Origin of the sequence: Candidimonas sp. SYP-B2681 (genome assembly GCF_003971065.1) — a bacterium.
Classification (GTDB): domain Bacteria; phylum Pseudomonadota; class Gammaproteobacteria; order Burkholderiales; family Burkholderiaceae_B; genus Pollutimonas.
The window spans coordinates 1-115,343 of the sequence record NZ_RYDV01000002.1 but is presented as its reverse complement, the minus strand read 5'-3'; the positions used below and the strand labels follow the sequence as shown (position 1 = coordinate 115,343).

The 115,343-nt window shown below is 55.9% G+C and carries 113 protein-coding genes and 3 pseudogenes (1 of these 116 running past the window's edge); 33 read left to right on the top strand and 83 right to left on the bottom strand.

All coding sequences use genetic code 11. From position 1 onward, the window contains the following. On the bottom strand, positions 1-257 hold the start of the coding sequence (locus tag EKL30_RS05145) for a gamma-glutamyltransferase family protein (protein WP_126706136.1). Its footprint begins 1,204 nt before the window's first position; the window shows 257 of its 1,461 coding nt (coding positions 1-257); it begins with the start codon at positions 255-257; the stop codon falls past the left edge of the window. Between the two features lie 42 nt (positions 258-299). Beyond that, positions 300-1,844, bottom strand: a complete 1,545-nt coding sequence (locus tag EKL30_RS05140; protein WP_126706135.1) for a hypothetical protein — start codon at positions 1,842-1,844, stop codon at positions 300-302. A 171-nt stretch (positions 1,845-2,015) separates the two neighbouring features. On the opposite strand from EKL30_RS05140, the gene EKL30_RS05135 reads away from it, so the two are divergent. From EKL30_RS05135 to EKL30_RS05110, 6 genes are all read left to right on the top strand, one after another. After that, positions 2,016-2,768 (top strand): sulfite exporter TauE/SafE family protein, encoded by a 753-nt coding sequence (locus EKL30_RS05135; protein WP_126706134.1) that lies wholly within the window; start codon positions 2,016-2,018, stop codon positions 2,766-2,768. Between the two features lie 70 nt (positions 2,769-2,838). Further along, positions 2,839-3,546, top strand: coding sequence for a GntR family transcriptional regulator (locus tag EKL30_RS05130; RefSeq protein ID WP_126706531.1), 708 nt, complete (start codon positions 2,839-2,841; stop codon positions 3,544-3,546). Between the two features lie 246 nt (positions 3,547-3,792). Further along, the gene (locus tag EKL30_RS05125) at positions 3,793-4,809 is read left to right on the top strand and encodes an ABC transporter substrate-binding protein (RefSeq protein WP_233582817.1); all 1,017 of its coding nucleotides are present in this window, start codon (positions 3,793-3,795) and stop codon (positions 4,807-4,809) included. An 18-nt stretch (positions 4,810-4,827) separates the two neighbouring features. Beyond that, the gene (locus tag EKL30_RS05120) at positions 4,828-5,646 is read left to right on the top strand and encodes an ABC transporter ATP-binding protein (RefSeq protein WP_126706529.1); all 819 of its coding nucleotides are present in this window, start codon (positions 4,828-4,830) and stop codon (positions 5,644-5,646) included. 15 nt (positions 5,647-5,661) lie between these two features. Next, on the top strand, positions 5,662-6,516 hold the full coding sequence (locus tag EKL30_RS05115) for an ABC transporter permease (protein ID WP_126706133.1): 855 nt from the start codon (positions 5,662-5,664) through the stop codon (positions 6,514-6,516). 11 nt (positions 6,517-6,527) lie between these two features. After that, positions 6,528-7,241, top strand: a complete 714-nt coding sequence (locus tag EKL30_RS05110; RefSeq protein WP_126706132.1) for an isochorismatase family cysteine hydrolase — start codon at positions 6,528-6,530, stop codon at positions 7,239-7,241. A gap of 24 nt (positions 7,242-7,265) precedes the next feature. On the opposite strand, the gene EKL30_RS05105 is transcribed toward EKL30_RS05110, so the two are convergent. From EKL30_RS05105 to EKL30_RS05055, 11 genes are all read right to left on the bottom strand, one after another. Continuing rightward, positions 7,266-8,096 (bottom strand): class II glutamine amidotransferase, encoded by an 831-nt coding sequence (locus tag EKL30_RS05105; protein WP_126706131.1) that lies wholly within the window; start codon positions 8,094-8,096, stop codon positions 7,266-7,268. A 192-nt stretch (positions 8,097-8,288) separates the two neighbouring features. Continuing rightward, entirely contained in the window at positions 8,289-9,518 is a 1,230-nt protein-coding gene (gene clsB / locus EKL30_RS05100; RefSeq protein ID WP_126706130.1) for a cardiolipin synthase ClsB, read from the bottom strand. Between the two features lie 150 nt (positions 9,519-9,668). Further along, positions 9,669-10,526, bottom strand: a complete 858-nt coding sequence (locus EKL30_RS05095; protein ID WP_126706129.1) for an endonuclease/exonuclease/phosphatase family protein — start codon at positions 10,524-10,526, stop codon at positions 9,669-9,671. Between the two features lie 16 nt (positions 10,527-10,542). Next, positions 10,543-12,339 (bottom strand): aspartate--tRNA ligase, encoded by a 1,797-nt coding sequence (aspS, locus tag EKL30_RS05090; protein ID WP_126706528.1) that lies wholly within the window; start codon positions 12,337-12,339, stop codon positions 10,543-10,545. Between the two features lie 38 nt (positions 12,340-12,377). Beyond that, positions 12,378-13,070: a DUF502 domain-containing protein gene (locus EKL30_RS05085; RefSeq protein WP_126706128.1), complete on the bottom strand. Its 693-nt coding sequence runs from the start codon at positions 13,068-13,070 to the stop codon at positions 12,378-12,380. Positions 13,071-13,090: 20 nt separating this feature from the next. Further along, a complete protein-coding gene (locus EKL30_RS05080; RefSeq protein ID WP_126706127.1) occupies positions 13,091-13,411 on the bottom strand; it encodes an FmdB family zinc ribbon protein in 321 nt (106 codons plus the stop codon). Positions 13,412-13,575: 164 nt separating this feature from the next. Further along, complete coding sequence (locus tag EKL30_RS05075; RefSeq protein WP_126706126.1) at positions 13,576-14,850, bottom strand: putative Na+/H+ antiporter; 1,275 nt, start codon at positions 14,848-14,850, stop codon at positions 13,576-13,578. Between the two features lie 58 nt (positions 14,851-14,908). After that, positions 14,909-16,528, bottom strand: a complete 1,620-nt coding sequence (locus EKL30_RS05070; RefSeq protein ID WP_126706125.1) for a GMC family oxidoreductase — start codon at positions 16,526-16,528, stop codon at positions 14,909-14,911. A 69-nt stretch (positions 16,529-16,597) separates the two neighbouring features. Continuing rightward, the gene (ubiA, locus tag EKL30_RS05065) at positions 16,598-17,590 is read right to left on the bottom strand and encodes a 4-hydroxybenzoate octaprenyltransferase (protein WP_126706124.1); all 993 of its coding nucleotides are present in this window, start codon (positions 17,588-17,590) and stop codon (positions 16,598-16,600) included. A 203-nt stretch (positions 17,591-17,793) separates the two neighbouring features. Further along, entirely contained in the window at positions 17,794-19,263 is a 1,470-nt protein-coding gene (locus tag EKL30_RS05060; RefSeq protein WP_126706123.1) for an NAD-dependent succinate-semialdehyde dehydrogenase, read from the bottom strand. A gap of 80 nt (positions 19,264-19,343) precedes the next feature. After that, positions 19,344-20,048, bottom strand: a complete 705-nt coding sequence (locus tag EKL30_RS05055) for a GntR family transcriptional regulator (RefSeq protein ID WP_126706122.1) — start codon at positions 20,046-20,048, stop codon at positions 19,344-19,346. A gap of 154 nt (positions 20,049-20,202) precedes the next feature. Here EKL30_RS05055 and EKL30_RS05050 point away from each other — a divergent pair, with 154 nt between their 5' ends. The 3 genes from EKL30_RS05050 to EKL30_RS05040 are packed head-to-tail and all read left to right on the top strand — an operon-like array spanning position 20,203 to position 23,259. Then, entirely contained in the window at positions 20,203-21,186 is a 984-nt protein-coding gene (locus EKL30_RS05050; RefSeq protein ID WP_126706121.1) for a tripartite tricarboxylate transporter substrate binding protein, read from the top strand. 22 nt (positions 21,187-21,208) lie between these two features. Next, the gene (locus EKL30_RS05045) at positions 21,209-22,006 is read left to right on the top strand and encodes an enoyl-CoA hydratase/isomerase family protein (protein WP_126706120.1); all 798 of its coding nucleotides are present in this window, start codon (positions 21,209-21,211) and stop codon (positions 22,004-22,006) included. A gap of 11 nt (positions 22,007-22,017) precedes the next feature. After that, positions 22,018-23,259 carry a CaiB/BaiF CoA-transferase family protein gene (locus EKL30_RS05040; protein ID WP_126706119.1) on the top strand — a complete coding sequence of 414 codons (1,242 nt, stop codon included), beginning with the start codon at positions 22,018-22,020 and terminating at the stop codon, positions 23,257-23,259. A 117-nt stretch (positions 23,260-23,376) separates the two neighbouring features. Here the strand turns inward: EKL30_RS05040 and EKL30_RS05035 are convergent, their stop codons facing one another. Further along, positions 23,377-24,573, bottom strand: a complete 1,197-nt coding sequence (locus EKL30_RS05035) for a PLP-dependent aminotransferase family protein (RefSeq protein ID WP_126706118.1) — start codon at positions 24,571-24,573, stop codon at positions 23,377-23,379. A 253-nt stretch (positions 24,574-24,826) separates the two neighbouring features. Beyond that, positions 24,827-26,026 carry an amino acid aminotransferase gene (locus tag EKL30_RS05030; protein WP_126706117.1) on the bottom strand — a complete coding sequence of 400 codons (1,200 nt, stop codon included), beginning with the start codon at positions 26,024-26,026 and terminating at the stop codon, positions 24,827-24,829. 248 nt (positions 26,027-26,274) lie between these two features. On the opposite strand from EKL30_RS05030, the gene EKL30_RS05025 reads away from it, so the two are divergent. Continuing rightward, positions 26,275-26,892 (top strand): 2OG-Fe(II) oxygenase, encoded by a 618-nt coding sequence (locus EKL30_RS05025; protein WP_126706116.1) that lies wholly within the window; start codon positions 26,275-26,277, stop codon positions 26,890-26,892. Here EKL30_RS05025 and EKL30_RS05020 read toward each other — a convergent pair. The 4 genes from EKL30_RS05020 to cphA (EKL30_RS05005) form a co-directional block, all read right to left on the bottom strand. Then, positions 26,881-27,765 carry a dienelactone hydrolase family protein gene (locus tag EKL30_RS05020; RefSeq protein WP_126706115.1) on the bottom strand — a complete coding sequence of 295 codons (885 nt, stop codon included), beginning with the start codon at positions 27,763-27,765 and terminating at the stop codon, positions 26,881-26,883. The genes EKL30_RS05025 and EKL30_RS05020 overlap by 12 nt on opposite strands. A gap of 59 nt (positions 27,766-27,824) precedes the next feature. Then, positions 27,825-28,013 (bottom strand): DUF3008 family protein, encoded by a 189-nt coding sequence (locus EKL30_RS05015; protein WP_126706114.1) that lies wholly within the window; start codon positions 28,011-28,013, stop codon positions 27,825-27,827. 105 nt (positions 28,014-28,118) lie between these two features. After that, positions 28,119-30,698, bottom strand: a complete 2,580-nt coding sequence (cphA, locus tag EKL30_RS05010; protein ID WP_126706113.1) for a cyanophycin synthetase — start codon at positions 30,696-30,698, stop codon at positions 28,119-28,121. Between the two features lie 71 nt (positions 30,699-30,769). Beyond that, entirely contained in the window at positions 30,770-32,977 is a 2,208-nt protein-coding gene (cphA, locus tag EKL30_RS05005; protein WP_126706112.1) for a cyanophycin synthetase, read from the bottom strand. Positions 32,978-33,214: 237 nt separating this feature from the next. On the opposite strand from cphA (EKL30_RS05005), the gene EKL30_RS05000 reads away from it, so the two are divergent. Together EKL30_RS05000 and EKL30_RS04995 are read left to right on the top strand one after the other, a co-directional pair. Then, the gene (locus tag EKL30_RS05000) at positions 33,215-35,467 is read left to right on the top strand and encodes an ABC transporter ATP-binding protein (protein WP_126706111.1); all 2,253 of its coding nucleotides are present in this window, start codon (positions 33,215-33,217) and stop codon (positions 35,465-35,467) included. Positions 35,468-35,483: 16 nt separating this feature from the next. Next, complete coding sequence (locus tag EKL30_RS04995) at positions 35,484-35,951, top strand: DUF1854 domain-containing protein (protein WP_126706110.1); 468 nt, start codon at positions 35,484-35,486, stop codon at positions 35,949-35,951. A 106-nt stretch (positions 35,952-36,057) separates the two neighbouring features. Here EKL30_RS04995 and EKL30_RS04990 read toward each other — a convergent pair whose 3' ends face one another. Both EKL30_RS04990 and EKL30_RS04985 read right to left on the bottom strand, forming a co-directional pair. Beyond that, a complete protein-coding gene (locus EKL30_RS04990; protein WP_126706109.1) occupies positions 36,058-37,203 on the bottom strand; it encodes a hypothetical protein in 1,146 nt (381 codons plus the stop codon). A gap of 179 nt (positions 37,204-37,382) precedes the next feature. Beyond that, positions 37,383-38,246 (bottom strand): VOC family protein, encoded by an 864-nt coding sequence (locus EKL30_RS04985; RefSeq protein WP_126706108.1) that lies wholly within the window; start codon positions 38,244-38,246, stop codon positions 37,383-37,385. 245 nt (positions 38,247-38,491) lie between these two features. Between EKL30_RS04985 and EKL30_RS04980 the strand changes: the two genes are divergently transcribed. Beyond that, positions 38,492-39,070 carry an AAA family ATPase gene (locus EKL30_RS04980; protein WP_126706107.1) on the top strand — a complete coding sequence of 193 codons (579 nt, stop codon included), beginning with the start codon at positions 38,492-38,494 and terminating at the stop codon, positions 39,068-39,070. Positions 39,071-39,201: 131 nt separating this feature from the next. Further along, complete coding sequence (locus tag EKL30_RS04975; protein ID WP_126706106.1) at positions 39,202-40,839, top strand: MFS transporter; 1,638 nt, start codon at positions 39,202-39,204, stop codon at positions 40,837-40,839. Between the two features lie 49 nt (positions 40,840-40,888). Here EKL30_RS04975 and EKL30_RS04970 read toward each other — a convergent pair whose 3' ends face one another. From EKL30_RS04970 to EKL30_RS04960, 3 genes are all read right to left on the bottom strand, one after another. Then, the gene (locus tag EKL30_RS04970) at positions 40,889-41,218 is read right to left on the bottom strand and encodes a DHCW motif cupin fold protein (protein WP_126706105.1); all 330 of its coding nucleotides are present in this window, start codon (positions 41,216-41,218) and stop codon (positions 40,889-40,891) included. Between the two features lie 87 nt (positions 41,219-41,305). Beyond that, positions 41,306-42,253: a hypothetical protein gene (locus EKL30_RS04965; RefSeq protein ID WP_126706104.1), complete on the bottom strand. Its 948-nt coding sequence runs from the start codon at positions 42,251-42,253 to the stop codon at positions 41,306-41,308. 31 nt (positions 42,254-42,284) lie between these two features. Continuing rightward, the gene (locus tag EKL30_RS04960; RefSeq protein WP_126706103.1) at positions 42,285-43,172 is read right to left on the bottom strand and encodes a LysR substrate-binding domain-containing protein; all 888 of its coding nucleotides are present in this window, start codon (positions 43,170-43,172) and stop codon (positions 42,285-42,287) included. Positions 43,173-43,299: 127 nt separating this feature from the next. Here EKL30_RS04960 and EKL30_RS04955 point away from each other — a divergent pair, with 127 nt between their 5' ends. The 6 genes from EKL30_RS04955 to EKL30_RS04930 all read left to right on the top strand — a co-directional run bounded on the left by EKL30_RS04955 (position 43,300) and on the right by EKL30_RS04930 (position 49,475). Next, positions 43,300-44,157, top strand: coding sequence for an NAD(P)-dependent oxidoreductase (locus tag EKL30_RS04955; protein WP_126706102.1), 858 nt, complete (start codon positions 43,300-43,302; stop codon positions 44,155-44,157). Further along, a complete protein-coding gene (locus tag EKL30_RS04950) occupies positions 44,154-45,170 on the top strand; it encodes a Gfo/Idh/MocA family protein (RefSeq protein ID WP_126706101.1) in 1,017 nt (338 codons plus the stop codon). The genes EKL30_RS04955 and EKL30_RS04950 overlap by 4 nt, the downstream gene beginning before the upstream one ends. After that, positions 45,167-46,174: a Gfo/Idh/MocA family protein gene (locus EKL30_RS04945; RefSeq protein WP_126706100.1), complete on the top strand. Its 1,008-nt coding sequence runs from the start codon at positions 45,167-45,169 to the stop codon at positions 46,172-46,174. Before EKL30_RS04950 ends, EKL30_RS04945 begins: the two co-directional genes overlap by 4 nt. A 56-nt stretch (positions 46,175-46,230) precedes the next feature. Beyond that, complete coding sequence (locus EKL30_RS04940; RefSeq protein WP_126706099.1) at positions 46,231-47,208, top strand: tripartite tricarboxylate transporter substrate binding protein; 978 nt, start codon at positions 46,231-46,233, stop codon at positions 47,206-47,208. A 98-nt stretch (positions 47,209-47,306) separates the two neighbouring features. Then, complete coding sequence (locus EKL30_RS04935) at positions 47,307-48,209, top strand: SMP-30/gluconolactonase/LRE family protein (RefSeq protein WP_199748490.1); 903 nt, start codon at positions 47,307-47,309, stop codon at positions 48,207-48,209. A gap of 504 nt (positions 48,210-48,713) precedes the next feature. After that, on the top strand, positions 48,714-49,475 hold the full coding sequence (locus tag EKL30_RS04930; protein ID WP_126706098.1) for an esterase family protein: 762 nt from the start codon (positions 48,714-48,716) through the stop codon (positions 49,473-49,475). A 230-nt stretch (positions 49,476-49,705) separates the two neighbouring features. Here the strand turns inward: EKL30_RS04930 and ssb are convergent, their stop codons facing one another. Both ssb and EKL30_RS04920 read right to left on the bottom strand, forming a co-directional pair. Further along, a complete protein-coding gene (gene ssb / locus EKL30_RS04925; RefSeq protein WP_126706097.1) occupies positions 49,706-50,194 on the bottom strand; it encodes a single-stranded DNA-binding protein in 489 nt (162 codons plus the stop codon). 106 nt (positions 50,195-50,300) lie between these two features. Next, the gene (locus EKL30_RS04920) at positions 50,301-51,509 is read right to left on the bottom strand and encodes an MFS transporter (protein WP_126706096.1); all 1,209 of its coding nucleotides are present in this window, start codon (positions 51,507-51,509) and stop codon (positions 50,301-50,303) included. Positions 51,510-51,638: 129 nt separating this feature from the next. Here EKL30_RS04920 and uvrA point away from each other — a divergent pair, with 129 nt between their 5' ends. Continuing rightward, entirely contained in the window at positions 51,639-54,497 is a 2,859-nt protein-coding gene (gene uvrA / locus EKL30_RS04915; protein WP_126706095.1) for an excinuclease ABC subunit UvrA, read from the top strand. A gap of 56 nt (positions 54,498-54,553) precedes the next feature. On the opposite strand, the gene EKL30_RS04910 is transcribed toward uvrA, so the two are convergent. The 3 genes from EKL30_RS04910 to EKL30_RS04900 are packed head-to-tail and all read right to left on the bottom strand — an operon-like array spanning position 54,554 to position 57,393. Beyond that, positions 54,554-55,690 (bottom strand): deoxyguanosinetriphosphate triphosphohydrolase, encoded by a 1,137-nt coding sequence (locus EKL30_RS04910; RefSeq protein WP_126706094.1) that lies wholly within the window; start codon positions 55,688-55,690, stop codon positions 54,554-54,556. A gap of 9 nt (positions 55,691-55,699) precedes the next feature. Beyond that, positions 55,700-56,785: a 3-dehydroquinate synthase gene (gene aroB / locus EKL30_RS04905; RefSeq protein WP_126706093.1), complete on the bottom strand. Its 1,086-nt coding sequence runs from the start codon at positions 56,783-56,785 to the stop codon at positions 55,700-55,702. Beyond that, the gene (locus tag EKL30_RS04900; protein ID WP_126706092.1) at positions 56,782-57,393 is read right to left on the bottom strand and encodes a shikimate kinase; all 612 of its coding nucleotides are present in this window, start codon (positions 57,391-57,393) and stop codon (positions 56,782-56,784) included. The genes aroB and EKL30_RS04900 overlap by 4 nt, the downstream gene beginning before the upstream one ends. Before the next feature lie 115 nt (positions 57,394-57,508). Here EKL30_RS04900 and EKL30_RS04895 point away from each other — a divergent pair, with 115 nt between their 5' ends. Beyond that, positions 57,509-59,941, top strand: coding sequence for a penicillin-binding protein 1A (locus tag EKL30_RS04895; RefSeq protein WP_126706091.1), 2,433 nt, complete (start codon positions 57,509-57,511; stop codon positions 59,939-59,941). On the opposite strand, the gene cyaY is transcribed toward EKL30_RS04895, so the two are convergent. Beyond that, entirely contained in the window at positions 59,938-60,267 is a 330-nt protein-coding gene (gene cyaY, locus EKL30_RS04890; protein WP_126706090.1) for an iron donor protein CyaY, read from the bottom strand. The two genes, EKL30_RS04895 and cyaY, sit on opposite strands and share 4 nt — an antisense overlap. A 32-nt stretch (positions 60,268-60,299) precedes the next feature. Between cyaY and EKL30_RS19140 the strand changes: the two are divergent. Next, positions 60,300-60,383: pseudogene (locus EKL30_RS19140) on the top strand (hypothetical protein); the annotation flags it as partial. A gap of 5 nt (positions 60,384-60,388) precedes the next feature. Here EKL30_RS19140 and EKL30_RS19135 read toward each other — a convergent pair. Further along, the gene (locus EKL30_RS19135) at positions 60,389-60,535 is read right to left on the bottom strand and encodes a hypothetical protein (RefSeq protein WP_233582898.1); all 147 of its coding nucleotides are present in this window, start codon (positions 60,533-60,535) and stop codon (positions 60,389-60,391) included. A 32-nt stretch (positions 60,536-60,567) separates the two neighbouring features. On the opposite strand from EKL30_RS19135, the gene lysA reads away from it, so the two are divergent. Both lysA and EKL30_RS04875 read left to right on the top strand, forming a co-directional pair. Beyond that, positions 60,568-61,836, top strand: a complete 1,269-nt coding sequence (gene lysA / locus EKL30_RS04880) for a diaminopimelate decarboxylase (protein WP_126706088.1) — start codon at positions 60,568-60,570, stop codon at positions 61,834-61,836. 224 nt (positions 61,837-62,060) lie between these two features. After that, positions 62,061-64,970: a bifunctional diguanylate cyclase/phosphodiesterase gene (locus EKL30_RS04875; RefSeq protein WP_126706087.1), complete on the top strand. Its 2,910-nt coding sequence runs from the start codon at positions 62,061-62,063 to the stop codon at positions 64,968-64,970. On the opposite strand, the gene EKL30_RS04870 is transcribed toward EKL30_RS04875, so the two are convergent. The 4 genes from EKL30_RS04870 to EKL30_RS04855 all read right to left on the bottom strand — a co-directional run bounded on the left by EKL30_RS04870 (position 64,967) and on the right by EKL30_RS04855 (position 70,479). Further along, positions 64,967-65,971, bottom strand: a complete 1,005-nt coding sequence (locus tag EKL30_RS04870) for a GGDEF domain-containing protein (RefSeq protein ID WP_126706086.1) — start codon at positions 65,969-65,971, stop codon at positions 64,967-64,969. The two genes, EKL30_RS04875 and EKL30_RS04870, sit on opposite strands and share 4 nt — an antisense overlap. A gap of 299 nt (positions 65,972-66,270) precedes the next feature. Then, complete coding sequence (ccsB, locus tag EKL30_RS04865; protein WP_199748489.1) at positions 66,271-67,629, bottom strand: c-type cytochrome biogenesis protein CcsB; 1,359 nt, start codon at positions 67,627-67,629, stop codon at positions 66,271-66,273. 12 nt (positions 67,630-67,641) lie between these two features. Then, positions 67,642-69,627, bottom strand: coding sequence for a cytochrome c biogenesis protein ResB (locus tag EKL30_RS04860; RefSeq protein WP_126706525.1), 1,986 nt, complete (start codon positions 69,625-69,627; stop codon positions 67,642-67,644). 153 nt (positions 69,628-69,780) lie between these two features. Next, the gene (locus EKL30_RS04855) at positions 69,781-70,479 is read right to left on the bottom strand and encodes a c-type cytochrome (RefSeq protein WP_199748488.1); all 699 of its coding nucleotides are present in this window, start codon (positions 70,477-70,479) and stop codon (positions 69,781-69,783) included. Positions 70,480-70,634: 155 nt separating this feature from the next. On the opposite strand from EKL30_RS04855, the gene yihA reads away from it, so the two are divergent. Then, a complete protein-coding gene (yihA, locus tag EKL30_RS04850) occupies positions 70,635-71,258 on the top strand; it encodes a ribosome biogenesis GTP-binding protein YihA/YsxC (RefSeq protein WP_126706085.1) in 624 nt (207 codons plus the stop codon). Further along, positions 71,255-72,271, top strand: a complete 1,017-nt coding sequence (gene hemB / locus EKL30_RS04845) for a porphobilinogen synthase (RefSeq protein WP_126706084.1) — start codon at positions 71,255-71,257, stop codon at positions 72,269-72,271. The genes yihA and hemB overlap by 4 nt, the downstream gene beginning before the upstream one ends. A gap of 889 nt (positions 72,272-73,160) precedes the next feature. Here the strand turns inward: hemB and dsbD are convergent. The 33 genes from dsbD to EKL30_RS04680 all read right to left on the bottom strand — a co-directional run bounded on the left by dsbD (position 73,161) and on the right by EKL30_RS04680 (position 97,194). Further along, positions 73,161-75,101, bottom strand: a complete 1,941-nt coding sequence (gene dsbD / locus EKL30_RS04840; protein ID WP_233582815.1) for a protein-disulfide reductase DsbD — start codon at positions 75,099-75,101, stop codon at positions 73,161-73,163. A 123-nt stretch (positions 75,102-75,224) separates the two neighbouring features. After that, complete coding sequence (gene cutA, locus EKL30_RS04835; RefSeq protein ID WP_255414670.1) at positions 75,225-75,608, bottom strand: divalent-cation tolerance protein CutA; 384 nt, start codon at positions 75,606-75,608, stop codon at positions 75,225-75,227. Positions 75,609-75,744: 136 nt separating this feature from the next. Beyond that, positions 75,745-76,128 carry a 50S ribosomal protein L17 gene (rplQ, locus tag EKL30_RS04830; protein ID WP_126706083.1) on the bottom strand — a complete coding sequence of 128 codons (384 nt, stop codon included), beginning with the start codon at positions 76,126-76,128 and terminating at the stop codon, positions 75,745-75,747. Between the two features lie 159 nt (positions 76,129-76,287). After that, positions 76,288-77,280 carry a DNA-directed RNA polymerase subunit alpha gene (gene rpoA, locus EKL30_RS04825; RefSeq protein ID WP_126706082.1) on the bottom strand — a complete coding sequence of 331 codons (993 nt, stop codon included), beginning with the start codon at positions 77,278-77,280 and terminating at the stop codon, positions 76,288-76,290. 184 nt (positions 77,281-77,464) lie between these two features. Continuing rightward, positions 77,465-78,088 (bottom strand): 30S ribosomal protein S4, encoded by a 624-nt coding sequence (gene rpsD / locus EKL30_RS04820; RefSeq protein WP_126706081.1) that lies wholly within the window; start codon positions 78,086-78,088, stop codon positions 77,465-77,467. Between the two features lie 11 nt (positions 78,089-78,099). Further along, a complete protein-coding gene (rpsK, locus tag EKL30_RS04815; protein WP_013743934.1) occupies positions 78,100-78,501 on the bottom strand; it encodes a 30S ribosomal protein S11 in 402 nt (133 codons plus the stop codon). Positions 78,502-78,515: 14 nt separating this feature from the next. After that, a complete protein-coding gene (gene rpsM, locus EKL30_RS04810; protein ID WP_073104496.1) occupies positions 78,516-78,881 on the bottom strand; it encodes a 30S ribosomal protein S13 in 366 nt (121 codons plus the stop codon). 35 nt (positions 78,882-78,916) lie between these two features. Then, positions 78,917-79,030 (bottom strand): 50S ribosomal protein L36, encoded by a 114-nt coding sequence (rpmJ, locus tag EKL30_RS04805; RefSeq protein WP_073104498.1) that lies wholly within the window; start codon positions 79,028-79,030, stop codon positions 78,917-78,919. Positions 79,031-79,061: 31 nt separating this feature from the next. Next, positions 79,062-79,280 carry a translation initiation factor IF-1 gene (gene infA / locus EKL30_RS04800; protein ID WP_009523889.1) on the bottom strand — a complete coding sequence of 73 codons (219 nt, stop codon included), beginning with the start codon at positions 79,278-79,280 and terminating at the stop codon, positions 79,062-79,064. Between the two features lie 8 nt (positions 79,281-79,288). Beyond that, on the bottom strand, positions 79,289-80,614 hold the full coding sequence (gene secY, locus EKL30_RS04795; RefSeq protein WP_126706080.1) for a preprotein translocase subunit SecY: 1,326 nt from the start codon (positions 80,612-80,614) through the stop codon (positions 79,289-79,291). A 9-nt stretch (positions 80,615-80,623) separates the two neighbouring features. After that, positions 80,624-81,064 carry a 50S ribosomal protein L15 gene (gene rplO, locus EKL30_RS04790; protein WP_126706079.1) on the bottom strand — a complete coding sequence of 147 codons (441 nt, stop codon included), beginning with the start codon at positions 81,062-81,064 and terminating at the stop codon, positions 80,624-80,626. Between the two features lie 11 nt (positions 81,065-81,075). Then, a complete protein-coding gene (rpmD, locus tag EKL30_RS04785) occupies positions 81,076-81,261 on the bottom strand; it encodes a 50S ribosomal protein L30 (protein ID WP_126706078.1) in 186 nt (61 codons plus the stop codon). Positions 81,262-81,264: 3 nt separating this feature from the next. Further along, positions 81,265-81,786, bottom strand: a complete 522-nt coding sequence (gene rpsE / locus EKL30_RS04780) for a 30S ribosomal protein S5 (RefSeq protein ID WP_126706077.1) — start codon at positions 81,784-81,786, stop codon at positions 81,265-81,267. A gap of 15 nt (positions 81,787-81,801) precedes the next feature. Continuing rightward, on the bottom strand, positions 81,802-82,167 hold the full coding sequence (gene rplR, locus EKL30_RS04775) for a 50S ribosomal protein L18 (RefSeq protein ID WP_126706076.1): 366 nt from the start codon (positions 82,165-82,167) through the stop codon (positions 81,802-81,804). A 21-nt stretch (positions 82,168-82,188) separates the two neighbouring features. Further along, positions 82,189-82,722 carry a 50S ribosomal protein L6 gene (gene rplF / locus EKL30_RS04770; RefSeq protein ID WP_126706075.1) on the bottom strand — a complete coding sequence of 178 codons (534 nt, stop codon included), beginning with the start codon at positions 82,720-82,722 and terminating at the stop codon, positions 82,189-82,191. Positions 82,723-82,732: 10 nt separating this feature from the next. Continuing rightward, positions 82,733-83,128: a 30S ribosomal protein S8 gene (gene rpsH, locus EKL30_RS04765; RefSeq protein ID WP_126706074.1), complete on the bottom strand. Its 396-nt coding sequence runs from the start codon at positions 83,126-83,128 to the stop codon at positions 82,733-82,735. A gap of 11 nt (positions 83,129-83,139) precedes the next feature. Then, positions 83,140-83,445 (bottom strand): 30S ribosomal protein S14, encoded by a 306-nt coding sequence (rpsN, locus tag EKL30_RS04760; RefSeq protein WP_126706073.1) that lies wholly within the window; start codon positions 83,443-83,445, stop codon positions 83,140-83,142. Positions 83,446-83,456: 11 nt separating this feature from the next. Further along, the gene (gene rplE / locus EKL30_RS04755; protein ID WP_126706072.1) at positions 83,457-83,996 is read right to left on the bottom strand and encodes a 50S ribosomal protein L5; all 540 of its coding nucleotides are present in this window, start codon (positions 83,994-83,996) and stop codon (positions 83,457-83,459) included. A gap of 12 nt (positions 83,997-84,008) precedes the next feature. Next, entirely contained in the window at positions 84,009-84,329 is a 321-nt protein-coding gene (rplX, locus tag EKL30_RS04750; protein ID WP_126706071.1) for a 50S ribosomal protein L24, read from the bottom strand. Positions 84,330-84,339: 10 nt separating this feature from the next. Beyond that, on the bottom strand, positions 84,340-84,708 hold the full coding sequence (gene rplN, locus EKL30_RS04745) for a 50S ribosomal protein L14 (RefSeq protein ID WP_073104517.1): 369 nt from the start codon (positions 84,706-84,708) through the stop codon (positions 84,340-84,342). A gap of 429 nt (positions 84,709-85,137) precedes the next feature. Continuing rightward, complete coding sequence (locus tag EKL30_RS04740; RefSeq protein WP_126706070.1) at positions 85,138-86,964, bottom strand: TadE/TadG family type IV pilus assembly protein; 1,827 nt, start codon at positions 86,962-86,964, stop codon at positions 85,138-85,140. Then, positions 86,957-87,562 (bottom strand): TadE family protein, encoded by a 606-nt coding sequence (locus EKL30_RS04735; protein WP_126706069.1) that lies wholly within the window; start codon positions 87,560-87,562, stop codon positions 86,957-86,959. Before EKL30_RS04735 ends, EKL30_RS04740 begins: the two co-directional genes overlap by 8 nt. Positions 87,563-87,564: 2 nt before the next feature. Next, entirely contained in the window at positions 87,565-88,092 is a 528-nt protein-coding gene (locus EKL30_RS04730) for a TadE/TadG family type IV pilus assembly protein (RefSeq protein WP_126706068.1), read from the bottom strand. 4 nt (positions 88,093-88,096) lie between these two features. Next, positions 88,097-88,873: a tetratricopeptide repeat protein gene (locus EKL30_RS04725; RefSeq protein ID WP_126706067.1), complete on the bottom strand. Its 777-nt coding sequence runs from the start codon at positions 88,871-88,873 to the stop codon at positions 88,097-88,099. A 9-nt stretch (positions 88,874-88,882) separates the two neighbouring features. Next, on the bottom strand, positions 88,883-89,830 hold the full coding sequence (locus EKL30_RS04720; protein WP_126706066.1) for a type II secretion system F family protein: 948 nt from the start codon (positions 89,828-89,830) through the stop codon (positions 88,883-88,885). 1 nt (position 89,831) lies between these two features. Next, positions 89,832-90,812 carry a type II secretion system F family protein gene (locus EKL30_RS04715; RefSeq protein WP_126706065.1) on the bottom strand — a complete coding sequence of 327 codons (981 nt, stop codon included), beginning with the start codon at positions 90,810-90,812 and terminating at the stop codon, positions 89,832-89,834. After that, a complete protein-coding gene (locus tag EKL30_RS04710) occupies positions 90,809-92,272 on the bottom strand; it encodes a CpaF family protein (RefSeq protein WP_233582813.1) in 1,464 nt (487 codons plus the stop codon). The genes EKL30_RS04715 and EKL30_RS04710 overlap by 4 nt, the downstream gene beginning before the upstream one ends. Beyond that, entirely contained in the window at positions 92,272-93,489 is a 1,218-nt protein-coding gene (locus tag EKL30_RS04705; RefSeq protein ID WP_126706063.1) for a P-loop NTPase, read from the bottom strand. Before EKL30_RS04705 ends, EKL30_RS04710 begins: the two co-directional genes overlap by 1 nt. A gap of 9 nt (positions 93,490-93,498) precedes the next feature. Further along, positions 93,499-93,903 carry a CpaD family pilus assembly lipoprotein gene (locus EKL30_RS04700; RefSeq protein WP_233582811.1) on the bottom strand — a complete coding sequence of 135 codons (405 nt, stop codon included), beginning with the start codon at positions 93,901-93,903 and terminating at the stop codon, positions 93,499-93,501. A 7-nt stretch (positions 93,904-93,910) separates the two neighbouring features. Continuing rightward, a complete protein-coding gene (locus EKL30_RS04695; RefSeq protein ID WP_126706062.1) occupies positions 93,911-95,341 on the bottom strand; it encodes a type II and III secretion system protein family protein in 1,431 nt (476 codons plus the stop codon). A gap of 2 nt (positions 95,342-95,343) precedes the next feature. Beyond that, positions 95,344-96,336, bottom strand: a complete 993-nt coding sequence (cpaB, locus tag EKL30_RS04690) for a Flp pilus assembly protein CpaB (protein ID WP_126706061.1) — start codon at positions 96,334-96,336, stop codon at positions 95,344-95,346. 43 nt (positions 96,337-96,379) lie between these two features. Then, complete coding sequence (locus tag EKL30_RS04685) at positions 96,380-96,883, bottom strand: prepilin peptidase (RefSeq protein ID WP_158618395.1); 504 nt, start codon at positions 96,881-96,883, stop codon at positions 96,380-96,382. Between the two features lie 74 nt (positions 96,884-96,957). Further along, positions 96,958-97,194, bottom strand: coding sequence for a Flp family type IVb pilin (locus EKL30_RS04680; protein ID WP_233582809.1), 237 nt, complete (start codon positions 97,192-97,194; stop codon positions 96,958-96,960). A gap of 554 nt (positions 97,195-97,748) precedes the next feature. Between EKL30_RS04680 and EKL30_RS04675 the strand changes: the two genes are divergently transcribed. The 6 genes from EKL30_RS04675 to EKL30_RS04650 all read left to right on the top strand — a co-directional run bounded on the left by EKL30_RS04675 (position 97,749) and on the right by EKL30_RS04650 (position 106,671). Then, on the top strand, positions 97,749-99,176 hold the full coding sequence (locus tag EKL30_RS04675; RefSeq protein WP_126706519.1) for an NAD-dependent succinate-semialdehyde dehydrogenase: 1,428 nt from the start codon (positions 97,749-97,751) through the stop codon (positions 99,174-99,176). 171 nt (positions 99,177-99,347) lie between these two features. Continuing rightward, on the top strand, positions 99,348-100,049 hold the full coding sequence (locus tag EKL30_RS04670) for a hypothetical protein (RefSeq protein WP_126706059.1): 702 nt from the start codon (positions 99,348-99,350) through the stop codon (positions 100,047-100,049). A gap of 257 nt (positions 100,050-100,306) precedes the next feature. Then, positions 100,307-101,593, top strand: coding sequence for an acetyl-CoA C-acetyltransferase (locus EKL30_RS04665; RefSeq protein WP_126706058.1), 1,287 nt, complete (start codon positions 100,307-100,309; stop codon positions 101,591-101,593). 8 nt (positions 101,594-101,601) lie between these two features. After that, entirely contained in the window at positions 101,602-103,554 is a 1,953-nt protein-coding gene (locus tag EKL30_RS04660) for a 3-hydroxyacyl-CoA dehydrogenase NAD-binding domain-containing protein (RefSeq protein ID WP_126706057.1), read from the top strand. 86 nt (positions 103,555-103,640) lie between these two features. After that, positions 103,641-104,933 (top strand): OmpP1/FadL family transporter, encoded by a 1,293-nt coding sequence (locus EKL30_RS04655; RefSeq protein WP_126706056.1) that lies wholly within the window; start codon positions 103,641-103,643, stop codon positions 104,931-104,933. A 73-nt stretch (positions 104,934-105,006) separates the two neighbouring features. Continuing rightward, positions 105,007-106,671, top strand: a complete 1,665-nt coding sequence (locus tag EKL30_RS04650) for an AMP-binding protein (RefSeq protein WP_126706055.1) — start codon at positions 105,007-105,009, stop codon at positions 106,669-106,671. Between the two features lie 120 nt (positions 106,672-106,791). Here the strand turns inward: EKL30_RS04650 and rpsQ are convergent, their stop codons facing one another. The 15 genes and pseudogenes from rpsQ to tuf all read right to left on the bottom strand — a co-directional run. Beyond that, positions 106,792-107,076: a 30S ribosomal protein S17 gene (gene rpsQ, locus EKL30_RS04645; protein ID WP_126706054.1), complete on the bottom strand. Its 285-nt coding sequence runs from the start codon at positions 107,074-107,076 to the stop codon at positions 106,792-106,794. A gap of 1 nt (position 107,077) precedes the next feature. Continuing rightward, the gene (rpmC, locus tag EKL30_RS04640; RefSeq protein ID WP_126706053.1) at positions 107,078-107,269 is read right to left on the bottom strand and encodes a 50S ribosomal protein L29; all 192 of its coding nucleotides are present in this window, start codon (positions 107,267-107,269) and stop codon (positions 107,078-107,080) included. A 9-nt stretch (positions 107,270-107,278) separates the two neighbouring features. Beyond that, a complete protein-coding gene (gene rplP, locus EKL30_RS04635) occupies positions 107,279-107,695 on the bottom strand; it encodes a 50S ribosomal protein L16 (protein WP_126706052.1) in 417 nt (138 codons plus the stop codon). A 3-nt stretch (positions 107,696-107,698) separates the two neighbouring features. After that, the gene (gene rpsC / locus EKL30_RS04630) at positions 107,699-108,487 is read right to left on the bottom strand and encodes a 30S ribosomal protein S3 (RefSeq protein WP_102075455.1); all 789 of its coding nucleotides are present in this window, start codon (positions 108,485-108,487) and stop codon (positions 107,699-107,701) included. 9 nt (positions 108,488-108,496) lie between these two features. Continuing rightward, entirely contained in the window at positions 108,497-108,826 is a 330-nt protein-coding gene (gene rplV / locus EKL30_RS04625) for a 50S ribosomal protein L22 (RefSeq protein ID WP_126706051.1), read from the bottom strand. A 3-nt stretch (positions 108,827-108,829) separates the two neighbouring features. Further along, the gene (gene rpsS, locus EKL30_RS04620) at positions 108,830-109,105 is read right to left on the bottom strand and encodes a 30S ribosomal protein S19 (protein WP_073109968.1); all 276 of its coding nucleotides are present in this window, start codon (positions 109,103-109,105) and stop codon (positions 108,830-108,832) included. Positions 109,106-109,117: 12 nt separating this feature from the next. Next, complete coding sequence (gene rplB, locus EKL30_RS04615) at positions 109,118-109,945, bottom strand: 50S ribosomal protein L2 (RefSeq protein WP_126706050.1); 828 nt, start codon at positions 109,943-109,945, stop codon at positions 109,118-109,120. Beyond that, positions 109,946-110,242, bottom strand: a complete 297-nt coding sequence (gene rplW / locus EKL30_RS04610) for a 50S ribosomal protein L23 (RefSeq protein ID WP_126706049.1) — start codon at positions 110,240-110,242, stop codon at positions 109,946-109,948. Continuing rightward, positions 110,239-110,859, bottom strand: a complete 621-nt coding sequence (rplD, locus tag EKL30_RS04605; RefSeq protein ID WP_126706048.1) for a 50S ribosomal protein L4 — start codon at positions 110,857-110,859, stop codon at positions 110,239-110,241. Before rplD ends, rplW begins: the two co-directional genes overlap by 4 nt. 2 nt (positions 110,860-110,861) lie before the next feature. Continuing rightward, entirely contained in the window at positions 110,862-111,551 is a 690-nt protein-coding gene (gene rplC, locus EKL30_RS04600; protein ID WP_199748487.1) for a 50S ribosomal protein L3, read from the bottom strand. Positions 111,552-111,817: 266 nt separating this feature from the next. Further along, on the bottom strand, positions 111,818-112,663 hold the full coding sequence (locus EKL30_RS04595; protein WP_126706046.1) for a glycine betaine/L-proline ABC transporter ATP-binding protein: 846 nt from the start codon (positions 112,661-112,663) through the stop codon (positions 111,818-111,820). After that, the gene (locus EKL30_RS19430; protein ID WP_370246233.1) at positions 112,656-113,528 is read right to left on the bottom strand and encodes an ABC transporter permease; all 873 of its coding nucleotides are present in this window, start codon (positions 113,526-113,528) and stop codon (positions 112,656-112,658) included. The genes EKL30_RS04595 and EKL30_RS19430 overlap by 8 nt, the downstream gene beginning before the upstream one ends. A 105-nt stretch (positions 113,529-113,633) precedes the next feature. Next, positions 113,634-114,671, bottom strand: a pseudogene (locus tag EKL30_RS19425) (ABC transporter substrate-binding protein); the annotation flags it as partial. A 93-nt stretch (positions 114,672-114,764) separates the two neighbouring features. Then, a complete protein-coding gene (gene rpsJ, locus EKL30_RS04585; RefSeq protein ID WP_013743964.1) occupies positions 114,765-115,076 on the bottom strand; it encodes a 30S ribosomal protein S10 in 312 nt (103 codons plus the stop codon). 60 nt (positions 115,077-115,136) lie between these two features. After that, positions 115,137-115,343, bottom strand: a pseudogene (gene tuf, locus EKL30_RS04580) (elongation factor Tu); the annotation flags it as partial.

Genomic DNA, 115,343 nt, shown 5'->3' with positions numbered 1-115,343 from the left:
GGCGTCAGCGCGCCGGGCGACCTGCCGGTTCCGTTATAGCTTTGAACGCGGCCATCGGGCTGCACTATCATCGCCAGAAGATCGCCACCTATGCTGGTTGCCATGGGCTCTACGACCCCCAGCACTGCGTCAGCCGAAATAGCAGCGTCGACAGCGGTGCCCCCCATATTCAATATGCTTTGCGCCGCGTGCGCCGCCAACGGATTACCCGTGGCCACCATGCTTTTGCTGCCGACTGCAGTTTTCTTTAGTTCCATTTTGAGCCTGAACACTCTTTTTATGCGCCGAAGCCAACGACATCAGCTGTAGATAAGCACCGCACATATAGTGGATAAGATGAGCGCCACCAAGACGGGCAACATCAAGGCGCGAACCAGATCCAGAATGTGTACACGGGCGAAACCTGCCACAGCAATCAAGGACGACCATGCGATCAACGTACCGCCCCCGGTCCATACCGCGCCCATTTGGCCTATGGCGGCCAACGTCGCAACGTCCATGCCTACGACCGGACCCAATGCGCCGGACAAGGTTCCGGTTAACGGCAAGCCGGAGAAGCCGGACCCGTCAATGCCGGAAATCATGCCAACCAACAGCACGCCAAATGCGACCATGAAGTGGTTATCGGGGATAAGGTGCTGGCCGGCAACGATGGACTCGAAGAGCAATCCAGGTGCTTCTGCCAACGGTACGCCAAGAATCTGCGCCGTTGCCTCGTTGGCGCCAAGGAAGAAGAAGCCGGCAATGGGCAATACCGATCCCATGGCACGAAACGCGAACACGAAACCATCGGTCATGTGCTCGGGACAGGCGTCCAGCATTTTGCGTGGGCCCTCTGCCGCGAGCGTCGCGAGCATCATCAACACGAAGGCCACGCCGCCGACCAGGCCTGCAGCATCGCCGCCTCGAAGAGTGGGCAGGCCTGGTATCAGCCCAGGCAGCACCATGATGATAACGACACCCAAGAAAGCTAAGGGCGTGACAATGGCGAAAAGCTTCGACCACTTGATCCGCTTTTCCCCGCGTAGGGCGCGATCAGCGGCGGCGATAGCTGCCGCCTCGTCGGCGTCATCGCCATAACCCAAGCCGCGCACCATTTCCACCTTGTCGAAGCTGCCCGAATGCTCGATGACCTCTAATGAGGAGTCGATCCCCCGGGCGTGCCACGCCTCTAATAAGTCGGGATGCGGTTTCTTGAACCCTTTGCGCATGACCATATAGGTGATAAGCAGTGCTACGAATCCCGTGATCAACGAAAGGACCAGTGCGCGATCGGCAACCGCCGCAACGCTGATGGCCGCACCGGCAGCCTTGGCGCTGATACCGGGCGCGACCCCAATGACATAGTCGGACGATAAGGCCATACCCTGCCCCGCAATCGCGATGACCATGGCTCCCGTTAGCGGAGGCAGGCCGGCGGCGATGGCTGCTGGCAGCAATATCGCTGAAACCAGCGGCACCGCGGGCGTGGGCCAGAAGAACAGTGAAATCGTATAGGTGGACAGCGCAATCACCAGAAAAGAGATAGGACCGCCTGTCATTACTTTGCGAAAGGGCTCCACCATCCGGACATCGGCCTGGATAACCTTTAGCGCATTCAGCAGCGCCGTCATGAAGGTTATGACCAGGAATATGTTGAACAGCTCTTTCGCGGCGACAAAACTGGCGGAAAAAATACCAATAAGTCCACTGATGGGATTACCGGTAATAGCAGTAACCACTAAAAAGGTGCCAATGACCGACGGCACCACGACGTTTGCGCGCAGAATCATGGTCGCAATGATGACGACTACGCTGAGCAGGTATATCCAGTGGGATATGTTCAATACGGCATCTGACGGCATTTGGCCTCTCTTTAGCAGCGCTAAACGTTGTTATTGTCAATACAGTCAGAAACTGTATACTGTATATTATCTGCTCGTAGGAACGCATACAACAAGATGGTTTTCCCTTAGTTCCTAAGATGCCACCATCACTTCTACATAACCCCCCTATTTGGCCGCCGAGCTCAGCCCATGCTCCTATCTGACCTGCTTCCTTTTTCGGATCCCCACCTGTATGGCTTGATGGCGCTGCTAATCGGCGGCTCTGCATTTATGCAAGGGGTAGGGGGCGTCGGTTTCACCATGTTTGCCGCGCCCATTGCTGCCATATTTTGCCCCGACCTTGTACCAGGTCCCCTTCTTACGCTAGGTGGTTTTGTCACACTGCTGACGGCGTTGCGAGAATATCGCGCTATTGCGTGGGCATCGGTGGGGTCTGCCCTTGGCGGGCGCGCCATAGGAACCATCATTGCGGTGTTTGCCATGGCGCACTTGGCCCAGCAACCCCTTAACGTTTTATTCGCCGTCCTGATCTTGATAGCAGTCGTGCTAAGTGCCGCTGGCATGCAAATCGCCACAACCCGCAGCAATGTAGGCGTTGCCGGCCTGCTGTCGGGTATTATGGGTACGCTCACCTCGGTCGGCGCACCTCCGCTCGCGATCGCCCTGCAGCACAGTTCGCCACCCACGTTGCGCGCAACGATAGGCGCCGTCCTGTTTTGTGGGTCGATGTTTTCCCTGCTTATGCTATCGGTCACCGGCTACTACGGACGGCATGAAGTACTGCTTAGCATCACGCTACTGCCCTTCATGCTTCTTGGCTTTTCGCTCTCCGGACGCATCAGAAAAAAGATCAGCCCAGCCCGCATACGGCAGGTGCTGCTCGTTTTTTGCGCGCTCAGTGCAGTGGGCCTGATTGTGAAAACGATATGGCCTGACGCCTAACGGCGCTGAATAACGGATTTAAGGATCATTTATAATGGACGGCTCTACGTTCAACTTTGCGCTCGGCATAATGAAACCGTTTTCCACTATTGTTGAACCTGGCCACGCTCAAAGCGATGTCGCCGCGCAAAAAATCGGGAATCAACACTCTCCCCTGTTCGCCGTCATTCGTGACAAACTTCGCGAACGTATTCTTAGCGGCGAATTCCGGCCCGGCGATCGCCTGGTTGAAGGCAAACTGTCAACCGAAATGGCGGTGTCACGCATACCCGTGCGCGAGGCATTACGCGCTCTGGCCGCCGAAGGCCTGGTCACAATAGAACCGCGACGCGGCGCTTCAGTGGCCATATTGTCGGACGATATCGCCTACGACATGGTCGAGGTTCGCGCGGCGCTCGAAGGGCTGAACGCCCGCCTGGCTGCACAACGACGCGACAATAAAACGATAGAACGCTTACAAGGCATACTGAACGAGGGCGTGGACGCCATCAACAAAGAAAATGTGGAAAAGTTCCGCGATCTGAATTCGCAATTCCATGAAGCCCTTGCCATTATTGCTGGCAACGTCGTCCTGACCGAACTCATGCGCTCATTGCGGGACCGTACGGCGCTTTTATTTGCCCCCAGCAACATGCGTAGAGCCAAACAAAACTGGGAAGAGCACGCGCAAATCCTTAACGCGGTCATTGACGGCAATGCTGAGCTTGCCGGCTTGCTGGCTACCCAGCACGTTCACAATGCCGCTAAAGCCTATACCGAAGCCCGGCCAGCCACGTAAACCAGAAAGGCTTCAGCGCCAGTAAGCCGTTCGCATTATTTTCTTTTCGCTCCGCCAACTCAATCATGCAGTGGCGGGGCTTTCTGCTGTTCGACGCCTTTGTCCCGAGCATCCCGGTCTAGGGATAACCCCCGCTTTGTACTGGGCACTATTCATGCTATTTTTGATCCACATCAAAATTAGAATACTGTATACAACTTAGCCCTAGCGCGACGTTTCCGCACACGACCATACAAGGAGTAAGACATGCCCAGCCTTTCCCTCCGATTCTCGATGACCCGCAAGTTGTTGATTGCATCCGCAGCGTTATTTCCTCTATTGTCCACAACCCATGTTGGGGCAGCAGAACCTACCAAGGTGCGTTATGAAGAAGTGGTTCGATCTGTGCTTTATATGCCGATGTACGTTGCACTCAATCAAGGGTATTTCAAAGAGGCGGGTCTTGATGTCAGTTTGAAAACTTCCCAGGGCACTGACAAAGGCATGGCAGCACTGCTTTCGGGCAGTGCGGATATTGTCCTGGTCGGTCCGGAAGCGTCGGTATACGTGGCCAATAGCGAATCGCCAGTAAAACCTAAAGTGTTTGCCGGCCTTACCGCAACCGATGGCTTCCTTCTGCTGTCGCGCAAACCAGTAAAGGAGTTTGACTGGACGATGCTCAAGGGCAAAAGCGTCATGTCGTTCCGGCCTGGCTCGAATCCCGATGTGTTTCTGGAAACGGCGCTAAGAAAGCATAACTTGAACCCTAAAGCCGACGTCAAAATGATCAGCAACATCGGCCCCGCAGCACGGGCCGGCGCCTGGATGGCGGGCCAGGCCGACTACGCCATATTCCTTGAACCCGAAGCCAGCAACCTCGAGAAAAGCGGCCAGGGCCAGGTGGTGGCATCGATAGGCCGCGAAGTCGGACCAGTCGACTTCACTTCGTTCACCGCCACCGATGCCTACCTGAAGAAAAATCCCAAGGTGGCACAGGCCTGGACCAACGCCATATTTAAGGCACAAAAATACGTACAAGATGCGCCTCCTGCTGCACTAGCCCAACACATCAGTGCGTACTTTCCCGGTATTTCTGAAGGCGAACTCGTTACCACCATTAATCGCTATCGCCAATACGATTTGTGGAAAAAAACCCCGGCCGTTGAAGAGGCCGCCATGGAAAAGCTCCAGGACATGTTGATTGCCAGTGGCCTGCTTGAAAATGACAAACGCGTTAAGTATGACCGAATCGTTGATACGACCTTCGCGCGCGAGGCCAAATAAATGATGCGCAACGACACCATGGAAACTGCATCGCGCACCGCCCCCATTACAGCGGGCGCGGCCCGTATCGAAATCGATGACGTATCGCTGCGTTATTTCACCAAACAGGGTGAGACGCAGGCATTGGCCGGTATCTCGCTAAATATCGAAGCTGGCGAGTTCGTCAGCATAATCGGCCAATCGGGTTGCGGAAAAAGCACGCTGCTATCCATCATTGCCGGCATCCTGGAACCTTCGGGCGGTGTGGTAAGGGTGGGGGGGCAGCCCGTCACCGCCCCCTCGCAGCGCATCGGCTACATGCTGCAGCAAGATTATCTCTACGAATGGCGCACCATTCTGGATAATGCGTTGCTCGGGGCAGAGATTCAGAAAAGAAATATGAAAGAGTCCCGTGAACGCGCCATTCATCTGCTGGAAAAGTGCGGAATGGGAAGCTTTCTGAACCACTACCCACGCGCGCTGTCGGGCGGCATGCGCCAGCGCGTAGCGTTGGCCCGAACCCTTGCGACCAACCCGGACGTCGTGCTCCTGGATGAACCTTTTTCGGCTCTTGACTCGCAGACTCGCCTGGCCATCGCCGATGAAGTCGTTGACGTACTGCGCAGTGAAGGAAAATCAGTGGTACTGGTTACCCATGACATTGGCGAAGCCATTGCCATGACAGACCGGGTCATTGTGTTGTCACGGCGGCCAGGCCGCATCAAGTCGCAACACCTGATGCGGTTTCCGAGCTACGTCGGCGGGCGCCCTACACCCTTCCAAGCACGGTCACTTCCCGAGTTCAACACTTATTTCAGTACTCTCTGGGATGAGCTTGATGTCCACGTCGAAGGCTAAACCAGGAGTCATACGATGGCACTCAATCCTACAGTAGCAGCAATCAAAAATACCGCCGCGCCAGGCGCCGCCCCGGAGGCCCCGAGCCCTGCCTATGCGGCGTACCTGAAGCGCGAGAGCCGCAGGCAAACCATGATAATGGCCAGCCGCGTATTGCTGTTGGTCGCGTTCCTGGCTGTCTGGGAAATTATGGCCAAGACGCATATCGTCAATCCGATGCTCACCAGCTATCCCAGCGCGGTATGGCCGACCTTTCTGGATTTGCTTCGCAACGGCGACTTGCTCTGGCATACCTGGGCTACCTTCAAGGCCACGCTAATCGGGTTCATCATTAGCATGGTGGCCGGCATAGCGCTTGCCGCAGCATTATGGTGGTCCGATTTTTTCTACAAAGTGCTCGACCCCTTTCTAGTGATTAGCAATGCTATGCCGAAAATCGCCTTCGTGCCGATCTTCTACATATGGCTAGGCTCGGAATACTCGGTTTACGGCATGGCTGTGGCCATCTCTGTATTCATTACCATCATGGTGGTCTACGAAGGGTTTCGCGGCATTGACCCCAACAAAATAAAACTGGCGCTCACCTTGGGCGCAACGCGCGCGCAAGTCTTGACCATGGTTGTCCTGCCCGGCAGCGTCCCAACCCTGCTGGCCGCCCTGAAGATGAACATCGGGCTCGCCCTGGTTGGCGTCATCGTAGGTGAGTTCCAGTCGTCAAGCGAAGGCCTGGGCTTTCTGATTATCAATGGAAGCCAAGTCTTCAAATTGAATATTGTCATGACAGCCATCGTCGTCCTGGCCATTATTTCCGGACTGATGTACCTGGTTATCGCGCGACTCGAGGCCGCCACGTCTCGTCGATACTCTTAAGGAATAAAAGCATGGATTTCCCCCAATGGGTCGTTGACCGAGTTGTAGCCCGGCAGGGGTGCCTGCATCCCTATCCCGAATTCGACGCCAGCAAAACAGCATTCGTCGTCATCGACTTGCAGAACTACTACACACAGCCCGGCTTTCAGGGCGAATGTGCGCCCTCGCGGGCAACCTTTCCGGCCGTCAACAAGCTGGCCTCGGCCTTGCGCCGGGCGGGCGGCCATGTTGTCTGGGTACAGACCTGTTCCGACGGCGCCGACACGTTCTGGTCGCATCACCATCGTTATATGTTGACGCCCGAACGCAGCGCACGCCGTTTACTGGAACTTAGCGCGGGCCACCAAGGCTACGCTTTTCCACCGCAACTCGATATCCAGCCAATGGATCAACGCGTCGTCAAGCGTTGCTACAGCGCCTTGGCGCCAGGATCCTCATCGTTGCATGATGTGCTGCAGGCGAAGGGCGTGACGACGGTGCTCATAGGCGGGACGGTGACCAATGTGTGTTGCGAATCCACCGCCCGGGACGCCATGATGATGGACTACGCCACGGTAATGGTGGATGACGCGTTATCGGCCGTCACGCCAGACGAGCACAACCACTCGCTGATTAACTGGATGCTTTTCTTTGGCGACGTTCTGGGCACTGATCAAGTCACTGCGCGACTGAACCCCGTATCCGCAGATGCCGCCGCTAGCCGAACAGCCGTTGTGGCGGAATAATCGACCGCCTGGCGGAGGATCAAATCAGGCGCACGCCAGATTTTCCGCGTTCTTCCTTTGCACCGACTCGGGAATTGGCACCATCGTCTTCAATGACAGGCAGCCCTGCTCGAACATAATCAGCTGCCCTGCCTCGAACCGTGTCCAGACCTCGTTGTCGGTCAGCGGCTTGGTGGCAATAACTGATACGCAATCGCCCTGGCGATTGGTTAATGAAAAATCCACGGTCATATCAGCATCGATCAGGTGTGCCTTGTTAAAGGGCCACTCCCGAACGATGTAATGCAGGTTGGTCGAGCAATGGGCAAACTGCGAGCGCCCATTGGACAGCAAAAAATTGAACACGCCATGAACCGTAATTTCCTGCGTGAGTTCTTCTATTGCCTGGAAAAGATCCGGTGTAGAAGGCTCTATATTGCCAAAACGCTCGCGCAGACCCTGCATGATGTGGCAAAACGCAGTTTCACTGTCGGTCGTGCCTACCGCTTGATATTGACCGTTAAGCGTGGGACGGTATTCCAGCAAGTCGCCGTTGTGGGCGAAAATCCAATGCCGGCCCCATAGCTCGCGCACGAAGGGATGGCAATTTTCCAGTGCGGTAGTGCCTTGCGTTGCCTTGCGGATGTGGGCAATGACGTTTTTGGATTTGATCGGATAGTTCTTGATCAGCTCGGCGACGGGCGACTTGCATGAGGGCTGGTTGTCGATGAATACCCGGCAAGCCTTGCTTTCAAAAAAACCCACACCGAAGCCATCGGCATGATGATCGGTGTGTCCGCCGCGGGCGGCGAACCCCGTAAACGAAAAAGTAATATCGGTAGGCGTAGCGCAATTCATGCCTAACAGCTGACACATGATGGTGGTTCTTTTTTTCAGAAACGTGCGCTGTGAACTTTCGTGCACACCCGTGTACGTGTCGCGCCAATGAACTCGATTTTATTACGGGGTTCGTCATGAATCGTGGTTTCTTTGCGTCCGGACGCTGGTATAAACGATGTCGATGCATTTTCGCAACGAAAAAAAGCAGATTGGTTCTCAGGCGGTCCCTTAATATTCGGACGACTTCCCCGTTAAACCCACGCCCGCACGAAGCATGAAGTAAGCAAAGGCATCGATCCAGCGCCCGAACACGCTGCGCTGCTTCAGGTCGGCATCGGTCACCTGATGAGCGTCGTTGCGCAATTCGGCCTCAAGCGCAGCCTTCAGTTCATTGGCGAAACTCGCGTCGTGAACGAAAACATTCGCTTCGCGTGCAAGTAAAAGGCTGAACGGGTCCAGGTTGGACGAACCGACCATGGCCCACTCATCAATCACCGCGACCTTGGCGTGAAGATAACTGGCCATGTATTCATGGATCTCGATGCCATCGCCCAGCATCTTGCAATACATATAGCGACAGGCCCGATACTGCATGAGGTATTCAGACCGCCCTTGTAGCAGCAACCTAACGCGCACACCGCGCTGTGCTGCATTATGCAGTGCTTTGCGCAATCGGCGGCCCGGAAAAAAATAGGCGTTGGCGATCAGGATATCGTCAGTGGCGCGCGCAATGGTAGCCACATACACGTCTTCTATGGTTTGACGAAATCGAATGTTGTCGCGCAACAGTAGCGCCGCACGCTGCCCTGGATTAAAGGTGGGAACGTGATGCTTCTGTCGTGCCCTGCGCCATTTGCCCCAGTCCCGCAGTCTACGATAGAAAGCGGCCCAGTCATCGCGCCGCCGCCATGCCATACGCAACCAGAGGGCGCGCTGGGCTCTAGCAACGTCTGTGACGATAGGTCCCTGCATGCGCACGCCGAAATCGAAACGCGGGCGCAGGCCTTTTCCATCGGTCGGCACGTTGACGTAGTCATCAAGTATGTTTATGCCGCCGACGAAAGCAAGCGCGTCGTCAACCACAGTAACTTTTCGGTGCAGGCGTCGCAGGCGGCGCAAATCGAATTTCACGGTGCGCAGGCCGGTGGGTTCCGGCCTGTAAATGCGGTATTGTGCACCCATTGCCAGAAGCCTCTGTGCGATCTCCCGGGCATGCGGCTGGCTGCCAAATCCGTCGATGACGACTCGAACTTTAATCCCCCGTTCACAGGCCTGGCGCAGGTGATCCAGCACGAGCAATCCAGTCTTGTCGAGATTAAAGATATACGTTTCAAGATGGACCACCCGCGTAGCGGCCGCAATGGCGGCGCACAGCGCTGGGAAAAATTCCTCGCCATTGTGCAGCAAGTCGATCTTATTGCTGTCACGCCAATCCAAATGCAAAGAAGCACTCGCCATTCATATGTTCCTTTGCCCGGCCGTTGCGGCGCCAGGCATCCTTATTCCGTTTTTTAGATCAAACGTGAACGCGAAGACGAAGCAAAAAAATTACTGGCGTCAGGCAAGCGAAGTCGACAAGGTGTACGTTTGATCCAGGAACGGAATTATTCATGGCAGTTCTAGCTCGGCAATAAGCGGCGCGTGGTCCGACAACTGTTTCCATGGCGAGCCGTGCAATACGCGCGCGCTGCGCACTGCAAAACCGCGCTGGTAGATGCGGTCCAGGCGCAACCAGGGAAAGGCAGCGGGGAACGTACGGGGCGGCAGTGTCAGGCGCGCCGACCCATCCATACCAAGCTCGTGCACCTTCTGGACCAGAGGCAACGGTTGGGGAAACGGACGCAGGCTATTGCGAAGCTTTGTGACCGACGTGCGAAGTTTTCCATGAACAGGTCGGTTCTGTGGAGCTAAGGCAAAAACTTCGTATAAGCCAAGTTGTTGCACAAACATCGGGGCCAGACGGTTGTTCCAGTCGTTGAAGTCGCCTGCAATAAGAATCGGTTCATCATGTGGCACCAGGCGCTTGATGCGTTCAACCAGCGCCGCGACCTGTCGCAACCGGCCTCCGGCGAATAGCCCCAAATGCACCACAAGGCAATGCACGGGCGTCCCGTTTACCTCGACCACGGCGTGTAGCAGCCCGCGCTGCTCCATCTTGTGGTCGGAGATATCCTGGTTTTCGTGTTCGAGTATTGGGAAGCGCGACAACAGCGCATTGCCATGATCGGTGAGTTCGCGCACCGCGTTGCAACCATAGGCCGTTTGCATACACAGCACCGCTCCGAGCGATTCGTGTTGAGCATCGAGGCTGGACTTACGGCTATTTCGGCCCTGGACTTCTTGCAGAAACAGCAGATCGGGACGCAGGTTGTAGAGGCCGAGCCGCAAGTCCGCCAACGATTCACGGCTACCCGTCGCTGAGCGGCCCTTGTGAATGTTGTAACTTACGACCCGGATTACCGACACTGCGGTTCCCCTATCACTATGCGGTTTTAACCTCGGTATTGCGCAAGCGAATATGCAGTTCGCGCAATTGCTTTTCATCGACAGGCGACGGAGCCTGAGTTAACAAACACTGGGCGCGTTGCGTCTTGGGGAAGGCGATGACGTCACGAATGGATTCGGCACCCGCCATCATCGTAACCAAACGATCAAGGCCGAACGCCACACCGCCGTGAGGCGGCGCGCCATACTGCAATGCGTCGAGCAGGAAGCCGAATTTTTCACGGGCTTCTTCGGCGCCGATATTCAACGCGCCGAACACCTTGTTTTGCACATCGGCACGGTGAATCCGAACCGAACCGCCGCCGATTTCCCAGCCATTCAAGACCATATCATACGCTTTGGCAATCGCCTTGCTGGGATCGGTTTCCAGGAAGTCTTCGTGACCGTCTTTGGGGCTTGTGAATGGATGATGAGCGGCGAAATAGCGGCCTTCGCCTTCGTCGTATTCGAACATGGGGAAATCAACAACCCACAGTGGCTTCCAACCGGTTTCGAGCAGGCCGTTTTCTTTGCCGAATTCGCTGTGCCCAATTTTGACACGCAAAGCGCCAATGGCGTCGTTGACGACCTTGGCCTTGTCGGCACCAAAGAAAATCAGGTCACCGCTTTGTGCGCCGGTGCGTTCGATAAGCTGTGTAAGCGCTTCAACATGAATGTTTTTGACGATGGGTGACTGCAAGCCCTCGGGAATAGCGGCGGCATCGTTGACCTTGATGTAGGCCAGACCCTTCGCGCCATAAATACCAACAAACTTGGTGTAGGCGTCGATCTCGCTACGCGGCATGCTGGCGCCGCCCGGTATGTGCAATGCCACGACACGGCTGGCCGGATCGTCGGCCAAGGCGGCAAACACCTTGAATTCGACGCCGCGCATTAAATCGGCCACGTCGACGAATTCCAGCTTGACACGCAAATCGGGTTTGTCGGAACCAAAACGGCGCATGGCTTCTTCCCATGTCATCGTTGGAAAACTCGCGGGTAATTCCACTTGCTGCACGCTGGTGAAAACATGGCGAATCATGCCTTCGAAAATCTCCCGGATCTGCTCTTCGTTCAGGAATGAAGTTTCGCAGTCGATCTGGGTAAATTCGGGCTGGCGATCCGCGCGCAAGTCTTCGTCGCGGAAACACTTGGTGATTTGATAGTAGCGGTCAAAGCCGGACACCATCAGCATTTGCTTGAACAACTGCGGCGACTGCGGTAACGCGAAAAATTCGCCGGCATTGACACGCGACGGCACCAGGTAATCGCGTGCACCTTCTGGCGTGCTCTTGGTAAGCATGGGCGTTTCGATGTCGATAAAGCCCAAGTCGTCGAGATACTTGCGGACCTCGATAGAGACGCGATAACGCAGCATCAGATTGCGCTGCATTTGCGGACGGCGCAAATCCAGAACACGATGAGTCAGGCGCGTCGTTTCTGAAAGGTTGTCGTCATCCAGCTGAAATGGTGGTGTGACCGAATGGTTCAACACTTCGATTTCACGGCATAGAATTTCAATTTCGCCCGACGCCAGTTCTGGATTGCGGGTGCCCTCGGGGCGCAGGCGCACCAGGCCCGTGATACGTACGCAGAATTCGTTACGGATGTGCTCGGCCGAACTGAATGCCTCAACGTTGTCAGGATCCACAACAATTTGGGCCAAGCCAGCTCGGTCGCGCAAATCGATGAAAATGACACCTCCGTGATCACGGCGACGATGGACCCAGCCAAACAAGGTGACTGTCTGGTCCAGGTGGTCTTTATTTACCTCGCCGGTATAGCAGGTACGCATCAAGGATTACTCCGTATAGAAAATTCTTAAATTGAGAATCAGGGCTGTTTATCGCGCGGCTGGCCTGTTCCGTCAACCGTATCGATGCCGTGAGCGGCATCGATGACCGATACCGCTTCAAAGCCGGCGTTGATAGTCTTGACCGAAACAGGCGCCACAACGCCCATGGAAACAATGTACTTTAGTGCCGCGTCGACGCTCATATCGAGCACCTGTACATCTTGGCGCGGCATCATCAAAAAGAAACCGGAAGTGGGATTGGGCGTCGTTGGCACGTACACGCTAACATAGTCACCACCAAGCTTTTCGGCGACCTCACCACTGGGCGCACCCGTCAGGAATGCGATCGTCCAAGACCCCTGCCGCGGATACTGCACCAACACCGCTTCGCGGAAGGCCAGCCCATTTGACGCGAGTACCGTGTCGCTGACTTGCTTGACGGAATGATAGATGGAGCGCACCAGAGGTATACGCCCTAGCAACTGCTCCCACCGGTCGACGATGGCCCGGCCAATAAAATTAGCCCCGAGCAGTCCGGTCAGGAGCACGACTACCAGAACCAGCAAAAACTGAAAGCCCGGAATGCGATAGCCAAACAAAGACTGCGACGACAGGAATGCCGGCACGAAGCTTTCGAGCGTGCCGATCAGCAATGTGATTACCCAGATCGTAATAACCAGGGGAATCCAGATCAGCAGCCCAGTAATAAAGTATCGCTTGAAGAAACGCATGCAGTCTTCGGGTTACCGGATCACGAAGAGGCCGAGCCAGAGGCTGCCGGAGCAGGACTGGCGCTGGCCGTCGCCGCAGGGGTGGCAGCAGCTGTTGCGCCGCCAGATTCGGCCGCGGTGCTTGCCGATGCAGGTGCTGAAGCGCCCGCCGCAGTACCATTATTGCGGAAATCGGTAACGTACCAGCCTGAGCCTTTCAGTTGAAAGCCCGCCGCCGTAACTTGTTTCGTATAAGTACTTTGCCCGCATTCGGGACAATCCGTCAAACGCGGATCAGACATTTTTTGCAAGACATCCTGTGCATGATCACAGTTACTGCATTTATAAGCATATATAGGCACGAAAGAATCCCAAGAAAGTTCGTCACAGGAAAAACCCGCTTGAAGCCGCCCCGCCGTGCGAGAAACGAGAAGTTGCGGCAAAGCATCAAAAGACGTAATTTTAGCCGGTTTTCCAGACTAGCATGGCGACGGGCTTGCCATAAGGCAGCAAGCCGCCATTATGTTTAAAAAGAAGTTGGCAACATGAACATGGCAGCAGCAACCAAGGTCGGCAAAGACGCAGCGCCCAGCAACTTAAGCGGTGAAATGGCGCCATCAGGAAAGGTGCCCTTCAATATCGAGAAACCTGCCGGATTGGGTGCATTGGCGATCACAGTAAGCCCGCCCCCGGTGACCGCGCCTGCCACGAGCATATAACGCCATAGCTCGTTGGTGCCTTCAACCAGAGACCCCAGGTAGGTCAGTGCGGCGTTATCGGTAACGGCCGTCAAGGCTGTTGCGCCCCAATACAAGACCATGGGCGAAAGGCCGGCCAGCAAGTCCTGCAACCACCATTTTTGCAGGCCGCCCAGTACCACCAGGCCAGCCAGGAAAAAGCCAACCATCAGACCTTCACGAATCAGCAGGGGATTCTGGTGCCGCTTATAGGCGTGGGCATACCCGATGAAGAGCATGAGATAGCCCAGGAAAATAATCGGATGATGGGCCGAAAAGACGATGCCCACCAAGAATAAGGTATGAATAGCTATTACGATCAAAGGAACCGGTGCCTTGGTAGCGCCCTTGATGGTGTTACTGCCAATACTGCCATCTAGCAATTGCGCGCGGCACACATAGGTCAGAACGGCGGCGTTAATGATAACGGCCAAGGCGGCTCGCCAGCCAAAATGGGTGGCCATATAGGCGGTATCCCAGTCGAAGGTGTGCGCAACCATGAGAACTGGCGGGGCAGCGTAAGCGGTCAGCACACCGCCTATCGATACGTTTACAAACAGTACCCCGATCGTCATGTATTTGAATCCCGCCTGGCCTGGGCGGCCGAAATAGGCGTCGCGCAATAGCAATGCAGCCAATGTCATTGCAGCGGGCTCGGTGATGAATGAACCTGCCAAAGGCACGAAAGACATCGTGACGAAGAACATCGCCAATTCGTTACGAACCGGCAAAATACGGGCAAGGGCCCGCACCCCCATGTTGACGAGTTCCAGTATCGGGCGGCTGGCGGCCACCACCATGATCGCAAATACGAAGGCCGGTTCCGTGAAGTTGCGCGTATCAATATAGCTGACGGTGTCCCCAATTCCGGAAATCAACACCATCACCGCCAACAGCACGCATGCCCACACTCCGAATACCGCCTCGACCTCGGACAGCAAATGCCACAACCCTGCATGCGGCCCGCCCCGGTTCGCCAGACGAGCGAAAACGGGTACTGAGAAAGTGTGGATGATAGCTATCGCGAATAAAGCAGTAGCCAGATACTCCAAGAAACTGGGCATGTCTTAACCTTGCAAGCTGAATGAGCAGGCACAAATTGTCGCATGTTCTTGCGTACACTCACTTGCGCGCGCCTAGAATCAGCCCAGCACCTTTCTCGGCGATCATGATGGTAGGTGAATTCGTATTTCCGGACGTGATGGTGGGCATGATCGACGCGTCGATTACCCTTAAGTTATCTACGCCATAAACGCGCAGCTGGGGATCCACCACCGCCATGGCATCTACCCCCATCTTGCACGTGCCGACCGGATGAAAAATGGTGGTGCCGATATCGCCGGCCGCCCGTTCGAGTTGGGCCTGCGATTCAAGCTGCGACCCCGGCTTATGCTCCATAGGTTGAAATGGGGCCATTGCCGACTGCGCCATGATCTTGCGGGTCAGGCGAATGCTGTCGGCGGCGACCAGGCGATCTTCTGCCGTTTGTAGGTAGTTACATAAGATCGCCGGCGGATCGCTGGCATCGGGCGACACAATATTGACATGTCCCCGGCTGGTAGGGCGCAAGTTACAGACCGACGCGGTCATTGCGGGAAAATTGTGTAAAGGCTCGCCAAACTTCTCGAGCGATAGGGGTTGAACGTGATATTCCAGATTAGCGCGCGGCTGATCGGAATTCGAACGCGCAAACGCCCCTAACTGAGACGGCGCCATCGATAGAGGCCCGCGTTTTTGCACCGCATACTGGACCCCCATCAACGCTTTACCCCATAAGGACCCCACCATTGTGTTCAGGGTTTTAGCGCCCTGAACTTTATAGACCAGGCGTAGCTGCAAGTGGTCCTGCAGATTTTGCCCTACGCCGGGCAAATCATGTACGACAGGAATACCTAAAGCCTGTAAAAGCGCGCCAGGACCCACACCCGAGACCTGAAGCAACTGGGCCGATCCGATTGAACCGGAGGCCAGGATAACTTCTGACTTGGCCCGCGCGACCTTCTTCTGTCCATCATGCAAGAATCGCACCCCATCGGCCCTGCGCCCCTCAAAGATGATGCGCTCGGCCTGGGCGCCAGTAAGCACCGTTAAGTTGGAACGCCCGGCAATCGGACGCAGAAATGCCTTGGCCGCGGTCCATCGCACGCCACGCCGCTGATTGACTTCGAAATAAGCGCAACCTTCGTTGTCTCCGCGATTGAAGTCGTCGATAGACGGGATATCGGCCTGTTGAGCGGCCTGCCGGAAGGCGTCAAGAATCTCCCATGACAAGCGCTGACGTTCAACCCGCCATTCGCCAGAATCGCCATGAAATTCGCTGGCTCCGGCGTAATGGTTTTCGGTTCGCTTGAATACCGGTAGCACGTCGTCCCATGCCCAGCCGGTATTTCCCAATGCCGCCCAACCGTCATAGTCGGCCGCCTGACCACGCATGTAAATCATGCCATTGATGGCCGAGCTGCCGCCCAGCACCCGCCCGCGCGGGTAGCCCAGCGTACGATCGTTGATACCCGGATCGGGTTGGGTGCGGTAGCACCAGTCAGTGCGCGCGTTGCCGATGCAATACAGATAACCCACCGGAATATTGATCCAGTGCCAGTTGTCGCGCCCCCCGGCTTCGAGCAACAGTACGCGATGCGCGGGGTTGGCCGACAGGCGGTTCGCGAGCAAGCAGCCCGCCGATCCGGCGCCCACGACTATGTAATCAAACTCGAGTGAAGTTTGTATCGATGTATCGGCCATTGTTCTTGTCTCCGGCGGCTGCGCCGCATCTTTTGTTTTTGTACCGGCCTGTTGTGGCGGTTTACGTCATTACAGCAAAGTCCCCGCTAGGGCCGCCACAAGCAGCATGACCCCGACCGCCATATTGGCCCGGAATAACATGAAATTGCGGTCAGGCCGTGCCACGTTGAACACCCGCATTTGCCAAATGAAGTGTCCCGCAATGGCGGCCATCACCACATAATAGGGCCAAGCCATTTGCATGGATACCCCCGCCCAGACCCATAGGGCCATCGTGGCAATATAGAATCCGCTGATCCATGCCTTTCCCTTGTCTGCGAAACGCAATGCGGTCGAATGCAAGCCCAGCTGCTTGTCGTCGCGGACATCGACATAGGCATAAATAGAGTCATAACCGACCTGCCATAAGACCGCCCCCAGCCACATCGCCACCGCGGCCAGCGGCACAGTATTTTGCGTGTCGGACCATGCCATCAGCATGCCCCAGTTAAAGCCAATACCCAGCACGACCTGCGGCCAGTAAGTAAAGCGTTTACATAAGGGATAAACGATAACGATAGGCATAAGAGCCACTGCGAGCCAGCGACTGTATTCGTTCAACGCGAGCAACAGTAAGGCACACACCAGTAACTGAGCCAGCACGAACCACAAGGCATTCTTCAGGGTCAGCTGCCCGCTCGTCAAAGGCCTGAAACGGGTACGTTCCACTTTCTTGTCGATATCGCGGTCGAAGATATCGTTGAAACAACAGCCTATTCCGCGCATCAATAGCGCACCCAACGAGAATATAACCAGCCGCAGCAAGCTTGGCATGCCATCCGCGGCCTGCACCAGCGCTGCCAGGCAGGGAAGCAAGGTAAGCCAAGTACCAACGGGCCGGTCCAGCCTGCACAAACGTGCATAAGGCCCCCATGATCGGGGCAGCCAGCGCTCTACCCAATCATCGGGTCGGATGTCAGATAAATCTGGACCAGGCCCGCCACGCCCCGTAGCGGACGAGGCGTCCGGATTCGACAGGGAGTTAGCGTGCGCGGGGGAAGATTCGGAAGAAAGAGAGGTCATACATACGATCGAGAAGATTTCTTAGGGAAAAGGAGGCCGTCCTACCTCGGGTGGTGGCCCAATGCGAGGCGGTCGGGCGGTCCCTCCTTCTTCGTCGATTTTACCCTTGCCTGTGCCGTTATATGAATCAGGAACGCTCAGCGAAGATATTCGGTTTCATACTCGCCTCCACTTGGTGTTATGTTGTTTTCGATTTCCACGGCTCACGCAGTTTTGCTTTTACGCAGTCCGCCGGCACAGATATATTTGATTTCGAGGTAGTCATCCATGCCGTACTTTGATCCCTCGCGGCCGACACCCGATTCTTTGATTCCGCCAAAAGGCGCGAGTTCGGTTGAAATAATGCCTTCGTTCAACCCAACAATCCCGCATTCGAGCGCTTCGGCGACACGCCATGAACGTTCATAGTCGCTGGTATAAAAATATGCGGCCAGCCCAAAAGGTGTGTCATTGGCCATCGCAATCACTTGCTCCTCGGTTGAAAACCGGATCAGAGGCGCCACGGGCCCGAACGTTTCTTCTTGCATCAACTTGGCATTAGCCGATACGTTAATGAGGATGGTCGGCTGAAAGAACAAGCCGCCCAGCTCGTGCGAACGACCGCCGGTCAAGACGTCTGCTCCCGATGACAGCGCATCGCTGATATGTTCCTCGACCTTGCTGATGGCGTCGGAGTCGATTAATGGACCGAAATCGACATTGTCGTCCATGCCGTTACCGACTTTTTGCGACTCGACCGTCTGTTTCAATCGTTCCGCGAAGGCGTCGTATATCCCTTCCTGGACAAATATTCGATTGGCACATACGCAGGTCTGGCCTGCATTGCGAAACTTCGATGCCATAACACCAGCAACCGCCTGGTCCAGGTCAGCGTCGTCGAAAACGATGAAAGGCGCATTCCCGCCAAGCTCCATGGACACTTTCTTCATGGTGCCGGCGCACTGAGCCATGAGTTGCTTGCCTACTGACGTCGACCCGGTAAACGACAACTTTCGAACTAATGGATTGCTGGTCAGTTCGGCGCCGATGACAGACGAACTGCCAGTGACCACATTGAATACCCCCGGGGGTATTCCGGCTTCAACAGCGAGCTCCGCCAGAGCCAAGGCTGAATAGGGTGTTGCAGTCGCCGGCTTGACCACGATGGTGCACCCGGCTGCAAGCGCGGCGCCTGCCTTGCGGGTAATCATTGCGTTCGGAAAATTCCATGGCGTAATGGCGGCAACCACACCCACAGGCTGTTTAATGACAATGATGCGGCGATCATTGCTTGCTGCGGGAATAACGTCGCCATAAGTGCGCTTGGCTTCTTCAGCGAACCATTCCAGAAATGACGATCCGTAGGCGATTTCGCCGCGCGATTCCTTCAGCGGCTTACCCTGCTCCATCGTCAGAATTGTAGCCAGGTCCTCTTGGTTTTCCATGCAAAGGTCGTACCAACGGCGCATCACCTTGGCACGGTCCTTTCCGCTCCGGCTCTTCCAGTCCGGCAACGCATCACTCGCCGCTTGGATAGCGCTTTTAACATCTGCCGCTGTCAGGCTTGGGATGCTACCCAGGATACTGTTATCAGCCGGGTTGACAACGGAAATCGTAGCTCCGTCGGCGGCTTCTACCCACTGGCCTCCGATGTGGCATTGCTGGCGAAGTAAGGAAGGTCGATCAAGATTCATAGGTTTCACCTTAGAGTATTCAAGAAAGAAAATTAGCCAGCGCCCCGCCTTAGGTAAATCGATGCTTTTTGAACTTGTGCTCAGGCAGGCACGGGACGTTGCAAGTGGTAAGACTTCTTATTAACGAGATGGTGACGAATGTGAGTTTCCGCCGCTTCAGCGTCCCGCGCAAGTAATGCGCCGACAAAGCGTTCATGGTCGGCGACGCCAGCTATCCATTCGTCGGGATCCAAATTGGATTTGTAGCGCAAGGCCTGTACTTGTAAATTTAGGCGCGTATACGTTTCGGTAAGCGCGGGATTATGCGCTGCACGGCTAATCGCCACATGGGTGCCCATACTCGCCGCAAAATAGGACTTGATATCCCGCTTCTGAAAGCTTTTCAGCATTTGCTGATGCAAAGCAGCGATTTCCTTCAGTTCGGCGTCGGTGGCACGTTCGACTGCCTGCCGAATCGCGAGACCTTCAAGGACCGCAAGTACATCAAAAATATTTTCAATATCGGCCGGCGAGTGTTCGATGACCATCGCTCCCCGCTTGGGCTGGATACTGACCAACCCGTCGGCAGCCAGAATGCGGTAGGCCTCCCGCAGAGGGGTCCGTGAAACCCCAAGTAGGTCACAGAGGTCGCGCTCATTCAGCGCGGTTCCGGGCTTCAGCGAGCCGTCGATTATAAGCTGGCGCAATCTATCTGCGACCACTGCCGCAAGAGTCGGATGATTGATCGCCAACGGATCAGCGAGTAGGCCGGTTAGCGGCCCGGAAGTCGAATTAGGGTAATCCATAGATGCGCGTCAAACAGAAATCGGTAAACTATTTCTGGTATTTGGTATACCAGATACCAGGTAGGAGAATGTTAGTTTACCCGAGAATTTGCTGAATGATCTTGGTAGATCGTGAGAGCACACGGCAGCGCCAATACTCAAAGGAGACAACGTAATGATAAAAAAGAAAGCTTGTATATTCCTAGGAGCACTTCTATTAGCCCCCTTGGGCATGCTGCACGCGTCGGAGTCCTTTCCGAGCAAGCCAATACGATTGGTGGTTGGATTCGTGCCCGGCGGAGGAACCGATGTGTCGGCCCGCATCATCGCGCAACATTTATCCGGAGTGATTGGCCAACAAATCGTGGTCGAGAATAAACCTGGAGCGTCGGGCCTTATCGCCGGCGAAATGGTTGCCAGGGCGGAACCCGATGGCTATACGCTTCTGCTGGCAAATATGCAGTCGACAGTTTCAGCGCCTCATTTATTGCCGGTTTCCTATGATCCTGTCAAAGGCTTCACCGCTGTACGTTACGTCGGGTCCGTTCCGAACATACTGGTCGTGAATCCACAAAAAAATGACGTTAAATCGGTCCAGGAACTCATTAAGCTGATACAGGCCAGCCCAGGCAAATACACCTACGCTTCTTCGGGCATGGGCAGCCCCCAGCATCTTAGCGCGGCTCGCTTTTCTCAAATTACCGGCACCACCATGGAGCACGTCCCCTACAAAGGAAGTGGCCAGGCCATGACCGATCTGCTTGGCGGACAAGTGGACATGAATTTTGACACACTGCCCGGTGCGATTAGCCAAGTAAAAGCCGGCAAGCTGCGGCCGCTGGCGGTTACCAGTGCGAAGCGGGCCGCATCTTTGCCTGATGTGCCAACGCTTGCCGAGGCGGGCGTCAAAGGTATGGACGTCGAACAATGGTACGCCGTCCTGGCACCGGCCAACATCCCCCCTGCAGTCTTGGCTAAGCTTGATCAGGCGTTGAAGGCATCGTTGAAAGACCATGACGTTGCGGCCAAACTTGCCGATCAAGGCATGGCCGTAGGCGGCGGACCCGACAGTCCGAAAGCATTCCAGACCTTCATACAGGATGAGTACGCCAAGTATGGCCGAATTACTGCCGACCTTGGCCTGAAAAAATCTCAATAGCATAACGAAACGGAACAGTGATATGAGCACTGCAATAACACAGAACCCGTATCTTCTCGTCGATCGGAAAGCGGCGATTGTCACCATTACGATCAACCGGCCCGAGAAACTCAATGCTTTTACCATCGACGTATGGCGCGATCTCGGAACACATTTCCTCGCCCTGTCCGATGACGAGTCGGTACGCTGCATTGTGGTGCGCGGTGCCGGAGAAAAGGCGTTTTCTCCTGGCAACGACATCTCCGAGTTCGAAACTTCGCGTTCTAATAAGGTCCAGGCGATAGAGTATGGGAAGGTAATGCGCCGCACGATAGAGGCAATGGCCAACTGTAGGCATCCCATCGTCGCCCAAATCCATGGAATCTGCGTGGGAGGGGGACTCGAAATTGCCAGCCTGGCTGATGTTCGAATTTGCGGCACCAGTTCCAAGTTCGGCATACCGATCAAAAACCTTGGTCTTGTGATGTCCTACTCCGAACTGGCCCCGCTTTTGCGATTAGTGGGTCCGGCTACTGCACTTGCAGTGCTTCTTGAGGGAACGATCTTCGATGCGCAACGAGCACTGGAACTCGGGGTTGTCACCCGCGTTGTCGCTGACGCACAGGTAGCCGAAGAAGCGACCAAAACAGCCGAGCGTATCGCGGGCGGCGCCCCGCTCGTGGCACGCTGGCACAAGAAGTTCATACGTCGATTAATGGCCGGGGGCGAGTTGACCGACGCCGAGCGGGACGAAGCCTTCGACTGCTTCGACACTGAAGACTTCCAAATAGGCTTTCGTGCGTTTCTGCAGAAAGAAACGCCAGCATTCAAGGGTCGTTGAAAAGGAAGATCATGCTAAACAATGAAACTTCACCTGGCCGAGGCGCCCTTGCCGGGATGCGCGTCATCGAACTTGCTCAAATCATGGCTGGCCCGACCTGCGGCATGATGCTGGCGGACCTTGGCGCGGACGTAATCAAGGTCGAAAAGCTTGATGGTGGCGACGATGCCCGGCAGTATCGGGATCCCCAGATCAAGGGGGTATCCGCCCCCTTCTTGATGCTGAATCGCAATAAGCGCGCAATCGCACTGGACCTGAAAAGTACCAAAGGCAAAGAGATACTGCTTCGCATGGTCCGCGATGCAGATGTCATCACGGAAAACTTTCGCAAGGGGACAATGGAAAAGCTTGGCCTGGGCTACGAAACGCTGCGCAAAGAAAATCCCGGACTGATTTACTGCACAGTGTCTGGGTATGGTCTCAGCGGTCCGTATGCTGATAAAGGCGGCTTTGATTTGATTGCACAAGGATTCTCGGGGCTAATGAGCATTACAGGCGAACCGGGAGGCCGACCTCTGCGTACAGGCAATTCGGTTGCCGACATCAATGCAGGCCTCTTGGCAGCATTTGGCATCCTCGCTGCCTATCAACACAAACAAAAAACCGGCGAAGGCCAGATTGTCGAGACCTCGCTGCTTGAAGCCAGCCTGCAGCAGCTTTACTGGCACGCGGCGATTTATTTTGGCACCGGGGAATCGCCGGGCGCAACAGGATCATCCCATGTGTTAGCCGCGCCCTACCAGGCATTTCCCACCGCAACAGACTGGATCATTATCGGCGGGGCAAACGAAAGAAACTGGACGCGTATCGCTGAGGTTTTGGGCCATCCCGAATGGTGCGACGATCCGCGTTTCATTCTTAACGCAGAACGCATGCGCAATCGTGATGCCCTGGTAGAAATAATGAGCGAAATCCTCACGACTAAATCGGCAGATGACTGGTTGGCCGCCTTCGACAAAGCGGGTGTGCCCGCTGGCCCTGTTCATTCTATAGGCCAGGCACTTTCACATCCTCAGACGCTGGCGCGCGGCATGATCGTCGAACAAGTACATCCGCAGGCTGGCAATGTCCGCACCATCGGGATGCCGGTGAAACTATCGATGACGCCGGCGCAGTATCGCCGCGCTGCCCCGCGCTTGGGCGAAGACACTATGGCGATTTTGTCTGAGTTCGGCTACGACGCAGCAGAAATCGACGCATTTATTGACACTGGAGTAGTACGGGATATCAACCGAGAAACAACTCAGGCTTAAATTCCATCATCGAATCACCACCACGACGAATAAAGGGCTGCGGATGCCGCAGCCCTTTATGAAATTCGCGAGTGAACCTGCGGCTGCGGCGTCGCCACGATCCACCCGCCACCGCTATCAGCTTTCCTTGATCAGCTTGCCCAGTATGGCGATGCCTTCACGGATCTTTGCTTCGGACACTGTCACGAAGCTGAGACGCAAGGTATTAAGCTGTGGCTCGGAACCGGCATAGAAGGGAGCGCCCGGCACAAATGCCACGTTGTTTTCAATCGCACGCGCCAATAGCTGGCTTGCATCGATATGAGTCGGCAGCGTCACCCAGATGAACATTCCGCCTTCAGGGCGCGTCCAGGTGGCAGTAGCGGGAAAGTGTTCGTCCATGGCTTCAAGCATGAAACCACACTGTTCCTTGTATAAATCGCGCACCATAGGCAAGTGCGTTGTAAGGAAGCCGTCTTTGACGGTTTCATACACGGCCATCTGGGTCAACGTGGACGTATGCAAGTCGGTAGCCTGCTTGATTTGGACCAGCTTCGCAATAATCGGTTTTGGCGCCACGATATAGCCCAGACGCAAGCCAGGAGCCAGCACTTTAGAGAATGTGCCCAGGCGGATCACCGTTGCCCCCGCTTCGCGGCCAAGCCCAAGCAAGCCAGGTTGGGCCTCTCCGGCGTAGCGCAGATCGCCGTAGGGATCGTCTTCAATAATAGGCAGCTGCGCGGCCGCACAGCGCTCGACCAGCGCTTTGCGCCGTTCCAGGCTTAGCGTCAACCCGGTGGGATTCTGAAAATTGGGCAGCACATAAATGAAACGTGCGCCTGCCGTGCGATCTTCGGTGAGACTTTCGGGGATCAAGCCACCGTCGTCGGTAGGCACCGCGACGTATTCAGGTTCGAACAAGGAAAACGATTGCAATGCCCCCAGATAGCTAGGCGCCTCGACTAAAACTTTGCTGCCTGGATCAATAAACAGTTTGCCCAACATATCAAGCGCCTGCTGCGATCCCGACACGATAAGCACTTCGTCGGGGGATACGTTTGCGCCGACTCGCTTCAGGTCTTCTGCAACCCAGCCGCGCAATGGTGCATAGCCTTCGGTCGGACCATACTGCAATGCCGATTTGCCGCTGTCTTGCAGAACGCGGTCAAAGGCTGCCTTCATGATGTCTATCGGGAAGCCTTTAGGAGCAGGCAAGCCGCCTGCGAACGAAATGATCTCTGGCCGCTCGGTAACTTTCAGAATCTCTCGGATCGTTGAACTGGTAAGTTGTTGTGCGCGCTGTGAAAAAGTGTACGGAAGGCTATACGAGTCCATAATCCTGAAGATTCCCGGTAAAGAACAAAATGGTAACCCTTAAGATTACCGCAAGTTTGGCAAGAATTCAGCGAATTGCATAATCGAGGCGTAGCCGGCGGCCTTTTTACGACATTTTATCGTGCTTGTCGCGACGCACAATACGCAACAACCACCAAAACAACGATAGCGAACACACTACACCCGCCCCGAACATTCCCAATACTATCCATTCGCCTGTGGTCAACATCTTTAACCTTGTAAAAAAGAAGATTTAGCCAAGACCGAGAACGTCCGCCATGGCATCGGTAAAGTATTCGAGGTTGCGGGTATTCAGACCTGGAACGCTGATACGCCCTGAATCGATAATGTAGACGCCATGATGTTCACGCAACGCCATCAACTGCGCACGGGACAGCCCCGTATACGTAAACATGCCGCGCTGCTTTACAAAATAGCTTGAGTCGTAGCCAGGAACTTTGGCCGTTAACTGCTGGTGGGCCTGCTTGCGCACAAAGGCAATACGTTGACGCATATCGGCAACTTCCTGCTCCCATACGGCGCATAACTGCGTATCGTTGAGCACGTCAGAAGTAATCTGCCCACCGTGCATGGGTGGACTGGAGTAAATCCGGCGCACAACGGCCTTGAGCTGGCCCAGCACGCCATCAGCTTCGTCGGCCGACGAACAAACCACGGATAAACCGCCGCAACGTTCACCATAGAAAGACAGATTCTTGGAAAAGGAGTTTGCCACGAGAAACGTCAAGCCGGCATCGGCCATCGCACGGACAGCAAAAGCGTCTTCGTCCAGGCCAGCGCCGAATCCCTGATACGCCATATCCAGGAATGGGATGAGCTGCCGTTCGGCCAGTATGGGCAGTAATTGGAGCCATTGATCTTGCGACAGATCGACGCCAGTCGGGTTGTGGCAGCAAGGGTGTAGCAAAACAAAGCTATTGGGCGGCAATGCGCTGATCTCAGCAAGCATTTGATCAAACTTAAGGGATTTGGTCTCGGGGTCGTAATAGCTATAGCTATGCGACTTGACGCCGGCACCCTGAAAAATGGAGTGGTGGTTGTCCCAGGCCGGATCACTGATCCAGACGTCACTATCGGGATAGGCGAGGTGAAGAAAATCCGCCCCCACCTTCAATGCCCCCGTTCCACCCACACTTTGGATAGTGGCTACTTTCTTGTCTTGCAAGACTTTGTGCGACGCACCGAAAACCAGTTTTTGAACGGCATCACGATACGAAGCCAACCCTTCCATGGGTAGATAAGGACGCGACTGAGGATCCTGAGCCCGGCGTTGTTCTGCCGTCTTGACGGAGGCGAGCACTGGAATATGGCCTTCGTTGTCGTAATACAAGCCCACCGTCAGATTGACCTTTTGCGGGTGCATGTCGCGATGAAATGCCTCGTTAAGCCCAAAAATAGGATCACCAGCGTACTTTTCCAGATGCTCAAACATGAACGCGCCTCGGTTATTACGAAAAAAGGATGAAATCGACGGCTACGAGAGCCTCTCCGATATCCATCCATTATAGAGACTCGTAGCCCGGATTCGTGCACCAAAATAAGCGTCGTACGCGGCGCAAGTAAGGCTAGGGTGGCAAGCGTTACACCGATATAATTCGTATGCCGGCTTTTTGGCCGCGCAACACTATTGCCACCGGACACCATATAAAACGATGCACACCTTTATACAAGTCGCATCATATGGCGCGTGAACCGCTTTTCGACACCTTGGCCCGCCAGCACTGGGTGGTGGCCGATGACCTGATCGATCCAACATTGCACGAAGGCCTGTACCAAGACTGTTTGCAAAACTGGGATACAGGAAACTTTCACGAAGCACGTGTTGGGCATCAGCACAGCTCATCGCGTGAATCGGAAATTCGAGGCGATTCTATTTGCTGGCTCACACCGGGCCAGGAAGGATCGGCATCGAACGAATTCCTGCTCTGGACCGACGCGCTGCGCCAAGACCTGAACCGAATTTTTTTTGCCGGACTGAACAGCGCAGAATTCCATTTTGCCCGGTATCCCGAAGGCCGGGGCTACAAAAAACATCTCGACCAGCACCGTGCGCAGCCGCACCGGCGCATATCGCTGGTGCTGTATTTGAATCGTGAGTGGGTCGACACCGATGGCGGCCAACTGTGCATCTATTCACCTGAAGACGTTGGCCGTGAGCTCAGCCGAATCCTGCCGCGCCCCGGCCGGCTCGTCCTCTTTCGTAGCGACCTGATCCACCACGAAGTCTTGCCCTGTGCAAAAACACGGTGGAGTCTCACGGGCTGGTTCCGCAGCGACCGCGACTATCTACGACTTTAAGTAGGTATCGAACCATTTCACCGCCCGCGCCCATCCGTCTTTTGCCGCATCCGCGTTATAACTGGGTCGGTAGTCGGCGTGAAAAGCATGTCCGGCTTCCGGGTACACCACAAAGGTCGAAGCCTTGGCGTCATCATCGCCTTTAGCCAGGGCTTGCTTCATCGCGTCGATGGAATCCTGGGTGATGCCGGCATCTTTCCCGCCATATAGCCCAAGCACCGGCCCGTTCAGTTTCGCGGCGATTTCGATAGGTTGTGTCGGATGCAATGGGTCGGCATCGCCTACCAGCTGGCCATACCAGACGACGGCGGCTTTGACCTTAGGATTATGGGCATCGTACAGCCAGACTAGCCGGCCGCCCCAACAAAAACCGGTAATTCCGAGTCGTTCGGTATTGCCGCCATTTTTCGCAGCCCAAGCAACCGTGGCATCGAGGTCGCCCAGCACCTGCGCATCGGGTACCTTGTTGACCACCTCGCTAAGCAAGCGGGAAATTTCGGTGTATCGCGACGGGTCGCCTTGCCGTGAATAAAGTTCGGGGGCGATCGCCATATATCCCGCTTTGGCAAGCCGCCGGCAAACGTCCTTTATATATTCGTGAACCCCAAAAGCTTCATGAACAACGAGAATAACGGGAACAACGGCTTTGCCTTCGGGCGCTGCCCGATACGCCGGAACGCTGCCGTCAGCCACAGGAATCTTCACTTCGCCGGCCACCAGTCCTTTTGTGTCGGTCTGGATAGCGGTCTGCGCAGCCACCGGGCCAGCGACCAAAGCGAAGCCGCTAGCCAGAGACGTGACGATAAAGCCCCGTCGGGTCAATGCCAGCGGCGGCAACAAGCTATCGAAATCGGTATCGGGCAAACGGCTCATGGGGATCCCCTGAAAAAAAACCGGCACATCTTGAAGGGATGTGCCGCTAGATATGCTGGCTATGAATCAGATTTATGCTCTGGCTTGCCTTTACGTTTGGTGGAAGCCAGTTCGTCGAGTTCTTTTTCGCTCATAGACTTATACATGGACTTCGAGGCGCCTTTAAGCTGGCCGACTTTAGTGTCGCCGCGCTTGGCCGACAGCGCCGCTCCTGCCGCCTTTTGCTGGGCCTGAGATTTTGCTGGCATGATAGACCTCCGGGCACTGGAACTATGTAGGGTCGTCTACCACTTTATTATTCCCGCGGATGGCGGGTATTTCAACCCGCCAAATGGGAAATATGTAAAGAAAAATCAAGCCGCTACACTTTCGGCAATGCGTTGCGCAATATGCCCTAGCGCCTCTTCCACCTGATCCACAAGAATCAGGCACAAATCGCCTTCCTTCAGTTGCCCGAGCGCCGTATCGATCGCCAGGAATTCGCCGCGGATCTCCTGAATACGCGTCGTTCGTTGCGCATTGATCAGTCCTTCGCGCAAAAGCGTAACGACCTCGCCATCGACCCGGCCACGTTGACACATGTCCTGGTAAAGAATCACATCATCAAACGCATCGCCCAGGATTTCTGTCTGGCGCCGAATGTCCACGTCGCGCCGGTCGCCAGCCCCGCTGATGACGACAGAACGCCGCTGGGCAGGCATGGTATCGATGGCCAACACCAGTGCCTGAATCGCATCCGGATTGTGACCGTAATCGGCGACCACCGTCGCACCCCGATAAGAAAATACATTGAAGCGTCCGGGGGCGGTCGCGGCATCACTGACGAATGACGACAGCCCTCTTTGTATGCTTCCCCAGTCAAGGCGAAGGCCCCACACAGCGCCCAGCGCTGCCATGACGTTCTCGATCTGGAAGCCGATGGTGCCATTTCGGGTAAGAGGGATGGCGTCAAGGTCAAATCGCCATTCAAAATCCCCCTCTGCCAATACAATAGAGCCGTCTTCGACATACACCACACGGCGACCCTGTGCACGGTGGGTCGACAATATCGGATGATTGCGGTCGTTGGCGAAAAACGTCACCGCGCCGGGGCAATTGTCCGCCATGGCGGCGACAATCGGATCCGCTGCATTCAGGACAGCGACGCCAGCAGCGTCGACATTCTGTACGATGACGCGCTTGACGATCGCCAGGTCTTCAACGGTGCTGATGTAGCTTAGGCCCAGATGGTCGCCCATGCCCACATTGGTTACGACAGCCACAGCGCAGCGGTCAAAACCAAGGCCTTCACGCAGAATTCCCCCACGAGCGGTTTCAAATACCGCCGCATCGACGTCGGGGTGTAAAAGCACGTTGCGCGCACTGCGCGGACCGCTGCAATCGCCGGTATCGATTCGTTGTGAACCGATATAAACGCCGTCCGAATTAGTCATCCCTACGCGCCGGCCACTGCTGGCAAGCAAATGCGCAATCAGGCGGACGGTCGTTGTCTTGCCATTCGTACCGGCGACCGAGACTAGGGGAATCCGGCCGTTTTCGTTTTCGGCAAACATCTCGTTAATGATCGCTTCGCCAACCGCGCGAGCCTTGCCGAAGGATGGACTCAAGTGCATGCGCAGCCCGGGCGCTGCATTGACTTCCACAATGCAGCCGGCCTGCGTGTCGAGCGGCTCGTATACGTTATCGCTTACCAGGTCTATGCCGCAGATATCCAGGCCAACCATTTGCGCCGCGGCCACCGCGCCGGCGGCCAATTCGGGATGGACGTGATCGGTTACATCAGTTGCTGTACCGCCGGTGCTCAGGTTCGCGTTATTTCGCAAGGTAACCAGCACGCCCTTGTCGGGCACTGAATCAGCGGCATATCCCTGGATAGCCATTGTGGACAATGCAATATCGTCCAGACGGATCTTGGTTAACGACGTACCGTGGCCCTCTCCTCGAAGAGGGTCTTGATTGATGATCTCTACAAGCTGGGCAATGCTGTGCTCGCCATCGCCAATAACTTGCGGTGGGTCGCGACGCGCCGCCGCGACCAGCTTGTCGCCTACGACGAGCAAACGGAAGTCGTGGCCAGGAAAATATCGTTCCACGATAACGTCCGGACCATTCGCCTTTGCTCCCGCGTAAGCGGCCAACACCTGCTCACGACCCTGCACATTGACTGCGACCCCCTTGCCCTGGTTACCATCGCGCGGCTTGACCACTACAGGGCCGCCTATCTCGCAGGCAACCGTCCAAGCATCCTCGGCATCGCTGACACAACGCCCATCGGGTACCGGCACGCCAGCCGCCGCTAGAAGGGTCTTGGTAAGCTCTTTGTCTTGGGCAATCGCCTCGGCAATTGCACCGCTGCGATCGGTCTCTGCGGCCTGAATGCGCCGCTGTTTGCTGCCCCAGCCGAATTGCACCAAGCTGCCGCGAGTCAGTCGCCGGTACGGAATATCGCGCTTGACCGCCGCCTGTACGATGGAACCGGTGCTGGGTCCCAGACGCTCGTCATCGTTGAGTTCTCGCAGCCGAGCCAGCGCGCTCTGCAAATCAAAGGGTCGATCGTGCATGGCAGCCAGGCACAGCTCGTAAGCCAGGTCGAATGCCAACCGCCCCACAGCTTCTTCGCTGTATTCGATAACCACCTGGTATACGCCGGGATCTATCGTCAATGAAGTCCGGCTGAAGGTCAACACGCACCCGACCTTCGTCTGTAGACACAGCGCTGCAGAAGCCAGGGCATGAGCCATGGAGTTCGGCTGCTCCTGGCCAGGCGGTTTCAGCAGATCAATGTCCGAAAAGCGGGCGCGCATCCGGGTCTCAAATGCCTCCATATCGCCGATAGCCCGCTCGGCCTCGTCGCAAGCCACAATGGCTTCTATGACCGTTTGACGGCACCAGAGATTGGGGCCGCGCAAGGCCCTTACGCGTGAAACTTCCATCAGCCGAACTTCCTTATTGCCACAAATGCCGCGAGGGCCATGTTGATGTTATTGACAGCCGCCCGAAGGCTTCAGATCAACGCTTCCACTGGAGAAGCCGCGATTTCCGATACTGAGTCCACCAGATTCACATCAAAGGTTTCGATGCCTGCGCGAATCAAATCGGGATTTATGTCCAAAGCCCATGCAGCAGCGACAGCAGCCAGTACGTTGCCGATCTGGAAGGTGATCTGACCGCCCTCGGTCATGGGAATCGAGGCTATGTCAGTTAAGACCACTTCATCGCTACCCAAAGCGAGCACGATGCGTTCATGGCGCAAAAAGACGGCACGGCGACCTTCCTTGAGGTGCTCTGAAATAACCGTGGACTTTGCATTCATGCCAAAGAAGATCACTTCTCCGTCGCACAACGACGCCATTGCCGCCACCGTCAAGTCGTCGGCGTTCAACACCGCGACACCATCAGGCAACACAACATCAACCTGGGTTCGCAAGACTTTGGCGACTTGCTCAATATCATGCACATACAGCTCAGGGAAGGAGTCAGCCGGGTCTAGATTGGTGACGATGCCTACCTTGCAACGCTCGTATGCCAGGCCTTCGCACAAAATACTGCGCGCCCCATTCTCGATGACGGCTGCATGCACGGCGCGATTAAGCAGCACGCGGCGGCCTGCAGCCCAGTTGGCCGCGTCGGTTTTTTGAACGTGTCGGCGAGCCAAGAAAAGACCCGAGCTGCAGGCCAGCCCTGTGTATTGACCATTTAGCTGCAGTAAGCGTGCGACCAGACAGGCCACCGTCGTTTTGCCTTTGCTGCCACTTATCCCGACGATGGGGATGTAACCTGAATCACCCTCGGGGAAGAGATGTTCAATAATGGCTTTGCCTACCGGACGAGGCTCGCCAGCGGCAGGTTTCAGGTGCATCAACAGTCCGGGGCCTGCATTGACTTCAACAATTGCCCCTTGCTGGCTTTCCAGCGGCTGCGAAATGTCTTGTGCGACCAGATCGACACCGGCGATGTCCAGGCCCACCACCCGAGCCGCCAGCGCAACCGTTGCCGCGACAGACGGATGCACCAGATCGGTCACATCTATGGAAACGTTGCCGTTGCGTTGAATAAGGACCTGGGTTCCCACGGGTGGCACTGAGTCGCGTACGAGGTTCTGGCGCTTCAGTTCCAGCAGAGCAGCTGAATCGAGCCGGATGAAATTAAGCGGATGGTCTTCATCGCGGCCACGCCGTGGATCGGAATTCAGCTGACTTTCTATCAGCTCTTCGACGGTGCTGACGCCATCGCCTGTCACCGTCGCGGCATCGCCGCGCGCGGCCGCGACCATTCGGTCGCCTACCACTAACAGGCGATGCTCGTCGCCCCGAATGAAGCGCTCGACGACAACGCCGCTGCCTTCATCGACGGCAACGGCATAGGCGGTCTCGATTTCAGCCTGCGTGGTCAGGTTGGTAAAGACGCCACGGCCATGATTGCCGTCGCAAGGCTTGACCACGACGGGTAGCCCGATCGACTCAGCCGCCTCCCAGGCTTCTTCCGGGGTATCGACCAAACGGCCTTCAGGCACAGGCACACCACAAGCTTCCAGCAGGCTTTTGGTAAGGTCCTTATCGCTTGAAATGCTCTCGGCGATTGCGCTTGTTCGATCGGTCTCGGCGGTCCAGATGCGTCGCTGCTGTGCCCCATAGCCCAATTGCACCAAATTGGCATCGCTCAACCTGATGCAGGGAATATCGCGGTCATCGGCGGCATCGACTATGCATGCGGTGCTGGGCCCCAAACGCAAATCGTCCGCAAGCTCGCGTAACGTTTCAATCGCGGCCTGAACATCGTAGGGACGGTCTTGTATCGCTGCCATGACAAGATCGCGAGCGGCATAAAGCGCCGCTTTGGTCACCGCCTCGTGCCAGGCGCGCACAATGACTTTATATACCCCCCGCACTGAGGTCTCGCGCGCACGCCCCAGGCCACCGGGCATGCCAGCCAGATTTTGCAACTCTAGTGTGACGTGTTCGAGAATATGTGCCGGCCAGGTTCCCTGGCGCAAGCGCTGCAGGAAGCCCCCGCGCTCGCCGACGCTGCACCGATGCTCGACCAGCGTCGGCAGCCACGCGTTCAGGCGCTCGTAAAAACCCGGGATGATGTTAGAGGGAAAATCTTCCAGTTCGCCAATATCGACCCACGCCTCTATGATGGGGCGATAGGCCCATATATTTGGCCCCCGCAAATACATCATATTGAGAAATTCTATGTTTTTCTTTTGCATCTGAAATGAAGCCGATGTTGCTAGGAAGATAAATATGAAGGGACTGACGCATATTTAACGGCAATTATTGGGCTTAGTGTTTGCCAAGCTTACCTAAAGAGAAGAAAATCACAGTGCCAGACGCAAAAAAACCACACAAAAACGCCTTTCCCCTTACACAGCACGGCCCTTCAACGTGACAATAGCGCCCCATACTCTTATAAGCACCTTCTCTTGGCGACACGTCACGCAGATCCAATGAATATAGAAACATCCGATACTGGCTACGTCACTGACGACTTGCCGGATTCTTGGCGCGCGTCCTTGAACGAAGCCCTTGCCGACCGGGAAACTGTCATTTCCTGGCTCATGATTGATCTGAATTCCCATTTACGCTTCGCCCCCGGCTTGCTGGTGGTAACGGATCAGCGGCTGTTAAGCAAAGAAACCGATGACGGCGAATGGCAAGTCTGGGCATTCCGTCCCGGACTCGTCATGACTCACCATGACCATGCTGGCGTCGGTACGCTGGAATTGCGCGATAGCAAGGCGCGCCTGGGGGTCTGGCGCTATACCTTGGGGCACAATACCGCGGCCCTGCGGTTCATTGCGCGCTTTGATCGACAGCGCGACCTTAAGCTGGGCTTGGCGGCAGCCCCTGCACGCGAAGTCGAAACGCATCCCGACAGTGTGTCGGCCATTCATTCGCCGCCCCCAACGTGGGCGTTGTTGCGACTTTGGCGATTTGCCAAGCCCTATCGCTTGCTATTGCTGACTGGCTTTCTGCTGACATTGGCCTCGACCGCGGCGGCCTTGGTCGCACCCTATCTAACCATGCCATTGATGGATAAGGTGTTGATTCCCTTTCAGAACGGCGAGCCCATCGACTGGGGTCTGGTGCGAATTTATCTAGGCGCTCTGTTCGTGTCGTCGCTGCTTGCGTGGGTGTTGGGCTGGGCCCGGACTTACATTCTTGCCTGGGTCAGTGAGCGTATTGGCGCGGACCTGCGCACCACCACTTACGAACATCTACAGAAGCTATCTTTACAGTATTACGGCGGCAAACGCACTGGGGATCTGATCGCCCGCATTGGTTCGGAATCTGATCGTATCTGCGTCTTCCTGTCATTGCATCTGCTTGATTTCGCCACAGATGTACTGATGATCGTGATGACCGCCGCGATCCTCATTTCCATCAACCCGTGGTTGGCTGTCGTTACCCTGATTCCCCTGCCATTCATCGCCTGGTTGATTCATCTGGTGCGGGATCGGCTGCGCCGGGGCTTCGAAAAAGTCGACCGGATCTGGTCCGAAATCACGAACGTACTGGCCGACACCATACCGGGCATACGCGTGGTTAAGGCCTTTGCCCAGGAAAACCGCGAAGTCGCCCGTTTTCGCGAGGCGAACAACCGGAATTTGGGCGTCAATGATCGCGTCAACCGGATCTGGTCACTATTCTCACCGACTGTCACTCTGTTGACTGAGATCGGCCTGCTTGTCGTGTGGGCCTTTGGGATTTGGCTGGTAGCCGATAGCGAGATCACAGTCGGGGTGCTGACCGCCTTTCTCACCTACATCAGCCGCTTCTACATCCGGCTCGACTCCATGAGCCGGATCGTTTCTTTCACGCAAAAGGCAGCGGCCGGCGCCAAACGTATTTTCGACATCCTGGATCACGTCTCCAGCGTACCGGAAGCTACGAAACCGGTGCATATCGAACACGTAAAGGGGCGCATCGAATTGCGCAACGTCGGCTTTCGGTATGGCAACCGCACGGTGATGCGGGGGATTGACCTGGATATCGCGCCAGGGGAAATGATAGGCCTGGTCGGCCATAGCGGTTCGGGCAAGAGCACCCTGGTAAACCTGATATGCCGTTTCTATGATGTATCGCAAGGGTCGATACGTCTGGATGGGGTCGACATCCGATCGCTGCCAATCTCCGAATACCGCCGCAATATTGGGCTGGTTCTGCAGGAGCCTTTCCTGTTTTTTGGCACCATTGCCGAGAACATTGCCTACGGAATGCCACAAGCGAGCCACCAAGAAATTGTTGCGGCCGCGCGCGCCGCCAACGCCCATGAATTCATCCTGCGCCTGCCCCATGGCTACGACTCGCTCGTTGGCGAGCGCGGCCAGGCCTTGTCGGGAGGCGAGCGCCAGCGCATCTCTATCGCCAGGGCCCTGCTTATCGACCCCCCTATCCTGATCCTCGACGAGGCCACTTCATCAGTGGATACGGCAACGGAAAAAGAGATTCAGAAGGCCCTGGACAATTTGGTGCGCGGCCGTACGACAATCTCCATTGCTCACCGGCTCAGCACGCTACACCAGGCCGACCGCTTGGTGGTATTGGATCGCGGCGAAATTGTCGAGGTGGGCAAACACGACGACCTCATCGCGCGCAATGGCCCCTACTTCAAACTTTATCAGGCGCAGCTGGCCCAGGAAGTGGTGGATTCCAGCGATGAAGATTGGGATGAAGATACCGATAAAGGTATCGCATGATCAGAGCGATAAATAAATGAGCACTAAAGATTTCCGGCTTCGCCGCGATCCGTTCGGCCGCCTAGTGCTGGAATTGGATGACGATGTCTATGAAACCGTCGCACCGGTACGCAGCTTTCCGATTTCCGCGCCTGACGAGGGCATTGCACTGGTGGGTGCGGGCGGCACCGAGCTGTTGTGGATAGACCGTTTACAAGATATACCGGAAGACATTCGTTGCCTGTTGGAAGAAGAACTGGCCAGCCGAGAATTCATACCGGAAATACGCACCATTCGCCACGTCTCCAGCTTTGCCACTCCCAGCCGGTGGGACGTGGAAACCAACCGGGGCGACGCCGTGTTGCTGCTGAAGGCTGAGGAAGACATTCGGCGGCTATCGGCCGTGACGTTATTGATCGCAGACGCGCACGGGGTTCAGTTCTTGATCCGCGATATGCTGCGGCTTGATAAGCCAAGCCGACGCCTGCTCGATCACTTTCTATAATCCCATTCTTAGATCAAGCGTGCATGTTGTCGACTTTGCTTGCCTTACGCCAGTAATGTCGGCGCTTCGCCTTCGCGTTCACGTTTGATCTAGAAACGGAATAACATCATCCCGGAAGCGACAATTGACCAGTAGCGGCGCGCAGTCGCCGCGCGCATTCGCGTGTGGCGTCAATACAGCCACCATCAAGATAGATGCCCCCTGGATCGCGCAGCCGCAACATTTGGTCGACGATGCATGCGACTTCAAGCGGGTCCTGCAAAGACTTCGCCACCCACTCGTCAACGACATCGTCATCTATCTGCAGCTTTCCATCAGCGTTGTGATACGTGGCATTACGCCAATGAAAAAGCTCGACACATTTCGTATGCAGCGTGAAAGGCTGATCCCGTTTCCAGAAATTCGTGAACAGTCCGTCGCCCAGATAAAACACCCATGAACCTTCGTAGCCCTCGACGTTTGAGGAATACTCATCAGGATTGCGAAACCATAGTCTGTCGCCCGGCACGTAATACTTGGGCGGCAAAGGTTCATCCATCGAGCCATATTCATGGAGAAATACCTCATGGAACTGACCCGACATAATCGCTCGCGTTTCCCATTGCTGCTGCAGCTGCATCAAAAGATCCGGGTTGCAGGAGGCGAGCTCTTGCGCGATGCTCAGCAAGATAACGTATTCCGTCGCCCGGTAGCAGGAAAAGGAATATAGCTTGCCTGAACGGTCGGGCTGGGTGGTTTTTTGCAGCGCCTCTATTAACGACTTGCCGGGCCTTAGCGTGAAGCCACGTGCCACATCGTAAGTCCAGAAATCCTCGGGGCGTTCGGCGTGTTCGGTGTCGAAAGCGAGTGCCGTACGGCGCGCGTTCTGGACAATATTTCTTCGAACACTTAGTGCTGACAATAGCTCGTCGAAGCTGGGGAATTCAAAATGGATAGGGCTTGCCAGCATGGCCAGCACTATTTCACGATCGAGATCCGCAACGGATTCGTGGGTATCCAACTGCAACGTTTGGCACAACAGCGTCGTGTCAAAATCGGGGGTCAGATCATGCTCGTGGGCTTGCCTTAATTTGATGTCGAAGACCGGCCCGGTATCGTCCCGCCAATGGGTGCTTTCTATATACCGATGAAGATCGAGATCTTGCAGATAGCACATGAAGCGCTGCTGAGCAGTCTGAAATTCAGGCTCGCTTTGCGCGGATATCCGGATTCCGCAAAATAACAGCTTGGCAGGTTGGCTTACCACGGTCATCAATGAATTCCTCTCGATAGAGGTACAAAAATCGTCAGCAGGGAAGCGGCCAATATTACTCTGAAAGTTAGCGCTTTCGCGCTGACGTCTGTGTTTAACAAACAACAACCAAGAGCTTGACACGGGCCATGGTGCTAGCCAATTCACTCGAGAACGGAGCCATCCAGGCGCGCATCGCTTTAGTAGGAATCGTTCCCGTCGATAAAATCCAGCAGCGAATTCAAGCCAGGAAGAGCGACGACACTGCGTCCTTCTACCTGTCGATGGCGCACGCCCTCCGTCACTGGTACTAAAGCATTCTTGATAGCTTCCGGATCCTGTACACGAAGCGCAATGGCGCCAAAGAAAGACGATCGTCCTAGCGCGTCGCAGGCGAGGTCGCCGTAGCGGCGCAAGTACTCGTCCAGAGTCGTCACAACAATGGAATAACGTGCACCGTCGATGCGCCATTCGCCATGCTTGCCCAATGCAGAAACCTCCGCGCCAGCCACGCTCGCGTATCGCAGTGCGTCGGCCTCAGGCTGCTGGCTGACCACCAATAAGCCGGCCAAGCCGCTAACGGTATTGGCGTGCGTCTGCCAAGGTTCGCGCCAGATCAGTTCTGGCGTCAGGTGCTGACAGAAATAGATGCGTCCGGCTTCAAACTGGTCGGACTCAAAGCGCACTGTACGAAAACGCGCTTCGAAGGTTTCACCATCCAGTTCGACCGCGCGGGAAAATGCATGTAGCGGCTGCAATGACGCGCCGGCGGCGGTGAGCAATGCATGCACTCGGTCTGCATCGTCGCTCCTGAACACCAGTCCATCAATGCCGACAGGGCTATTCAGAACTTCTTCTCGTAATTTGCCACCATCGGTCGGCAAGCCAATCAATTCCAGGTAATCGTCCTGGAAGACCATTAAGTGATTGACCGATCCCATGGGGTGCCTGCCCTGCGGCGTGAGCGTAAAGCCCAGCGCACGAAACAGGTCCGCTGCACGATCCGTTTCAAATCTGGTGTTGATCACCAAATGATCCAGAGGCATCGCTAAAAATGGCTTCATGACAGGGCCTTCGCGCCAGTGGCGCAAGATGCGACCCGCCTCGTTGAAAAAACCGAGCCTTGGCTTTCCTTTTCCTTCGCCCGCCAACCGTAATGAGTTTCTTTTTCTTTAGACATATCTTTATTATTTCCTGTGGACCTTAACTTACGGGCTGACTACGACTTTGCCCAGCCCGCCTCTTATTTCCATTAGCTTATATGGTTTCCAAAGCGGTACCATGCTTTCTTTGATACTCGGACGTATACATGGCTGAACCCACCGCACTTTTCATATTGGGACACGCCGGAACCGGCAAATCTTTCCTTACCGATCATTTCATCCAGCGCCAGCGCGACAAGGCTTCCGCCTGGTGCGTGTTGGACAAGGATGTGGTTAGCGAATGCTGGTCGGGCGCCATGCTACGTGCGTTAGGCGCGGATCCCAACGATCGCGATAGCCCCTTGTTTAAAGAAAAGGTGCGCGACCTTGAATACTTGACGACGCTCCGAATCGCAAAAGACCAGCTCGACATTGGGCTTAACGTGGCTTTCCCTGGACCCTGGAGCCGGGAGCTTGCCTCGTCTGCGCTTTTCTCCGCCTCGGCGCTAGGGCTGCCCCCAGCCACGCGCCTGCGCCATGTCTGGCTTGAGTTATCGCTGGCCGAGCGCAAGGACCGTATCGCCCGAAGGGCCGACCCTCGCGATCAATGGAAGCTGAATAATTGGCATGCCTATACAGAGGCGCTGAAACGTCCCATACCGGTTCAGGACGGACGAGTGCCCGTCCTGGACGCCAGCCTTCCCTTGGAAAAGCAGCTCGATGCGCTGGACGCCCTGCTTCGCTAACGTCCGCTTCCAGCCTGGTCATCGTCCTTACATGGCGTCCCCCTGCACCGGTGGACACAGCCAGTGCATCCAATGCGCTACTGCTACAATAAATTTCGTGTAACGAGCGGGCCTGCACAGGAGATACCGAGGTGCCCCAAAGAGCGTCCCCCTTAGCCCCGTTTCGACACGCCAGCTTCCGCGCCCTATGGACCGCCACACTTGCGTCCAATCTTGGCGGCCTGGTGCAGGCAGTCGGAGCCGGCTGGCTCATGACGACAATTTCCGATTCGGACGGCATGGTCGCCCTTGTACAGGGGGCTACCACCCTTCCCATCATGATTTTCTCGCTGGCAGCGGGTGCGCTTGCTGATAATTTCGACCGCCGTAACATCATGTTGATCGCACAGATCATCATGATGGTGGTATCGGCCGGGCTCGCCCTCTTTGCGATCGCCGGAGTGCTCACCCCCTGGCTGTTGCTGGCCTTCACCTTCTTCATAGGCTGCGGCACCGCACTGCATAATCCGTCCTGGCAGGCATCAATGGGCGACCTCGTTCCGCGTGAAGACCTGCCCGGCGCCGTATCGCTGAATTCCATGAGCTACAACCTCATGCGTAGCGTCGGGCCTGCGATCGGCGGCTTGATTGTCGCCTTGGCGGGGGCTGCATTCGCATTTGCCTTGAATGCCATCAGTTATATACCGCTTATCTTCGCGCTCGTACGATGGAAACCGCTGCGGCCGGTGCGCACCCTGCCAAGGGAAGACTTCGGCAGCGCAATCTCCGCGGGCCTGCGTTATATCGCCATGTCGCCCAACCTGTTAAAGGTGTTGTTTCGGGGTTTCGTCTTCGGCTTGGCCGCGATCTCCATCCTGGCCTTACTGCCACTGGTCGCCAGAGACTTCGTTGATGGTGGCGCCTTCACCTATGGGTTCATGCTGGGCTGTTTCGGGGCGGGCGCCATCGGAGGCGCATTGCTGAATGCGCGGGTGCGCGAAAGCTGGAGCAACGAAACGATTGTGCGTGCTGCATTTCTAGGTTTCGCAGTTTGCGTCGTGGTGCTCTCGTTCAGCCGTAATATGTGGCTCAGCTGTCTGGCTATCATCCCGGCCGGAGCGTGCTGGGTGCTGACCTTATCGCTCTTTAACGTCACGGTGCAGCTTTCGACCCCGCGTTGGGTCGTAGGACGCGCGCTCGCGCTTTATCAAACCGCCACGTTTGGCGGCATGGCCTCAGGCAGCTGGCTGTGGGGCGTAGTGGCGGACATCCATGGTGCTGATACGGCGCTGATCGTAGCCGGCATTGTGTTGGTTCTTGGAGCCCTGATAGGGCTGCGCTTCGCCTTGCCCGAATTTGGCGCATTGAACCTCGATCCGCTCGATCGCTTCCACGAACCCGAACTACGGCTGGATTTAAAACCGCGCAGCGGCCCGATCATGGTCATGGTGGATTATGAAATCGAACAGGCTGATGTGCCGGCCTTTCTTACTGCGATGGCTCAGCGCCGCCGCATCCGCATCCGCGATGGCGCACGCCAGTGGTCTCTTCTGCGTGACCTTGAAAATCCCCGGATATGGGTTGAGAGCTATCATGTGCCCACCTGGGTGGAATATGTACGGCATCATCAGCGGCGTACCCAGGCGGATGCCGGCCTATCGGACAGGCTTTTGGCGCTTCACCGCGGCACAGAACTACCGCGCGTTCATCGCATGATTGAACGCCAAACCGTGCCCATACGCGACGATACGCCCTTGAAAGGGCATACAGGCGCTACCGATTTACATTGATATGTTGCATTTTCCACGGGGAATCGAAGGTCGCTTTACCTTTAGCGAATTAATCGATGATGAACAATTTCGCGCCCATTATCGTCGATGAACGATGCGGCTCGGCGTGATCTGCAACTTGATAACTCATGCCCGGCTTGAGTACAAATTCGCGGCCATCCTCGAGTTCGGTGTGTAATTCGCCATCCAGACAATACAAAATATGCCCCTTGCTGCACCAATGATCGGCAAGGTAGCCAGGCGAATATTCGACGATCCGTGCACGGATGTCTCCGAAATATTGCGTGCGCCAGCTTGCTTGACCAGTTTCACCCGGATGTACCGTTGCGTCGATCTCTTCCCATTTGGTGACTCCGAACGGGATATTATGCATTTCCATAGGTTTTCTCGTTCCTGAAAATCATTGGGGGGGTAATATGGCACGCGAGTTCTTGAAAGTAAACAACAGGCCTATTCGACGGGTTATTTACATTTTCCGGCAATCTGCTTCCAACCTATTTCCTGCCGAACATGGCGATAGTGAATCCAGCAACGTAAACATGACCCACCCATCGATTGTTTCGTCAGGTTCCAGCCAGCGGCAACCGGTCTGCGCAACACCTTGAGCGGCAAGGTTGAAGGCATTCGGCACGTGAGTTGCGGGCTCGATACATAGATACGGCCAGCCCTTCGGCTTATGAAGAACGACATGTTCCAGCGAGGCCGAAGCTATCACGCGAAGCTCCTGACCAGCGGCGCCATCACACAATGCTGCCCGACCTTGCCAATGCTGATAGAAATGCGTTAAATCGTGTTCGGCCCAGTCTTCGTGGCTGGGGCGAAACTGGCCACGAGCGACAGGGCCGGGAAGCCCTACGCTCTCGGCGTTCGCCGGCCAGAAAGTTCGTGCAGAAAAGCTTAGGCGATCGTGCGCATTCCAACGTAGATAGGGATGCAGGCCCAACCCTGCGGGCCAAGCACACCGGTCAGTATTGCGGCACGCAAGTTTGATTGTGAGCGTCGCGGTGGTTAGCTCAACCACCATCTGCGTTAAAAAACGCCAAGGCCAATGGGCATCGGGTTCGTGCGCATAAGAGAGCCTTGCGGTGTTCCCGCTGACGTCATCAACGGCCCATGCCCTGCGTTGCGCGATCCCATGCAAGGCATGCGGGTCCGAAGCAGAATGCGGCGTCAAAAGAATTCGGCGGCCATCCACTTCGAGCTGTGCATTGGCAATACGACCGGAAAATGGCACCAGCGGGTAGAGGCCTCCTTTGGCCCAGGCATCCGGAGCATGCGCGTTTTCATCAAACGGAAAAAACAATGCACGTGAAGCGCCAGCAGCGCCCACAAGGGTGCACTGCGCGATACGAGCGCCCAAACCGGGCAAAAGACTGGCATGGGCCTGGCCCGAACGCAACTCAATGCGAAACATATCAGTGGCTCCGGATAGTTGGCGACGAGCCTTAACCACGCGGGGGCGCGGAAACGCCGCGCACGACCTCCAGCATGCTGGCCAGTAGCGGCGAGGAGTTATTCTGAAGGTAGAAGCAGTGTAAATCCATCGAGTACGACTCGCTCACATTCAACGGCCGATAGACCACGCCCGGAAGTTGCACATGGGTCATCGATTCGGGCACAAGGCTGACTCCAACGCCCACGGCGGCAAGCAAGGTTGCGGTCACCATGTTATTGGAAGGTGGGGTCATACGCGGTACAAACCCTGCTTTGCGACATATTTCGACAAGCTGCGATGCCGCCGTAACTTCGGTGCCAGGGATGAACGTTTCATCTCGCAACTCGCCGATGTCCAGCCACTCGCTCTGCGCCAAAGGGTGCTCTTCGCTGATGGCGACATAAAGCCGTTCACGGCATACCGGTAGAACTTCAATGTCCGGTTCAGAAGGCAACATCCGCTCAAAAACGATGAGGACCTGTTTGCGGCGCAGCGCCTTTACCTGCTCTGGCGTTTGCGCGTAGTGCAGGTTCAAGGCGACATCCGGGTGCGAAATCTTGAACTGCCGCAGTATTCGGGGAACGGCGCCGTAGATCGCTGAACCATAGAGGCCGACATCCATCTGCCCGGATTGTCCCAGACCCGCCTTCCGCACTTTGTCGCGGGCTTGATGAAGCAGGTTCTCGATGCTGCGCGCATTATCGAGCAAGGCGACTCCGGCCTGGGTCAGCGTCATCCCCGTTGCAGTGCGGTCGAATAAACGCGCCCCCAGTTCCGCTTCCAGAGCATGGATATGACGGCTCAGAGGAGGCTGCGATAAACACAGCCTGGCCGCGGCACGGCTCAATTGCCCTTCCTCGGCTACTGCAATAAACGAGGTCAACTGTTTAAGATCCATACCCACCCTTGCAAAACCCGTAAGACCTATTACTTATTTAGCATTAGCGCAACGCGTATCAATGAACCATACTTCGCGCAACAATGAACCAGACTTTAAAGCATCGACATCAAGAGCGGCGAAAATTATGACTTCCCCTGTTTCAGTTGCCTTAAGCGGCGCAACCGGCAATCTTGGTCGCATCTTACGCAAGGCCTTGCCTGAACTCGGATATACGCTGCGCAGCGCCGGCGGCCGCAGCGTGCCGACTCCCCTTTTCCCGAATGAAGACGTCATGCATGGCGACCTGCGTGACCCCGGAGTCGTCGACCGACTGCTCCAGGGCGTCGACGTGCTTGTGCACATGGCTGGCACCAGCGTTGAACGACCGTTGTCGGAAATCATCGACAACAATCTGGTCGCTCTACATGCCGTCTATGAAGGCGCCCGCCGACATCGCGTCAAGCGCATCGTCTTTGCCAGTTCCAACCATGCGTTTGGCATGCACCCGGTGGACCATACCTTGCGCCGGGGGGCGTGTTACCGCCCCGACGGCTTTTACGGCCTGTCCAAGATGTGGGGCGAGGGCATGGCGCGCGTGTACTGGGATAAGCACGGCATCGAGTCGGTTTGCCTGCGCATCGGCACTGCCTCGCAAGGCCCCCCTGAAAATCGCCGTCATCTGAGCACCTGGCTAGGCGCTGAAGACCTTATCCACCTGGTGCAACGTGCAATCGAGGCTACCGACGTCGGCTACACCGAAGTGTGGGGTATATCGGCCAACAGTCGTGCTTACTATGACATGACCGAACCCAATGAGATTGGCTACTCGCCGCGCCAGAATGCGGAGAGGTGGGCCGACGAAGTCAGTTCGATCGCCGCCCATGCCGACCCCGTGGCCTCGCACTATCAGGGCGGCGCATTTGTCGTGGATGACTACACACCGGCTACCGCTCGCCCCGTTCTTGCCCGCAAGGACAACGGCGAATTAAAGGAAGCACCATGATCAAGTTTGCTGTTATCGGCTTGGACCATCGCCATGTCTATCACCTCATCGAAGAGCTGCTTGCGGCAGGCGCGAGTTGTGTCGGCTACTGGACGCAGACCTCCGACCCGCTTGTGCTTAAGGGCGTACAGGAACGTTTTCCCCAGATCCCTGCTATCGAGGATCGCCAGGCGCTGTTGGAGGATGCTGACATCGATCTTATCGTAACGGCAGCAATCCCTTCGGAGCGCGCTGGAATCGCAATAGAAGCAATGCGGCACGGCAAAGACGTTCTTACCGACAAACCAGGCATTATCGACTTCGAACAACTCGCTCTCGTCGAGCGCACGGTTCGAGAAACCGGCAAAATCTTCTCGATATGTTTTTCCGAGCGTATGGTGGTTCCCGCGGTGCAAACCGCCTTGCGACTTGTGGCCGACGGCGCTATTGGCGACGTCATCCAGACGCTTGGCATGGGTCCGCACCGCTTGAACCGCGACATCCGTCCCGACTGGTTTTTCGACACCTCCGCCTATGGCGGCATTCTGATCGACATTGCCTCTCACCAGATTGACCAGTTCATGATGTTCACCGATTCCGAAGACGCAGAGATCGTTCATGCGACGGTGGGGCATTTCGGGCCGAACACCCCCGAATCGTTCCAGGATTTCGGCGAGATAACGCTGCATTCGCCTAGCCGGAGCCGGCGTGGGTACATCCGGGTCGACTGGTTCACGCCCGACGGTTTGCCCACATGGGGAGATGGCCGATTGTTTGTACTGGGTACCGAAGGAAGCCTGGAGCTTCGCAAATACGTGGACCTCGCGGGCCGTTCCGGCACAGATCACCTCTACCTCGCCGACAAAGAGGGCACGCGCTACATCAATTGTCAGCACGAACCCCTGGTATTTTTCCGCCAATTCATCGATGACGTCCGCAACCGCAGCGAGACCGCCATGCGCCAATCCCACGTCTTTACCGTCAGCCGGCTTGCGCTCGAAGCCGACGCGTTTGCGCGAGGAGCCACACAATGAAGCAACTCGGTGTCGCACTGGTCGGGCTTGGCCCCGGATCACAGCCGCACATCGCGAGCCTGCGCGACCTGCGCGACGAACTGGATCTTCGATGGGCTATTTGCCGTGATCCCTCGCGAGTTCCAGCGGGTCCGCTCGACAACTGGGTAACACCCAGCACCGACTTGGATCGTGCTCTGAGCGACCCACGTGTCGATATGGTCATCGTTGCAACACCTGCCGCAACCCATTTGGATATTGCGGGTCGCAGTTTAGCCGCCGGCAAGCACACCCTCGTGGAGAAGCCGCTCGAGGTTTCACTTGCACGCGCGCAGGAGCTTGTCCAGCGCGCCGAATCCAGCGGCCTGCGCTTTGGCGTGGTCCTTCAACATCGACTGCGCCCTGGCGCTCAGCGATTGCGAGAGCTGCTCGCAAGCGGCGACTTGGGCGAGATACAAGCCGCGTCGCTGACCGTACCTTGGTGGCGCTCGCAAGCCGGATACTACGATGCAGCCGGCCGGGGCACCCGTGCGCGAGATGGAGGGGGAGTATTGTTGACACAGGCTATTCACGCCATCGACCTGTTTCGCAGCCTGCTAGGTGTCAAACAAGTCGTCGCGGCCCAGGTCATCACGACTGACATCCACGCCATGGAAACCGAAGACTATGTCGCCGCCCTGCTGACATTGGACAACGGTGCGCCAGGCTCGATCACAGCCACCACCGCCTCGTATCCCGGCCGCGCCGAATCACTCGAGATCATTTGCCTGAAAGCAACCGCAAGACTCCAAGGCGGTCGCCTGGATGTGCATTTTCATGATGGCAGGCACATATCTGTTGAAGCCGAGGGGAAATCGGGCAGCGGCGACAGCATCATGGACTTTTCCCCAGCGGCACACAAGGCCTTGATTTCCGATTTCGCGCAAGCGGTACGAAGTGAACGACAACCGCTCGTTACCGGCATGGAAGCGCTGAAAACACACCAACTTATTGAATTGATCATCGCAGCCGCAGTACCGAAGTAAAGACTCAAAACAACAAAACAGCTTTTAATTCGAAGCACAATAAAAGGAGACTCCATATGAAGCGCATTTTTTTATCCGCTGCTGCAGTAATGTTGTCGGCACTTGCCGTCAGCCCTGCCGCTTTCGCCAGCGGTGATTATCCCAATAAGCCGATCAAGATCATTGTTCCCTATCCGCCCGGCGGCACCTCGGATGTCTTGGGTCGTTTATTGGGCAATAAACTGAGCAACAACCTTAAACAGCCCGTCATTATCGAGAATAAACCTGGCGCCGCCGAAGCCATTGGCGCAAGTGCAACCGCCACGGCTCCGGCCGATGGCTACACACTGATGCTGGCAACACTCTCCAGCATGGCGGTCAATCCGGCTCTTTACAAAGACGCACTGATCTACAACCCGCAAAAGGATTTTCGCCCAATCGCTCACATCGCCAGCGTGCCCGCGGTGATGGCCGTCAACCCCAAAGTTCCGGCGAAAAACCTTTCGGAACTGACCGCGTATTTCAAAGCAAACCCTAACAGCAGCTATGCTTCGCCAGGGGTTGGATCCCCCGGCCATCTTGGCATGGAGATGTATAAGCAAAACGCGGGCATCAATGTGTTGCATGTACCTTACCGGGGCGGAGCGCCCGCCATGCAAGACTTGATTTCCGGCCAAGTGGACGCGATGTTGGTTTTGGTTCCGGAAGGCATGCCCCACCACGAGTCAGGGCGCGTAAGAGCGTTGGCCATATCGACGCTGGAACGCTCCGGCCGGTACCCCGATCTTCCCACCATGAGCGAAGCCGGTCTTAAAGACTTCGAAATCTTTCTCTGGTATACCCTCGTCGCTCCGAAAGGCACGCCCGACGGCATCGTCAACACGCTGAATGATGCGATTAATGTCGCCCTGAAGGACGATGAAATTGTCGCCAAACTGAAGGAACTGAGCATCGAACCGGAAGGCGGCTCGCCCGAAGATGCGGTGCAACTTGTAAACCAAGAAGCGATAAAGTGGAAAAAGCTGATTGACGCCCGGGGCATTACCGCCCAATAACAGCAGGGAATGCATTCGTTCTTTAGCCGCTGCACGCCCGTTCCGATGGAACGCGGCGTCGACGCGCCCCGATGTCTTCTCGCCTACACCAAATAAACATGTTGAACGTTGAACTCATTGTTGACGCCCGTTGCTCGACCGGAGAAAGTCCCGTATGGGATGCGGCCGGCCAATCACTTTGGTGGGTCGATATTCCCCTCGGGCGCCTGCATCGGTGGCGCTCCGTCGACGGAGCAGTCAGTACCTGGACAGCACCTGAAATGCTCGGGTGCATTGCACGCAGCGGCGAAGGCTGGGTCGCCGCTGCGCAATCCGGCCTGTTTCGTCTGACGCCGCACGACGGTGGCGTACTCGATTTTGAACTGATAGCGAGCGTAACGCATCCACACAGCGGCATGCGCTTCAACGATGGCCGTTGCGATCGCCAGGGCCGACTCTGGGCAGGCACGATGCTCCTCGACATGGCCAAAGCAGCGGCCGTGGGGGGGCTTTACCGCCACACCTTTGAAGACGCTTCGTGCAACGCGACGCTGCTGAATCCACCCGTCGTCCATGGGCTGATCGTTCCCAATGGACTGGCCTTCAGTCCCGATGGACGCACCATGTACCTGTCTGACTCACATCCATCCGTGCAGGCAATATGGACTTTCGACTACGACCCGGACGCCGGTTTACCGTCGAACCGCAGACTATTTGTCGATATGAAAACATTGCCGGGTAGACCCGATGGGGCCGCCATCGATGCCGATGGCTGCTATTGGGTCTGCGGGAACGACGCGGGCTGCGTACATCGTTTCACCCCGGACGGCAGGCTCGACCGAACCATCCCGCTTCCTGTAAAAAAACCCGCCATGTGCGCCTTCGGTGGGCCGGGACTGGAAACGCTGTTCATCACGTCAATCCGACCCGAAGGAGACGTGTCAGATCAGCCGCTGGCTGGCGGCGTGTTCGCGGTACGGCCAGGAGCCGTTGGTCTGCTTGAACCGGTTTGTAGAGGGTGAGCGCGGCGAAACTGGGCTGTTGATGTTTCGCAGTAATGCAGCGCAACCGCCCTGCTGCGCTCAGGAAGACCCAAACCGGTGACTAAGACTCGAAGTAAACGAGTAAAAACCCAGTAGAACGAAGTCATACTGGGCTTTGTTTACATCAACAGAGTTGGAAATCCCTAATACGGTTCTTCCGACCAACAACCATGCTTCAGACAGCGGCGCTTGGCCTTCGTTCATGTCAGGGCTTCTACTTTGATCGGCCGGGCCGCAGCTGACGAGCAGGCACAACGTATGCTCGTTTCTCTTCGGTCCGAAGCGCAAGGAGATACTTCTTAATAAATTCGGTTAGTCACATGGAGGCGGGCGGCGGAAGCTTCGGTAATTTTGTCGGATTGGACGCTCTTTTTGAGGAGACACCAGGTGAACACGAAACTATTATCGATTACCTCTTGCGCGATAGTCCTGGCCGCATTAACTCCAAATGTTTTCGCCGCCAGCGAAATCATTTCGGACAGTATGAACTCGAACACGCTTAGCAGAGAGCTAAAGTTCAAAATATATTTACCCGACGGCTATAAAGAAGCCTCAGACACTTATCCCGTCATATATATGTTGCACGCTGGGGGAGTTGATGAGTCTTCCTGGGTGAACGAGGGTGGAATCAAGGTCACGGCCGACACCCTGATACAGCGCAAAGAATTGCGGCCGTCCGTCATTGTGATGCCTACGTTGGGGCCCGTATCCTGGTATGTCGATGGCAACAGCGAAAAGACTGAAACAGCTTTTATTGATGATGTGGTGCCCTATATCGAGGGCAAATATAGGATTAGTCCAGACAAAAGCAATCGATCGATAGCAGGTATGTCTATGGGATCCTATGGCGCACTTAACTTATCCCTTTCGCATCCGGAAATGTTCTGTGCCGCGGGCATTTTGGTCCCCGCAATATATGAGCCTTTTCCACCTAGCTTTTCGACCGCGCTTAAGGCCCCTCAGTTTACAAAAGATGGGAAATTTGACGAAGCAGCTTGGACGAAGGCGTTATATCCTGCCCGCATGAGCGCGTATAAAGAGGCAAAGTCGATTGTGCCAATGTGGATTGAGGTCGGCGATCACGACCGGTTTGGCGTTGTTCCGGCCGCTGCCAAACTGTACTCAGAGTTAAAGTCGTATCAACCAGAGGACGTTGAGCTTCGCGTCGTTGACGGCGATCATGACTGGTTTGTAACCCGTGAGTCAGCCGTTCACGCGCTTCGGTACATGAGTCGTAAGTGTTAAGGTCGCAGATATACGCTCGCCATCAGAGAAAATAATGAACGGCAGTCGATAAATTCTCTTCTCCGTACTTCTTTTCTGATAAAAACGCAACAAAATGGATGGTAGCGTATATCCATTGCATCGATGTAGTAGTTACACCGACCGTAAAAACCGAAAAACCGAAAAACCGAAAAAACCAGCAGTTACGCTGGTTTTCGAGATAAATACAACATTCGTACTAAAGGTGGAAATTAGAACGGAATGTCGTCGTCCATATCGGCCAGATTTGCGGCTGGCGACGCTTGCGGAGCAGAGGGACGAGGTTGTGCCGGACGCTGCGCACGAGGCTGAGCCGGTGCCTGGTTATAGTCGCCACCACCGCCGCCCATGCTGGCGTCGCCTTCACGGCCACCCAGCATTTGCATTTGGTCGGCAACGATGTCGGTGCTGAAACGATCGGCGCCGGTATCCTTGTCTTGCCACTTGCGGGTCTTGAGGCGCCCTTCTATATAGACGGAACGGCCTTTTTTAAGGTATTCGCCGGCGATTTCGGCCAGGCGGTTATAGAACACCACGCGATGCCATTCGGTTTCTTCGCGCTTTTCACCCGAGGTCTTGTCTTTCCATTGCGAGGTAGTCGCAATGGAAACGTTACAGATAGCCGCACCGTCGGGGCTGTAGCGCACTTCGGGGTCTCGTCCGAGATTACCGACGAGAATGACTTTGTTTACTGAGGCCATGACAATACCCTTAACTTTAAAAATTTCACATTGATGTAATTATCGACGATAAGCACACCGTTTTCCATAGGCCTGCGTACTATCACGATGGATCAGAATAGTCGCATCAAGGAGGCGACCGGAATCCCCGGGCGGTCAAAAACCAGGCGAAAGCCAATGCAGCCGAAACCAGGAAGACGGCCGGCGCACGATCATACGAAGCAAGCAGGCCGCCCACCACCCCACCGGTAAATATCCCTAGCGATTGGGCCGTATTGTAGAAGCCTAGCGCCAGACCCTTATATTCAGGCGGTGCCACCCGTGACACCAGCGAGGGCTGCAACGCTTCAAGTATGTTAAATGCAATGAAAAAGCCAACCAGCGCCGTCACGAAAGCAAAAAAGCTGTGGCTGGCCAGGGGCATCAGTGCCAGCGCCACGACCAGGCCGGCCACGGCGATCTCCATTGCAATTTTATGCGCATGCCGCGTTTCTGTGTAGAACACTGCGGGCACCATCAAGACAAATGACAGCAAAATAACGGGTAGATACACTTCCCATAAGTGGGCCGAATCATAGCCGCCAAGGGTAGCCAGTAAGCCTGGAGCAACGATAAATATGGCCATCAGAATGAAATGCAGGCAAAACACGCCAAAATTCAACCGCAGTAAATCCACATGGCCCAGTACATCGCGGGGACTGGCTTGCACGATAGGCGCTTTCGCCAAAGGCACGCCCGGAACCACGAAGGCGGCGATCAACAGGCAGACGAATCCTAGCAGGCTGATCGCCCAGAATAGACCCGACAGGCCGAATTCCCCAACCAGCATAGGGGAAAGCACTAGCGATACCGCGAAGGAAATGCCGATGGAACTACCCACCAGCGCCATGGCGCGCGTACGCACTTCGGGACGAGTGGCATCCGCCACCCAGGCCGTAATTGCCGCTGAAATTGCCCCCAAACCCTGAATGATCCGTCCGGCAATAATCCAATCTACGTTCGGCGCCAGGGCGCACATCACGCCGCCGGCAATAAACAGCAGCATGCCGAAAACGATCACTGGTCGCCTACCGAAACGGTCCGACGCCATGCCCAATGGGATTTGCATGATAGCCTGGGTCAAACCATATGCACCTAGTGCAAGCCCCACCTTGGCCGCATCGTTACCACCCGGGATGGCCTGCGCGGCGACCGCGAAAATGGGCGTCAATAAAAACAAGCCCAGCATGCGCGAAGCAAAAAGCAAGGCCAGTGTGATGCTGGCGCGACGCTCTACAGGCGTCAGCTTAAGCTTGATCCGGGGCGAGTTACCAGCATGGGTACCAGGGGCGTTCATCGAAAACTCAGTAAATTAAAAGCCACATGTAGCGCTGTATCAAATTAAATCGGCGAAGTACTTTAGCGCACGTAATGGCGCTGCGCGCTATAGTAGCAAGTTAGCCTTTGAAAGACCTTAGTGAAATAGATGGAAGCGATCCGCATCCGGGGCGCCCGTACGCATAATCTCAAAAACATTTCTGTCGATTTGCCGCGCCACAAGCTGGTGGTGGTAACAGGCCTGTCCGGATCCGGAAAGTCATCCCTGGCATTCGACACCTTGTATGCTGAAGGACAACGCCGGTATGTAGAAAGCCTTTCAGCCTACGCGCGGCAGTTTCTGCAGCTAATGGATAAGCCCGATGTCGATCTGATTGAAGGACTATCGCCTGCGATATCCATCGAACAGAAATCGGCGGGTCATAACCCCCGGTCCACCGTGGGTACCATCACCGAAATCCACGATTACCTGCGGCTATTGTACGCGCGGGTCGGCACCCCATATTGCCCGGACCATGGCTTGGCACTGGAAGCGCAAAGCGTCAGCCAGATGGTCGACAAGGTATTGAGCTGGCCACCCGAGACGCGTCTGGCAATCCTGGCTCCGCTGGCTCGATCCCGAAAAGGCAGCTTCGAGGATGAATGCGCAAGCCTGCAGGCACAGGGCTTTGTAAGGCTACGGGTCAACGGCGAGATGGTCAGCATCGATGACCTTGCTCCGCTGAAGAAAACCGAAAAACACGACTTCGACGTGGTGCTGGATCGCCTGAGGGTGAAGCCTGAAAGCCAGCAAAGGCTGGCCGAGAGTTTTGAAACCGCGTTGAAACTGGCCGAGGGGCGAGCCATTGCCCTGAACATGGACACCGGCGAAGAGCAGGCCTTTTCCAGCCGATACGCCTGTCCGGTCTGCCACCACAGCCTGACTGAACTTGAACCCCGGCTGTTTAGCTTCAACAACCCAGTCGGCGCGTGCCCATCGTGCGATGGCTTGGGCAATGTGGATTTTTTCGATCCCAAGCGCGTTGTGGCCTTTCCTGACCTTAGCCTGACCAGTGGTGCCATCAATGGGTGGGACCGCCGCAATGCGTTTGCTCACACGCTATTGACGAGCCTTGCTGCGCACTACGATTTCGATATTGAAACTCCCTTCGAAGAGCTTTCTGATGAAATCCGTCAACGGGTTTTATTCGGCTCAGGCGATGAAGAAATTTCTTTTCTCTATCTGAACGAGAAAGGCAAGACGACGATCAAGAAGCATCCATTCGAAGGCATTATTCCGAATCTGGAACGACGTTGGCGTGAAACCGACTCCAGCGCCGTACGCGAAGAACTGGGCAAATATCGGCACACCACAATCTGCCCAGCTTGCGAAGGCTCACGTCTGCGTCCTGAAGCCAGGCATGTTTTGATCGGCAACGAGCCCGGTACGGCCGAGCGCCGGGGTCGCGCGATTTTTGAGGTCGAAGCCTTGTCGCTGTCCGCCTGTCTTGTCTGGTTCCAGAACCTGGAATTGCACGGGGCAAAAAAGGACATCGCCGATCGCATCGTGCGCGAAATCGAAGCACGCCTGCAATTTCTGAATAACGTCGGGCTCAACTACCTGTCGCTGGACCGCAGCGCGGATACGATCTCGGGTGGCGAAGCGCAGCGTATACGCCTTGCCAGCCAGATAGGCTCGGGCCTTACCGGTGTGATGTACGTGCTGGATGAGCCATCTATCGGCCTGCACCAGCGCGACAACGACCGACTGATTCAAACACTGCAGCACCTGCGCGACCTCGGTAATAGCGTTATCGTGGTCGAGCACGACGAAGACATGATCCGGTCCGCCGACTTCGTACTGGATATGGGACCCGGAGCCGGTGAGCATGGCGGTCACATCGTTGCGCAGGGCACGCCGCAAGAGCTGGCCGCCAACGAACAGTCGCTCACCGGCCAGTATTTAAGCGGCACCCGCAGCATCGCCATCCCCGACCGGCGGCCCGTCACCAGCGACCTGCCCTGGTTAAGGCTCAATGGCTGCCGCGGCAACAATCTTAAATCGGTTGACCTCGCCATACCGGCGGGCCGTTTGGTGTGCATCAGTGGCGTATCGGGTTCGGGCAAATCCACCCTTATCAACGACACACTTGCCACCGTGGTCTCACAGCGGCTGCATCGCGCCCAGACGGAACCCGCGCCGTACGACACCCTTGAAGGCTTGTCGCACTACGATAAAATCATCAACGTCGATCAAAGCCCCATAGGCCGCACGCCGCGCAGCAACCCCGCCACCTACACCGGCATGTTCACCCCTATTCGTGAACTTTTTGCTGGCGTGCCGGATTCGCGTACTCGCGGCTACGACCCAGGCCGCTTCTCATTCAACGTAAAAGGCGGCCGCTGCGAAGCCTGCCAGGGCGACGGCGTCGTCAAGGTGGAAATGCACTTTCTGCCCGATATGTATGTGCCTTGCGACGTGTGCATGGGCAAGCGCTACAACCGCGAAACTCTGGAAGTACGATATCGCGGTCACAACATCAGTGAAGTCCTGGACCTGACCGTTGAACAGGCCCTTGCCTACTTCGACGCGGTACCAACGGTATCGCGCAAACTGCATACCTTGATGGAGGTAGGCCTGTCTTACCTGCGTCTGGGGCAAAGCGCCACCACCCTATCCGGTGGAGAAGCGCAGCGCGTGAAGCTGTCGCTGGAGCTGTCTAAACGCAGCACCGGCCGCACGCTATACATTCTTGATGAACCCACCACCGGTTTGCACTTTCAAGATATCGCCCTACTGCTCGAAGTACTCAGAAAGCTCGTGGACGGCGGCAATACGGTCGTGATCATCGAACATAACTTGGACGTGATAAAAACCGCCGACTGGGTCATCGACATGGGGCCGGAAGGCGGAAACGGCGGCGGGCAAATCGTCGGTCAGGGCACTCCGGAAGACATCGCTGCCAACCCCGCCAGCCACACCGGCGGCTATCTGAAGCCCTTATTGAAGAGCAAAGCGCTTATATAGCGCGATCGCGGGCGGCCAAGCGCCCGCGGCCTACCAAACTTGATAGGCGTCGGTGGCTAGCCTGCGGCGTCCATCAAGAACAGCTGCTTATGCTCGCGGATAGCATACCGATCCGTCATTCCCGCGATGTAGTCCGCGATCGCGCGGGCTTGCTCTAGCGGCGCGTCTTTTCGATACTCGCTTGTCAGCAGACGTGGATCGTTGAAAAATGTGATAAACAGTTCGCGCACAATGTTGCGAGCTTTCGTGGTCATGCGCATAACCCGATAATGGCGGTACAAGTTCTCCATAAGGAAACTTTTCAGTTCGTCAGCCTGACGCCGCATCGACACTGAGAACGCAGCCAGCGCGGGCGCCGCGCGCACCGCATCGGCGCTGTCCGGACGATGGTGCTGAATATTAGCCAATGTCGTGTCGGTCAGATCGACGACGAGTGTATTGATCATGGCGCGGATAATCTCTGCTATCAGGCGGCGCTTCTCGATATCGGGGTAGCGGCTTTTTACCTGTGCATGGTGGGTTGCAAAGAGTTCCAACGACAACAACTGTTCAATCGTGATCAAACCTGAACGCAAGCCATCGTCAATATCGTGATTGTTGTACGCGATTTCATCGGCCAGATTGGCGATTTGTGCTTCGAGCGCCGGCTGATTGCGCGATAGGAATCGCTCGCCCACGTCGCCCAGCAAACGGGCGTGCCTGACAGAGCAGTGTTTGAGGATGCCTTCGCGCGTTTCAAAACACAGATTCAGGCCGTTGAATGCTGCGTAACGCTCTTCCAGTTCATCGACGACGCGCAGGCTTTGCAGATTGTGCTCAAACCCGCCTGCTTCAGGCGCAAATTCACGCATGCAGGCATTGAGTTCATCTTGCCCTGCATGCCCGAACGGTGTATGCCCCAGGTCGTGGGCCAGGGATATCGCTTCGGTGAGGTCTTCATGCAAACCCAGATTCCGTGCCAGCGTTCTGGCAATCTGCGCGACTTCAATGCTGTGCGTCAGGCGGGTGCGAAAAAGGTCGCCCTCGTGATTAATGAAAACCTGCGTTTTGTATTCAAGCAGGCGAAAGGCATTGCAATGAATGATCCGGTCGCGGTCGCGCTGAAAGTGACTGCGACCGGCTGGCGGCGCTTCAGCATGTCGGCGGCCTCGCGTGAGTGCCGGATGACAAGCATAGGGTGCAAGTGCAGTCATGGCACTGGCCTATGTCTGCGCGATCGAGACATTCTCGAGCACGCGATGCACAGCAACCAGCGGGGCCGCTTCAAAGCGCGCTTGGCCGATTTCGGGCAAGGTCACAAAACGCAGCTGGCCACCTTCGGTCTTCTTGTCGACCTGCATAAGCTCGATCCAGCGCTCGGCCCCCAGATCAGGAGGCAGGACCGGGCATCCTATGGCAGCCACCAGTGCGCGCACACGTTCCACGCTATCGGCGGACAAGCCGTGGGTCAATGCCGAGAGTTCGGCCGCCAGCACCATGCCGCAGCCGACGGCCTCGCCATGCAGCCATTGGCCATAGCCCAGGCCCGATTCGATCGCATGCCCGAATGTATGGCCAAAGTTCAGTATGGCTCGCAATCCGGATTCCCGTTCATCCTGGGAAACTACATAAGCTTTCAGTTCGCACGATCGCTGAATCGCATAAGTGATTGCCTGTGGATCCAGTGCGCGTAACTTCTCAACATTTTGTTCGCACCAGGCGAAAAATTCAGCATCAATGATCAGGCCGTACTTGATGACTTCGGCCAGGCCTGCAGAAATTTCGCGTGCGGGGAGGGTCGCCAACACATTGGTGTCGATCTCAACCGAAATCGGCTGATAGAAGGCGCCGACCATATTCTTGCCCAAAGGGTGATTAATGCCGGTTTTCCCGCCTACCGACGAATCGACCTGAGCCAATAAGGTGGTAGGAACTTGCACAAAGCGCACGCCGCGCATGTAGCACGCAGCAGCGAATCCGCACATGTCTCCGATTACCCCCCCTCCCAAAGCCACCAGGACGGCCTTTCGATCAAGACGATTTTGTAACAAAGCGTCGAAGATCAAATTTAGCGTCTGCCAATCTTTATGCGCTTCGCCATCCGGTAATTCTATGGATATAAGCCGCTTCCCCGTCTTGGCCAACGCTTGAGAAGCGAGTTCGCCATAATAAGCCGATACCGTTGGGTTACTGATCAATGCTATCGCGGTCGCATCCTCGGGGATACTTTCAGCAAGCCGTTTTAGCCTACCTGCGTCGATATGTATGGGGTACGATCCCCCAGGCGTCTGAACCGGCACCGTACTCATGATTTAACCTCGTATTGTTGAAGCAGTGAAATAAGGGACCGGACCACTTGCGGAACGGGTGCCGAGCCGGTTTCAAATGTCAGGCTGGCCACTTCTTCATAAAGCGGTTCGCGTTCTTCCAGCAAGGATCGTATACGCGCCTTGGGATCTGCGGTCTGCAATAGCGGCCGATTGCGGTCTCGGGCCACCCGGCGATAGAGCTCGTCGGCACTGGCGCGCAAATACACCACCACACCGCGCTCCACCAGGTAGCGCCGATTTTCCGGTGCAAGTATGGCCCCGCCGCCGGTGGCAAGTACAATACCCCGTCGACGGGAACATTCTTCAAGCAACGTGGTCTCACGTTTGCGAAACCCTTCTTCACCTTCGATGTCGAAGATTAACGACACCCTGACGCCGCAGCGCGCTTCGAGTTCATGATCCAGATCGACGAACTCCCGGTTTAAAAGGCGAGCCAGGCTCCGACCGATCGTCGTTTTTCCAGCCCCCATCATTCCCACCAGGAACAAAGGGTGTTCATAAGGCAATGGTGCCACTGCGGGCTCTTCGGGCTCCCCAGCCTCATGGAGGTCGGGGCCGGAACAGTCCAAAGGTAAAGATTGATTCATTTGTGTATTATCCCACTTGCATTCCGACCATACGCCGCTACACTGCATTCTTCGGTTACATAAACCTGATGCGTAAATCATAGTCTGACCACGGTTAGACTTAAAATCGCCTGTAATGAGTTCTTCTACCACTTCCCCCAAAAACAATACCGGTGCGTCCCATTCCTGGGTAGGCCGCTTTTTCCTGAAGGCAGCCATATTCATGGCGGGCTTGGGATTATGCGGCGTACTGCTAGGATCGCTCGCGCTTGCGCTCGCCTGGCCTAATTTACCCGATCTTGGCGCCATGATCGACTACCGTCCTCGGGTGCCACTGCGCATTTACACGGCGGACAAAGTGCTGATTGGCGAATTTGGCGAAGAACGACGCAACGTCTTGCGCTTCAACGAAATCCCGGACGTCATGAAATCGGCGATTTTATCAGCCGAAGACGATCGCTTTTATCAGCACGGCGGCATCGATTGGGCCGGTGTTGTACGCGCCACACTGGCCAACTTGACGCACATGTCAAAAACGCAGGGTGCCAGTACGATCACCATGCAGGTGGCCCGCAATTTCTACCTGTCATCTGAAAAGACTTATACCCGCAAATTCTACGAATTACTGCTCACATTCAAGATCGAAGCCACACTGACCAAAGACCAGATACTGGATCTTTACATGAACCAGATCTATCTGGGCCATAGATCTTATGGTTTTGCCGCGGCGTCGCGCGCCTACTTTGGTAAACCGCTGGGCGAAGTCACTCCTGCCGAGGCCGCCATGCTGGCTGGCATACCGAAGGCTCCGTCGCGATTCAACCCTATTGCCAATTTCGATCGGGCCAAATCGCGTCAGGGTTATGTATTGGGCCGCATGAAAAGTCTGGGCTACCTGACTGAAGAAGAATATCAGCGGGCCATGCAGCAGGAAATCGTCATCAAATCAGCGCTTGGCACGCCCGCTGGCGGCTATTCCGTCCACGGCGAATATGTCGCCGAACTGGCCCGGCAGCTGCTGTATGGTGTCTATCAAGACAACATCTACTCGCGTGGCTTCAACGTATATACGACAGTTAATTCACAAGCCCAGGAACACGCTTACGACGCGGTGCGGGACGGCATCCTTGACTACACCAGGCGTTCTGTCTATCCAGGTCCAGAAACGACGCTGGACTTGCCGGCGGGCATCGAAAACGATCCCGCTCAACTTGACACCCTGCTTGATGAATTACAGGAAAAATACGCCGACAATGGCGACGTACTGACCGGCGTTGTGCTTGACGCCAGCCCCACCAAGATTACCGTGGCCCGAACATCCAAAGAAATTATCGAAGTCACCGACAAGCGGGCCTTGCGGGTCGTTGCGCGCGGTCTGGCCAAAAACGCCAATGACAGCGTTCGAATTAGACGTGGTTCGGTGGTGTATTTGCATAAGAACGGAAGCTACTGGGAAGTCATCAACATGCCCAGCGTGCAGGCAGCGTTCGTTGCCTTGCGTCCGGAAGACGGCGCTATCCAGTCCATGGTGGGCGGCTTTAACTTCCAAGAAGGCAAGTTCAACCGAGTTACGCAGGCCTGGCGCCAGCCGGGCTCTGCTTTCAAGCCATTTATCTACGCATCGTCGCTGGAACGTGGTCTCACACCCGCTACGCAGATTTCTGACGAGCCCTTCACCCTGACTGCAGCACAAACGGGCTCCAAGCCTTGGTCGCCTAAAAATTATGGGCGCACCTACGAGCCTATGCTGACTATGCGTCAGGGGTTGTATAAGTCAAAGAACATGGTTTCGATACGCATCATGCAGGCCGTGGGCCCTAAATACGTACAAGACTATCTGACGCGCTTTGGCTTCGACCGCGAGCGCCAGCCGCCTGTTCTGCCACTGGCATTAGGGGCCGGAAGTGTCACGCCCTTGCAGCTCGCAGGAGCCTATTCGGTGTTTGCCAACGGTGGCTACCGCGTTCCTCCGTACCTTATCGATCACGTGACCGATAGCAGCGGCAAAGTCATCATGCAGGCCAAACCAACGATAGCAGGCGACGCTGCAGCACGTGCCGTGGACCCCCGCACCGTTTACGTTATGAACGACATGATGCGCGGCGTTGCCACATCAGGAACGGGAGCTCGCGTACACCGCGAACTCAAACGCAACGATGTTGGCGGAAAAACCGGCACGACCAACGACTCGCACGATGCATGGTTCGCGGGCTTTACACCTAAGCTCGTGGGCGTCGTCTGGATGGGGTACGATCAGCCGCGCTCGCTGGGTTCCAGTGAAACCGGCGGTGGCGCGTCAATGCCCATCTGGCTTGACTATATGCGCCATGCGCTTAAGGGCAAACCGGAAACCCCGCCGGGGCCTATACCCCCCGGCCTTACGAAAATCGATGGCGAGTATTATTTCTCGGAATTCCCGCCGGGGCAAGCCGTCGCCCGAGTGGGCCTGCCGTCACCGTCTGACACGCCGGTAGATGGCGGTGGCCGGGACAATATTGGCGACCTGTTGAATCAACTGACCGGCAATACCGGGCAACGCAGGGAACAGCCGCCGGACGTCCCCTTCTAGACCATCACCCGAATCGGCTGGCCTGTCGCCTCTGAAAAAATTTGCGACAGCGCCTCCGATAATTCCGGGCCGCCTCGCGTATCATTCCAGTGTCGGCCATCAAAACGATAATGGAAACCGCCGCTGGGTGCTGCGACCCACATCTCTTGCAGTGGGGCCTGACTGTTGACCACGACATGAATGGAATTATCGAAAATCAGCGTCAGTACATTGCCGCTGCGATTCGATTCAATATCAAGGTCATACAAGGATACCCAATCGTCTGACTGGCTTTCCAGGCTGTCGAGTATGGCTTGGCTACGCGCAATAAATTCAGTTTCGTTCATAATCGCAACTTGTCCGCATTTGGAGTTCTATCATGCAAGCGCCCCTTAACTCGACACCTGCCCATACCGTCTGTCGCATTGTAGCCAGCTTCGCCTTGCTTTCCACCTTGCTTGCATGCGGCTATAAGGGGCCGTTGTACATGCCTCCTCCGCCACCACCTGAGGAATCGCTTACCACGCCTCCGCCGGCACCGAGCATGCCTGCACCGGAAACGCCAACCAATGATTCCGGCGCGACCACCAGCCCGGTACAAACCAAATAAAGCACGCTTTCATCCTTTCACTTCGACGCCTCTAAACATGACTGTTGCCCCCCACTTTCAATTCAAAAACGGCGCGCTGCACGCCGAAGACATCCCTTTGTCCGATTTGGCACGGCAATTCGGCACACCCCTTTATGTTTATTCGCGGCAGGCACTGCGCGACGCCTGGGAGGCCTATCGCAGCGCAGCGCAAGGGCGTAACGTGCTGGTGTGCTTCGGGATGAAGGCTAATTCCAACCTGGCCGTCCTCAACGAATTCAAAAACCTCGGATCCGGTTTCGACATTGTTTCGGGCGGTGAGCTCGCACGAGTCCTGGCCGTGGGCGGCGATGCATCGCGCATTGTATTTTCCGGGGTAGGAAAACAGGCTTGGGAAATGCAGGCCGCACTCAAAGCCGGGGTCAAATGCTTTAACGTCGAATCCGAGGCCGAACTGCTACGTCTGGCCGAGGTAGCCAAACAAGCCGGAACGATTGCCCCGGTATCGCTTCGAGTCAATCCGGATGTCGATGCGCAAACGCATCCGTATATTTCCACTGGGCTGAAGGAAAACAAGTTTGGCATCGCGATCGAGTCTGCCGTGGCGGTGTATCAGCTTGCGGCCACGCTGCCTAGCCTGGAAATCGTAGGCGTAGATTGCCATATCGGCTCACAGATCACCGAAGTCAGCCCGTACCTGGACGCCCTCGAGAAACTGATTAAGCTGATCGAAACCCTGGCGGACCTGGGCATACACCTTAAGCACCTAGATTTAGGCGGCGGGATAGGCATACGCTACACCGACGAAACCCTGCTTTCGCCGACCGTGCTACTCGATAAAATTTTCCAGGCGCTCGACGCCCATAAGCTGTCCCATTTGCAACTGGTGCTGGAACCCGGGCGCTCGCTGGTAGGAAATGCCGGCGTACTGCTGACCACCGTCGAATACCTGAAGCATAGCGACGCCAAGAATTTCGCAATCGTTGACGCTGCCATGAATGATCTATTGCGTCCAACCCTGTACGATGCCTGGCATAGCGTAGAAGCTGTCGTACCCCGCAGCAATACAAGCGAATCAAAGGCCTACGATATTGTGGGCCCGATTTGCGAAAGCGGCGATTGGCTGGCGCGCGATCGTGAATTTGATTTACAGCAAGGCGATCTGCTGGCCATTATGTCGGCCGGCGCCTACGCATTCACCATGGCAAGTCAGTACAACACCCGGCCTCGTGCAGCCGAGATCATGGTCGATGGCGTGCATGCCCATGTCGTTCGTCCGCGGGAAACGGTTGAAAGTCTGTTTGCCTCTGAGACCGTTATAGATTGAGGCTTCCCGGGGCATCGTCCCCGGACTAAAGAAATGGCGATCGCCGCCGTTAAACAGATTGACCCAATAACGAATCGCTTTTCCTCAAGCCATGAGCACGTCTCAATTTTTCGAGATATGCATATTTGTCGCGAGGCCACCGGATAACCGTGAAACTCCAGTATCATGTTCAGCTTCTGTCCTTGATCGCAAGCTTACGGGAAAAAGGCCTGTATCCATAGAACATGACGGCTTCAAACGCGCTTCGCCAAACCTTCTTCCAGAAGCTCACCGCCTCAGTCGATCGGTTGGTCTATTATTTTTCACTTTATGCAGTGCCCGTCAGCATTGTTCTGTTTTCTATTCTTGCCGTTTACGCGTTCACAAGCCACTACCCTCCCGCCCAAGGCCGGCCCTTGTCGATCCGTGTTCTGCCACAGGGCGAGGCCCAATACAGCCCATCTGTGGCGCTGGCAGCGGTAAGAACCCAGGCAGCCACTTTCGCACCAAAGGTATCGACGCCCAGCTGGTTCCTGGTCGACATACCGGCTGCCCCGCAACTCGGCACAATTGCGCTGGACATCCCTTCCCACTTCATGCAAACGCTGGATTGCTGGAAGGCTGACAGCTTAAGTGTCATGGGCAGCGCCAACCGTACTCAGACCAATGGCGCGTTGCAAGCCAATAAAATGGGGTTTGCGGTGCTGCTGGACCAGCTCCCATCGCCCACAGCCCTATTATGCTATGCGACCTTTGCCGGAAGCAGCACCCTTACGGCCGAACTTTGGCGCACAAGCGACCTAAGAGCCGCTAGCAGTCGCTTTGATCGCGGAACGGGCTTGCTTGAAGGTGGCTTGCTTACCATTGCATTGTTCATTTTGATCATTGCCATCACCAACCGCGAGTGGGTGTATCTGCTGCTCGCTACGTGGCTCGTAGGCAACCTGCGCCTAGGTGCCTTCGCCTTGGGCTGGGATGGCCTATGGCTAGGCCAGAATATCCCTCTTGAGTGGATGCAGTTCATTCGTCAGATCACGATTGCCGCGTACTACTTACTGACCTACACGCTGCTTACCCAACTTTTTCGCACCAGTAACCGCCCGTATGTCGTGGCCTTGCTGCGCTTGGTGCAATGGGCTGGCCTGGTGTTGCTGGCCGGCGCAGTCCTGCTGCCCTACTCATCATTCCAGCCGCTGATGTGGGGAATCTGCGGCTTTGGGATCACGGCCGCCATATTCCTGCTTTCCCGTGCCGTGTATCGGACGCGTTCTCGCGTCTGGTTGTGGCATGTCGTTACGCTTAGCATGTCGCTATGCGTGATGCTTTCGGCCGCCTTATTGATAATTTTCGGGCGCACCGAATTTATCGATACGTTCAATAGCATCATCGCCTTGCTACTGTCTAATATCATGGTCGCGCTCGCCGTGGCGGAGCGGATGCGCGAAGATCGTCGGGAAACCATACGCGCCCGGACCGAACTGGTCAGTAATTACGCCATAACGCCCATCGGGACCTTCACGCTTGGCGCCGATGGCAAGTTTCTGCGAGCTAACCCTGTACTCGAGCAACTGCTGGGCTTTTCGCTGAGTGGCGCCGAGGTGCACTGGACTGATTACTTCGAAGAACAAGACTGGGACATACTGGCCGAAAAGACAAGTAGTGGTAAAGAGGTCGAGATCCAAATACTGCCCGAAGCGACCGAATCACAGTTGCCCAAGCATTTCATCGTCAGGATTGCCCTGGCGGCAGGCCTGGTTGAAGGTTCCTTGCAGGATATCACCACACGCACCGAGACCATCAATCAGCTGCAGCTGCTGGCGGATAACGACCCGCTTACCAATGTACTGAACCGCCGTGGCATTGAAAAGGCCCTTGATGCTTCCTTGAAGCGTCTGGCTTTGGGCGAACCCTGCGCATTGGCCTATGTCAACCTCGATCCGTACAAGCGCATCAACAGTCTTTTTGGGCACATGTCTGGCGATGAGGTACTGCAGCAAGTGTGCCAGCGCATCAAGGCCACGCTTTCCGATCGCGAGTACGTGGGACGCATAGGTGGCGACGAATTCATTATTCTTTTTTCCGACTCGATCATCGGCAAAGCGCGCGAAGCGGCTGCCCGTGTGATCCACGGCTTGAATTCGACTGCCTTATATGTAGGCGGGCGAGCCTTCCAGTTGAAGAGCGCCATGGGCATCATCGAGGTGACCGACGGCATGGATCCCAGCGAAATGATTTCGGCGGCGGGGCGCGCATGCCGCGACGCACGGAAGTCGCACAAAGACATCGTCGTCTACGAGCAGAACTCGCACGAACTACAAGAGCACACTGAAGAGCTCAGACTATTCGATGAACTCGAAGGCGGAGACTCGCCTAAGGGGCTCTATCTGGAAATGCAGCCCATCATGTCGATGAGAAACCCGCTCCAGACGCTCAACTTCGAGATACTGCTGCGGGTGCGAAACTCAACAGGTGTGCTGGTTCCAACCGGTAAGATTATCGCGGCCGCTGAAGAAAGCGGCACGATCACCATCATCGATAAATGGGTGTTCTCGGCCACTCTCGAATGGCTGGCAAAGCACGAACACCGCCTGACGAAAACCGAAGTCGTCAACGTCAACCTTAGCGGCGTATCGCTCAACGACGATAAGTTCATAGACGCTTTCTTTGCCATTCTGGAACGCTACGAGCATCTTGCCAATCGCCTCTGCGTCGAAATCACAGAAGGCGTAGCGCTGCAAGATTTGAACCGTACCCGTTCGTTCATGAAGAGGCTGCAGAAAATGGGTGCCTTCGTTGCGCTGGATGACTTCGGCGCGGGCTATACCTCGTTCTCGTACCTGAAAGAGTTGCCGGCCGACATGATCAAGATCGATGGCGCTCTGATCAAGGACATGATGGCGAACGAAACCAACACCGCCATCATTCGCACCATCGTGGAACTTGCGCGTAACCTGGGCATGAAAAGTATTGCCGAATGGGCCGAAGACTGCGCTACGTTGCAGGCCTTGCAGGAGATGGGAATAGACTACGTTCAGGGCTTCGTTATATCGAAAGCGAAGTCGCCCACCGACATCTTGAATGCCAACACACTGGCTGACCTGATTGACGACGAAGAGGTCCTTCAGTTCATACGCAATATTCAGGTGAACGTTTAACCGACGGCCATACCAATTCGTACGCTTAGCGGCAATCTGCGCGGCATGGGCTTGGTGCGCTTGTCTTCGTACATGCGCTCATCGGCCAGGTGCATGGTCTTTTTCAATGTTCCGGCCTCTGACTTAAGCGCCATTCCCATCGATATCCGTACGCCTACAGCGTCCAGGGCGTGCTTAAGGCGGCTTACCAATGCTGCGGCCACAACAGGGGTTGCATATTGCGCGACAACCCCGAATTCATCGCCGCCAAGGCGGCCAACCGCATCGTTGGTGCGCAAGACTGACGTGATGGTTTGTGCGGTCAGACGAATAAGATCGTCGCCCGCAGAATGCCCGTAAGTATCATTGACCACTTTCAGGAAATCCAGGTCGAGCATGACAATGGCGGCATCATTGTTATCGTCGCCCGACATCGCGTCGATGTGGGCCAGGCGATTGATCCAGCCTGCACGATTCAGCGTACCGGTCAGGGGATCCAGAAAGGCATCCCGCCGCAGCTCCAGCATCAGGCTTTCGGCTACGTTCAGTTCGCTATGCAAGGCCAGCGTGAGCGCCAGCGCGGTTAGGCAGGACCGCACTTCGTCGGCACGCCAAGCCAGACTGGATGGCAGTTCGTTGGTTAAACCCAATACGCAACCGCCGCTGACGACCTCATGCACATCGAGATCTGCTTTTATCAGGTACACCGGGCTGTCGCTGCCAGCGGGTTCCAAGCCAAGGATCTGTTGCTCTATGCACGTAACGCGCCGATAGGAATAGCCGTTAGCCAGGGGATCACCACCCCACTCGCCAGAGAAAAACAACACAAGGTCTTTAAGGGGCAAGGCCTGGAAGATGCCATTTGCGACCACGGGCGCGCACGACATATCGCAATTTCTGCCGACCACCCAGCCCGGCAGAGGCAGGAAAGCCTGCAATACCGTAAGTTGCGCAGCAAGAGACTGACTGGCCAAAACGTTTGCCCGAGCCTCAATTCCCGGGCCTTCTTCTACTAAGGGCATATTTATTTATTGCAGACGTTATCGTGATAACAAGCGGAATTCGGTTGGGTGGCTGACCGACTTGCCAAGTACCGAACATCTTGCCGCAGCAACTACAAGGGCAGTAAATCAGACCCGACTCCGAAACTGCCAGACATCGGCATATTCAGTAATGTCTCGATACGAATTCTATAGCAATTAGATTTATATGCCACTGTTATTTTCCTACAAACGGAAAACGGCAGCATGGTCTAACCCTAAAGTTGACCGTGCTGCCGTGAATTCAAAACCACTGAATTGGTGTAGGCGCGCTGTAGCGCTTAGAGTTCGCCGTAGGAGTGCAGACCAGACAGGAACATATTCACGCCCAAAAACGCGAAGCTGGTGATCAATAACCCGGCCAACGCCCAATATGCCGCCATGGTGCCACGCAGGCCTTTCATTAGACGCATGTGCAGCCAGGCAGCGTAATTAAGCCATACGATCAGCGCCCAGGTTTCCTTCGGATCCCACTGCCAATACGTACCCCAGGCGTCGGCCGCCCACAAGGCGCCCAATACGGTTGCTACCGTAAAAAAGGCAAAGCCCACGGAAATGGCCCTGTACATGATGTCGTCAAGAATTTCCAGGGCAGGCAGTTTGCGCGAAATCGGTCCACGCAGCGCGAGAATGCCACCTACAACAATCGCACCTATGCCGAAGTACAGCATCCATGTGGCAGAGAATTCTCCGGAACTAAACATCATGGGCTCCGCGCACAGTACGGCGCCCAGAATAAATACCGGTACCAGCTTGCCCCAAGAACGGGTCTCGCCGTGTTCTTTGACAAGATACGCAAACCCGACCATGGCGGCCAAAGAAAAGGTACCGTACCCGATGAAGTTAGCGGGCACGTGCAGTTTCATCCACCAACTTTTAAGCGCGGGCACCAGCGGCTGGATTTGGAAAGCATCCCGGGTAAACGAGTACCACAGCAGAAAGACCACCGCTGAAGCGATGACCAGCAGCACGAAGCCACCCAGCGCGCGCGTTGCGTAACGGCGTTCGTAATACAAATAAAACAAAGCGGTAATCAATGCGAACAGCACGAAGACTTCGTAGAGGTTGCTGACAGGGATATGACCAATGTCCGGACCTAATAAATGGCCCTCACGCCAGCGGACCAGCAAGCCGACGACACCGGCATAGACGGCGCCCCACGTGAACGCCGTGCCGACCCACGCCGCCGTTGTACTGAAAATCCCGATCCAGTAACACACGGTGGCCAGCACGAATAAGGCACACATCCATAAAATGGCCGACTGCGACGAAAATAAGTATTTAAGGAAAAATACGTTTTCGGCGCGGGTGATATCACCTTGGGCCAAACCGCCGCCATTACTGTATAGCCATATCGCGAATAAGGCGCTAAGGCTGCTAACGACCATGAGAGTGCGTAATGGACGCCACAGCCATGCCATCCAGCTTAACCACACCACAGCTCCGCATAGGATCAGTTTTTCGTAGTAATCCATGCTTGGGCCATAGTCGGTCAGCGCATAGGCGGCGCCCAAGGCCAAAAGCACGAAAAACACAATATCGGTCCAGTCGGGTTTGCCCCGATTGCCGCGCGAATCACCGCTGCTGGCCATGGACTCTTGCCACATCGGCGTACTTGACTTGATGGTGGACTCGGACATAAGGGTGCCTCGTTACGTAGCGAGGCGTTTGAACGCCTCTTTAAAGCGATCGAACTCGTGATTGAAATCCAGAGTGCGCCGCTGTGAAGTCATTGCTGCAAGCAATTCACTGCCTTGGTGGTGAGGTTTGATCCAGACCCAGATCCGCCGATCGCGAATATAGAACATAGAGAATACACCTATGATCAGGAACAGGCAGCCCATGTAAACCGTATTCTTGCCAGGACTGCGAGCCACCTGGAACACACTGGCTTCCACCTGTTCGAAGTTTTTCAGTGTCATGAATATGGGCGAGGGGTAATCGGGCAGGTTGGCCAAGGCCAGCAAGGACATCTGGACCCATCTATCGGCTTCCTGTCCTGCTTCGCCGTCACGAACCACTGTCGGCTTGCCGGCCTGCTCGCGCACGACGTCACGCAGCTCGACCAGCGACAGCTGGATCATCGGTACCGCGAAGCCCAGGACTTTCTCGCGATCCGGTTCGGGTACTCTGTCGATGATGCCGTTGAAACCGGCTCTGGAAAATGTTTCAAGGGCTCCTGCGGCAGCCTTCTGCAACAAGGGCTGCTGCATCTGAGTATTCGTATTCTTGGCTGCAAAGCGCGTCGCTGCCTCGTTGACCAAAGCCGGATTCGCCAATGCCGCGCGCAAATCCATGAATTCTTTCACCGACTGATCGGAATCGGCAGGAATCCTGATATACCGGTAAGGTTGCGTTGCGGTGTCACGGACTCCAGCAAGAAACACTGAACTGCCATCAAGCATGAGCGGTAGCATGTAGTTGGTGTACTCGTGCGCCTGGCCATCGCTGCCGACGATCTTGTACTGAACGCTGGGACCAACATTTTTCAAGTTCGCGTTCTTGGCGCCGGCGGCACTGCCCGTGACCGAAGCGACATGATCCATGACCGCTTTGGGCTGAGGTGGCTCGTCGCCCGTCAGGTTCTCTACGTTGATAACCCGCAAGCCCGAAAAATCGATCGCCAGGGGCACTTGTTGCGCACCGCTATTGACCGTGACTTCTGTGGGTTTACCCACGGCAGCGTTAATATCGAACGCCTGATTACCGGCGCCGACCAATGGGTAGCCGACGAGTTCAAGCTTGCTGCCACCATCTTCAAAACTGGATTGATAAACGGTCACGCCTTTGTAACGCAGCGGTTCATTGACTTCGATCGTCTGGCTGAAAGTTTTTCCAGTGTCCGGGTCGGTGACTTCGACTTCGCTCTTGAAGCTGCTTGGCATTCCTGTGGAATAGTAGTCCACCAGAAACTTATTCAGTTTCAGGCTGAAGGGCAAGGGCTGCACCAGCACTCCGTTGTCGACACTGATGACGCCGCTGCTTGTCTGAGACCCTTCGGGCACCATCATGTTGGCGCGAAAGCTGGGATTGGCCGGCGACAGGCGTCCAGATTCCGGAACCTGAGAGATCAACATGTTTTCCGTGATAGGTACTTTCCCACCAAGCCATACTTGCAGCCGGACCGGCAACTCGCTATCGAGCAAGCCACCTACGCAAATGACCACGATCGCGGCATGCGCGAAAATATATCCCATCCGGTTGGCACTGCCTTTCTTGGCCGCCAGCAACACGCTTTCGCCATCCTGGCGCAGCTTGTATTTATAACCCTGTGAATTTAGCCATTGCTGAATCCGCGACAGACTTTCGGCGGGAGTCGCAGTGGTTGTGGTTTCGACCCGGTGATGAAACGAACGCAGGCTGCTGCCCCGTATATATTCACGAAAAGATCGCGCGTCGCGGACCATTTTTGGAGCATTGCGAACCAGACATATCGTGGTGGAAACCACCAGAAACGTCATGATCAACAGAAACCACCAGCTGTTATAGATATGCCAGATGGAAAATTTATCGAAGATGGAAAACCAGAAAGGCCCGAACTTATCGATGTAATTACTGGCAGGCTGGTTTTGCTGCAGCACCGTACCGATCAGGCTAGCCACGCAAATGAACATTAGCAGACTAACTGCAAACCGCATCGAACCCAAGAGTTCGATGACGTCTGCGTCGACTCGGCGCGCGGAATGGGAGGGTTTCACAAGGCAAACTTCAAAAAAAAAGGGGACGCCAAAAATAGCCTCCCCTGTTTTAGACAAGACCGTGCGGAGATTGTTCCGCAGCGCTATGCCAGATTAACGCAGACCTGCCGCGTAATCTGCTACGGCAGCGATATCCGAATCGGACATACGGTCGCCAATTGCGTGCATGGGCTCGCTGTTGGCACGATCGCCGCTACGGAAAAGCTTGAGCTGGTCGGCGATATACGACGGATGCTGCCCAGCCAGACGGGGATACTGACCCGGTACGCCGGCGCCGTTAGGCGAATGGCAACCAGCACAGGCTGGCACCTTGCGATCGGGCAAGCCACCTCGCCAGATATGCTGGCCGCGTTCCATTGTGGCTTCTTTGCTTGCTGTAGCAGCGGTCTTGGGGTCGAGTGGCTGCTGCGTCAGGTAATACGCAATGTTTTGCATATCGGCTGGAGTCAGCGGCGCTGCGAAGGTAGTCATGACCGAATCGGCACCGCCCGCGCCGCGGCGCGCTGCCGGCTTGCCGTCTTTGGACTTGAAATCGTTCAATTGCTTGACCAGATACTCATGTGGCTGACTGGCAAGATTCGGATTCGCCGGGATAGTGCTATTGCCGGCTGCACCGTGGCAGCTGGCACAGGCCAATATGCCCCGGGCGGCATCGCCGTTGGCATAAAGCTGTTCGCCTTTGGCGGCATCGGGCTTGGCAACCGCTATATCGGCGGCATAAGCAATGGAAACTACGGAAGACCCCAGCAGCAAGCCGCTGGCAACTACCATTCTGGAAAGCATACGCTTCATGAAGACCTCGACGATCGCTATTCGATCAGGGTGTCATAGACACCACCATGACAATGTCATCTTCACTTAAAGCAAGCCTTAAGGAAAATGACGCAACTGTTTCAAACGTGCGATTATACAATAGCGTTTAAATTAAACCGTTCTAGGTATTTCCTGTGTCCATTCTGCATCGTGCTTCCTTCACCGTTTCTGCGGCCCGTCTCGACCAACTGCCGCCTCCTACGACGGCAGAAGTCTGTTTCGTGGGCCGATCCAATTGCGGTAAATCTTCAGCCATCAACGTATTGACTAACCAGCGCCGCCTGGCATTTTCAAGTAAAACGCCAGGCCGCACGCGCCTGATCAATCTTTTCGGCATCCCCGACCCTGTCGAACCTGGCGCCCATCTGGGCTTTCTGGTCGATCTGCCTGGTTACGGCTATGCATCAATCGCCCGCGAAGCACGCGAAGAGTGGGCCGACGTGCTGGGCGGCTACCTGCGCGAACGCTCATCGTTGGCGGGAATCGTCCTGCTTATTGATATACGTCGTGGCGTAACCGAATTAGATCGCCGGCTTGCCAACTGGATCGCGCCGACACGGATTCCCGTGCTGGCCCTGCTTACCAAAGCCGACAAATTTCCCTATGGGCAGCGGCTCAAGGCAGTGGCTGCAGTCAAGAAAGAATTAGCCGATATCGGCGCACTGAATGCCATGCCTTTTTCTGCCACTAAACGCATCGGTCTTGATACCGCTACCGCCCAAATCGAAAACTGGATTTCTCCGAAGGTTGTTCCATGACATCGTTTATTATTTCTGCCGATTTCCCCGCTGCCCGCCCTCGCCGCAACCGGCGCGACGAATTTTCCCGCCGCCTGGTTCGCGAAAATGTCCTGACTCCGCACGATTTCATTTATCCCGTGTTCGTCATGGAAGGCAAAGGTATACAGGAGCCGGTTCCGTCCATGCCAGGCGTGGTGCGATACTCGCCCGATACCCTGATGAAGGTGGCGGAAGAATGCGTTTCTTTGCACATTCCGGTAATCGCGCTGTTCCCGGTCATTGATGCAAGCCTCAAGACGCCGGACGGTATCGAGGCAGCCAATCCCGATGGCCTGATTCCGCGTGTGGTGGCGGAATTGAAAAAGCGCTTCCCAGAATTGGGCGTGCTGACTGACGTAGCGCTGGACCCTTACACCAGTCATGGTCAAGATGGCGTGATCGACGAAGACGGGTATGTGCTTAACGAGCCAACGGTAAAGATACTGACCCGGCAGGCCGTGACGCAAGCGCAGGCAGGCGTGGATATCGTGGCCCCCAGCGACATGATGGACGGCCGCATAGGCGCGATCAGACAGGCTTTAGAGGCAGAGCAACACATTTACACGCGCATCATGGCTTACTCGGCCAAGTACGCCAGCGCATTCTATGGCCCGTTTCGCGATGCTGTCGGTTCGGCCACAAACTTGGGGAAGTCCAATAAATTTACCTACCAAATGGATCCTGCTAACCGCAATGAAGCGTTGCGGGAAGTCGCCGCCGACATTCGGGAAGGCGCCGATATGGTGATGGTGAAGCCGGGCTTGCCGTATCTGGATATTCTGCGCGATGTGAAGAACGCTTTCGGTATGCCGACGTATGCCTATCAGGTCAGCGGCGAATACGCGATGATCAAGGCGGCTTCGGCTAATGGCTGGCTGGATCACGACAAGGTGATGATGGAGTCTTTAGTGGCTTTCAAGCGCGCTGGCGGAGATGGGGTGCTGACTTACTTCGCCATCGCGGCGGCCAAGCTTTTGAAAGAGCAGGCTTGATTTTTTGAGTTTGGACGGCACTGGTAGTTTTATAGATTGCTGGTTCGTTTTCTATACACGTCGATGGAGGTGGGGGTGAAGGGTGACGAGCCCGCGGTGCCGGTTCGGCGCCCTGCGCGCCGAACACCGCATCGCCTTGCTCGTCCGCCCATTCGGGCTCCCTTCGCGTATGGCTTGCTCGACCCCGAAGGGCTCGTCACCCTTCACCCCCACCCCCACCAACTGCAGATTGAATGATGCGTAGCAACACTGTGACGATTGAAGTGCTTGGCCTTCTAGCGGTGAAGCCCGTCCAAGAGGAATAGCTACCAGGCTCGCCCGGCGCGGCCCGCCTGCCGGGCCGCTTGAGCATCGGATCCTGGATTGCGGCAGTCCGTTAGCTCCTCGGATGTCTCGGATGTAATTGCTGGCCACGCTCGAAAAAGTCATTCTCGGATACGCCATCGGATGTACTTTTATTGGAGGTCTCTCCCGATATCTGCTTGAATGTCTAAAGGGCGATCCGCAGGGGATCGCTCTTTAGACGGCCACGCAACGTCTTCTGTGTACCAACAAGGCTGCATAAGAACGCCAAGAACGCAGACCGGCCCTGAGGCGGTGCGAGACTCTATATCGCAGTGGGTGAGCTGCGGTGGGTCGGCTGCAGGGGCGTCCGGGGCTGAGCGGGCCGTACGCGAAGGGAGCCCGAATGGGCGGACGAGCAAGGCAAGTGGCGTTCGGCGCTCAGGGCGCCGAACCAGTCACGCGCCCCGTAAGCTCATCCACCGCAGCTCGCCCGCGCCATTAGAAACCCCAAAGTCCCGCAATGACTGAACAAGAAACTTGAGTCGGCAATCGAACAAGTAAAAGGCGGGATCCAGTTCGAAGTAGTCCGACTATCGAATGATCGCTACGATGCCGCTAAGACTCGGTCCAGCACCGCCCCGAAATCACGAGCGTTCTTGAACCCTATTACCCTGGCGTCATCAGCCAGCTGTTTACCTTCGGCATCAAAGAAGATAATTCCTGGCGGTCCGAACAGTTGGAAGCGCTTAAGCAAAGCGCGGTCGTCAGCGTTGTTCCTGGTGACGTCGGCCTGAACTAACAGCAGCCCTGACATCTGTCTTGCCACGTCGGGATCACTGAACGTGAACCTCTCCATCTCGATACATGACACACACCAGTCAGCGTAAAAATCCAGCATGACGGGCCGGTCGGCGTTGGCGAGCAGTTCATCCAGCTCGGCAACCGAAGACACCTGCGTAAACTGTTGTTTAACCGCGGCTTGACTCAATGCCGGCCCCGAACCGCCACCCGCCACCACGGCGGGTGCAGTCAGTGGCGCCAAGGGACGGAATAAATCCCGGCCACCGGCAGACACGCCCACCACCACGATCACCGCCAGAAGCGCCATAAAAAGGCCCAGCGACTTATTGAACAAGCGCCCCGTACCTGCGCCAGATGGCATGGCATCGAATGCCCCCAGCATCACGGCGCTCCACAAAGCCAGGAAAGCCCAGCCCAGCATCATCACCCATGCGGGCAGGATGGAATTCATCATCCACCACGCTGTCGCTAACAGCAGGATCCCAAACAGGCGCTTGACGCCGTTCATCCATGCTCCCGTCTTTGGCAGGAAGGCCCCTGACGATGCGCCCACCGCCAAGAGCAACAGCCCCTCGCCCCACGCCATCGCGAAAAGCGCCGTGCCACCGAGCACCAAGTCGCCGGTCTGTGAAATGAACAGAAGCACACCGGCCAATGGTGCGGCGACACAGGGCCCGACAATCAGGGCGGAGAGCATACCCATGGCAAAGACACCGCCGTATCGTCCGCCGGGTATCCGCGACAAACGTGCATTGAGCGCAGTTTGCATACCGACGGGTGCCTGAAGCGTGAAGACATCAAACATTGCCAGCGCCAGCACGCCAAGCAACACGGCAAATATGGTCAGCACCCACGGCGTCTGCAGCCATACCGCCAGGCTGGCCCCGATGAGGCCGGCGGCTACGCCCAACGCGGTATACACCAGAGACATGCCCAGAACGAAAACGGCAGCCAACGACAAACCTCGCCACCGCGAGATTTCGCCCCTCTTGCCCGCGTCGCCCGCCACGATGGCAAGCAGGATCGGCACCATCGGCAGCACGCAAGGAGTAAAGGACAACAGCAAGCCAAGCAACAGGCACAAGCCTATGACTTCCATCCATCCGGCCGCAGCCAGATAAGCGGCAAAGCCCGTATCGTTCAGCTTCAATGCGCCCGCAATCCCCGCTGCGTTGTCGGCAGCGCGATTGGAACTGACCTGACCGGCTGTCAGAGCCGCCTGCGATACCGCGGCGGGCACGCTGTCTACAACCCCTGCACCTGTCGCCTGATAACCACCCTCGACCGGCGCGAGGGTGATATGGGTGGTCATGGGCGGGTAGCACAGGCCGGCATCGGCACATCCCTGACTCGTAATCCCCATAATCAAGGCTTGGCCTGCGCTCGCGGTCAGAGGTACACGCACCGTGACCTGTTCGTAGTAGACCTCGAGGTCTTTTTCGAACGTCGGATCGTATTTGACCAGGCCGTCAGGAAACACCGGCTTACCCAGAACGCTGGGCGTGGAGTCGGGGTCGACCGTAAATTCGAAACGCTCGCGATACATGTAGTATTTGGGCGCAATCTTGAAGTGCACATCAAGCGCCGTCGGCGTTACCGTAGCCGCAGAGAAAACAAATGCTTTTTCTGGATCGAGGAACTCCTCCTCGGCCCGGGCCGCGCTGGCAGGCAGCAATGACATTGCGAGCATCACCAACGCGCATAACGCCCACAGCAAGCGCAGCGTGCGGAAATCGGGAGTCATTCGCACTGTTGCGCCGATGGGGGGGCAACTGTTCTTCGGTGTTTGCGTTGCCCTGTTTTCCAGCGCCCTATACAACATTGAAACTTCCTCTTGCTTGAGCGCTTTGCGCCTTATGTGTTCATATCAGGGGCGTTGCTGCAGCGTTTGACTACGTACCCAATCCAGATAGCTTGTTGAACCGCCTGAAACAGGCAACACAAGCACTTCCGGAACCTCGTAAGGGTGTAGCTGCAATAACCGCGCAACGAGCGCTGGCGCTCTTTCAGACGTGGTTTTCATGGTTAACGGGATCTCTTCCGTACCTTCGAGCGTGCCTTCCCACATATACATGGACAATCCTGCCGTGCCAAGGTTCACACAGGCGGCCAAATGCTCTTCGACCAGCACATGAGCAATGCGCTTGGCTAGCAACATGTCGGGCGCATTGCTAAGGATAACAACAACGTCGTTGGCGGGTACGAGTGCACTGCGCTGACCAGTGGCTTCGGTATGAGGCGCGCTGCTGATCGGGCTTGGGCTGGCTGGGGTGTCGTATGACGTGTCGGAGTTCACGGCGGGTCCTGAAGGTCATGGGGAACGACCTATTCTACCCATAAAAAACGGGCTCGAAAGCCCGGTTTTTAGTACTGCAGAGTAGCGGCGCTTATTCGGCGGCGGCTTCTTCGACTTCAGGACGGTCAACCAGTTCCATGAAAGCCATAGGAGCGTTATCGCCCTGGCGGAAACCCATTTTCAGGACACGAGTGTAACCACCGTTACGCTCTTTGTAGCGTGGGCCGATTTCGGCGAAAAGCTTGACGACGGCATCGCGGTCACGCAGACGGGCAAACGCCAGGCGCTTGTTAGCCAATGTAGGCTCTTTACCCAATGTGATGAGCGGCTCGACGACGCGACGCAGTTCCTTGGCTTTAGGCAAGGTGGTCTTGATGGCTTCGTGAGTAAGCAACGAAACAGCCATGTTGCGGAACATAGCTAAACGGTGACTGCTGGTGCGATTTAATTTACGCAATCCACTACGGTGACGCATGATAATTTCCTATGAATCTAATTAACGGACAATACCGTTGGTTAACCGGCTCTTCTATCAGCAATGCTGCGGGCCGGGTGCGGGCAGGACTTTAACACATTTGTGCCCGAGTCCTTGTAACAGTACCGGACCCGCCCAAAAGCGGATCCGGTGTACTACTTAGGGGCGCTCAAGGCCAACTGGCGGCCAGTTTTCAAGCTTCATACCCAAGGTCAAACCACGTGCGGCAAGAACTTCCTTGATTTCATTCAAGGATTTGCGGCCCAGATTAGGGGTCTTGAGCAATTCGTTTTCGGTGCGCTGAATCAGGTCGCCGATGTAATAGATATTTTCGGCTTTCAGGCAGTTGGCGGAACGAACCGTCAGTTCCAGATCGTCGACCGGACGCAACAATACGGGGTCGATTTGCGGTGGATTGGCACGAGACTGGAGATTGTCGGCGTAATCGCCAGCACCTTCCAGAGCGGCAAAGACCGAAATCTGATCCATAAGGATGCGAGCCGACTGGCGCACCGCTTCTTCTGGCGAAACGACGCCATTCGTCTGGATATCGAGAACCAGCTTGTCCAGATCGGTACGCTGTTCGACACGTGCGCTTTCGACCGAATAGCTGACACGGCGTACAGGACTGTACGAAGCGTCAAGCACAATGCGGCCGATCGTGTGCGTGCGATCGTCAACCAAAGCACGGACGTTACCTGGCACATAGCCTCGGCCTTGCTCAACCTTGATTTGCATTTCAAGTTTGCCGGCTTCGGTCAGCGTTGCAATAACGTGATCGGGATTGATGATTTCGACGTCGTGAGGAAGTTCGATGTCGCTTGCCAGAACGACGCCCTGACCTTGTTTGCGCAATACCAGCGTAACTTCTTCGCGGTTATGCAACTTGAAGACCACGCCCTTCAAATTCAGCAAGATATCGACGACGTCTTCGCGCACGCCGGCAATCGTGGAATATTCGTGAACAACACCTGTCATTTGGACTTCGGTGGGTGCATAACCTGCCATGGATGACAGCAGAATGCGACGCAGCGCGTTACCCAATGTGTGGCCGTAGCCGCGCTCGAATGGTTCCATCACGACTCGGGCGTGATTCTTCCCAACTGGCACGACTTCGATAGAACGTGGTTTTAAAAAACCTTGTGACGACATGAGAGTTCCTTTTCAATACCCTCGGCTCGTTACACCGATAAGGCTGATGGAGTGGCCGGAAAATTCCGGCACATAGGATGTCAGGTCGCACCCGGACCGGATGCGACCGACATCGCAAAGCCCACTAACCAGTAAACTGGATAAGTGGGCCGATGCAATCTTACCGCTTTGCTGCTTGCGTCAATTAGCGCGAGTACAACTCGACAACCATTGATTCGTTCACGTCGCGTGCAACATCAGCGCGATCCGGAACCTGTTTAAAGGTACCAGTCAGCTTGTTGGTGTCGACGTCAACCCATTGCGGCAGGCCTTGACCTGTAGCAAGATCGAGCGACTCACGAATACGCAGTTGGGCTTTCGCCTTTTCACGAATCGAGATAACGTCGCCGGCCTTGACCAACATCGAAGCGATGTCGGCAGTGTGACCGTTGAGTTCGATAGAACGATGGTTAACCAACTGACGTGCTTCAGCACGCGTAGAGCCAAAGCCCATACGATATACGACGTTGTCCAGACGCGATTCCAGCAATTGAATCAGGGTCTCGCCAGTGTTGCCACGACGACGCTCAGCTTCAAAAAAATACTTGCGGAACTGCTTTTCCAGAACACCGTACATGCGTTTGAGCTTTTGCTTTTCGCGCAACTGCAAACCGTAGTCGGACGTACGAGCGCCCGAAGTACGGCCATGCTGACCAGGCTTGGACTCGATTTTGCATTTCGAGTCGAGCGAGCGGCGCGAGCTCTTTAAAAATAGATCAGTACCCTCGCGACGCGAGAGTTTGCATTTAGGTCCAATATAACGTGCCAAGATGCTTCCCCTTAGATGCGACGACGCTTGGGCGGACGGCAGCCGTTATGAGGCACCGGCGTGATGTCTGAAATGCTGGAAATTTTAATTCCCAGGGCATTCAGAGCACGCACCGATGATTCACGGCCAGGACCGGGGCCCTTGATGCGAACTTCAAGTGTTTTGATACCATATTCCAACGCGACGCGCCCAGCCGATTCGGCTGCAACCTGCGCAGCGAACGGTGTGGATTTGCGCGAGCCTTTAAAGCCCGCACCACCGGATGTCGCCCAGGACAAGGCATTGCCTTGACGGTCGGTAATGGTGATGATCGTGTTGTTGAAGGACGCATGGACGTGCGCGATGCCGTCCGATACGCTCTTCTTGATTTTCTTGCGTACGCGCGATGCGCCGCTGTTGGAAGCTTTCGCCATCTTCTATTCCTCGATTATTTCTTCAGGGAAGCAGCAGCGCGACGCGGCCCTTTACGGGTGCGAGCGTTGGTACGGGTACGCTGACCACGCACAGGCAGACCACGCTTGTGGCGCATGCCCCGATAAGTTCCCAGATCGATCAGACGTTTGATCGACAATTGTACTTCGCGACGCAAATCACCTTCGACCGTGAACACGCCGACGTGTTCGCGGATACGTTCAAGTTCAGCGTCAGTCAGATCTTTCACTTTCTTGGAGAGCTCGATACCCGATGCTTCGCAAATTTTGCGAGCACGTGTACGACCAATACCAAAAATCGCGGTGAGTCCGATTTCGGCGTGTTGATGCGGCGGAATGTTGATGCCAGCAATACGGGCCATGACTGTTCCTTGTTAATTCCGTTGCGTGTTGGCCATTAGCCTTGACGCTGCTTATGACGTGGTTCGGTGCAAATTACGCGCACCACGCCGTGACGTTTAATGATCTTGCAGTTGCGGCAGATCCGCTTTACCGATGCCATTACTTTCATGGTTGACTCCTAGTTTCCTGTAACCGGCCGCTTATTTAGAGCGGAAGACAATTCTGGCACGCGACAGATCATAGGGCGTGAGCTCCACTGTGACCTTGTCACCCGGCAGAATCCGGATGTAATGCATACGCATCTTGCCTGAGATGTGGCCCAAAACTACGTGGCCATTTTCGAGCTTGACGCGAAAAGTTGCGTTGGGAAGGTTCTCGAGAACCTCACCTTGCATTTGAATGACGTCGTCTTTTGCCATTTCTTTTTTTACCGCATTGGCAGTCCCGCACCCTTGAAGTTGGCCTTCTTGAGCAGCGAGTCGTACTGGTGAGACATCATGTAGGCCTGAGCCTGTGCCATGAAATCCATCGTCACCACCACAATAATTAACAGAGAAGTGCCACCAAAATAGAATGGTACGTTCCAACGCATTTGCATAAATTCGGGCAACAAACACACCAGGGTGATGTAAATTGCACCGGCCAGAGTCAAACGCATCAATATCTTGTCGATATAGCGTGACGTTTGTTCACCTGGGCGAATACCTGGAACGAAAGCACCACTTTTCTTCAAATTATCTGCGGTCTCGCGACTATTAAATACCAATGCCGTGTAAAAGAAGCAGAAGAAAATGATCAAGGCCGAAAACAACGTAACGTAGAGCGGCTGATGCGGCGCCAATGCTGCCGCCAGATCGCCCAACCAACGCATGTTCGGATTACTGGAGAACCAGCTGGTTACTGTAGCGGGCAACAGAATGATCGACGAAGCGAAGATCGGGGGAATTACCCCTGACATGTTCAGCTTCAGTGGCAAATGCGAGCTTTGACCACCGTAGATCTTGTTGCCAACCTGGCGTTTTGCGTAATTCACCGTAATGCGGCGCTGGCCGCGTTCGACGAACACTACAAAGTACGTAACAGCGACAACCAGTACCAGAATGAACAGAGCCGACAGTATCGACATAGCGTCGGTACGCACCAGATCCAGCATTCCTGCCAGTGCACTAGGCAAGCCCGCGACAATACCGGCAAAAATCAGTATCGAAATACCATTGCCCATACCGCGCTCGGTAATTTGCTCGCCTAACCACATAACGAACATCGTGCCGGTAACCAGCGTGACTACCGTTGTGAAACGGAACATCATGCCTACGTCGATGACCAGCCCTGGCTGCGATTCAAGCGCGACCGAGATACCGACAGCCTGGATCAGGGCCAGAAACACCGTGCCGTAGCGCGTGTACTGGGTGATCTTGCGTCGGCCCGATTCGCCTTCTTTCTTGATCGCTTCAAGAGTAGGCACCACGACTGCCATCAGTTGCATGATGATAGACGCGGAGATGTAGGGCATGATCCCCAGTGCAAACACGGAAAACCGCGAAAGTGCGCCGCCCGAAAACATGTTGAACAAGCCCAGGATACCGCCCTGGTTTTGTTGAAACAGATCGGCCAGCGCATCCGGATTGATTCCGGGCACCGGGATGTGCGTTCCCAACCGATAGACCACCAGGGCGAGTACCAAGAACACGATGCGACGTTTTAAATCGCCGTACCGCGAACCCGATTTACTCTGTGCCTGAGCTTTAGCCACCGTTACCCCTTAAGCCAGCGAGCCGCCAGCAGCTTCGATTGCGGCTCGAGCGCCAGCCGTTGCAGTGATCCCTTTAAGGATGACCTTGCGCGACAGCTCGCCCGATTTGATAACCTTGGCGTAGCGCACAGCCTGGCCAACGACACCAGCTTGCTTGAGCACTTGCACATCGATTTCGTCGACGGGCAGGGCTTCGAGGTCGGACAGGCGGACTTCGGCGGACAGGTGCTGATTCATGGCAGTAAAGCCACGTTTCGGCAGACGACGTTGCAAAGGCATTTGACCGCCTTCAAAGCCGACTTTATGGAAACCGCCGGTACGCGATTTTTGACCCTTGTGACCGCGACCGCAAGTTTTACCCAGGCCCGAGCCAATACCGCGACCGACACGGCGTCTGGCATGCTTGCTGCCTTCAGCCGGTTTCAGCGTATTAAGTTGTGTTTCTGACATCCCGATTCCTTTCAGACTTCCGAGACGGTAACGAGGTAATCCACTGTACGGATCATCCCACGCACCTCGGGCGTATCGACCAATACGCGGCTGCTATTGGTGCGACCAAGCCCCAGACCACGCACGGTTGCGCGGTGAGACTTATTGGTGCCAATAACAGAGCGTACGAGAGTGACTTTAATTTGCTTCTGTGCCATGACTTACCCCAGAATATCTTCGACCGACTTGCCGCGCTTGGCAGCAACTTCGGAAGGAGTCGAGCAGGCACGCAAGCCATTAAGCGTTGCGCGGACCATGTTGTACGGGTTGCTGGAGCCGAGGCTTTTTGCAACGACGTTACGCACGCCCATCACTTCGAAAATAGCGCGCATCGGGCCGCCGGCGATAACGCCCGTACCTTCAGCTGCTGGCGAAATGAGAACGGTGGAGGCGCCATGCTTGCCGACGACAGTGTGGTACAAGGTGCCGTTTTTAAGGGCGACCTTGAGCAAACCGCGGCGTGCCTGTTCCATTGCTTTTTGAACAGCGACGGGCACTTCGCGGGCTTTACCTTTGCCCATTCCGATGCGGCCATCGCCATCACCTACCACGGTCAACGCAGCAAAGCTCATGGTACGACCACCCTTGACCACTTTGCTGACGCGATTGACCGCGATCATTTTTTCGCGCAAGCCGTCTTCGCTCTCTTTCTCGGCGGCGTGCTTGCCTTGTGCTTTAGCCATTTGATAATTCCTTGCTTAGAATTTCAAGCCGGCTTCACGCGCGGCGTCGGCCAACGCTTTCACGCGGCCATGATAACGAAAGCCCGAACGATCAAAGGCAACCAGCTCTATACCAGCGGCTTTTGCTTTTTCGGCTACACGCTTACCGACCAGGCCAGCAGCGGCAATATTGCCACCGTTGGCACTTTGGCTGGCCAGCTCTTTGCGCACTTCCGGCTCGAGCGTCGAAGCGCTGACGAGTACACGATCGCCTTCCGGCGATATGATGTTTGCGTAAATGTGCAGGTTCGAGCGGAAAATCGAGAGACGATGTACTCGTAGCTCGCTGATTTTCCGACGGGTCGCCACTGCACGACGCAAACGGGAGATTCTCTTGTCCATAATTCGTCCTTGCCTGCGCGCTTATTTCTTCTTGGTTTCTTTGATGATGACGCGTTCATCAGCGTAACGCACGCCCTTGCCCTTGTAGGGTTCGGGTTCACGATAAGCGCGGATTTCCGCTGCCACCTGACCAACCACTTGCTTATTAGCACCCTTGATGATGATCTCGGTCTGAGTTGGGCACTCGACTTTGATACCTTCGGGCATGCTGTGCAGGATGTCGTGGGAGTAACCAAGTTGTAACTTAAGCGCGTCACCCTGGATCTGGGCACGGAAACCCACGCCTACCAGGTTGAGTTTACGCTGGAAGCCTGTGCTGACACCAGTAACCATATTGGCAACCAATGCGCGCATCGTGCCCGACATGGCGTTAGCCTCGCGGGAATCGTTCGCAACAGCGAAGGTCAACTGGCCATTTTCTTGAGCAATAACTACATTGTCGTTCAAGGCTTGTGTCAGGGATCCCAGAGGACCTTTGACAACAATCTGGCCGGCGCTGATAGTGGCTTCTACGCCTTGGGGTACTGGGACCGGGTATTTTGCAATGCGTGACATGTGATTCTCCTTATGCCACGTAGCAAAGTACTTCGCCGCCTACGCCATTGGCGCGAGCTTTGCGATCGGTCATGACACCGCGCGGCGTCGACACAATTGCCACACCCAGACCATTCATAACTTGAGGAATGGTCTTGCTGCTTTTGTAAATACGCAGCCCAGGACGGGACACTCGGTCAATACGCTCGATGACCGGACGGCCAGCGTAATACTTAAGTGTGATTTCCAGGACAGGCTTGGCCTTGTCGTCGGAAATTTTGAAACTGTCGATGTAGCCTTCATCTTTCAGCACGGCAGCAATAGCTACCTTCAGCTTCGAGGAGGGCATGCTAACCGACGTTTTATTGACTTGTTGTGCGTTACGCACACGGGTCAACATGTCGGCGATGGGATCGCTCATGCTCATGTGTATTTCTCCTACCAGCTGGCTTTGGTCATGCCCGGCACTTCGCCACGCAGCGACATTTCGCGCAGCTTGTGACGAGTTAAACCGAACTTGCTGTAAACGCCACGCGAACGACCCGTGACAACGCAACGATTGCGCTGGCGAGTTGGGTTCGAATTGCGCGGCAGTTGTTGCAGTTGCAAACGGGCTTGATAGCGTTCTTCGTCAGTCTTGGACTGATCGTCGATGATCGCTTTCAGTGCAGCACGTTTAGGTGCAAATTTTTCTGCCAGCTTGGCGCGTTTGATATCGCGATTGATGAGTGAAAGTTTTGCCACGTCATCGCCCCTTAATTGCGAAACGGGAAGCTGAAGGCGTTAAGCAATGCCTTGGCTTCGTCGTCGGTCTTGGCTGTAGTAGTGATGCTGATGTTCATCCCACGTACGGCGTCGATCTTGTCGTATTCGATTTCAGGGAAAATCAGCTGCTCTTTTACCCCGATGTTGTAGTTGCCACGTCCATCGAACGCACGACCCGAGATACCACGGAAGTCGCGAACGCGCGGCAGAGCCACGGCGACCAGGCGGTCCAGGAATTCGTACATACGGCGGCCACGCAATGTGACCATGCAACCAATAGGGTAATCTTCACGGATCTTGAAGCCCGCGATAGCCTTTTTAGTCTTGGTGACAACCGGTTTCTGGCCTGAGATCTTGGTCAGGTCAGAGACAGCGTGCTCAATGACCTTCTTGTCGGACACAGCTTCGGACACACCCATGTTCAAGGTGATCTTCGTGATGCGTGGGACTTCCATTATGCTCTTGTAGCCAAATTTGGCTTGCAGGTCGGCCGCGACCTTGCTGCGGTAAAACTCTTGTAAACGAGCCATGTTCTTCGCCCCTTAAGCCTTGGCGCCAACGACTGCGCCGCTGGAACGGAATACACGGACCTTGCTGCCATCGACTTCCTGAATCCCTACGCGATCGGCCTTGCCGGTTTCGGGATTGAAAAGTGCCACATTCGAAATGTGGATGGGCATGGTCTTGTCGATAATGCCACCTTGCGTACCGGCCATAGGATTGGCCTTCACGTGTTTTTTGACGACATTAATGCCTTCGACCAATACATGGTCGGCGTCAACACGTTGAAGCACGGTGCCACGACGTTTTTTGTCGCGACCAGTCAACACAATGACTTCGTCGCCTTTACGGATTTTTTCCATGGTTTGCTCCTTACAGCACTTCTGGAGCCAACGACACGATCTTCATGAACTTTTCTGTACGCAATTCGCGCGTGACAGGTCCGAAGATACGGGTACCGATAGGTTCCAGTTTAGCGTTGAGCAACACGGCAGCGTTGCCACCGAACTTGATCAGCGAGCCGTCTTTACGACGAACGCCCTTAGCGGTACGAACCACTACAGCGTTGTAAATCTCGCCTTTTTTGACGCGCCCGCGTGGGGCCGCATCTTTGACACTAACTTTAATAATGTCACCGATAGCGGCATAACGGCGCTTTGAGCCGCCTAACACCTTAATGCACATGATTCTGCGTGCACCAGTGTTATCGGCCACGTCCAGCGTGGTCTGCATTTGGATCATGATTTTTCCTGTTCCAACTTAGCCGCTCCGCCCTACTAACAATTAGTAGCGCTGCACAACCAGTTTTGGTCCCGTCAGTTTTGGCCGCCCCAACATACATATATTTGAAAACACATGTACATGAAACCACCAAAGCCTGGGTTGAAATCTTGCTAAAAATTCGCTTTGATGCTTCTTGTTGCCTGGGGGCCAAATGAAATATAGTGGATATATACACTTAACCCAGTAGGCAAGTCATACATATTAGCCTTATCAGCGATATAACGCAAGTACTTTTAGCAAGGCAATTATAGCCAAGTGGTGGGAATGCCACTCGTCGCCCGGACACACCACGTTGCCATTCGAGGTCAACCGAAACGTTGTCATCGTGCGCCGCCATGCCTGCGTTCTTCGATCTCGTCACGAAAACTCCGCGGCAAGGCGCTTACCCTATTCCACCAGCCGCAGTTCCGCGCTGGTCGTGCGCGCCTGCTGAATCCGATTGCGCAATTCTTCCAGCTCAGCAACGGAATACACCTTGGTAGAACTGGAGCAATTTGCCAGGGCCTGATGGCCAGAGCGGTTTACGTCTACAACGTAAATATCAATATTTTGGGCCTTGATCGCATTGCACACGCGGGATGTGTATGCGTCCATGGTGGGCCAGCCGGCGACGTTGGGTTTTACCATGGTGTCTGAAAACGGATCGGCCATCAGCAGCGATGTGCTCGGCCGTTGCCAGTCGTCAGCCTGCTGTTTCTTTTTGACAGGCAAGAACGGGGTTTGTTGGTGTACGCGTTTGGATCGCGTACTGCAATCCTTACCGCTACTCGCACACTGCTTCACGTAATAGTCGAACATGAATGCGAAGTTGTTGTTGGTCTCGGCCCACTGCTCCATATTGTGCGGATTGCCAGATGGATCGACGTTCACTTTTTCCCAGCTTGCATTGTCCCCGCCTGCAAACAGCACAATCACCTTTTTTCTTGGACTGTCCCCGGCGGGCAGCGCGTCGGCGTTCCAGCCTGTGCCTCCGCGCCAGTTCGGGTCTAGCATACGCCACGACCATAACAAGCCAGCCGGTAACAAGGTGTCGCCGCGCGGAGCTTCAGCGGCGATGTTAGCCAGCGCATTCTGTAGGGCCAGATAGTCATTCTGCAAGAAATGGCTGCGATTGCCTCCTAGACAATTTTCGGGTTCGAAAGCGCCATGCACCAGGAAGTGCGCGTCGCCATCTGTCTTGCCTTTGCTGCGGCCGCCGAATTCCGCCCATAGGCGACGATCCAACGGCTTGCCGGCCTGGTTACCGCTGGCGAAAAGAGGAAGTGACTTCGCATAGCTGGAGTCGTCGGCGACCTCTTCCTTCTCGTCCCTCTTCAGACCGTTCAGCCGCAAGCCTTTCCACTCGGGACCATTGTCCTTTTCATTGATCCGGGTGGTCACGCGAACGAAGACGGGCTGGAAAATAGCCTGGGGTGTCAAGGCGCTGACCGAAGCGCTGGGTGGCTCCCAGGGCCGAGGCTCGGCAATACAGCCTCGCCAAACGGTATCGGTGTACTGGCGATTGCTGTGAGTCAATTTATCGTCTCCGTTCCAGACCTGCTGCCACCGGGACACCCACGGCTTTCCGTCGGGGCCGACATTCACCGTATCAGAAAAGGGCACCAGCCCCAGATAAACACCCGGTACGGCCTCGCTGCCGTTCACCAGCAGTAGTTCAGCCAGCTCGGCTGCGGAGCCGGTCAAGGAAGGCCCGCCAAGGCGTTTCGGCAGCCCTTTATCCAGAGCCAAAACCACTTCAAGATCAGTGATGCCGCCCAAGCTGACGACGCTGCGCGTTTGCAGGCCAAAAGCCGACACCTTCAGGAAACCCGTGCTAAGCAAGGGAAGCCGGCCCTGTACGTTCAGGGTCAAGCTGCTGCCATTATTGGAGGACGTCAGCGACAAGGTGTTGGCGCTGACCTCGCTGCCCAGGTAAGCTTCGGGAAAATTCGCTTGAAAGTACGCACGCGCTTCTGCCAGAAGATCGGCATCGGGGCCTGTAAGAGACGCCAGGCGGCCAGCGGCCAGGGCGGCGTTGTCGAGCGACGTTTGCAGGCGCGCCTTGACCGAGGTGTAGCGCGCCAGGTCGATGGCGCCCAGTGCCACGCCGAAAATGAGGCCTGCGCTAACAAGGAACAGGGGCGCTACCGCTCCCTTCTGATCATGCAGGAGGCGATGGAGCAACGCTTTTATTGGCATCTTTGGATGGAGAAACCTACGAAGTATGTCAGTCATCGGCGGGCTCCAAACTGCTTAGGTCGCCATACCGCGGTCGCGCCACGGCCCGGCTGTACAGCGTAAGGTCGCCGCCCAAGGTTTTCCAGAACCCTGAACTAAGCGCGAAGGGTTCATGCCGGTACATGGCTTCCACGAGAATGACCGTATCGCCCGCCCGTGGTGGCGGCAGGCTATCCGCACTGCCGAGGCGGGCGGGCCCGATCGACGTATTGCCATAGTCCACGGGCCATCCGTCGCCCGCTTCCCAGCGCACGGCCGAAGTATGCTGGTCCTGGCCCCCAACGAGCACCGTGATGGTGAGGCGGCCATCCTTGGAAAAACGTAAGGGCTGATAGAGGTCGGCGGCGATGGTTTCGTATACACATATCGCATTCGATGCCGCGCAATCCGGTTCGCTGAAGATCTCCCGTTGCATGGAAAGGCTGTGGGCCACGCTGCTGGCGGCTCTGTCGACTTGGGACTGGGCCCGGAAGTGCAGGTATAAATCGATCGTACCTAGTAGAAAAAAGATGAACAGAGGCAAGATAATCGCCGCCTCGAGGGCGGCCGACCCACGCGAGGACCTTAGCAACGAATCATTAGTTCTGGATTCCATGACTACGGTTCGTTCTGCAGGATGATGCTACGTTCAAAGCGCATAATGTCAATATTGAGCCAGTTCAGAATGCCAGAGAAACCGGTACTCGAGAATCCCAGGCGGTAAACCATCAAGGCGTTTCTTCCTCCAGTACTGCACTGTGGCTGGTAGTCCGGATCGTCGACCGGAAGCTTCGTGTACTTGCCTGGTTCGTAGACACGGACATCAACGAAGAGGTCCTGTTCATCGAAAACCCAACTGCTCATGCCGGCCGACAGCAGCGACTTGATGCTGCGGGTGCAGTCTGCACTGTCCAGCCGGTTCATTTGACCCTGCCTCGCGATGTCGTTGGCTGCACGTCCCAGTGTGGCGTCGGCCATCATCATGATGCCCATTTCAATCGCGAAGAACAGCACCAGTATGGCGGCAGGTGCCACAAGGGCGAACTCCAGGGCGGTCACGCCGCGCTGCGCTAGACGGCGACTTCTGGCCCGCGCGATCGGGCCCGGGCGCTCGCGCGGGCAAAAAAACCGCTGTAAGCGCGCCATGCGTTTAATCCTTCGTATCCATCCGCCGACGCACTTCCTGATAGAACTTCAGGTTGTCCTGCACGGTCTCTTGTGGAAGGTCGCCCAGTAGTATGCTTTCGGCCGCATCGGCGCGGCCCATCAAACCGTAGGCCAGCGCCAGGTTCTGGCGTCCCTGAGGAATGGATGCAGGCACACCCATGACATCGAGCAGCACATTGACGGCTTCGCGCGCTTTTCCACTGAGCGACAGAGAAAGGCCAAGGTTGCTACGCAGGGCAGGATCGTCGGGGTGCATGGCAAGGCCCTCCCTGTATGTGGCCTGTGCCTGCGGATGATTGCCCGAAAGATCATGGGCGACGCCTAGCCCCGCCAGCACCAGGGGGTCGTCTGGCCATTGTTTCCGCATGGCCTGGTAGCGTGCGATGGCCTCTGGCAGGCGCCTCTGCCGGATGTCCATGCGGGCTAGGCCCAGATGCGCATCGAGCTGAAGGGGGTCGATGTCGATCGCTGCCTGATAAGCCTGGCGCGCTTGCGAAATATCGCCCGAAAGATAGCGGGCAGTGGCGAGTCCCATCCAGCCGTCCACCACTTGGGGATGGGTGGCGGTAATGCGTTGATACAAGGAGAGGGCCACATCCAGGTCGCCACTGGCCAGGGCGCTGCCGGCAATCCGCAGATCTCCTGCCTGTAGCGCCACGTTATCGACGGCGCTGCCCAGAGGCTGCACCTTCACTGTTCGCATGGGCGAACAGGCGGCAACTAACAGGCAACAGGTCAGCACAACAATAAATCGGATCATAAGCTGTCCTTATTTCGACAAGGAGCCGAAGGAATTGATGAGGCCAAGAACGGCGGGTCCGGCCACGATAAGGAGGACGGTGGGCAAGATGAAAAGCATCATGGGCAGCGTCATTTTGGTGGAAAGCTTCGCGGCGGCTTCTTCGGTACGCATACGGCGAGCCGTGCGCTCGCTGGTCGACAAGATACGCAGGGCCTCGCTGATCGACGTACCGTATTGACGCGACTGGCTGAGCGTGGACGCCAGGCTGCGCACCGAGTCCAGCGCGATGCGCTCGGCCATTTCGTACAACACTGCAGACGCATCACCGCTCATTTGCAACTGTGCTGCCGTCAGGGTGAATTCATCACTCAGTTCGGGAGCAAGAAATTCCAACTCGTGGGCCACACGTTGGATGATGGCGTTCAGGCCCAGCCCCGAATTGGCGCAAACCACCATCAGGTCCAGTGCGTCGGGAAAGCTATTGGCGATGGCAAGTTGTCGTCGTCGCACCAGTTTGTCCAGGGCTATGCGGGGCAGCAGCAGACCCAGGTATAGCCCGAGTATGGCACTTGCCATTTTCAGCATGGTTCCGCCCGCCTCGAGCTTCGGCCACAGTAAAAAGACAGTCAGCAAACTCAGAATTAGACCGGTGGCAATGGCGATCCCCATGAGCACCGGCAGTGCGCCGGCTTGGCGATAACCGGCCGATACCAGCTTGCCCCGCATTTCGCGGCGTTGCGAACCGTTGAAGATCGGCAAACGGCGCCCCAGCGCCGAAAGCAGCTGCACGCTGTGCTCGCGCAATGTGGTGGCGTCCCGTGAAGAGATATCCGCAGTGGGGCCCTGAACCACTGTCTGCAGACGCTTGCGTATGCGAGTCCGCACACCCAGCCGGGTATGGGTGTATACACCCAGAGCCACCAGCCCCAGCATCAAGATTGCGACGTTCAACCAATCTGTCCAACTCAGTGTCATATCAAGATTTCAGTTTAGAGAGGCGGTTGACCAAAACGAGCCCGATGCTCATCATCAGGGCCGCACAGGCCAGAATGACATTGCCGTCTTTCGTTTGAAAAAGCACACTGATGTAGTCAGGGCTAAGAAACCACATCAGCCCGAGCATGACCATCGGGATCGCGGCCAACACTTTGGACATAATGCGCGCTTCGGCCGTGAGCGCCCGTGCCTTGAGCCGCAAATCGCGCCTTTCACGTATGACACCAGCCAAGTTGGTTAGCGTCGCGCTGAGCGATCCCCCCGTTTCTCGCTGCAGCAGCAAGCAGACGCAAAGAAAGGAAAAGTCGGCCACACGAATGCGCATCTCGGCTTCATCGAGTACTGACGCCAAATCGTTTCCCAGTTGGAGATTCTGCCCGATGCGCCGAAATTCCGGGCCGGCAGGCCAATCGAAGATATCGCCGATATTGCGTATGGCTAGCGCCACCGGCACCCCCGCCTGGCTGGCGCGCGTAATGGCGTCAAGAATATCGGGCATCTGCGTCAGAAAGGCGTTGCGGAACCGTTCGACCAGCGTCTGGTAAGCCAAATACGCGGCAGTCACGGGAATGGCGATCGCCAGCGGAGCTTCCAACCACCACGGAAACGGCAACAGCAGCCAATTCACCATCAGCGTAATCACGAGCAGCAACGGCATTGCCAAGGCGATGGTGTAGACGCTTCGACGCCCCCCCAGCGCTTCCATGCGGGCCAGGTAAATTCCAAGAAATCCCATCGAAGCGCGTAGGCGACGCCGGCGGGCCTCGCGCAGGGCTCGCGCTGTCTCCGCGATGGATTTCGTATCGGTTTCCGATGTTGATCCTGAAGACAGCTGGCGCAGCCTTTCCCGAACGTTTTCTTTATGGGACTTGCGCAGGAAGCGTTGGGCGCCCATGATCAGGCCACCGCCAAACACCACGATGAAGAACACCAGCAGCGCGACGCGGTTGGCTTCGCTCATCCCTTCATTACCTCCAGCAATTGCGCTTCCAGTCCGTAATAGCGAACGCGTTCGCTAAACGCCGGACGCAGGCCCGCGGAATCGTAAGAGCCCTGGACCTCGCCGCCCAGCGTGGACGCCTCGAAATTGAAGCGAAACAGGTCCTGGGTAACGATTACGTCGCCCTCCATGCCCATAAGTTCGCTGATGCTGGTCACGCGGCGTACACCATCGCGCATGCGCTCGATCTGTACAACCATATGTACCGCACTGGCGACTTGTCGACGGATCGCATACAGAGGCAGATTGCCGTTGGCCATCATTACCATGCTTTCCAGACGAACCAGGGCATCTCGCGGGGTGTTGGCGTGCAGCGTTGTCATGGAGCCATCGTGGCCGGTATTCATCGCCTGGAGGACATCAAAGGCTTCCGCGCCACGGGTTTCCCCAAGAATGATCCGATCGGGCCGCATGCGCAGCGCGTTGCGAATCAGGTCGCCCTGTGTCACGGCATTTGCGCCCTCGATATTGGCGGGTCGCGTTTCAAGACGCACGACATGCGGCTGTTGCAACTGCAATTCTGCAGCATCTTCGATGGTGACAATGCGTTCCGTGGGATCAATGAAGTGCGAGATGGCGTTGAGCAACGTGGTCTTCCCCGAACCCGTGCCCCCTGAAATAACAATATTCAGCCGGCACGCCGCGGCGATCTGCAATACCTTGGACATGGCGGGCGACATGCTTCCGCAACCCGCCAGGCGCTGCAGCGTCAGGTTGCTGCGCGAAAATTTGCGAATGGAAATGGAAACTCCATCGAGTGCCAGGGGCGGCATTACGACATTGACCCGGCTGCCGTCGGCCAGCCGAGCATCCACCATCGGGCTGCTTTCGTCCACCCGACGCCCCACCGCCGCGGCAATGCGTTGCGCCACATTCACCAAGTGCGCGTGATCGCGAAATTTCAGTTCGGTTAAGGTCAGCTTGCCATTGCGCTCTACATATACTTTATCAGGACCATTCACCATGATGTCGTTTACGGAGTCATCGCGCAGCAAGGGCTCGATCGGGCCAATACCGAACATGTCGTTCAGTATCTCGTCGGTCATCTGCGCTTGTTCGTGCTGCGTGATGGGCAGACGATCGCGGAGTGCCAACTCTGCGATCAGGTTCTCGATCTCTTCTCTAACGTTATCGCGTGACATGGCCAGCGCAGCCGACACGTTAAGACTAGCGAAAACGAACTGCCGCGCCGTGGCGTAGTGCTCAGACCGCACAATCGTACGGGTGGCATCAACCCCGCGAAAGGCCGCGCTCCGCGGCTCAGCCGGGAGTCGCGAGTCGCTTTCCTTATCGGCTGCGGCACGTTGTGCGAGCCTCGAAGAAATCGACTTTGTGGGAAGCTGCACTGGCCGGGCGGCGCGGGATGCTGCCGGATCCTGCTCTTTATCCATCTTGGATACGGGTGGTTTGCGCCCGAACATCAGGCAACCTTTCCGAAGAGTCGACGCCACCATCCGGGGCTGGCTTCGTCTAGCTCGGTTTCGCCGGTAAGAGTGCGAGCCAGCTTACTGACGGACTTTGCCATCAGGCTGTCCTTGTCGAGCTGTTGGCCCAGGTCTTCTGCCATGCCGGGAAATATGCCATCGTAGGGAATGGCCAGGGTGACAGGTTGCGAAATCGCCTTTGCGAATTCCTGTGTGTCGACCTGGGTCCGGACCGGTGGCCGGGAGGCATTAAGAATCACATGCATCACCGGAGCATCAAGATTATTTCTGATGTGGGTCATGAGGGAGGTAAGAATGCGGCCCGAGTGAACGGAGTGGTCGGACACCAGGCAGTTAACGTGCGCATTCATATACACTTCATTGGCGATCATACCGCCTGCTTGGGCCAAGTCGATGACCAAGTAGTGAAAGTGCTGGGCCAGCACGCGTAGAAGGCTTGTTACGGCACCTGGCGCAGGCTGGTACTCCTGCTCATAGCCGTTATTGAAGCCCAGCGTAAACAAACGACCGTCACGCGTGGTCAAAACCCTTTCCAGAAATTGCGCATCGAGGTTTTCAGCGCTATCCAGCGTTTCCGTCATGGCATGGTTGCTTTGCATGCCCATGAGCGTAGTGCCCGCGCCACCATGGAAGTCCATGTCAAGGAACACTACCTTGCGCAGGCCCCCGCCGGCGCAAAGTTCACGCGCGAGTTGGCCCGCCACCGAAGTCGTCCCGACGCCGCCCCGTGTGCCAGATACCGCAATGATCTTGCCGCTTCTGGATTGACGCACGCTAAAGCTGCCGCGCCCGTCCACCCAGCCGCGCAGCGCATCGACCGTGAGCGGCTTGTATCGGTAATCGCTGATACCCGCCTGTAGCAACAGGCGGTACAGAGTGACGTCGTTCTTTTCACCTACCGTGTAGACGGTTACCGATGGATCACAGGCGTCAGCCAGACGGCTTAGGGCGTCCAGGGGCTGGTCCAGCCCGGATATGTCCACAATGAGACGCTCAGGAGATTTTTCCACCTTCAGAAGATGCTCGATCAGGTCGTCGATAGACCCGACGCCCACGTGGGCATCGGTGACACCTAATTGGCGCAGCGCCTGAATAACTTGTTGCTGACTGACTTCGTCGACCATGAAGACAAGCAGACTCGCGGCGAGGTTGCTATCCTTGCTTTTCTTGCCTAAAACGTCCAGGACCCCCATGTGCGTTCCTTAGTCCTTTGCGCCCACATCGGTGGCCCGAGTGCCGCGCAGCGGGGTGACGGTGTTGTCGCGATGGCGCTTGACTGCAGCTCCCGCTGTGTCGGGTGACTGCCCCGCATAGCGGCCCGGATGGGTGAGATCTTGAGGCCTGGCGATTTGCTCGGCAAGATTTGTGTAGGTGGCACAGCCAAACGCAATGGCCTGGCGACGATCGCCGCTCTTATTCAGTTGCGATGGTTGCAGCAAAGGCTTGCAGTCGGGAGCAAGGGCACGAAAGCCGCTGTCGTCCTGGGTAACCTTAATAATTTCGGGTCCGGGTATGCCGGAAATGTCTTTGCGTGGGAACGTGCAGCCAGCTAGCGTCAGGACTAGCACGAGAGCCATCAACGGCAGGGGTAAAGCGTGAGTATTCATAGCAGGCTCAATAAACGAAACCGGCTGAGCCGGTCAGGCGGGGAAGCTTGCCGTCAAGAGGGTCAAGGCCGATCTTGTCGTGCAAAATGTATTCAATGTCGGTGTTGGGCCGCATGCTTTCAAGGGGCGAAGCCAATTGACTGCGGTCGCTGGGCTTTACCAGATAAGCGGTAACGATTACCACCAGCTCGGTTTTGTTATTTTGGTAGTCAGATGAAGAAAACAGCCGTCCCAGAACCGGGATTTTGCCCAGGCCCGGCACTTGCGACGAAATGTCGCGGATATTGTTCTGCAGAAGTCCGCCGATGGCAAAGCTTTGACCGCTGGCCATCTCGACCGTGGTTTCCACGCGCCGCACCGACAAGCCAGGTATCACCAGGCCGTCCAGCACAATACTGTTGTTGGGATCGATTTCGCTGATTTCCGGACGAACCTTCAGGCTGATGCGATCATTGGATAGCACCGTGGGGGTGAAATCCAGCGCAACCCCAAACGGTTTGAACTCCACCGTAAGGCCATTGTTATCGTCCTGTTTAACCGGAATGGGAAATTCACCCCCCGCCAGGAAACTGGCGGTTTCGCCCGACACCGCCGTCAGATTGGGCTCGGCCAATATGCTGATGAGGCCTTCCCGATCAAGCACATCGATCATGGCCTGAATAGAGCGACCATCGTTGGCGTAACCTCCAAGAAACGAGTAACCGCCATTGCCGGCCGACGTATAGGCGCTGGTGCCGCTGAAAGCCATACCCCCGCCGCCCTGTGCGTAGCGTCCTACCAGGTTCTGGAAGCTGCGGCCGCTGATGACGCCGGCAAAAAAGTTTCCTGGCGTGGTGATCGCCGACCAGTTAATGCCCAACTGCTGCGTGACGGCGCGCGATACTTCGGTGACCCGAACACGCAAATACACCTGGGTGGGACTGCTGATCGCCAGTCGGTTAATAAGGCCTTCTTCGGCGCCCAGATAGGACTGCACGGTGCGCGTGATGGCGTCGACCGTGGCGGCGTCGGGCACCATTCCACTAACCATGAGCGAGCCTGGGGCCGATTCAAGCCCGATACGCAGGCCGGGAAAGCGCTGGCGCAGCACCTGGGACAGTTCGGCGGTGTTGTGGCGGACAGTTAGCTTTTGTTGCAATAACGAAGCCCCAACGGCATCCAGCACATACAGTGTCGTCTGCCCTGCTTTCTTTCCCATGACCAGAACCGTGCCGTTTGATGGGACTTGCACATCGGCGATGGCAGGATCAGCCACGAATACTGTCGCTGCCTCGCCTCGGTGACGAAGCAGCTGCGCCTCGCCCACCGCCAACGCTTGCGCTGCGACAGGCAGCGGCGCGGCCAACCCAAGCACTAACACGGCTAGCAAAGCGCCAATGTGCTGGTTGAAATTCCGCTGGATGTAGTGCCACGCAACCGCCATAGTCTTCCTGTTCATAGTTAAGGGTTTGTCGCCGAATTTAGCGTCTGCGTGCTGCGCTCCGAGCCGCGGAAAATCGAGATTTCACGTTTTGGCCCGGCGGGCGCCGGTTGGGGCGACAAGACAGGCTGGGTGCCAGTGTTCGAAACCGGCGCTTGCCCATTTCGGGCGGCGGCGCCGGCAATGGCGCGGGACACATCGCTGGCCCACAAAGGGCCGTCGGAGTCCTGCTCACCTTCCCAGGTAACGCCTGCGTCTTCATGGGCGCCGTTACGTTCGGTGCGTGCGAAGCTGCGCAGGGCGAGGGTAATGGTACCCAAGCGAGCCGCAACGGCAATGGCTTCAGCGGCGCGGGGCTGGACTTCAAGAGTCACTGTGCGGGCGGCGTTGCGGCCCGTGTCTTTACGGGCGCTGCTTTCTTCCTGGTATTGCAAAAATTCTGAACCCACCGCAATGACGCGCGCTTTTTCGACCACGGTTTCGCTCACGACCGATCGCGCCTTGGCCTCGGATTCGGGAAAGCCAAAGCCCATATTGCCTCGGCCCCCGGTTTCCTGGACCAATATCATGTCGACGTAGTCACCGGGCTGGATAAGCCCCGCGTTACCCGATACGTTATCGACTGCCACCGAGACAGCACGCATGCCGGGCTTGAGCGCCGCTGAAAGAAAGCCCGGCGCATTGGGGCGAATGACATCGCGCTCGAGCACCGGTGCCCCCGGCTTCATGTCGCGCCGCAGCATTACGCCCGTGATGTCCCGAGCGGCGGTGCTGTCTTCAGTGATAGCGCCGGCCGGAACCCCAGATCGTGGCGCGGCCCGCCAGTCCAGGTCTTCATTGCGCAGCAGCAGTCCGGCCGGCAGCTGGCCGGCCGCAATACGAATCTGCACGACGGCGTTCGAATCCGCAGAAGGCTGACCGGCTTGTGACAGGCTGATATAGAGAGACCTGGCCGCCAGCGCCAGCACGAGCGCCCCAATAAAAAGCAAAATCAGTTTTAGCGGCCTGGACATAGCAAGGCGATTCCTTAACCAAATAACATAAACCTCGAGCGGCTTAATGCAGCCGCAACGTGGTCAGGACATAGACATAGAGCACATACATCCCGGCCAGCGCCAAGCCAACGCCATATGGGACACCGCGCTCGGCCGTCAACAGCCGCCACAAACGCCTGAATAGCGGGCGAGGCAAACGGCGCAGTCGCCACTGGGCGAACCAGGAAAGTATGCCGAGAAGGCCGCCCGCCATCGTAGCGATGAGGACAGCCTGCAAACCAAGCGGTGGTCCGGCCCACAGCATGAGCGCCGACCAGAGTTTGACATCGCCTCCCCCCATCCAGCGCAGCGCGAAGAACGCCGACGTGACAAGCAGCGCGGCCAGCGCCGCCAGCACATGCCAGCCTGTTTGCGTCCAGCCAAGACCAAGGGCCCATGCACAGAAAGGAAAGATCAATGCATAGGCGCCTACCCAGGGGTTGGGCAGGCGTCGGTGACGAAGGTCTTGGGATGCCAGCGCAAGCAACAGGGCAAGCGCGGCAGCCAGGATTAAGACGAGAGTCAAGCTTGCCAGCATCTTGCCTTCGCCGTTAAGCGGTAAAAGTTAGATAGAGGCCCGGCTTTCACCGCCGCTAGCGTCTAAGGGGTCGATTGGCGTCCGAGTGCCGCTCCAGCCTTTTCAAACAGAGCTGTGACGTCTACGCCCAGTGCCGTCACTCCGCCGACAATGACGACGATCAAAATCCCGGCAAGAATCGCATATTCCAATGCACTGACCCCACGATTATCCAAGGAAAGTACTTTCATAAATTTCAACATAATGATCCTTTGATAAGAAAAAAACGGCATTTTCGATAATGACAAGGCTGCTGCCATGTCGGGTCAAGCTGAGTTGGCATTCCAACGCAAGCGAAATCAAAATTGAAGGGCTTCGGGCCTAAGGGATGGTAGCTAGGAACTAGGTCAAACACCTGGCCGCAGCAGCCCAGATAGTAACATTTACTTATATGTCAAGGAGATTTTAGGAAGGAAACCGTCATAAGAGTTAGTGTTTTCCCTATATTCAACAAAAAAAGCGGGGATATGTCGCTTCCTTGCATCAAGACGCCGAAGGCAGAACCCTAATCGGCGTACGAAATTACCAATTGAAAATCCCTGTTACTGTGTCGAAATTTCATTTCCATTTCACCCCATAAATCTCGACAGGCCTACCACATAAGTGCAACAGATGTAAACGAACGAAACAGCCGAGATTACGGCCCAATGGGCTAAGCAAAACAGCCAGGCTGGACATTCTTGGAATGCGATCGCTGCGTTGTGCGAATACAACTTCGTTCAGTACCGTTAAGACATGCTATAAAGTCTTGAGACACATAGTGGCGACCCCTGCGAGCCACTCCCCTCCCCGACAAACGAGAACAATGCACGATATGTACGAGACACTTGCACTATATATAGATGGCGAATTTGTTAGCAGCGACGGTCGCAAAACAGAAGAAGTCACTAACCCCTCCACACTCGATGTGCTGGGTCATCTGCCGCATGCCACGACAAAGGATCTTGACCGCGCCTTAGCTGCTGCGGCCCGCGCCTTCGAAACCTGGCGCCATAGCTCTCCTATGCTGCGCTCCGAAATCTTGCGCAAAGTGGGCCAGCTTTCCCGGGACCGCGCCCAGGAAATCGGCCGCAACATGACGCTCGATCAAGGTAAGCCATTGGCGGAAGCCGTGGGCGAGATCATGACATGCTCCGAGCATGCCGACTGGCACGCAGAAGAGTGCCGCCGTATCTATGGCCGCGTCATCACTCCACGCAACCCTGAAGTCCGCCAAATGGTACTGCGCGAGCCCATAGGCGTCTGCGCAGCGTTTACTCCCTGGAATTTCCCTTACAACCAGGCCATACGGAAGGTTTGCGCCGCTATCGGTTCGGGCTGCACCATTATTCTGAAAGGCCCTGAAGATTCGCCTAGCGCCGTCATGGCCATTGCTCGGCTGTTCCACGATGCCGGCTTGCCGCCCGGAGTTCTGAATATCGTTTGGGGCGTGCCCAGCGAAATATCCGACTACCTCATCCGCTCGCCCATCGTACGCAAAGTTTCCTTCACGGGCTCGGTGCCGGTTGGAAAACATATTGCTTCGCTGGCCGGCGCTCACATGAAGCGTGTCACGATGGAACTAGGCGGGCATTCGCCTGTCATCGTCTTCGAAGATGCCGATATCGATCGCGCCGCCAAGCAGCTGGCACGTTTCAAGTTGCGTAACGCCGGTCAGGTATGCGTTTCGCCTACTCGCTTTTATGTTCACGAAAAGGCCTACGACCAATTCCTGGAAACCTTCATCAGCACGATTCAGTCAGTCAAAGTGGGCGATGGCATGGATCCTGAAACGCAAATGGGCCCTCTGGCGCACGCCAGGCGTGTCCCCGCGATGACGAAATTCGTCGAGAATGCGCTTGAATTGGGCGGCAAAGTACTGTTGGGCGGCGAACCGCTGGATCGCACAGGCCACTTTTTCTCGCCTACGGTTGTCACCGACTTGCCGGAGCATTCGATGCTCATGACCGAAGAACCTTTCGGCCCAATCGCTCCGATTACGCGGTTTTCCGATACCGACGACGTCATCAAACGTGCGAATTCGCTACCCTTTGGCCTGTCGTCATATGTGTTCACCAATTCCCTGCAGACGGCGACCAAGGCAGCCAACAACATCGAAGCCGGCATGGTCAACATCAACCACTTCGGCAGCGCCTTGCCGGAAACTCCCTTTGGCGGTCTTAAAGACAGCGGCATAGGAAGCGAAGGCGGTTCGGAAACGTTTGAAGGCTATCTGACCACCAAGTTCGTCACGCATATCTAGGCCTCTACTGGTCTGTAAAGGCCCACATTACGCCCTTCGCGGCCTAATGTGGGGCGAACGCATAAGCTCGAATGTGGGTGCAAACCCATTGCCATTTAGGCCGATTGAATTGTTTTCAATCGGTCTACACTGCGTGTGTTCGTCTCCTTCCTTTTTCTACAGACCGCTCCCATGTTCACTATTTCAAAATCAATTTGCGCGGCCGCGCTGTTCGCCTTGCTGTGCGCGCCTGCCCTGTCACAAACCTCTCTCGAGCAGGACGCCGGCCATAGCGTCTACGCCAAAGCGGGCCTTCTGGGTGCTGGCGTAGGCTACGCATACGGCTTGAACAAATCGTTCACTCTGCGTGGCGACGTCACGACGGTAGGCAGCATCAACCGTGACTTTAGCGCAGGGGCCGTCGACTACTCCGGCAAACTGAAGAATGACAATGTCAGCATCTTTCTTGACTGGTTTCCCGCCAACAATGGATTCCGCCTTACGGGCGGGCTGACGTGGCGAAACACTGAACTTACGGGGAATGCCAATAGCATTAACGTAGCGGGAAGCTCGTTAACGCTGGGTAATCAGGACACCTATACGGTCAAGGCGAAATATCGCCCGCTGACACCGTACATCGGTATCGGATATGGCCTTAATGTTACGCAGCAAAAAGCCAACACCTGGGGATTTATCGCCGACCTGGGCATCTACTATGCGAGCAAACCCAAGACCTCGTACAACGTTTCAGGGCCAACCTACAACATGGCTCGCCAGATCAATGCCGCCGCGACAGACCGCGCAGTCAATGAACAATTTGATGAGTTCCGCGACAAGGTCGAAAAATACAAATTCATCCCGGCCGTGTATGTCGGGGTTTCGTATTACTTTTAGTCCACGGCGCTGATCCGGCGCAGGCGCAGTGTAAATACTAGCTTTCGTCTTTTCCCCATCGGACATACATTCCAAACAAACGTTTTAGATGTGTGCCGTGCCGCAAGTACGACTGCGTGCCGCTTGAACGCGGCATGGCTACAATGGCTTGGCCTGCAGTCGACGCTTGACGCCCGGTATATGCAACAGTTTCCTGCACTGAGCGGTAGACGCGTCCCCTGCTCCTGAAGGTAAGTTGGCATAAGGACTCCCCACCGATGGATTTTGAACCGGTATATATCGTCGATGGCGCGCGCAGTCCCTTCCTGAAGGCGCGCAATGCTCCCGGCCCATTCGCCGCTTCCGACTTGGCCGTCCAGACAGGGCGCGAATTGCTGCTTCGGCAACCATTCGATCCAAGCGACCTCGACGAAGTCATCGTCGGCTGCGCTGCCCCCTCTCCGGATGAAACCAATATTGGCCGCGTGATTGCCTTACGCTTGGGCTGCGGTTACCACGTACCCGGTTGGACGGTTATGCGCAACTGCGCCTCGGGCATGCAAGCCCTCGATTCAGCGCTGCTGGCTATCCAACGTGGTCGAGCAGATCTGATCTTGGCGGGTGGTGTAGATGCTCTGTCACGGGCACCCATCTTGTTCTCGGACGATATGGTTGCCTGGCTGGCCGCATGGGGCAGAAGCCGTAGCATGGGTCAGAAACTCAGTACGCTAAAAACCTTGCGCCCGAAATATCTCGCTCCGGTCATAGGCCTATTGAAGGGGCTGACTGACCCAGTAGCGGGCCTTTCCATGGGGCAAACCGCCGAAAACCTGGCGCATCGCTTTGGCGTGACGCGTCAGGACATGGACAATTACGCAGCCCAAAGCCATGCACGTACACGTGCCGCGCAGCACGGGGGAGTATTTCACGAAATCGTACCGCTGGTCGATCAAAAAGGCATGCTGTATGCCGAAGACGACGGTGCACGCGAAGATTCGACGCCGGCCAGGCTGGCGAAACTTAAACCGGTATTCGATAAACCATGGGGTAATGTCACTGCAGGCAATAGTTCACAGGTTACTGACGGCGCGGCTTTGCTCTTGCTTGCGTCTCAAACAGCGGTCGACCGCTTCCATCTGAAACCACTGGGTCGCATTACAGACGTGCAATGGGCTGCGCTAGACCCGGCGATCATGGGCTTGGGACCGGTGCATGCGGCATCTCCAATTCTGGAACGCCATCAGCTCGGACTGAACGATCTTGATCTATGGGAAATCAACGAAGCATTTGCTGCCCAGGTCCTCGGCTGCGTGGCGGCCTGGAACGAGGAAGCGTGGTGCCAGGAAAATCTGGGTCGCGGCGCACTGGGAGCACTAGACGTTCAACGACTCAATGTAGACGGTGGCGCAATCGCTCTCGGGCATCCCGTGGGGGCCTCTGGCGCCCGGATAGTCCTGCATCTGCTGAATGCGCTACGCGCGCGCAAACTCAATCGGGGTATTGCCACGCTATGTGTGGGCGGCGGCCAGGGCGGAGCCATGTTGATAGAAACCTGTAAGGAATAGGCACTATCATGACCTCTCATGATGAACCCCTGGCGTTACGCAACTTTAGTTGCGTGGTCGATGCGGAAAAAGTCGCATGGCTGGCCATCCATTGCCCTGATAGCCCTGTCAATCGCCTGTCATCGGAAGTGCTGCAGGACTTCAGTCGGGCTCTGGACTACTTCGATCAAAAACTGCCAGCGGGCTTGATCATTCATTCGTCAAAAGACGCTGGCTTTATCGCCGGCGCCGATATCGACGAATTTTCCGGTCTCGACACACCGCAAAAAGTGACTGAGCTGATTTCCCGCGGATGGATGCTGTTCAACCGTCTTGCCAAGGTTCCCTATCCGACACTGGCGTTGGTACGCGGGCACTGTCTGGGTGGAGGACTGGAACTGGCGTTGGCCTGCCGCTACCGTCTGCTCGTTGATGATCCGGGCACGTCGCTGTCCTTGCCGGAGGTCATGCTAGGCATATTTCCCGGATGGGGTGGGATGCAGCGCCTACCCGCATTGATCGGGGCACCGGCAGCCCTCGACATGATGCTAAGCGGCCGCCCGCAAGACGCACGCAAGTCGTTGAAGCTTGGTCTGGCTGATGGCATCGTCGCACCACGCCTTGTGAACCAAGCGGCCAAGTCCCTGGTATTAAGCGCGAAGCCCCGTCGCAAGGCCCGTGGCTTGGCCGCATGGCTTAACCACCCCTGGGCTCGCCCTTTTGTCGCGAGTCAGACTGTCAAGAAACTGGACGCTCGCGATCCCCATCACCACTACCCGGCGCCAAGAGTCATTCTCCAGATCTGGGCCCGCGACGATGGCAATGCGCTGAAGGCGCCGGAATTGATTGACCAGCTGATCCGTTCTGACACCGCAAGGAATCTTCTGCGCGTGTTTCGATTGCAGGAACGCTTAAAGGCCTTCGGCAAAGAAAGTCGACATCGTCCCGCTATAAAACATGTGCATGTGGTGGGCGCGGGTGTGATGGGCGGCGATATTGCTGCGTGGTGTGCACTAAAGGGTTTCACCGTTACGCTGCAAGACCAGGATCGCGGCCGAATCGCGGTAGCACAGGGGCGTGCCCACACCTTGTTTAACCGCAAAAAGAAAAATTGGCGTGAAGCCCGAGCGGCAGCCGACCGTCTTTTGCCCGATATGTCAGGAGATGGAATTCGACGGGCCGATCTCGTTATTGAAGCCATCACCGAAGACGCAGAAATAAAGCGCCGTCTTTACGCACAGATCGAGCCGCATTTGAAGCCCGGCGCCTTCATTGCGACGAACACTTCCAGCCTTACGCTTGAAGAACTATGCGGCGACATGCAAGATCCGGCGCGTCTGATCGGAATGCATTTCTTCAACCCCGTTGCCAGGATGCCCTTGGTCGAAGTCGTGGAAACGGCCACCGTAAATTTCGACGTTAAAGCGGCCACCTATGCCTTCCTAGGCCAAATCGACAAACTCCCCTTACCCGTTCAAAGCGTTCCGGGCTTTTTGGTAAATGCCGTACTCGCTCCTTATATGTTAGCGGCGATGCGGTGTATCGATGAAGGGATTAAACCCCAAACCATTGATGCCGCCATGCTTGCCTTTGGTATGCCGATTGGTCCGATAGAGCTTATCGATACAGTAGGGCTCGATATTGTGCGCGATGCCGGACGTCACCTTTCTGGTAGCGCCGCCACACCGGCCTGCCTGGAATTGCACTTGGCACGCAACGAGCTTGGCCGTAAATCCGGTCAAGGTTTCTATCAATGGAAGAACGACAAGCCCGTCAAGCCACCTGCCGGCCCAGTCCCACCCGGACTGGCAGAAAGATTGATCGAACCGCTTATCGACAAAACACGGGAACAACTCAACCGCGGCGTCGTGGCCGATGCTGACCTTGCCGATGCGGGTGTTGTTTTCGGCACAGGCTTTGCCCCTTTCACAGGAGGGCCTTTACATTACACACCGCCACATGGCAGGATACTCACTACATAAAACCTGATCGCTCTTTCCGGCAGCACATGGCTTTACCCCAGAAATCAACCTTTGCATCAAAGATCTGATTAAACCGGAGGTGTCATATGAAAGCTGTTTTGTCGTTGCGCGTGATTTCGGCAGTCGTTGTAGGGCTGGGTTCGGCAAGCGTCCATGCCGCAGGTTTTCAACTATTGGAACAAAACGCCAGCGGAATCGGAAACTCGTACGCCGGTTCTGCTGCGATCGCCGAGAACGCCAGCACGATCTACTTCAACCCCGCGGGCATGACACGTTTGAAGGGGGTGAATGTATCGGGGGGCGTCTCCGCCGTGCGTCCATCATTCAAGTTCAGCAACACCGCCAGTACAGTTCCCGGTGGTGTCGACGGCAACGGAGGTGACGCGGGTTCGTGGGGCCTAATTCCGAACGCCTATGCCTCATGGGAGATCACGCCTCAATGGTATGTGGGCCTTGGCATAGGCGCGCCCTTCGGCTTGAAGACGGAGTATGACGACACCTGGACTGGCCGCTACCATTCCAAGATGTTCAGCATAGAAACGATCAACGTCAATCCTTCTATCGCATACAAGGTGAACGACCAGCTATCGTTGGGAGCCGGCATTAATTGGATGCGGCTCGATGCCGAATTCAGCCGCGCCGCACCTGTAGTTGTGCCAGGCCTCGGTTTCGCGGGCGACCTGGATGCCACGGTAAAGATGGATGGCGATGCCTGGGGCTGGAATCTGGGTCTGCTTTATCAGCTTACCCCTGAAACCCGTATCGGTCTTGCATATCGATCAAAGGTGAAGATCGATCTTGATGGAAAGACGAGGGTTAGCAACAGTAGCGTTAGGGGCCGCGCCGCCGCCTTGGTGCCACCCATGAATGCAAACGCCGACACGTCGGTAGAGCTGCCCGATACGGCGATTTTAAGCGTGGTGCACGATCTGAATAGTCAGTGGCAACTGCTTGCCGATGTCTCGTGGACCGGCTGGAGCAGCATCAGGTCGCTTGATATTAATAACACCGGCAACCCGCGGGTCCCCAGCGACAGCCAGGATCTCCGTTTTCGCGACACATGGCGGATTGCGCTCGGCGCCAACTATAAATTGACTCATCAATGGACCCTTAAGGGCGGCGTCGCGTGGGATCAATCGCCCGTACATAAAGACAAATACCGCCCTACGGCTTTACCGGACAACGACCGATATTGGCTGTCGGTCGGGGCACGATATCACTTCAATGAGCGCACGACCCTCGATATCGGCTACGCGCACCTGTTCGTCAAGGACACGTCAATTGCCAACGACACCGCGGCGGCTACCAAAGGCATCGTGCGTGGCGATTACGATTCCGACGCAAACGTTCTGGGGATCCAGGTCTCACACCGGTTCTAAGCTGGGCCGCTTCTGCGCTCTCGCAAAGGTGATACGATCGAGCTGAATTTCAATTCAGCCTGGGGGTGGCTACATGGAACGTATCTGGCTTGAACATTATCCGCCGGGCGTTCCGGCCGATATCACCGATCAGGCGGCTGCATACAGCTCGCTGGTCGCCATGTTTGAAGAAAGTTGCGCACTACATACCAGCAAGACCGCTTACATTAGCATGGGCGTCACGCTGACCTATGGTCAACTCGATGAATACTCGCGGCAATTTGCGGCATGGCTGCAATCGATAGGGATCAACAAAGGCGATCGTGTGGCCCTTATGATGCCCAATGTCCTGCAGTACCCTGTGTGTCTTTTCGGGGCGCTACGGGCGGGGGCAGTAGTCGTCAATACCAATCCTTTATATACGGCGACAGAACTCGAACACCAGCTATCCGATTCCGGTGCGGAAACAATAGTCATCGCTGAAAACTTCGCGGCCACCTTGCAACAGGCGTTGCCACACACCGCAATCAAGAACATCGTCGTGACTTCGCTAGGCGATCTGTTAGGTTCAGTAAGGGGAACGATCACCGACTTGGTCGTGCGTCATGTCAAAAAGCTGGTGCCCGCCTGGAATCTTCCGAATCCCATCAGCCTGAAACACGCACTTTCGGAAGGTAAAAAGGCTTCTTACGCTGCCATCGATCTACGCCACACCGACTTGGCCTTCCTGCAATACACCGGTGGCACAACGGGGGTTGCCAAAGGCGCCATGCTCACGCACGGCAACATTGTGGCGAATGTATGTCAAGCCTACGCCTGGGTCCGGCCCTATGTCAGCGATGGGAAAGAATGCATCGTCACTGCCCTGCCGCTGTATCATATATTTGCCCTTACGGCCAATTGCCTGACCTACATGAAGCTGGGCGCGACGAACCTGCTGATCGTCAATGCCCGCGACATTCCGGACGTGGTCAAGAGCATGGGAAAAGTACGGTTTACTACCATTACCGGCGTAAACACCCTGTTTAATGCACTGCTGAATAATGCAGATTTTTTCAAACTGGATTTTTCAGGTCTCAAGGTGACCCTGGGCGGCGGGATGGCAGTCCAAGAAGTGGTTGCACAACGCTGGCTCAAGGCTACCGGCAATCCTATCGTGCAGGCCTATGGCCTTACCGAGACCTCCCCCGCAGTGACCGTCAATCCCCTAGACCGTAAAACGTTCACGGGCTCGATAGGGCTACCTGTACCGTCTACCGAAATATCCATACGCGACGGTAATGGTCGCGATCTTCCCCAGGGGGAAAGCGGAGAGATCTGTGTAAAAGGGCCGCAAGTGTCGCCCGGCTACTGGAATCGCCCGGACGAAACGGCCAAGGCCTTCGGCGCCGATGGCTTTTTATTCACCGGTGATATTGGCTACGTGGATCCCGAAGGCTACGTATTCATCATCGACCGCAAGAAAGACATGATTCTGGTCTCAGGATTCAATGTTTATCCCAACGAAGTCGAAGCCGTCGCCATGGAACATCCCGACGTTCGCGAAGCGGCTGCCATTGGCGTGGCAGACGAGCATTCAGGCGAAGTCGTAAAGCTGTATGTGATTCGCAAAAATGACAGTCTGACGGAAGAGGCGCTTATTAAGCATTGCCGCAGCAAGCTCACCGGCTACAAGACCCCAAAATACGTAGAGTTTCGAGAACAACTTCCGCGCAGCAACGTCGGCAAAATACTACGTCGCAAGCTGAAAGAAGAATAAGACGGCCCTATGTGAAAGATAAAAAAAAGCCCTGGAAAAAATCCAGGGCTTTTCTTTACGGCTTTACTTCCACGGCGGAGACAGCAAGCATGATGCAGGCATCATGCCGGCCGCACAGCCTTAGATGTTGCGCGAGGCTTCGAGCAAACGCACAACAGTCCATGACTTATCGCGGGAGATCGGACGACCTTCAGCGATTTCGACCATGTCACCTTCGTTGTACTGGTTCGTTTCATCATGCGCTTTGTACTTATTCGAGCGAACGATGATCTTGCCCAAGACAGGGTGTTTGACGCGGCGCTCAACGCTAACCACGACAGTTTTGTCCATCTTGTTGCTCACAACCCGGCCAACGAGGGTACGTTGGCGCTTAGCTGTTTCTTGAGTATTTTGAGTTTCGCTCATTTTACTTTCCTGCGTTCTCAGTCATGATGGTACGGACACGTGCGATATCGCGACGGACTTTACCAATTTGACTGGTGTTGGAAAGCTGCTGAGTAGCACGCTGCATACGCAGGTTGAATTGTGCTCTAAGCAGGCTCTCGAGCTCTTTACTGAGCTCGGTGGCGTCTTTGGAACGGAGTTCGCTGGCTTTCATGAGGTCTCCTTAAGCACCAATGTGGCGCGACACGAATGTCGTGCGAAGTGGCAACTTAGCGGCGGCCAGGCGGAAAGCTTCACGTGCAAGCTCTTCGCTTACACCTTCCATTTCATAGAGCACCTTGCCGGGTTGAATTTCTGCGACCCAGTATTCCGGATTACCCTTACCGTTACCCATACGGACTTCAGCAGGCTTCTGCGAAATCGGCTTATCGGGGAAGATACGGATCCAGATACGGCCGCCACGTTTGATGTGGCGGTTAATCGCGCGACGAGCAGATTCAATTTGACGTGCAGTCAGACGGCCACGATCAATGGACTTCAGACCGAAATCGCCAAATGAAACTTCTGCACCGCGAGTAGCCAAGCCCGTATTGCGGCCTTTCTGCTCTTTGCGGTACTTTCTGCGTGATGGTTGCAGCATGGTTTATTCTCCTTCAGGCGCCGGCGCGGCGTCTGGCTTGCGAGGGCCGCGACCACGACCAGCACCAGCGGGACGACGGCTGTCAGGACGGTCGCCACGAGGCGCACGACGCGGACGACGCTCTTCATCACGGGGAGCTGCGGTCTCGGGAGGCATTTCGCCGTTAGGCAACATGTCGCCCTTGTAGACCCAGACTTTGATACCGATGATACCGTAGGTTGTTTGGGCTTCGGCAGTGCCGTAGTCGATGTTAGCGCGCAGTGTGTGCAGTGGCACACGGCCTTCGCGATACCATTCGGTACGGGCAATTTCGATACCGTTCAAACGACCTGCGCTCATGATCTTGATACCCTGAGCACCCAGGCGCATGGCGTTCTGCATAGCGCGTTTCATGGCGCGGCGGAACATAATGCGTTTTTCGAGCTGTTGGGCGATCGAGTCAGCCACGAGCTGAGCATCGGTTTCAGGCTTGCGAATTTCTTCGATATTGACGTGCACAGGCACGCCCATCAAGCGTTGCAAGTCGGCCTTGAGGTTTTCGATGTCTTCGCCGCGCTTGCCGATTACCACGCCCGGACGTGCCGAGTAAATGGTAATACGGGCATTCTTGGCAGGACGCTCGATAATCACGCGACCAACAGAAGCGCTTTTCAGTTTTTTCTTCAGGTATTCGCGTACACGAATGTCTTCGGCGAGCATACCGCCAAAGGCCTTATCGTCGGCGTACCAGCGCGAAGTCCAGTTGCGGTTAACCGCGAGGCGGAACCCAATCGGGTGTATTTTTTGTCCCATTGTGACTCCTTAGGCGCCGACTTTGACCACAATGTGGCAAGTCTGCTTCTCGATGCGGTTACCGCGGCCTTTTGCACGCGCGGAGAAACGCTTCATCGATTGAGCCTTGTCAACATACACAGTAGTGACTTTAAGTTCATCGATATCGGCGCCGTCGTTGTGCTCGGCGTTAGCGATCGCGGACTCAAGAGCTTTCTTGAGCAGACCCGCGGCCTTCTTGGGTGTGAAAGTCAGGATATTCAGCGCCTGAGCAACCGACTTGCCACGGATCATGTCCGCAACAAGACGAGTTTTCTGGGCCGAGATATGGACTCCACGGATAATAGCTGTAGTTTCCATCACTTACCTCTTGGACTTTTTGTCCGCAGCATGGCCCTTGAACGTACGGGTCAGTGCGAACTCGCCGAGCTTATGACCGACCATGTTCTCGTTAACATACACGGGAACGTGCTGGCGGCCATTGTGCACAGCAATCGTCAGCCCAATGAACTCGGGCAGGATGGTGGAACGGCGCGACCAGGTTTTGATCGGCTTTTTGTCTTTGCCTTCCACGGCGGCATCGATCTTCTTGATCAGATGCGCGTCGACGAATGGGCCTTTTTTGATCGAACGTGACATGTTGTTCGCCCCTTACTTGCGCTTGCGGCGCGAGACAATCATATTGTCTGTGCGCTTGTTACGACGGGTTCTGAAGCCCTTGGCCGGAGTACCCCATGGGGAAACCGGTTCGCGACCTTCACCAGTACGTCCTTCACCACCACCGTGCGGGTGATCGACCGGGTTCATGGCAACACCACGAACTGTAGGACGTACACCACGCCAGCGCATGGCACCGGCCTTACCGATTTGACGCAAGCTGTGTTCTTCGTTTCCGACTTCACCGATGGTTGCACGGCAGTCGATATGGACACGACGGACTTCACCAGAGCGCAAGCGCACCTGAGCATAAGTACCTTCACGAGCCAACAGGACGGCTGAAGCACCGGCGGAGCGAGCCATTTGTGCACCCTTGCCCGGAAGCATTTCGATGCAGTGAATGGTGGAACCAACTGGTATGTTGCGGATGGGCAGCGTGTTGCCGGAGCGGATGGGTGCATCCAGACCTGACAACAAGGTTGCGCCTACTTCCAGACCACGAGGAGCGATGATGTAGCGGCGCTCGCCGTCTGCGTAGCACAACAAAGCGATGTGCGCAGTACGGTTTGGATCGTATTCCAGGCGTTCAACTTTCGCAGGAATGCCATCTTTGTTGCGACGAAAGTCGACAAGACGGTAATGCTGCTTGTGGCCACCGCCACGATGGCGCACAGTGATGTGACCATTGTTGTTACGGCCGGAACCGCGTGTTTGTTTTTCGAGCAGAGCTTCGAAGGGGGCGCCTTTATGCAGATTAGGCGTTGTCACCTTGATCATGCCACGGCGACCGGGCGAAGTCGGCTTGACTTTTACGAGTGCCATTTAATTCACCTCCGTAAAGTCGAGTTCCTGACCGTCTTTGAGCGAAACATATGCTTTGCGCTCGTTACGGCGGCGACCCATGAAACGGCCAAAACGCTTTTCTTTGCCCTTGCGATTCAATACCTGCACCGATTCAACTTCTACCTTGAACAACAGTTCAACGGCAGCCTTGATTTCGGGCTTGGTAGCATCGGCAGCGACGCGGAAAGCGATTTGCTGATTTTTTTCGGCAACAAACGTGGCTTTTTCAGTCACGATGGGAGCCAGGATAATTTGCAATAAGCGTTCGGCGTTCATCCCAACATCTCCTCGAGTTGAGCGATAGCCGTCTTCGTGATCAGCACTTTCTTGTAGTGGATCAGCGACAGCGGATCGGCATAACGCGGTTCAACCACGGCAACGTGCGGAAGATTGCGAGTTGCGAGGTACAGATTTTCGTCGAGCAGATCGGTAATGATCAGAACCGATTCGAGGCCCATGCTCTTGAGTTTGTCAGCTGCCAATTTTGTCTTGGGAGCGTCAAGAACGAAAGTATCGACGATAGAAATGCGATCTTCGCGAGCCAACTGGGAAAGGATCGCACGAATACCGGCGCGATACATTTTCTTGTTAACTTTCTGCGTGAAATTTTCTTCAGGCGAGTTCGGGAACGCACGACCACCTCCACGCCAGATAGGCGAGGATGTCATACCGGAACGAGCGCGGCCGGTGCCTTTTTGACGCCATGGCTTTTTGGTGCTGTGACGGACAGTATCGCGGCCTTTTTGCGCACGATTGCCGCTACGAGCATTAGCCTGGAACGCCACAACGACTTGGTGCACAAGCGCTTCGTTGAAGTCGCGACCGAAAATGGTGTCGGGAGCGGCAAACGTGGACGTTGATTGACCTTGGTCATTAAGGAGCTTGATATCCATGATTAGGCTCCTTTCTTCGCCGACATCTTGATAGCGGGACGCACGATAACGTTGGCATTCTTGTGGCCGGGCACTGCGCCCTTGACCAGCAACAAGCCACGTTCTGCGTCGACGCGAACGATGTCTAGATTTTGGGTGGTACGAGTAACATCGCCAAGGTGGCCCGACATTTTCTTGCCTGGGAACACACGACCTGGATCTTGTGCTTGACCGATAGAACCCGGAACGCGGTGCGAACGCGAGTTACCGTGCGAGTTACGCTGCGCGGTGAAGTGGTGGCGCTTGATGGTACCGGCAAAGCCTTTACCAATCGTGGTGCCTGTAACGTCCACTTTTTGACCTGCTTCGAATAGGCTTTCGACGGCCACGACAGAACCTGCTGTAAATTCAGCAGCCTTGGCGGGATCGAGGCGGAATTCTTTAAGGATACTACCGGCTTCAGCGCCGGCTTTGGCGTAATGCCCTGCTTGTGGCTTGGTCACGCGTGAAGCGCGACGGGTGCCATAAGCAACTTGCACTGCAGCATACCCATCGATTTCTGGTGACTTGACTTGGGTCACGCGGTTGTTCGACACGTCCAGTACTGTTACCGGGATGGACTCGCCTTCCTCGGTAAAAATACGGGTCATGCCAACTTTGCGCCCAACGAGTCCCAGCCGATAGGCGGCAGGCGTAGGTGTCGAGTTCGACATCGTTTTCTCCATTCCCGACTGCGATTGGTCGGGGCTAATTATGGTATGCGTAAAAACACTGCATACACGATTTCTAAGCCTTACTGGCTTTTTTTCAATAAGGCTTATAAAAACTGACCAGATTTTTTGGCCAAGCGTAGTACTTTAGCATGGCCACGCCATTGCATGCAAGTAAGAAATCGGTATATACCCTGAAGCGCGAAGGCCATACCCGAAAAGCCACAATCGTCCATTATTGAGATGGAAATAGCAGCATGGAGGCCATATCAAGCGGTCGCACCTGATGTATGGCCAGGGCCACGTTCCCGCCGCACCAGGAACCGCCCAACATATTCATTAACAGGATGATTCTTGATCTCGTCCGGCGTGCCGGCCTGCTCTACTTTGCCATCACGCAAGATGACGATATGTTGGCCCAGTCGCAGGGCTTCATCAATATCGTGGGTGATAAATACAATTGTTTTATGCAGGCGTTGCTGCAAGGCCAGTAGCTGGTCTTGCATGTCGTAGCGAATCAGTGGATCGAGCGCCGAAAACGCTTCATCCATCAGCAAGACCTCAGCATCAATCGCCAGCGCCCGGGCGAGGCCCACCCGCTGTTGCATTCCGCCAGACAGCTCATCGGGATAGTTCGATGCATACTCCAACAAGCCGACTCGTTCCAGCCATTGTTCTGCGCTTTGCCTGGCATGCAGCCGCGTGTCGCCGCGCACATCAAGACCGAAGGCCACATTATCAACAACGTTCAGGTGCGGCAACAGACCAAAGCTTTGAAACACCATGCTGATATGGTGGCGCCGTAGTTGGCGCAATTCCGGCATGCTCAGTTCAAGAATATTCTTGCCGTCAATCAAGATTTCACCTGATGAAGGGTCAATCAGGCGGTTCAGGTGTCGCACCAAGGTCGATTTGCCAGACCCCGACAATCCCATGATGCAGGATATCTGGCCGGTGGGAATACTGGCGCTTACTCCTGCGAGCCCTACATTGCACCGGGTTTGCGCCTGCACCTGCGCTCTGTCCGCGCCCTGCTTCAGCAATTCGATGGCGACAGCCTCTTGCTTTCCAAAGACTTTATAGACGTCTCGTATCTCGATTTTTGCGTCAGGCATCAAGATTCCTTGTGTCGTTGCCAGCATGAACGTGCCGTCGTGGCCGTCCGTAGGCTTGGGTGATGCGGTCCATCACGATGGCTAGGATCACAATCGCCAGGCCAGCCTGCAGGCCCCGACCAACGTCCAGTGTCTGAATACCGGCAAGCACGTCCTCGCCCAGTCCACGGGCACCGATCATCGAAGCCACGACGACCATGCCCAAGGCCATCATGGTCGTCTGGTTAATCCCCGCCATAATGCTGGGCCGAGCTAAGGGCAGCGTTACCTTAGTGAGCATTTGCCAGCGAGTCACCCCAAACGCCTGGGCCGCTTCGGTCACATTCGGGTCAACCTGGCGCAAGCCCAGAATCGTCAGGCGGATCAGCGGCGGTACGGCATAGATAACCGTTGCGAAGAGTGCAGGCACTTTACCTAGACCGAATAACATAAGGACAGGTATCAGGTACACAAAACTGGGGAGCGTTTGCATCACATCCAGGACCGGTATCAACAGGCGCCGCAAGAAGCGGAGACGGGCGGCGATTACCCCGATGGGAATGCCGACAACTACCGAGATTGCCGTGGACACCAGTACCAGGGAAAAAGTCTGGATCAGTTTGTCCCACAAGCCGAACAGGCCTATGGCGAAAAGGCCCGATACATACAATACAGTGGCCAGAGGTTTCCGAGTGGCATGCCACGACAAGACGGCCACGAAGGCCAGAAATAACCACGGCGGGATCTTCTGCATGATCCGCTCGACAGGAAGCAGTATCGCTGTGAGCATGAAATCGCTGACGCGCCGAAATGCGCCACCGTAGGCCTGGACCAGCTCTGTCACTTGCCGGTTAATCCAAGCGGCCCCCGACCATTGCGGGAACATCCAATGGCTTGCCGTTCCGGCATCGTTGCCTAGGGTGGCATCCACGTTGGCGACAATTTCGGCGGGCATCCATGCATGCCACACTTTCGGATGCTCTTTCAGAAATTCAGTGGCGGCGGCGTCTCCGGACAAGCGTTGTTCCGTCATGATCAATATCATGCGGTTCAGCAAAGCGGGTTCAAACGTCAGGCGATTGAAGAATTCGATGATCTGCGCATTATTTTGTGCGAACGGTCGTGAGACCGCGACTGCCAACCTGGCGACCAGGAAGTCCGACGGACATAAGGTTCCCTCCCCGCTTACGATGCTGTCCCAACATGTTTTGTTGAAAGGCCCTTGCTCAAGTTTGTGAAATTTGTACTTGGCCATCAGCCCCGCGGGCTGCCAATAATAGAAAAGTATGGGCTTGCCTTGGTCATACGCGGAGCTGATCGCCGCGTCCAGCGCTGCCCCTGTCCCTGCGCGAAAATTCGTATAGTCTTTTTCCAGGCCGCGCAGGGCCAGCAGACGGCTATTGGTTTTTTCGCAAACCCAGCCACTGGGACAATTAAGGAATCGCCCCTTACGCGGTTCTTCGGGATCGGTAAACAAGTGCTTGTACCGAGCCAGTTTGTCCCAGGAGTTCAGGTCGGGCGCTAATGGCTTGATTCCGCGGGCGGGATCCCCGTGGACCAGGTAATCAGGCACATACCAACCCTGCTGGGCACCGCCCTGTAAGGTATCACCCACTACCAGCACCGTTCCCTGGGCGACGGCCTTCTCGATGATAGGGGATCGGCCCGACCATTGCTCTGCAATGACTTGCAAATCGTTCTGTGCTAATGCCGATTCGACTGCCGCCGGAGTACCGGGCACAATTTCCACCTGACATCCGTACCCTTCAACCAGCAATTTCCGGATGACATGAGTTGTGAATGTGGCACTTTCCCAGGTTTGGTCGGCCAGCTTGATAACTTGTCCGCCGTTACATGGTGCCTGCGCCGCCGCATAGGCGGGACAGGCTGCCGCCAAGATTACCGCCAGAACGCCAAGAAAAACGTTTAGTTGTTTCAATAAAGCGACTCCTGGACACGTGCTTACCCGACGGCTTAGAACCTTGACTAAGCTTTTCTTTAACGAGATGCCGACCTGCGATTGGCGCACTTGGCGACATTGCCTATGCGTTCAAGAAAAAAAAAGCGCCATGCTTGAAGCATGGCGCCTTTCTTATACTGCGCCATAGGCGCCGCTTACAGATTACTGCAAAGCGATTTCTACGTCTACACCTGCTGGCAGGTCAAGGCGCATCAGTGCATCAACAGTCTTATCCGTCGGATCCACGATGTCCATAAGACGCTGGTGCGTACGCATTTCGAATTGGTCGCGCGATGTCTTGTTAACGTGCGGCGAACGCAGTACGTCGTAGCGGCGAATACGAGTAGGCAGAGGTACTGGACCACGCACTACCGCGCCCGTGCGCTTGGCTGTCTCAACAATTTCGGCGGCCGATTGATCGATCAGCTTGTAGTCAAACGCTTTTAAACGGATGCGGATTTTCTGGTTTTTCATGGGAATTCCTAAAGAACGAAGTAGGCAGGAGCAACATCGCCCCTGCCCGCCGTAGCAATTTTACTTGATGATGGTGGCAACGACACCGGCACCGACCGTACGGCCACCTTCGCGAATGGCAAAGCGCAAGCCTTCTTCCATGGCGATCGGGGCAATCAGGCTGACCTTGATCGAGACGTTATCGCCAGGCAGAACCATTTCCTTGTCCGCAGGCAATTCAATCGTGCCGGTGACGTCAGTCGTACGGAAGTAAAACTGAGGACGGTA

Bases quoted from the DNA above. Each gene is read 5' to 3' on its own strand.
- EKL30_RS05140 (WP_126706135.1), bottom strand. From the start codon at position 1,844: ATGCCGTCAGATGCCGTATTGAACATATCCCACTGGATATACCTGCTC.
- EKL30_RS05135 (WP_126706134.1), top strand. From the start codon at position 2,016: ATGCTCCTATCTGACCTGCTTCCTTTTTCGGATCCCCACCTGTATGGC.
- EKL30_RS05130 (WP_126706531.1), top strand. From the start codon at position 2,839: ATGAAACCGTTTTCCACTATTGTTGAACCTGGCCACGCTCAAAGCGAT.
- EKL30_RS05125 (WP_233582817.1), top strand. From the start codon at position 3,793: ATGCCCAGCCTTTCCCTCCGATTCTCGATGACCCGCAAGTTGTTGATT.
- EKL30_RS05120 (WP_126706529.1), top strand. From the start codon at position 4,828: ATGGAAACTGCATCGCGCACCGCCCCCATTACAGCGGGCGCGGCCCGT.
- EKL30_RS05115 (WP_126706133.1), top strand. From the start codon at position 5,662: ATGGCACTCAATCCTACAGTAGCAGCAATCAAAAATACCGCCGCGCCA.
- EKL30_RS05110 (WP_126706132.1), top strand. From the start codon at position 6,528: ATGGATTTCCCCCAATGGGTCGTTGACCGAGTTGTAGCCCGGCAGGGG.
- EKL30_RS05105 (WP_126706131.1), bottom strand. From the start codon at position 8,096: ATGTGTCAGCTGTTAGGCATGAATTGCGCTACGCCTACCGATATTACT.
- clsB (WP_126706130.1), bottom strand. From the start codon at position 9,518: ATGGCGAGTGCTTCTTTGCATTTGGATTGGCGTGACAGCAATAAGATC.
- aspS (WP_126706528.1), bottom strand. From the start codon at position 12,339: ATGCGTACCTGCTATACCGGCGAGGTAAATAAAGACCACCTGGACCAG.
- EKL30_RS05085 (WP_126706128.1), bottom strand. From the start codon at position 13,070: ATGCGTTTCTTCAAGCGATACTTTATTACTGGGCTGCTGATCTGGATT.
- EKL30_RS05075 (WP_126706126.1), bottom strand. From the start codon at position 14,850: ATGCCCAGTTTCTTGGAGTATCTGGCTACTGCTTTATTCGCGATAGCT.
- EKL30_RS05070 (WP_126706125.1), bottom strand. From the start codon at position 16,528: ATGGCCGATACATCGATACAAACTTCACTCGAGTTTGATTACATAGTC.
- ubiA (WP_126706124.1), bottom strand. From the start codon at position 17,590: ATGACCTCTCTTTCTTCCGAATCTTCCCCCGCGCACGCTAACTCCCTG.
- EKL30_RS05060 (WP_126706123.1), bottom strand. From the start codon at position 19,263: ATGAATCTTGATCGACCTTCCTTACTTCGCCAGCAATGCCACATCGGA.
- EKL30_RS05055 (WP_126706122.1), bottom strand. From the start codon at position 20,048: ATGGATTACCCTAATTCGACTTCCGGGCCGCTAACCGGCCTACTCGCT.
- EKL30_RS05050 (WP_126706121.1), top strand. From the start codon at position 20,203: ATGATAAAAAAGAAAGCTTGTATATTCCTAGGAGCACTTCTATTAGCC.
- EKL30_RS05045 (WP_126706120.1), top strand. From the start codon at position 21,209: ATGAGCACTGCAATAACACAGAACCCGTATCTTCTCGTCGATCGGAAA.
- EKL30_RS05040 (WP_126706119.1), top strand. From the start codon at position 22,018: ATGCTAAACAATGAAACTTCACCTGGCCGAGGCGCCCTTGCCGGGATG.
- EKL30_RS05035 (WP_126706118.1), bottom strand. From the start codon at position 24,573: ATGGACTCGTATAGCCTTCCGTACACTTTTTCACAGCGCGCACAACAA.
- EKL30_RS05030 (WP_126706117.1), bottom strand. From the start codon at position 26,026: ATGTTTGAGCATCTGGAAAAGTACGCTGGTGATCCTATTTTTGGGCTT.
- EKL30_RS05025 (WP_126706116.1), top strand. From the start codon at position 26,275: ATGGCGCGTGAACCGCTTTTCGACACCTTGGCCCGCCAGCACTGGGTG.
- EKL30_RS05020 (WP_126706115.1), bottom strand. From the start codon at position 27,765: ATGAGCCGTTTGCCCGATACCGATTTCGATAGCTTGTTGCCGCCGCTG.
- EKL30_RS05015 (WP_126706114.1), bottom strand. From the start codon at position 28,013: ATGCCAGCAAAATCTCAGGCCCAGCAAAAGGCGGCAGGAGCGGCGCTG.
- cphA (WP_126706113.1), bottom strand. From the start codon at position 30,698: ATGGAAGTTTCACGCGTAAGGGCCTTGCGCGGCCCCAATCTCTGGTGC.
- cphA (WP_126706112.1), bottom strand. From the start codon at position 32,977: ATGCAAAAGAAAAACATAGAATTTCTCAATATGATGTATTTGCGGGGG.
- EKL30_RS05000 (WP_126706111.1), top strand. From the start codon at position 33,215: ATGAATATAGAAACATCCGATACTGGCTACGTCACTGACGACTTGCCG.
- EKL30_RS04995 (WP_126706110.1), top strand. From the start codon at position 35,484: ATGAGCACTAAAGATTTCCGGCTTCGCCGCGATCCGTTCGGCCGCCTA.
- EKL30_RS04990 (WP_126706109.1), bottom strand. From the start codon at position 37,203: ATGACCGTGGTAAGCCAACCTGCCAAGCTGTTATTTTGCGGAATCCGG.
- EKL30_RS04985 (WP_126706108.1), bottom strand. From the start codon at position 38,246: ATGAAGCCATTTTTAGCGATGCCTCTGGATCATTTGGTGATCAACACC.
- EKL30_RS04980 (WP_126706107.1), top strand. From the start codon at position 38,492: ATGGCTGAACCCACCGCACTTTTCATATTGGGACACGCCGGAACCGGC.
- EKL30_RS04970 (WP_126706105.1), bottom strand. From the start codon at position 41,218: ATGGAAATGCATAATATCCCGTTCGGAGTCACCAAATGGGAAGAGATC.
- EKL30_RS04965 (WP_126706104.1), bottom strand. From the start codon at position 42,253: ATGTTTCGCATTGAGTTGCGTTCGGGCCAGGCCCATGCCAGTCTTTTG.
- EKL30_RS04960 (WP_126706103.1), bottom strand. From the start codon at position 43,172: ATGGATCTTAAACAGTTGACCTCGTTTATTGCAGTAGCCGAGGAAGGG.
- EKL30_RS04955 (WP_126706102.1), top strand. From the start codon at position 43,300: ATGACTTCCCCTGTTTCAGTTGCCTTAAGCGGCGCAACCGGCAATCTT.
- EKL30_RS04950 (WP_126706101.1), top strand. From the start codon at position 44,154: ATGATCAAGTTTGCTGTTATCGGCTTGGACCATCGCCATGTCTATCAC.
- EKL30_RS04945 (WP_126706100.1), top strand. From the start codon at position 45,167: ATGAAGCAACTCGGTGTCGCACTGGTCGGGCTTGGCCCCGGATCACAG.
- EKL30_RS04940 (WP_126706099.1), top strand. From the start codon at position 46,231: ATGAAGCGCATTTTTTTATCCGCTGCTGCAGTAATGTTGTCGGCACTT.
- EKL30_RS04935 (WP_199748490.1), top strand. From the start codon at position 47,307: ATGTTGAACGTTGAACTCATTGTTGACGCCCGTTGCTCGACCGGAGAA.
- EKL30_RS04930 (WP_126706098.1), top strand. From the start codon at position 48,714: ATGAACTCGAACACGCTTAGCAGAGAGCTAAAGTTCAAAATATATTTA.
- ssb (WP_126706097.1), bottom strand. From the start codon at position 50,194: ATGGCCTCAGTAAACAAAGTCATTCTCGTCGGTAATCTCGGACGAGAC.
- EKL30_RS04920 (WP_126706096.1), bottom strand. From the start codon at position 51,509: ATGAACGCCCCTGGTACCCATGCTGGTAACTCGCCCCGGATCAAGCTT.
- uvrA (WP_126706095.1), top strand. From the start codon at position 51,639: ATGGAAGCGATCCGCATCCGGGGCGCCCGTACGCATAATCTCAAAAAC.
- EKL30_RS04910 (WP_126706094.1), bottom strand. From the start codon at position 55,690: ATGACTGCACTTGCACCCTATGCTTGTCATCCGGCACTCACGCGAGGC.
- aroB (WP_126706093.1), bottom strand. From the start codon at position 56,785: ATGAGTACGGTGCCGGTTCAGACGCCTGGGGGATCGTACCCCATACAT.
- EKL30_RS04900 (WP_126706092.1), bottom strand. From the start codon at position 57,393: ATGAATCAATCTTTACCTTTGGACTGTTCCGGCCCCGACCTCCATGAG.
- EKL30_RS04895 (WP_126706091.1), top strand. From the start codon at position 57,509: ATGAGTTCTTCTACCACTTCCCCCAAAAACAATACCGGTGCGTCCCAT.
- cyaY (WP_126706090.1), bottom strand. From the start codon at position 60,267: ATGAACGAAACTGAATTTATTGCGCGTAGCCAAGCCATACTCGACAGC.
- lysA (WP_126706088.1), top strand. From the start codon at position 60,568: ATGACTGTTGCCCCCCACTTTCAATTCAAAAACGGCGCGCTGCACGCC.
- EKL30_RS04875 (WP_126706087.1), top strand. From the start codon at position 62,061: ATGACGGCTTCAAACGCGCTTCGCCAAACCTTCTTCCAGAAGCTCACC.
- EKL30_RS04870 (WP_126706086.1), bottom strand. From the start codon at position 65,971: ATGCCCTTAGTAGAAGAAGGCCCGGGAATTGAGGCTCGGGCAAACGTT.
- ccsB (WP_199748489.1), bottom strand. From the start codon at position 67,629: ATGTCCGAGTCCACCATCAAGTCAAGTACGCCGATGTGGCAAGAGTCC.
- EKL30_RS04860 (WP_126706525.1), bottom strand. From the start codon at position 69,627: ATGCGGTTTGCAGTTAGTCTGCTAATGTTCATTTGCGTGGCTAGCCTG.
- EKL30_RS04855 (WP_199748488.1), bottom strand. From the start codon at position 70,479: ATGAAGCGTATGCTTTCCAGAATGGTAGTTGCCAGCGGCTTGCTGCTG.
- hemB (WP_126706084.1), top strand. From the start codon at position 71,255: ATGACATCGTTTATTATTTCTGCCGATTTCCCCGCTGCCCGCCCTCGC.
- dsbD (WP_233582815.1), bottom strand. From the start codon at position 75,101: ATGACTCCCGATTTCCGCACGCTGCGCTTGCTGTGGGCGTTATGCGCG.
- rplQ (WP_126706083.1), bottom strand. From the start codon at position 76,128: ATGCGTCACCGTAGTGGATTGCGTAAATTAAATCGCACCAGCAGTCAC.
- rpoA (WP_126706082.1), bottom strand. From the start codon at position 77,280: ATGTCGTCACAAGGTTTTTTAAAACCACGTTCTATCGAAGTCGTGCCA.
- rpsK (WP_013743934.1), bottom strand. From the start codon at position 78,501: ATGGCGAAAGCTTCCAACAGCGGCGCATCGCGCGTACGCAAGAAAATC.
- rpsM (WP_073104496.1), bottom strand. From the start codon at position 78,881: ATGGCCCGTATTGCTGGCATCAACATTCCGCCGCATCAACACGCCGAA.
- rpmJ (WP_073104498.1), bottom strand. From the start codon at position 79,030: ATGAAAGTAATGGCATCGGTAAAGCGGATCTGCCGCAACTGCAAGATC.
- infA (WP_009523889.1), bottom strand. From the start codon at position 79,280: ATGGCAAAAGACGACGTCATTCAAATGCAAGGTGAGGTTCTCGAGAAC.
- rplO (WP_126706079.1), bottom strand. From the start codon at position 81,064: ATGTCAGAAACACAACTTAATACGCTGAAACCGGCTGAAGGCAGCAAG.
- rpmD (WP_126706078.1), bottom strand. From the start codon at position 81,261: ATGGCACAGAAGCAAATTAAAGTCACTCTCGTACGCTCTGTTATTGGC.
- rpsE (WP_126706077.1), bottom strand. From the start codon at position 81,786: ATGGCTAAAGCACAAGGCAAGCACGCCGCCGAGAAAGAGAGCGAAGAC.
- rplR (WP_126706076.1), bottom strand. From the start codon at position 82,167: ATGGACAAGAGAATCTCCCGTTTGCGTCGTGCAGTGGCGACCCGTCGG.
- rplF (WP_126706075.1), bottom strand. From the start codon at position 82,722: ATGTCACGCATTGCAAAATACCCGGTCCCAGTACCCCAAGGCGTAGAA.
- rpsH (WP_126706074.1), bottom strand. From the start codon at position 83,128: ATGAGCATGAGCGATCCCATCGCCGACATGTTGACCCGTGTGCGTAAC.
- rplE (WP_126706072.1), bottom strand. From the start codon at position 83,996: ATGGCTCGTTTACAAGAGTTTTACCGCAGCAAGGTCGCGGCCGACCTG.
- rplX (WP_126706071.1), bottom strand. From the start codon at position 84,329: ATGGAAAAAATCCGTAAAGGCGACGAAGTCATTGTGTTGACTGGTCGC.
- rplN (WP_073104517.1), bottom strand. From the start codon at position 84,708: ATGATCCAAATGCAGACCACGCTGGACGTGGCCGATAACACTGGTGCA.
- EKL30_RS04740 (WP_126706070.1), bottom strand. From the start codon at position 86,964: ATGACTGACATACTTCGTAGGTTTCTCCATCCAAAGATGCCAATAAAA.
- EKL30_RS04735 (WP_126706069.1), bottom strand. From the start codon at position 87,562: ATGGAATCCAGAACTAATGATTCGTTGCTAAGGTCCTCGCGTGGGTCG.
- EKL30_RS04730 (WP_126706068.1), bottom strand. From the start codon at position 88,092: ATGGCGCGCTTACAGCGGTTTTTTTGCCCGCGCGAGCGCCCGGGCCCG.
- EKL30_RS04725 (WP_126706067.1), bottom strand. From the start codon at position 88,873: ATGATCCGATTTATTGTTGTGCTGACCTGTTGCCTGTTAGTTGCCGCC.
- EKL30_RS04720 (WP_126706066.1), bottom strand. From the start codon at position 89,830: ATGACACTGAGTTGGACAGATTGGTTGAACGTCGCAATCTTGATGCTG.
- EKL30_RS04715 (WP_126706065.1), bottom strand. From the start codon at position 90,812: ATGAGCGAAGCCAACCGCGTCGCGCTGCTGGTGTTCTTCATCGTGGTG.
- EKL30_RS04710 (WP_233582813.1), bottom strand. From the start codon at position 92,272: ATGTTCGGGCGCAAACCACCCGTATCCAAGATGGATAAAGAGCAGGAT.
- EKL30_RS04705 (WP_126706063.1), bottom strand. From the start codon at position 93,489: ATGGGGGTCCTGGACGTTTTAGGCAAGAAAAGCAAGGATAGCAACCTC.
- EKL30_RS04700 (WP_233582811.1), bottom strand. From the start codon at position 93,903: ATGAATACTCACGCTTTACCCCTGCCGTTGATGGCTCTCGTGCTAGTC.
- EKL30_RS04695 (WP_126706062.1), bottom strand. From the start codon at position 95,341: ATGAACAGGAAGACTATGGCGGTTGCGTGGCACTACATCCAGCGGAAT.
- cpaB (WP_126706061.1), bottom strand. From the start codon at position 96,336: ATGTCCAGGCCGCTAAAACTGATTTTGCTTTTTATTGGGGCGCTCGTG.
- EKL30_RS04680 (WP_233582809.1), bottom strand. From the start codon at position 97,194: ATGGCAGCAGCCTTGTCATTATCGAAAATGCCGTTTTTTTCTTATCAA.
- EKL30_RS04675 (WP_126706519.1), top strand. From the start codon at position 97,749: ATGTACGAGACACTTGCACTATATATAGATGGCGAATTTGTTAGCAGC.
- EKL30_RS04670 (WP_126706059.1), top strand. From the start codon at position 99,348: ATGTTCACTATTTCAAAATCAATTTGCGCGGCCGCGCTGTTCGCCTTG.
- EKL30_RS04665 (WP_126706058.1), top strand. From the start codon at position 100,307: ATGGATTTTGAACCGGTATATATCGTCGATGGCGCGCGCAGTCCCTTC.
- EKL30_RS04660 (WP_126706057.1), top strand. From the start codon at position 101,602: ATGACCTCTCATGATGAACCCCTGGCGTTACGCAACTTTAGTTGCGTG.
- EKL30_RS04655 (WP_126706056.1), top strand. From the start codon at position 103,641: ATGAAAGCTGTTTTGTCGTTGCGCGTGATTTCGGCAGTCGTTGTAGGG.
- EKL30_RS04650 (WP_126706055.1), top strand. From the start codon at position 105,007: ATGGAACGTATCTGGCTTGAACATTATCCGCCGGGCGTTCCGGCCGAT.
- rpsQ (WP_126706054.1), bottom strand. From the start codon at position 107,076: ATGAGCGAAACTCAAAATACTCAAGAAACAGCTAAGCGCCAACGTACC.
- rpmC (WP_126706053.1), bottom strand. From the start codon at position 107,269: ATGAAAGCCAGCGAACTCCGTTCCAAAGACGCCACCGAGCTCAGTAAA.
- rplP (WP_126706052.1), bottom strand. From the start codon at position 107,695: ATGCTGCAACCATCACGCAGAAAGTACCGCAAAGAGCAGAAAGGCCGC.
- rpsC (WP_102075455.1), bottom strand. From the start codon at position 108,487: ATGGGACAAAAAATACACCCGATTGGGTTCCGCCTCGCGGTTAACCGC.
- rplV (WP_126706051.1), bottom strand. From the start codon at position 108,826: ATGGAAACTACAGCTATTATCCGTGGAGTCCATATCTCGGCCCAGAAA.
- rpsS (WP_073109968.1), bottom strand. From the start codon at position 109,105: ATGTCACGTTCGATCAAAAAAGGCCCATTCGTCGACGCGCATCTGATC.
- rplB (WP_126706050.1), bottom strand. From the start codon at position 109,945: ATGGCACTCGTAAAAGTCAAGCCGACTTCGCCCGGTCGCCGTGGCATG.
- rplW (WP_126706049.1), bottom strand. From the start codon at position 110,242: ATGAACGCCGAACGCTTATTGCAAATTATCCTGGCTCCCATCGTGACT.
- rplD (WP_126706048.1), bottom strand. From the start codon at position 110,859: ATGGATATCAAGCTCCTTAATGACCAAGGTCAATCAACGTCCACGTTT.
- rplC (WP_199748487.1), bottom strand. From the start codon at position 111,551: ATGTCGAACTCGACACCTACGCCTGCCGCCTATCGGCTGGGACTCGTT.
- EKL30_RS04595 (WP_126706046.1), bottom strand. From the start codon at position 112,663: ATGCCTGACGCAAAAATCGAGATACGAGACGTCTATAAAGTCTTTGGA.
- EKL30_RS19430 (WP_370246233.1), bottom strand. From the start codon at position 113,528: ATGTTCCCGCAATGGTCGGGGGCCGCTTGGATTAACCGGCAAGTGACA.
- rpsJ (WP_013743964.1), bottom strand. From the start codon at position 115,076: ATGAAAAACCAGAAAATCCGCATCCGTTTAAAAGCGTTTGACTACAAG.